This window comes from Pseudomonas sp. M30-35 (genome assembly GCF_002163625.1).
In the GTDB taxonomy this organism is placed as follows: domain Bacteria; phylum Pseudomonadota; class Gammaproteobacteria; order Pseudomonadales; family Pseudomonadaceae; genus Aquipseudomonas.
The window spans coordinates 2,641,917-2,753,920 of the sequence record NZ_CP020892.1; the positions used below are offsets into that span (position 1 = coordinate 2,641,917).

Annotated in this window: 120 protein-coding genes, 4 tRNA genes and 2 pseudogenes (2 of these 126 cut by a window edge); 50 read left to right on the plus strand and 76 right to left on the minus strand. The window is 53.3% G+C overall.

The features are described from left to right. Both sdhD and sdhC read right to left on the minus strand, forming a co-directional pair. Window positions 1–142, minus strand: the 5' portion of a protein-coding gene (gene sdhD, locus B9K09_RS12025; protein WP_087517024.1) for a succinate dehydrogenase, hydrophobic membrane anchor protein. It extends 227 nt beyond the left edge of the window; only the first 142 of its 369 coding nucleotides appear in the window; its start codon is at window positions 140–142; its stop codon lies off the left edge, out of view. Beyond that, window positions 136–522: a succinate dehydrogenase, cytochrome b556 subunit gene (sdhC, locus tag B9K09_RS12030; protein WP_176443230.1), complete on the minus strand. Its 387-nt coding sequence runs from the start codon at window positions 520–522 to the stop codon at window positions 136–138. The genes sdhD and sdhC overlap by 7 nt, the downstream gene beginning before the upstream one ends. 352 nt (window positions 523–874) lie before the next feature. Between sdhC and gltA the strand changes: the two genes are divergently transcribed. Next, window positions 875–2,149 (plus strand): citrate synthase, encoded by a 1,275-nt coding sequence (gene gltA, locus B9K09_RS12035; protein ID WP_087517025.1) that lies wholly within the window; start codon window positions 875–877, stop codon window positions 2,147–2,149. Window positions 2,150–2,231: 82 nt separating this feature from the next. On the opposite strand, the gene B9K09_RS12040 is transcribed toward gltA, so the two are convergent. From B9K09_RS12040 to B9K09_RS12060, 5 genes are all read right to left on the minus strand, one after another. Beyond that, window positions 2,232–2,432, minus strand: a complete 201-nt coding sequence (locus B9K09_RS12040; protein ID WP_087517026.1) for a helix-turn-helix transcriptional regulator — start codon at window positions 2,430–2,432, stop codon at window positions 2,232–2,234. Next, window positions 2,429–2,803, minus strand: a complete 375-nt coding sequence (locus tag B9K09_RS12045; protein ID WP_087517027.1) for a hypothetical protein — start codon at window positions 2,801–2,803, stop codon at window positions 2,429–2,431. Before B9K09_RS12045 ends, B9K09_RS12040 begins: the two co-directional genes overlap by 4 nt. A gap of 286 nt (window positions 2,804–3,089) precedes the next feature. Then, a complete protein-coding gene (locus B9K09_RS12050; protein ID WP_087517028.1) occupies window positions 3,090–3,695 on the minus strand; it encodes an START domain-containing protein in 606 nt (201 codons plus the stop codon). A gap of 34 nt (window positions 3,696–3,729) precedes the next feature. After that, window positions 3,730–3,990 carry a YkgJ family cysteine cluster protein gene (locus B9K09_RS12055; protein WP_087517029.1) on the minus strand — a complete coding sequence of 87 codons (261 nt, stop codon included), beginning with the start codon at window positions 3,988–3,990 and terminating at the stop codon, window positions 3,730–3,732. A 165-nt stretch (window positions 3,991–4,155) separates the two neighbouring features. Continuing rightward, window positions 4,156–5,034 (minus strand): NAD(P)-dependent oxidoreductase, encoded by an 879-nt coding sequence (locus tag B9K09_RS12060; RefSeq protein ID WP_087517030.1) that lies wholly within the window; start codon window positions 5,032–5,034, stop codon window positions 4,156–4,158. A 142-nt stretch (window positions 5,035–5,176) separates the two neighbouring features. On the opposite strand from B9K09_RS12060, the gene B9K09_RS12065 reads away from it, so the two are divergent. The 3 genes from B9K09_RS12065 to rhtA all read left to right on the plus strand — a co-directional run bounded on the left by B9K09_RS12065 (window position 5,177) and on the right by rhtA (window position 7,034). Then, on the plus strand, window positions 5,177–5,725 hold the full coding sequence (locus B9K09_RS12065; RefSeq protein ID WP_087517031.1) for an exonuclease domain-containing protein: 549 nt from the start codon (window positions 5,177–5,179) through the stop codon (window positions 5,723–5,725). Window positions 5,726–5,788: 63 nt separating this feature from the next. Continuing rightward, window positions 5,789–6,070 carry a pyrimidine/purine nucleoside phosphorylase gene (locus tag B9K09_RS12070; RefSeq protein WP_087517032.1) on the plus strand — a complete coding sequence of 94 codons (282 nt, stop codon included), beginning with the start codon at window positions 5,789–5,791 and terminating at the stop codon, window positions 6,068–6,070. A 73-nt stretch (window positions 6,071–6,143) separates the two neighbouring features. Continuing rightward, complete coding sequence (rhtA, locus tag B9K09_RS12075) at window positions 6,144–7,034, plus strand: threonine/homoserine exporter RhtA (protein WP_177408725.1); 891 nt, start codon at window positions 6,144–6,146, stop codon at window positions 7,032–7,034. On the opposite strand, the gene B9K09_RS12080 is transcribed toward rhtA, so the two are convergent. Genes B9K09_RS12080 through B9K09_RS12100 form a run of 5 tightly spaced genes read right to left on the minus strand, consistent with a single transcriptional unit; the run spans window position 7,031 to window position 11,365 of the window. After that, complete coding sequence (locus B9K09_RS12080; RefSeq protein WP_087517033.1) at window positions 7,031–8,809, minus strand: ABC transporter transmembrane domain-containing protein; 1,779 nt, start codon at window positions 8,807–8,809, stop codon at window positions 7,031–7,033. The two genes, rhtA and B9K09_RS12080, sit on opposite strands and share 4 nt — an antisense overlap. A 31-nt stretch (window positions 8,810–8,840) precedes the next feature. Beyond that, entirely contained in the window at window positions 8,841–9,230 is a 390-nt protein-coding gene (locus B9K09_RS12085) for a DoxX-like family protein (protein ID WP_087517034.1), read from the minus strand. Next, the gene (locus B9K09_RS12090; RefSeq protein WP_087517035.1) at window positions 9,223–9,645 is read right to left on the minus strand and encodes a thiol-disulfide oxidoreductase DCC family protein; all 423 of its coding nucleotides are present in this window, start codon (window positions 9,643–9,645) and stop codon (window positions 9,223–9,225) included. The genes B9K09_RS12085 and B9K09_RS12090 overlap by 8 nt, the downstream gene beginning before the upstream one ends. A gap of 22 nt (window positions 9,646–9,667) precedes the next feature. Further along, window positions 9,668–10,240 (minus strand): DUF1287 domain-containing protein, encoded by a 573-nt coding sequence (locus B9K09_RS12095; RefSeq protein WP_087517036.1) that lies wholly within the window; start codon window positions 10,238–10,240, stop codon window positions 9,668–9,670. A 9-nt stretch (window positions 10,241–10,249) separates the two neighbouring features. After that, window positions 10,250–11,365: an ATP-NAD kinase family protein gene (locus B9K09_RS12100; protein ID WP_087517037.1), complete on the minus strand. Its 1,116-nt coding sequence runs from the start codon at window positions 11,363–11,365 to the stop codon at window positions 10,250–10,252. A gap of 192 nt (window positions 11,366–11,557) precedes the next feature. Here B9K09_RS12100 and B9K09_RS22685 point away from each other — a divergent pair, with 192 nt between their 5' ends. Next, window positions 11,558–11,728, plus strand: coding sequence for a PA1571 family protein (locus B9K09_RS22685; protein ID WP_177408663.1), 171 nt, complete (start codon window positions 11,558–11,560; stop codon window positions 11,726–11,728). Between the two features lie 37 nt (window positions 11,729–11,765). Here the strand turns inward: B9K09_RS22685 and pdxB are convergent, their stop codons facing one another. Further along, window positions 11,766–12,911, minus strand: a complete 1,146-nt coding sequence (pdxB, locus tag B9K09_RS12105) for a 4-phosphoerythronate dehydrogenase PdxB (RefSeq protein WP_087517038.1) — start codon at window positions 12,909–12,911, stop codon at window positions 11,766–11,768. Window positions 12,912–13,091: 180 nt separating this feature from the next. Between pdxB and B9K09_RS12110 the strand changes: the two genes are divergently transcribed. After that, window positions 13,092–14,486: an MATE family efflux transporter gene (locus B9K09_RS12110; protein WP_087517039.1), complete on the plus strand. Its 1,395-nt coding sequence runs from the start codon at window positions 13,092–13,094 to the stop codon at window positions 14,484–14,486. A 132-nt stretch (window positions 14,487–14,618) separates the two neighbouring features. Here B9K09_RS12110 and B9K09_RS12115 read toward each other — a convergent pair whose 3' ends face one another. The 4 genes from B9K09_RS12115 to rlmM all read right to left on the minus strand — a co-directional run bounded on the left by B9K09_RS12115 (window position 14,619) and on the right by rlmM (window position 17,499). Further along, complete coding sequence (locus B9K09_RS12115) at window positions 14,619–15,044, minus strand: cupin domain-containing protein (protein WP_087517040.1); 426 nt, start codon at window positions 15,042–15,044, stop codon at window positions 14,619–14,621. 63 nt (window positions 15,045–15,107) lie between these two features. Continuing rightward, a complete protein-coding gene (locus B9K09_RS12120) occupies window positions 15,108–15,455 on the minus strand; it encodes a RidA family protein (RefSeq protein WP_218191962.1) in 348 nt (115 codons plus the stop codon). Between the two features lie 671 nt (window positions 15,456–16,126). After that, window positions 16,127–16,378 (minus strand): sulfurtransferase TusA, encoded by a 252-nt coding sequence (tusA, locus tag B9K09_RS12125; protein WP_087517042.1) that lies wholly within the window; start codon window positions 16,376–16,378, stop codon window positions 16,127–16,129. A gap of 65 nt (window positions 16,379–16,443) precedes the next feature. Next, window positions 16,444–17,499: a 23S rRNA (cytidine(2498)-2'-O)-methyltransferase RlmM gene (gene rlmM, locus B9K09_RS12130; RefSeq protein ID WP_087517043.1), complete on the minus strand. Its 1,056-nt coding sequence runs from the start codon at window positions 17,497–17,499 to the stop codon at window positions 16,444–16,446. A gap of 324 nt (window positions 17,500–17,823) precedes the next feature. Between rlmM and acnA the strand changes: the two genes are divergently transcribed. The 7 genes and pseudogenes from acnA to B9K09_RS12160 all read left to right on the plus strand — a co-directional run bounded on the left by acnA (window position 17,824) and on the right by B9K09_RS12160 (window position 24,494). Beyond that, window positions 17,824–20,568 carry an aconitate hydratase AcnA gene (gene acnA, locus B9K09_RS12135; protein ID WP_087517044.1) on the plus strand — a complete coding sequence of 915 codons (2,745 nt, stop codon included), beginning with the start codon at window positions 17,824–17,826 and terminating at the stop codon, window positions 20,566–20,568. 173 nt (window positions 20,569–20,741) lie between these two features. Continuing rightward, a pseudogene (locus tag B9K09_RS22955) lies at window positions 20,742–21,068 on the plus strand (PAS domain-containing protein); the annotation flags it as partial. 153 nt (window positions 21,069–21,221) lie between these two features. Further along, on the plus strand, window positions 21,222–22,307 hold the full coding sequence (locus tag B9K09_RS12140) for a methyl-accepting chemotaxis protein (protein ID WP_371917459.1): 1,086 nt from the start codon (window positions 21,222–21,224) through the stop codon (window positions 22,305–22,307). Between the two features lie 126 nt (window positions 22,308–22,433). Continuing rightward, a complete protein-coding gene (locus B9K09_RS12145; RefSeq protein ID WP_087517046.1) occupies window positions 22,434–22,763 on the plus strand; it encodes a DHCW motif cupin fold protein in 330 nt (109 codons plus the stop codon). 135 nt (window positions 22,764–22,898) lie between these two features. Next, entirely contained in the window at window positions 22,899–23,471 is a 573-nt protein-coding gene (locus tag B9K09_RS12150; RefSeq protein ID WP_157699352.1) for a hypothetical protein, read from the plus strand. 111 nt (window positions 23,472–23,582) lie between these two features. Next, on the plus strand, window positions 23,583–23,972 hold the full coding sequence (locus B9K09_RS12155) for a VOC family protein (protein WP_087517048.1): 390 nt from the start codon (window positions 23,583–23,585) through the stop codon (window positions 23,970–23,972). Between the two features lie 84 nt (window positions 23,973–24,056). Next, window positions 24,057–24,494 (plus strand): hypothetical protein, encoded by a 438-nt coding sequence (locus B9K09_RS12160; RefSeq protein ID WP_087517049.1) that lies wholly within the window; start codon window positions 24,057–24,059, stop codon window positions 24,492–24,494. Here B9K09_RS12160 and B9K09_RS12165 read toward each other — a convergent pair. Then, window positions 24,487–25,170: an alpha/beta family hydrolase gene (locus tag B9K09_RS12165; RefSeq protein ID WP_371917460.1), complete on the minus strand. Its 684-nt coding sequence runs from the start codon at window positions 25,168–25,170 to the stop codon at window positions 24,487–24,489. The two genes, B9K09_RS12160 and B9K09_RS12165, sit on opposite strands and share 8 nt — an antisense overlap. Before the next feature lie 528 nt (window positions 25,171–25,698). Between B9K09_RS12165 and ccoN the strand changes: the two genes are divergently transcribed. The 10 genes from ccoN (at window position 25,699) to hemN (ending at window position 35,948) form a co-directional block, all read left to right on the plus strand. After that, complete coding sequence (gene ccoN / locus B9K09_RS12170) at window positions 25,699–27,141, plus strand: cytochrome-c oxidase, cbb3-type subunit I (RefSeq protein WP_087517050.1); 1,443 nt, start codon at window positions 25,699–25,701, stop codon at window positions 27,139–27,141. After that, window positions 27,141–27,749: a cytochrome-c oxidase, cbb3-type subunit II gene (ccoO, locus tag B9K09_RS12175; protein ID WP_087517051.1), complete on the plus strand. Its 609-nt coding sequence runs from the start codon at window positions 27,141–27,143 to the stop codon at window positions 27,747–27,749. The genes ccoN and ccoO overlap by 1 nt, the downstream gene beginning before the upstream one ends. A gap of 6 nt (window positions 27,750–27,755) precedes the next feature. Then, window positions 27,756–27,941 carry a cbb3-type cytochrome c oxidase subunit 3 gene (locus tag B9K09_RS12180; protein ID WP_087517052.1) on the plus strand — a complete coding sequence of 62 codons (186 nt, stop codon included), beginning with the start codon at window positions 27,756–27,758 and terminating at the stop codon, window positions 27,939–27,941. Next, entirely contained in the window at window positions 27,938–28,936 is a 999-nt protein-coding gene (gene ccoP, locus B9K09_RS12185) for a cytochrome-c oxidase, cbb3-type subunit III (RefSeq protein WP_087517053.1), read from the plus strand. Before B9K09_RS12180 ends, ccoP begins: the two co-directional genes overlap by 4 nt. Before the next feature lie 131 nt (window positions 28,937–29,067). Beyond that, window positions 29,068–30,483: a cytochrome c oxidase accessory protein CcoG gene (gene ccoG, locus B9K09_RS12190; RefSeq protein ID WP_087517054.1), complete on the plus strand. Its 1,416-nt coding sequence runs from the start codon at window positions 29,068–29,070 to the stop codon at window positions 30,481–30,483. Window positions 30,484–30,498: 15 nt separating this feature from the next. Beyond that, window positions 30,499–31,005, plus strand: coding sequence for a FixH family protein (locus tag B9K09_RS12195; protein WP_087517055.1), 507 nt, complete (start codon window positions 30,499–30,501; stop codon window positions 31,003–31,005). A gap of 88 nt (window positions 31,006–31,093) precedes the next feature. After that, window positions 31,094–33,493, plus strand: a complete 2,400-nt coding sequence (locus tag B9K09_RS12200) for a heavy metal translocating P-type ATPase (RefSeq protein WP_087517056.1) — start codon at window positions 31,094–31,096, stop codon at window positions 33,491–33,493. A 27-nt stretch (window positions 33,494–33,520) separates the two neighbouring features. After that, window positions 33,521–33,727 (plus strand): cbb3-type cytochrome oxidase assembly protein CcoS, encoded by a 207-nt coding sequence (gene ccoS, locus B9K09_RS12205; RefSeq protein ID WP_087517057.1) that lies wholly within the window; start codon window positions 33,521–33,523, stop codon window positions 33,725–33,727. Then, on the plus strand, window positions 33,720–34,403 hold the full coding sequence (locus tag B9K09_RS12210; protein ID WP_087517058.1) for a sulfite exporter TauE/SafE family protein: 684 nt from the start codon (window positions 33,720–33,722) through the stop codon (window positions 34,401–34,403). Before ccoS ends, B9K09_RS12210 begins: the two co-directional genes overlap by 8 nt. Window positions 34,404–34,565: 162 nt before the next feature. Then, on the plus strand, window positions 34,566–35,948 hold the full coding sequence (hemN, locus tag B9K09_RS12215) for an oxygen-independent coproporphyrinogen III oxidase (protein WP_087517059.1): 1,383 nt from the start codon (window positions 34,566–34,568) through the stop codon (window positions 35,946–35,948). A gap of 24 nt (window positions 35,949–35,972) precedes the next feature. Here hemN and B9K09_RS12220 read toward each other — a convergent pair whose 3' ends face one another. Beyond that, complete coding sequence (locus B9K09_RS12220; protein WP_087517060.1) at window positions 35,973–36,434, minus strand: hypothetical protein; 462 nt, start codon at window positions 36,432–36,434, stop codon at window positions 35,973–35,975. Between the two features lie 149 nt (window positions 36,435–36,583). Between B9K09_RS12220 and fnr the strand changes: the two genes are divergently transcribed. From fnr to B9K09_RS12240, 4 genes and pseudogenes are all read left to right on the plus strand, one after another. Further along, entirely contained in the window at window positions 36,584–37,318 is a 735-nt protein-coding gene (gene fnr, locus B9K09_RS12225; RefSeq protein ID WP_087517061.1) for a fumarate/nitrate reduction transcriptional regulator Fnr, read from the plus strand. 23 nt (window positions 37,319–37,341) lie between these two features. Continuing rightward, window positions 37,342–37,890 carry an adenine phosphoribosyltransferase gene (locus B9K09_RS12230; protein ID WP_087517062.1) on the plus strand — a complete coding sequence of 183 codons (549 nt, stop codon included), beginning with the start codon at window positions 37,342–37,344 and terminating at the stop codon, window positions 37,888–37,890. Window positions 37,891–38,128: 238 nt separating this feature from the next. Next, a pseudogene (locus B9K09_RS22825) lies at window positions 38,129–38,281 on the plus strand (4-hydroxyacetophenone monooxygenase); the annotation flags it as partial. A gap of 57 nt (window positions 38,282–38,338) precedes the next feature. After that, window positions 38,339–39,217 carry an SDR family oxidoreductase gene (locus B9K09_RS12240; RefSeq protein ID WP_087517064.1) on the plus strand — a complete coding sequence of 293 codons (879 nt, stop codon included), beginning with the start codon at window positions 38,339–38,341 and terminating at the stop codon, window positions 39,215–39,217. 135 nt (window positions 39,218–39,352) lie between these two features. Here B9K09_RS12240 and B9K09_RS12245 read toward each other — a convergent pair whose 3' ends face one another. Continuing rightward, complete coding sequence (locus tag B9K09_RS12245) at window positions 39,353–39,583, minus strand: DUF3820 family protein (RefSeq protein ID WP_087517065.1); 231 nt, start codon at window positions 39,581–39,583, stop codon at window positions 39,353–39,355. Between the two features lie 143 nt (window positions 39,584–39,726). Between B9K09_RS12245 and B9K09_RS12250 the strand changes: the two genes are divergently transcribed. Next, window positions 39,727–40,098 carry a glutaredoxin domain-containing protein gene (locus B9K09_RS12250; protein WP_087517066.1) on the plus strand — a complete coding sequence of 124 codons (372 nt, stop codon included), beginning with the start codon at window positions 39,727–39,729 and terminating at the stop codon, window positions 40,096–40,098. A 48-nt stretch (window positions 40,099–40,146) separates the two neighbouring features. Here the strand turns inward: B9K09_RS12250 and B9K09_RS12255 are convergent, their stop codons facing one another. The 4 genes from B9K09_RS12255 to B9K09_RS12270 all read right to left on the minus strand — a co-directional run bounded on the left by B9K09_RS12255 (window position 40,147) and on the right by B9K09_RS12270 (window position 43,063). Next, window positions 40,147–40,647 carry a plastocyanin/azurin family copper-binding protein gene (locus B9K09_RS12255; protein WP_087517067.1) on the minus strand — a complete coding sequence of 167 codons (501 nt, stop codon included), beginning with the start codon at window positions 40,645–40,647 and terminating at the stop codon, window positions 40,147–40,149. A gap of 93 nt (window positions 40,648–40,740) precedes the next feature. Further along, entirely contained in the window at window positions 40,741–41,118 is a 378-nt protein-coding gene (locus B9K09_RS12260) for a hypothetical protein (protein WP_087517068.1), read from the minus strand. A 98-nt stretch (window positions 41,119–41,216) separates the two neighbouring features. Then, the gene (locus B9K09_RS12265; RefSeq protein WP_087517069.1) at window positions 41,217–41,819 is read right to left on the minus strand and encodes a glutathione S-transferase family protein; all 603 of its coding nucleotides are present in this window, start codon (window positions 41,817–41,819) and stop codon (window positions 41,217–41,219) included. A gap of 77 nt (window positions 41,820–41,896) precedes the next feature. Next, window positions 41,897–43,063, minus strand: coding sequence for a PLP-dependent aminotransferase family protein (locus B9K09_RS12270; RefSeq protein WP_087517070.1), 1,167 nt, complete (start codon window positions 43,061–43,063; stop codon window positions 41,897–41,899). An 81-nt stretch (window positions 43,064–43,144) separates the two neighbouring features. On the opposite strand from B9K09_RS12270, the gene B9K09_RS12275 reads away from it, so the two are divergent. From B9K09_RS12275 to B9K09_RS12285, 3 genes are all read left to right on the plus strand, one after another. Next, window positions 43,145–43,579 carry a MarR family winged helix-turn-helix transcriptional regulator gene (locus B9K09_RS12275; RefSeq protein ID WP_087517071.1) on the plus strand — a complete coding sequence of 145 codons (435 nt, stop codon included), beginning with the start codon at window positions 43,145–43,147 and terminating at the stop codon, window positions 43,577–43,579. Between the two features lie 159 nt (window positions 43,580–43,738). After that, complete coding sequence (locus B9K09_RS12280) at window positions 43,739–44,350, plus strand: LysE family translocator (RefSeq protein WP_087517072.1); 612 nt, start codon at window positions 43,739–43,741, stop codon at window positions 44,348–44,350. Then, window positions 44,350–45,549 (plus strand): benzoate/H(+) symporter BenE family transporter, encoded by a 1,200-nt coding sequence (locus tag B9K09_RS12285; RefSeq protein WP_087517073.1) that lies wholly within the window; start codon window positions 44,350–44,352, stop codon window positions 45,547–45,549. Before B9K09_RS12280 ends, B9K09_RS12285 begins: the two co-directional genes overlap by 1 nt. A gap of 39 nt (window positions 45,550–45,588) precedes the next feature. On the opposite strand, the gene B9K09_RS12290 is transcribed toward B9K09_RS12285, so the two are convergent. Together B9K09_RS12290 and B9K09_RS12295 are read right to left on the minus strand one after the other, a co-directional pair. Further along, a complete protein-coding gene (locus tag B9K09_RS12290; protein WP_087517074.1) occupies window positions 45,589–47,106 on the minus strand; it encodes a lytic transglycosylase F in 1,518 nt (505 codons plus the stop codon). A 171-nt stretch (window positions 47,107–47,277) separates the two neighbouring features. Continuing rightward, window positions 47,278–48,039 carry an SDR family oxidoreductase gene (locus B9K09_RS12295; protein WP_087517075.1) on the minus strand — a complete coding sequence of 254 codons (762 nt, stop codon included), beginning with the start codon at window positions 48,037–48,039 and terminating at the stop codon, window positions 47,278–47,280. 221 nt (window positions 48,040–48,260) lie between these two features. On the opposite strand from B9K09_RS12295, the gene B9K09_RS12300 reads away from it, so the two are divergent. Then, entirely contained in the window at window positions 48,261–49,265 is a 1,005-nt protein-coding gene (locus B9K09_RS12300) for an NADP-dependent oxidoreductase (RefSeq protein ID WP_087517076.1), read from the plus strand. Between the two features lie 219 nt (window positions 49,266–49,484). Here the strand turns inward: B9K09_RS12300 and B9K09_RS12305 are convergent, their stop codons facing one another. From B9K09_RS12305 to B9K09_RS12315, 3 genes are all read right to left on the minus strand, one after another. Further along, the gene (locus tag B9K09_RS12305) at window positions 49,485–50,279 is read right to left on the minus strand and encodes an ABC transporter permease (RefSeq protein ID WP_087517077.1); all 795 of its coding nucleotides are present in this window, start codon (window positions 50,277–50,279) and stop codon (window positions 49,485–49,487) included. Further along, window positions 50,276–51,208, minus strand: coding sequence for an ABC transporter ATP-binding protein (locus tag B9K09_RS12310; RefSeq protein ID WP_087517078.1), 933 nt, complete (start codon window positions 51,206–51,208; stop codon window positions 50,276–50,278). The genes B9K09_RS12305 and B9K09_RS12310 overlap by 4 nt, the downstream gene beginning before the upstream one ends. A 212-nt stretch (window positions 51,209–51,420) precedes the next feature. After that, entirely contained in the window at window positions 51,421–52,080 is a 660-nt protein-coding gene (locus B9K09_RS12315; protein ID WP_087517079.1) for a transglutaminase family protein, read from the minus strand. A gap of 176 nt (window positions 52,081–52,256) precedes the next feature. Here B9K09_RS12315 and B9K09_RS12320 point away from each other — a divergent pair, with 176 nt between their 5' ends. Continuing rightward, window positions 52,257–54,704: an acyl-CoA dehydrogenase gene (locus tag B9K09_RS12320; RefSeq protein ID WP_087517080.1), complete on the plus strand. Its 2,448-nt coding sequence runs from the start codon at window positions 52,257–52,259 to the stop codon at window positions 54,702–54,704. An 88-nt stretch (window positions 54,705–54,792) separates the two neighbouring features. Further along, window positions 54,793–55,206 carry a PA2817 family protein gene (locus B9K09_RS12325; RefSeq protein ID WP_087517081.1) on the plus strand — a complete coding sequence of 138 codons (414 nt, stop codon included), beginning with the start codon at window positions 54,793–54,795 and terminating at the stop codon, window positions 55,204–55,206. A gap of 137 nt (window positions 55,207–55,343) precedes the next feature. On the opposite strand, the gene B9K09_RS12330 is transcribed toward B9K09_RS12325, so the two are convergent. The 4 genes from B9K09_RS12330 to B9K09_RS12345 all read right to left on the minus strand — a co-directional run bounded on the left by B9K09_RS12330 (window position 55,344) and on the right by B9K09_RS12345 (window position 55,790). After that, window positions 55,344–55,419: transfer RNA gene (locus B9K09_RS12330), tRNA-Gly, on the minus strand. A gap of 38 nt (window positions 55,420–55,457) precedes the next feature. Then, window positions 55,458–55,533 (minus strand) — tRNA-Glu (locus B9K09_RS12335). 74 nt (window positions 55,534–55,607) lie between these two features. Further along, window positions 55,608–55,683 (minus strand) — tRNA-Gly (locus B9K09_RS12340). Between the two features lie 31 nt (window positions 55,684–55,714). Beyond that, window positions 55,715–55,790: transfer RNA gene (locus tag B9K09_RS12345), tRNA-Glu, on the minus strand. A gap of 223 nt (window positions 55,791–56,013) precedes the next feature. Between B9K09_RS12345 and B9K09_RS12350 the strand changes: the two genes are divergently transcribed. Together B9K09_RS12350 and B9K09_RS12355 are read left to right on the plus strand one after the other, a co-directional pair. Then, the gene (locus B9K09_RS12350; RefSeq protein WP_087517082.1) at window positions 56,014–56,784 is read left to right on the plus strand and encodes a hypothetical protein; all 771 of its coding nucleotides are present in this window, start codon (window positions 56,014–56,016) and stop codon (window positions 56,782–56,784) included. A gap of 51 nt (window positions 56,785–56,835) precedes the next feature. Next, window positions 56,836–57,513 carry a glutathione S-transferase family protein gene (locus B9K09_RS12355; protein ID WP_087517083.1) on the plus strand — a complete coding sequence of 226 codons (678 nt, stop codon included), beginning with the start codon at window positions 56,836–56,838 and terminating at the stop codon, window positions 57,511–57,513. 33 nt (window positions 57,514–57,546) lie between these two features. Here the strand turns inward: B9K09_RS12355 and B9K09_RS12360 are convergent, their stop codons facing one another. From B9K09_RS12360 to B9K09_RS12370, 3 genes are all read right to left on the minus strand, one after another. Beyond that, complete coding sequence (locus B9K09_RS12360; protein ID WP_087517084.1) at window positions 57,547–57,825, minus strand: GNAT family N-acetyltransferase; 279 nt, start codon at window positions 57,823–57,825, stop codon at window positions 57,547–57,549. A 21-nt stretch (window positions 57,826–57,846) separates the two neighbouring features. Beyond that, the gene (locus tag B9K09_RS12365; RefSeq protein WP_087517085.1) at window positions 57,847–59,109 is read right to left on the minus strand and encodes a hypothetical protein; all 1,263 of its coding nucleotides are present in this window, start codon (window positions 59,107–59,109) and stop codon (window positions 57,847–57,849) included. Between the two features lie 76 nt (window positions 59,110–59,185). Beyond that, a complete protein-coding gene (locus B9K09_RS12370) occupies window positions 59,186–60,562 on the minus strand; it encodes a GntP family permease (protein WP_087517086.1) in 1,377 nt (458 codons plus the stop codon). A 320-nt stretch (window positions 60,563–60,882) separates the two neighbouring features. On the opposite strand from B9K09_RS12370, the gene B9K09_RS12375 reads away from it, so the two are divergent. Then, a complete protein-coding gene (locus tag B9K09_RS12375) occupies window positions 60,883–61,134 on the plus strand; it encodes an Lpp/OprI family alanine-zipper lipoprotein (RefSeq protein ID WP_010483743.1) in 252 nt (83 codons plus the stop codon). 135 nt (window positions 61,135–61,269) lie between these two features. Here B9K09_RS12375 and B9K09_RS12380 read toward each other — a convergent pair whose 3' ends face one another. From B9K09_RS12380 to B9K09_RS12390, 3 genes are all read right to left on the minus strand, one after another. Next, window positions 61,270–62,232, minus strand: a complete 963-nt coding sequence (locus tag B9K09_RS12380; protein ID WP_087517087.1) for a L,D-transpeptidase family protein — start codon at window positions 62,230–62,232, stop codon at window positions 61,270–61,272. 159 nt (window positions 62,233–62,391) lie between these two features. Beyond that, window positions 62,392–62,673 (minus strand): hypothetical protein, encoded by a 282-nt coding sequence (locus B9K09_RS12385; RefSeq protein ID WP_087517088.1) that lies wholly within the window; start codon window positions 62,671–62,673, stop codon window positions 62,392–62,394. Window positions 62,674–62,737: 64 nt separating this feature from the next. Next, window positions 62,738–63,355: an arylesterase gene (locus B9K09_RS12390; protein WP_087517089.1), complete on the minus strand. Its 618-nt coding sequence runs from the start codon at window positions 63,353–63,355 to the stop codon at window positions 62,738–62,740. A gap of 10 nt (window positions 63,356–63,365) precedes the next feature. Here B9K09_RS12390 and B9K09_RS12395 point away from each other — a divergent pair, with 10 nt between their 5' ends. The 3 genes from B9K09_RS12395 (at window position 63,366) to greB (ending at window position 67,230) form a co-directional block, all read left to right on the plus strand. Then, the gene (locus B9K09_RS12395) at window positions 63,366–64,049 is read left to right on the plus strand and encodes an ABC transporter ATP-binding protein (protein ID WP_087517090.1); all 684 of its coding nucleotides are present in this window, start codon (window positions 63,366–63,368) and stop codon (window positions 64,047–64,049) included. After that, window positions 64,049–66,553 (plus strand): ABC transporter permease, encoded by a 2,505-nt coding sequence (locus B9K09_RS12400; protein ID WP_087517091.1) that lies wholly within the window; start codon window positions 64,049–64,051, stop codon window positions 66,551–66,553. The genes B9K09_RS12395 and B9K09_RS12400 overlap by 1 nt, the downstream gene beginning before the upstream one ends. A 203-nt stretch (window positions 66,554–66,756) precedes the next feature. Further along, the gene (gene greB / locus B9K09_RS12410) at window positions 66,757–67,230 is read left to right on the plus strand and encodes a transcription elongation factor GreB (RefSeq protein WP_087517092.1); all 474 of its coding nucleotides are present in this window, start codon (window positions 66,757–66,759) and stop codon (window positions 67,228–67,230) included. Between the two features lie 74 nt (window positions 67,231–67,304). Here the strand turns inward: greB and B9K09_RS12415 are convergent, their stop codons facing one another. Next, window positions 67,305–68,018 (minus strand): gamma-glutamyl-gamma-aminobutyrate hydrolase family protein, encoded by a 714-nt coding sequence (locus tag B9K09_RS12415; protein WP_087517093.1) that lies wholly within the window; start codon window positions 68,016–68,018, stop codon window positions 67,305–67,307. Continuing rightward, entirely contained in the window at window positions 68,015–69,163 is a 1,149-nt protein-coding gene (locus tag B9K09_RS12420; RefSeq protein WP_087517094.1) for a M20 family metallopeptidase, read from the minus strand. Before B9K09_RS12420 ends, B9K09_RS12415 begins: the two co-directional genes overlap by 4 nt. A 24-nt stretch (window positions 69,164–69,187) precedes the next feature. On the opposite strand from B9K09_RS12420, the gene B9K09_RS12425 reads away from it, so the two are divergent. Next, complete coding sequence (locus B9K09_RS12425) at window positions 69,188–70,051, plus strand: LysR family transcriptional regulator (protein WP_087517095.1); 864 nt, start codon at window positions 69,188–69,190, stop codon at window positions 70,049–70,051. Here the strand turns inward: B9K09_RS12425 and B9K09_RS12430 are convergent. The 6 genes from B9K09_RS12430 to B9K09_RS12455 form a co-directional block, all read right to left on the minus strand. Next, window positions 70,048–70,827, minus strand: a complete 780-nt coding sequence (locus B9K09_RS12430; protein ID WP_218191963.1) for an ABC transporter ATP-binding protein — start codon at window positions 70,825–70,827, stop codon at window positions 70,048–70,050. The genes B9K09_RS12425 and B9K09_RS12430 overlap by 4 nt on opposite strands. A gap of 2 nt (window positions 70,828–70,829) precedes the next feature. Next, window positions 70,830–71,687, minus strand: a complete 858-nt coding sequence (locus B9K09_RS12435) for an ABC transporter permease (protein WP_087517096.1) — start codon at window positions 71,685–71,687, stop codon at window positions 70,830–70,832. A 14-nt stretch (window positions 71,688–71,701) separates the two neighbouring features. Continuing rightward, window positions 71,702–72,694 (minus strand): ABC transporter substrate-binding protein, encoded by a 993-nt coding sequence (locus B9K09_RS12440; RefSeq protein ID WP_157699353.1) that lies wholly within the window; start codon window positions 72,692–72,694, stop codon window positions 71,702–71,704. Between the two features lie 364 nt (window positions 72,695–73,058). Beyond that, on the minus strand, window positions 73,059–73,367 hold the full coding sequence (locus B9K09_RS12445) for a hypothetical protein (protein ID WP_087517098.1): 309 nt from the start codon (window positions 73,365–73,367) through the stop codon (window positions 73,059–73,061). A 292-nt stretch (window positions 73,368–73,659) separates the two neighbouring features. Next, window positions 73,660–74,094: a DoxX family protein gene (locus tag B9K09_RS12450; protein ID WP_087517099.1), complete on the minus strand. Its 435-nt coding sequence runs from the start codon at window positions 74,092–74,094 to the stop codon at window positions 73,660–73,662. 101 nt (window positions 74,095–74,195) lie between these two features. Continuing rightward, window positions 74,196–75,608 carry a transglycosylase SLT domain-containing protein gene (locus B9K09_RS12455; protein ID WP_087517100.1) on the minus strand — a complete coding sequence of 471 codons (1,413 nt, stop codon included), beginning with the start codon at window positions 75,606–75,608 and terminating at the stop codon, window positions 74,196–74,198. Between the two features lie 233 nt (window positions 75,609–75,841). Here B9K09_RS12455 and B9K09_RS12460 point away from each other — a divergent pair, with 233 nt between their 5' ends. From B9K09_RS12460 to B9K09_RS12475, 3 genes are all read left to right on the plus strand, one after another. Then, complete coding sequence (locus B9K09_RS12460) at window positions 75,842–76,672, plus strand: TatD family hydrolase (protein ID WP_087517101.1); 831 nt, start codon at window positions 75,842–75,844, stop codon at window positions 76,670–76,672. A 496-nt stretch (window positions 76,673–77,168) separates the two neighbouring features. Continuing rightward, window positions 77,169–77,678 carry a molybdopterin-dependent oxidoreductase gene (locus B9K09_RS12470; RefSeq protein ID WP_157699354.1) on the plus strand — a complete coding sequence of 170 codons (510 nt, stop codon included), beginning with the start codon at window positions 77,169–77,171 and terminating at the stop codon, window positions 77,676–77,678. A gap of 54 nt (window positions 77,679–77,732) precedes the next feature. Beyond that, window positions 77,733–79,277: a diguanylate cyclase gene (locus B9K09_RS12475; protein ID WP_256574012.1), complete on the plus strand. Its 1,545-nt coding sequence runs from the start codon at window positions 77,733–77,735 to the stop codon at window positions 79,275–79,277. On the opposite strand, the gene B9K09_RS12480 is transcribed toward B9K09_RS12475, so the two are convergent. The 9 genes from B9K09_RS12480 to selD form a co-directional block, all read right to left on the minus strand. Next, a complete protein-coding gene (locus tag B9K09_RS12480; protein WP_087519085.1) occupies window positions 79,261–80,058 on the minus strand; it encodes an acyl-CoA thioesterase II in 798 nt (265 codons plus the stop codon). The two genes, B9K09_RS12475 and B9K09_RS12480, sit on opposite strands and share 17 nt — an antisense overlap. Window positions 80,059–80,242: 184 nt before the next feature. Then, window positions 80,243–81,016 carry a CHAD domain-containing protein gene (locus tag B9K09_RS12485; protein WP_087517105.1) on the minus strand — a complete coding sequence of 258 codons (774 nt, stop codon included), beginning with the start codon at window positions 81,014–81,016 and terminating at the stop codon, window positions 80,243–80,245. A gap of 113 nt (window positions 81,017–81,129) precedes the next feature. Next, window positions 81,130–83,118, minus strand: a complete 1,989-nt coding sequence (locus B9K09_RS12490; protein WP_087517106.1) for a DUF3488 and DUF4129 domain-containing transglutaminase family protein — start codon at window positions 83,116–83,118, stop codon at window positions 81,130–81,132. After that, window positions 83,111–83,974 carry a DUF58 domain-containing protein gene (locus B9K09_RS12495; RefSeq protein ID WP_371917407.1) on the minus strand — a complete coding sequence of 288 codons (864 nt, stop codon included), beginning with the start codon at window positions 83,972–83,974 and terminating at the stop codon, window positions 83,111–83,113. The genes B9K09_RS12490 and B9K09_RS12495 overlap by 8 nt, the downstream gene beginning before the upstream one ends. A gap of 113 nt (window positions 83,975–84,087) precedes the next feature. Then, entirely contained in the window at window positions 84,088–85,005 is a 918-nt protein-coding gene (locus B9K09_RS12500) for a MoxR family ATPase (RefSeq protein ID WP_087517108.1), read from the minus strand. Window positions 85,006–85,179: 174 nt separating this feature from the next. Next, a complete protein-coding gene (locus B9K09_RS12505) occupies window positions 85,180–85,788 on the minus strand; it encodes a flavin reductase family protein (protein WP_087517109.1) in 609 nt (202 codons plus the stop codon). A gap of 35 nt (window positions 85,789–85,823) precedes the next feature. Then, complete coding sequence (locus B9K09_RS12510) at window positions 85,824–86,102, minus strand: hypothetical protein (protein WP_087517110.1); 279 nt, start codon at window positions 86,100–86,102, stop codon at window positions 85,824–85,826. Between the two features lie 98 nt (window positions 86,103–86,200). After that, the gene (gene mnmH / locus B9K09_RS12515) at window positions 86,201–87,301 is read right to left on the minus strand and encodes a tRNA 2-selenouridine(34) synthase MnmH (RefSeq protein ID WP_087517111.1); all 1,101 of its coding nucleotides are present in this window, start codon (window positions 87,299–87,301) and stop codon (window positions 86,201–86,203) included. Continuing rightward, on the minus strand, window positions 87,301–88,335 hold the full coding sequence (gene selD / locus B9K09_RS12520) for a selenide, water dikinase SelD (RefSeq protein WP_087517112.1): 1,035 nt from the start codon (window positions 88,333–88,335) through the stop codon (window positions 87,301–87,303). The genes mnmH and selD overlap by 1 nt, the downstream gene beginning before the upstream one ends. A gap of 110 nt (window positions 88,336–88,445) precedes the next feature. Between selD and B9K09_RS12525 the strand changes: the two genes are divergently transcribed. Next, window positions 88,446–89,477 (plus strand): patatin-like phospholipase family protein, encoded by a 1,032-nt coding sequence (locus tag B9K09_RS12525; RefSeq protein ID WP_087517113.1) that lies wholly within the window; start codon window positions 88,446–88,448, stop codon window positions 89,475–89,477. A 61-nt stretch (window positions 89,478–89,538) separates the two neighbouring features. Here B9K09_RS12525 and B9K09_RS12530 read toward each other — a convergent pair whose 3' ends face one another. The 12 genes from B9K09_RS12530 to B9K09_RS12585 all read right to left on the minus strand — a co-directional run bounded on the left by B9K09_RS12530 (window position 89,539) and on the right by B9K09_RS12585 (window position 99,879). Next, window positions 89,539–90,627, minus strand: a complete 1,089-nt coding sequence (locus tag B9K09_RS12530; protein ID WP_087517114.1) for an AI-2E family transporter — start codon at window positions 90,625–90,627, stop codon at window positions 89,539–89,541. Window positions 90,628–90,756: 129 nt separating this feature from the next. Continuing rightward, window positions 90,757–91,566, minus strand: coding sequence for a DUF4892 domain-containing protein (locus B9K09_RS12535; protein ID WP_087517115.1), 810 nt, complete (start codon window positions 91,564–91,566; stop codon window positions 90,757–90,759). After that, window positions 91,566–92,228 (minus strand): glutathione S-transferase family protein, encoded by a 663-nt coding sequence (locus tag B9K09_RS12540; RefSeq protein WP_087517116.1) that lies wholly within the window; start codon window positions 92,226–92,228, stop codon window positions 91,566–91,568. The genes B9K09_RS12535 and B9K09_RS12540 overlap by 1 nt, the downstream gene beginning before the upstream one ends. Before the next feature lie 50 nt (window positions 92,229–92,278). Next, window positions 92,279–93,148, minus strand: coding sequence for an alpha/beta fold hydrolase (locus tag B9K09_RS12545; RefSeq protein WP_087517117.1), 870 nt, complete (start codon window positions 93,146–93,148; stop codon window positions 92,279–92,281). Beyond that, on the minus strand, window positions 93,145–93,969 hold the full coding sequence (locus B9K09_RS12550) for an alpha/beta fold hydrolase (RefSeq protein WP_087517118.1): 825 nt from the start codon (window positions 93,967–93,969) through the stop codon (window positions 93,145–93,147). The genes B9K09_RS12545 and B9K09_RS12550 overlap by 4 nt, the downstream gene beginning before the upstream one ends. A gap of 86 nt (window positions 93,970–94,055) precedes the next feature. Next, entirely contained in the window at window positions 94,056–94,709 is a 654-nt protein-coding gene (locus B9K09_RS12555) for a LysE family translocator (protein ID WP_087517119.1), read from the minus strand. Between the two features lie 44 nt (window positions 94,710–94,753). Continuing rightward, window positions 94,754–95,563: an AraC family transcriptional regulator gene (locus B9K09_RS12560; protein ID WP_087519086.1), complete on the minus strand. Its 810-nt coding sequence runs from the start codon at window positions 95,561–95,563 to the stop codon at window positions 94,754–94,756. Window positions 95,564–95,673: 110 nt separating this feature from the next. Next, window positions 95,674–96,114, minus strand: coding sequence for a hotdog fold thioesterase (locus B9K09_RS12565; protein ID WP_087517120.1), 441 nt, complete (start codon window positions 96,112–96,114; stop codon window positions 95,674–95,676). 80 nt (window positions 96,115–96,194) lie between these two features. Beyond that, window positions 96,195–97,862 carry an AMP-binding protein gene (locus B9K09_RS12570; protein WP_087517121.1) on the minus strand — a complete coding sequence of 556 codons (1,668 nt, stop codon included), beginning with the start codon at window positions 97,860–97,862 and terminating at the stop codon, window positions 96,195–96,197. Window positions 97,863–97,982: 120 nt separating this feature from the next. Continuing rightward, entirely contained in the window at window positions 97,983–98,444 is a 462-nt protein-coding gene (gene sixA, locus B9K09_RS12575; protein WP_087517122.1) for a phosphohistidine phosphatase SixA, read from the minus strand. 10 nt (window positions 98,445–98,454) lie between these two features. Then, window positions 98,455–98,802 (minus strand): DUF4389 domain-containing protein, encoded by a 348-nt coding sequence (locus B9K09_RS12580; RefSeq protein WP_087517123.1) that lies wholly within the window; start codon window positions 98,800–98,802, stop codon window positions 98,455–98,457. 54 nt (window positions 98,803–98,856) lie between these two features. Beyond that, window positions 98,857–99,879 carry an NAD(P)H-dependent glycerol-3-phosphate dehydrogenase gene (locus tag B9K09_RS12585; protein ID WP_087517124.1) on the minus strand — a complete coding sequence of 341 codons (1,023 nt, stop codon included), beginning with the start codon at window positions 99,877–99,879 and terminating at the stop codon, window positions 98,857–98,859. 560 nt (window positions 99,880–100,439) lie between these two features. Here B9K09_RS12585 and fabA point away from each other — a divergent pair. Together fabA and fabB are read left to right on the plus strand one after the other, a co-directional pair. Beyond that, window positions 100,440–100,955 (plus strand): 3-hydroxyacyl-[acyl-carrier-protein] dehydratase FabA, encoded by a 516-nt coding sequence (gene fabA / locus B9K09_RS12590; RefSeq protein WP_087517125.1) that lies wholly within the window; start codon window positions 100,440–100,442, stop codon window positions 100,953–100,955. A gap of 12 nt (window positions 100,956–100,967) precedes the next feature. Continuing rightward, window positions 100,968–102,188, plus strand: a complete 1,221-nt coding sequence (gene fabB / locus B9K09_RS12595) for a beta-ketoacyl-ACP synthase I (protein ID WP_087517126.1) — start codon at window positions 100,968–100,970, stop codon at window positions 102,186–102,188. A gap of 66 nt (window positions 102,189–102,254) precedes the next feature. Here fabB and B9K09_RS12600 read toward each other — a convergent pair whose 3' ends face one another. After that, window positions 102,255–102,719, minus strand: a complete 465-nt coding sequence (locus B9K09_RS12600) for a DUF3859 domain-containing protein (protein ID WP_087517128.1) — start codon at window positions 102,717–102,719, stop codon at window positions 102,255–102,257. A gap of 137 nt (window positions 102,720–102,856) precedes the next feature. Next, on the minus strand, window positions 102,857–103,900 hold the full coding sequence (locus B9K09_RS12605) for an amidohydrolase family protein (protein ID WP_087517129.1): 1,044 nt from the start codon (window positions 103,898–103,900) through the stop codon (window positions 102,857–102,859). 172 nt (window positions 103,901–104,072) lie between these two features. Between B9K09_RS12605 and B9K09_RS12610 the strand changes: the two genes are divergently transcribed. Together B9K09_RS12610 and B9K09_RS12615 are read left to right on the plus strand one after the other, a co-directional pair. Beyond that, window positions 104,073–104,933: a pirin family protein gene (locus B9K09_RS12610; RefSeq protein ID WP_087517130.1), complete on the plus strand. Its 861-nt coding sequence runs from the start codon at window positions 104,073–104,075 to the stop codon at window positions 104,931–104,933. A gap of 110 nt (window positions 104,934–105,043) precedes the next feature. Then, window positions 105,044–106,291 carry a sugar MFS transporter gene (locus B9K09_RS12615; protein WP_087517131.1) on the plus strand — a complete coding sequence of 416 codons (1,248 nt, stop codon included), beginning with the start codon at window positions 105,044–105,046 and terminating at the stop codon, window positions 106,289–106,291. Between the two features lie 68 nt (window positions 106,292–106,359). On the opposite strand, the gene B9K09_RS12620 is transcribed toward B9K09_RS12615, so the two are convergent. The 5 genes from B9K09_RS12620 to B9K09_RS12640 all read right to left on the minus strand — a co-directional run bounded on the left by B9K09_RS12620 (window position 106,360) and on the right by B9K09_RS12640 (window position 111,381). Next, window positions 106,360–107,091 (minus strand): dienelactone hydrolase family protein, encoded by a 732-nt coding sequence (locus B9K09_RS12620; protein ID WP_087517133.1) that lies wholly within the window; start codon window positions 107,089–107,091, stop codon window positions 106,360–106,362. Between the two features lie 69 nt (window positions 107,092–107,160). Further along, the gene (gene htpG, locus B9K09_RS12625) at window positions 107,161–109,065 is read right to left on the minus strand and encodes a molecular chaperone HtpG (RefSeq protein ID WP_087517135.1); all 1,905 of its coding nucleotides are present in this window, start codon (window positions 109,063–109,065) and stop codon (window positions 107,161–107,163) included. Window positions 109,066–109,178: 113 nt separating this feature from the next. Further along, window positions 109,179–110,432 carry an MFS transporter gene (locus B9K09_RS12630; RefSeq protein WP_087517136.1) on the minus strand — a complete coding sequence of 418 codons (1,254 nt, stop codon included), beginning with the start codon at window positions 110,430–110,432 and terminating at the stop codon, window positions 109,179–109,181. 29 nt (window positions 110,433–110,461) lie between these two features. Then, window positions 110,462–110,908: a PaaI family thioesterase gene (locus tag B9K09_RS12635; protein WP_087517137.1), complete on the minus strand. Its 447-nt coding sequence runs from the start codon at window positions 110,906–110,908 to the stop codon at window positions 110,462–110,464. Continuing rightward, window positions 110,905–111,381: a PaaI family thioesterase gene (locus B9K09_RS12640; RefSeq protein ID WP_087517138.1), complete on the minus strand. Its 477-nt coding sequence runs from the start codon at window positions 111,379–111,381 to the stop codon at window positions 110,905–110,907. Before B9K09_RS12640 ends, B9K09_RS12635 begins: the two co-directional genes overlap by 4 nt. A gap of 231 nt (window positions 111,382–111,612) precedes the next feature. Between B9K09_RS12640 and B9K09_RS12645 the strand changes: the two genes are divergently transcribed. After that, entirely contained in the window at window positions 111,613–111,903 is a 291-nt protein-coding gene (locus B9K09_RS12645) for a hypothetical protein (RefSeq protein WP_087517140.1), read from the plus strand. A 56-nt stretch (window positions 111,904–111,959) separates the two neighbouring features. On the opposite strand, the gene B9K09_RS12650 is transcribed toward B9K09_RS12645, so the two are convergent. Continuing rightward, window positions 111,960–112,004, minus strand: the final stretch of a protein-coding gene (locus B9K09_RS12650) for an MAPEG family protein (RefSeq protein WP_087517141.1). Its footprint extends 348 nt past the window's final position; only the last 45 of its 393 coding nucleotides appear in the window; its start codon lies off the right edge, out of view — the gene reads right to left on this strand; it ends in the stop codon at window positions 111,960–111,962.

The window sequence follows — 112,004 nt, forward strand, 5'->3', positions numbered from 1 at the left end:
AATCGGCATAACCCATACCAGGATGGGCAATCACGAAGCCCAGCAAAAACAATACATAAGCCGCGAGAACGACAGCTGAAACACGCTGCGCCATCCAGTCATACAGACCAGAACGCGACAAGTTAGTGACGTTGGTTACCATATCCATACCCCCAGCAACAGGATCATGACCGCTGCGACAGCGAGTACGATTTTCGAGCCCAATGCACCGCCCTCAAGCGATTCACCGATGCCCATATCCATGATGATGTGGCGTACGCCAGCCACCAGGTGATACAGCAAGGCGGACAACAATGCCCAAATCACGAACTTAGCCAAAGGGCTAGTCAAACATTCTTTTACCTCTGCGAAGCCTTCCTCTGAAGCAAGCGACTTGTCGAGTGCATAAAGCAGCACGGCAATGCCGACAAAGAGGATGACACCGGAAATACGGTGAAGAATGGACGTGTAAGCGGTGATTGGGAGCTTGATAGTCCTAAGGTCTAGGTTTACAGGTCGTTGGCTATTCACGGCTTTTTTTATCACACTGAGAGCCCCGAAGTTGCAGGGCAAAGTTGTCGGGAGGTGCACTGGTCAGGTACCCATCACCCAAGGAGTGAAAACCACCAGATACAGGGTCAAAAGCCCTTAGTGGTTGGCCGCAGAGTATAGACAGTTAGGTTACTAATGACAACGGACCCCCCCACACCTTAGTACGGATTGCGCGGATTATTTAAATCACGTAAAAGCGCAACTTATCCTTAATAAACAGTAGCCCACACGCTCTAGCGCATAGAGTTTTCGCAAATTGACTTTAGAATTTATCCCTCTATAGTGGTGCGGGCCCTGCGTGGGGGGCTGTCTGATGATACCAAGCATAACTAGGAGGCCACACATGGCTGACAAAAAAGCGCAGTTAATCATCGAGGGCGCTGCCCCCGTCGAGCTGCCTATTTTAACCGGCACCGTTGGTCCCGATGTAATCGATGTAAGAGGCTTAACAGCCACGGGCCGCTTCACTTTTGATCCAGGCTTTATGTCCACTGCGTCTTGCGAGTCGCAAATCACCTTCATTGATGGTGAACAGGGCATTCTGCTGCACCGCGGTTATCCAATTGAGCAGCTCGCCGAGCAAGCTGACTACCTGGAAACCTGCTACTTGCTGCTGAACGGCGAATTGCCTAGTGAAGCGCAAAAAGCTCAATTTGTAAGCACCATAAAGAACCACACCATGGTTCATGAGCAGCTGAAGACCTTCTTCAACGGCTTCCGTCGTGATGCTCACCCAATGGCTATTATGTGTGGTGTTGTCGGCGCCCTCTCCGCCTTCTATCACGACTCGCTGGATATCAAGAACCCGCATCACCGTGAAGTTTCGGCCATGCGCCTGATCTCCAAGATGCCGACCCTTGCAGCGATGACTTACAAGTACTCCATGGGCCAGCCCATGATGTACCCGCGTAATGATCTTAATTACGCTGAAAACTTCCTGCACATGATGTTCAACACGCCTTGCGAAATTAAGCCGATCAGCCCCGTTCTGGCCAAAGCGATGGATAAAATATTTATCCTTCACGCCGACCACGAACAGAACGCATCGACCTCGACCGTTCGCTTGGCGGGCTCCTCTGGCGCCAACCCGTTTGCCTGCATCGCTGCCGGTATCGCTGCTCTGTGGGGGCCTGCTCACGGCGGCGCCAACGAAGCCGTACTGAGCATGCTCGATGAAATTGGCGATGTTTCAAACATCGACACCTTCATTGCCAAAGCCAAGGACAAAGACGATCCATTCAAACTGATGGGCTTCGGGCACCGCGTTTATAAAAACCGCGACCCGCGCGCCACCGTGATGAAGCAGACGTGCGACGAAGTTCTTAAAGAGCTGGGCATCACCAATGACCCGCAACTGGAGCTGGCAATGCGTCTCGAAGAGATCGCACTGACCGACCCATACTTTATCGAGCGCTCGCTGTACCCGAACGTAGACTTCTACTCAGGCATCATTCTTAAAGCGATCGGCATCCCAACCAGCATGTTCACTGTGATTTTCGCACTGGCACGTACTGTTGGCTGGATCTCGCACTGGAAAGAAATGCTCGAAAGCCCGTACAAAATCGGCCGTCCACGCCAGCTGTACACCGGCAAAGAGCAACGCGATATCAAAAAATAAGCCACCAAGGCTGATTTAATCGCGCAAAAAGGCTGCCAATTGGCAGCCTTTTTTATACGCGCTATCCGCCTAAACAGCGGTTCTACACAGCAAACTCATCATCAAAAATACTTTCGATGGGCAATTGAAAAGCCCGAGATATCTGGAACGCCAACGGCAGGCTTGGGTCGTAGCGACCATTTTCAATTGCATTAATGGTTTGTCTTGAGACAGCCAACCGAGTGGCCAGATCCTGTTGCGACCACTTACGTTCGGCACGCAGCTCTTTAAGTTTGTTTTTCATTGATAGCGACGCGTGCTGATCAGCAATCCGACTATCCACATTAAGCCCATGATCGGCCAAACCCAAAACCAAGGTAGATGCGGCGCGCCTACATTCTCTAAAAAGCCGTAGCTAAAAGTCAGCAATGCCGAGGTAGCAAAAGCAAACGCAAGCGCCTCGAACTGTATACGCAAGTGCATTTCATCCAGATGCTGAAGCTGATCTACGATAACCCAGCACATGTAACCCGCCGGTATCATTGGGGCCAAGGTCAAAGCTACACGCAGCACTAACGCCGAATGCTCATGGTGCGCAAGCATGACTAGCGACGCTACCAGCACCACAACATAGACAATCAGCGCAGCGCCAAGGCGCAATAAATACGTCTTCATAGCAACCCCATAAAGTAAAGTAAGCTTTACATTATCGCCAATCAACCTCCATGTAAAGCATGCTTTCCATTACGTCCTATACACTCCCAGCCCTCAGCCCTCGATAATCCAGTTAGCGGCACTGACTAACACATGAGAGTTGAAGGGACGGCTCACTCACGACCTATAACCAAGCACAACCCTGGGCATTACAAAATAAAACGCCCGATGCACTGCATCGGGCGTTAGGGTGAAACAAGCTTAAATCTATTTCAGAGCCAGTTAGCCGAACCAGAAAGCAGAGAAACTATTTTTTCTCGGCCAGCTCGCGATAGCTTTTCAACGTATTGAACGGCGCATCGACAACAAATTTGTTGGCCAGCCATGACGGCACACTGCCACCCGGCTCGGTATGCACTTCATACACAACCTCAACTTCACCTGCTGCTTTCGGGGTGAATACCCAGCTACCGTCCAACTGACTAACCCTGACAAATCCCTTCTCTTCTGGCAAATAGTCAGGCACACCCTGCATCAAGCGTTTCGCTCCACCATCGGCGCCCTGCTCAGTGGTCACTTGCATTACCGAGTCACGCGGGGTTACCGGCCAAGGCGTATTAAATTGCGCATAGATCCAAGCTTTATTACCTTCGTGCTTAAGCATTTTTTGCATTTTGCACTCATAAATCCATGCGCACGAACCCACAGAATCATCCTGCAGTTTGAGCAGGGTCGGCATGTCGGCTTTAACCGTGGTCACTCCACGATAAGCTTTGTATTCAGAGCCCTGCACATCGCTCAGGTAAACTTTAATGCCTGCCTCGTCTTTCACCAGTTTCCAGTCTTGAGCATGCGCGGCATTAACAGCCAAGACTGCAACACCACCCACCAATAACCGTGTAAATAGAGCCATTATCTCTCCCAGGCTTTTGCCTGCTGGTAATTAATTAACACGCCGCAGCTGTAGAGCCCTCAAGCCAGGCAAGCAAACGTATTGCGTCTTCTTGAGTGTCGCCGCAAACATCAATATCGGCGCTGAATGCAGAACACACTGCCGGACGATCAGGCTGGCCAAAGATCATGCAAAAGTTGGCTGCATCCAACTGAATGCAGCGCACGCCTGCAGGCTTGCCATTGGGCATACCCGGAATCGATGAACTAATAGAAGGTGAGATGCAGCAAGCGCCACAGCCAGCACGGCATTTCATGATCAATAAACCCTAAAAAATGCATAATCAAAGCATATCGCCGATTTTACCCACTGACGGGCAGAATTAGCAGTGCCTGAAACACTTATTGATCAATATCAGGGGTTGAACAACCGGGCGCCACAAGCATGATCATGGCGCCCGATATTAAGGCAACAAAACCGCTCAGGAGTTCTTTGTCTGCTTGAGTCGCGAGATCAGGCTTGAAGTATCCCAGCGACCGCCGCCAGCAGCTTGAACATCAGCGTAGAACTGATCAACCAGCGCAGTCACCGGTAGCTGTGCGCCATTGCTACGCGCCTCCGTGAGCAGGATTGATAAGTCTTTGCGCATCCAATCGACCGCAAAACCGAAGTCAAACTCACCCTCAAGCATGGCTTTATGGCGATTCTCAAGCTGCCACGATTGCGCAGCGCCCTTACTGATGACTTCCATCGCCGCCAGACCATCAAGCCCAGCACACTGAGCAAAGTGCAGCGCCTCGGACAAACCCTGCACCAGGCCGCCAATACAAATCTGATTGACCATCTTGGTCAACTGACCGCTACCCGCCGGGCCCATCAAGCGGACCATTTTTGCATACACGTCAATAACTGGCTGCGCACGATCAAAGTCGGCCTGCTCACCGCCAACCATTACCGTCAGCACACCATTTTGTGCGCCTGCCTGTCCGCCGGAAACTGGCGCATCCAGAAACCCGACTGAACGCTCTCGAGCAATCGCTGCAAGCTCGCGCGCAACCGTCGCTGATGCTGTGGTGTGATCAACTAACACACTACCCGCCTGCATGCCCGCCAGTGCGCCATCATCACCGAGCACGACACTGCGCAGATCGTCGTCATTACCGACACAAACCATTACCAAGTCAGCGCCTTGTGCAGCCTCACGTGGCGTAGCCGCACGTTCACCGGCGTATTCATCAACCCATTTTTCAGCCTTGGCGGCCGAGCGATTGTAAACACGCACCTGGTGACCGTCGCGCGCCAGATGCCCAGCCATGGGATAACCCATAACACCCAACCCAACAAAGGCTACATTGGCCATTTGATACCTCCAGTTGATTTAGCAGAAGCCTAACACGCGTTTTATCGCAATAGTTGGGCACTTGCATACTGCCGCGATTGTCCTAAAACCTAATATACGTTTGCCTGCGGTGCGAATGCGCACACTCGCTCATGGAGAGCCTATGGGACATTGGTTAGTGATTGACCTGGAAGCCACTACAGAGGAAGGCGGTTGGCCTATTGAGGAAATGGAAATCATCGAAATCGGCGCCAGCATGGTTAACGCTGACGGCCATGAGGTTGATCATTTCCAACGCTTTGTAAAACCAGTCAGGCGCCCTCACCTTACGAAGTTTTGTCGAGATTTAACCCACATCAGCCAAGCCAACGTCGACAGCGCAGTGCCTTTAGCCGAGATTTGGCCGCTTTTTGAACGCTGGCTCAGTCAGCATCATTCACGCTTGGTCGGCTGGGCCAGCTGGGGTGAGTATGACCGCCGCCAACTCGAGCAAGACTGGCAACTGCAAAAGCTCACAAGCCATTTGAGTAAGGTTAATCACCTCAACCTAAAAAAAACCTTTGCCCAAGCGCGAAAACTGCAGCGTCCTGTTGGCCTGCATACTGCGCTGCAACTCTCCGGGATCAATTTCAGCGGACAACAACACCGTGCGCTCTGCGATGCACGTAATACTGCTCGATTACTGCCTTTGGTTTTACCTATTCAAAGCTGATGACGACCCGATCAGGCTTCGGCATACTGGCGACCCTTTTTCAGCCCTTTCGAGGATTTGCATATGTTCAAAGTGAACGAGTACTTCGACGGCACCGTCAAATCTATTGCTTTCGATATGGCTGAAGGCCCGGCCACTATCGGCGTAATGGCGGCTGGCGACTACGAGTTTGGCACCAGCCAACTCGAAGTCATGCACGTTGTGGCGGGTGCGCTGACCGTGCAGCAACCTGGCTCTGAGAGCTGGGAAACCTATGAAGCGGGTAGCAAATTCACCGTAGCGGCCAATAGCAAGTTCAAGCTTAAAGTCGCAGTAGAAACGGCTTACCTCTGCGAATATCGCTAATTGCGCGATGGCTCGACAACCGGCCTGCACGGGCCGGTTTTTTATTACACCCGTATTTGATTTGGAACTCATGATGCCACGCGCCATACCTGCTACCGCCATTGTGCTACCTATCGCCCTACTCTTGGTGGCGATGGTGTCTATTCAAAGCGGGGCATCGCTGGCTAAAAGTTTATTTCCGTTGATTGGTCCAGAAGGCACAACCGCCTTACGCCTGGGTTTCGGCGCGATCATTTTGGCGATCATCATGCGCCCCTGGCAAGCGCGTTTAAGTTTAGGCTCATGCAAAGCATTGTTGGCTTACGGGCTTGCACTGGGTGGCATGAACCTGATGTTTTACATGTCGCTGAAAACCATCCCGCTGGGCATTGCTGTTTCGCTCGAATTCACCGGGCCATTGGCCTTGGCCCTGCTTTCATCGCGGCGCTTGCTCGACTTTGTCTGGGTGGCGATGGCGGTTGCAGGTTTGTGGTTATTACTGCCAAGCAACCAGTCCGAGCAAGCACTCGACCCACTAGGGATGGCGTTTGCGCTAGGCGCAGGGCTTTGCTGGGCAGCCTACATAGTGTTCGGCCAAAAAGCCGGCGCCGCACATGGCAAACATACCGCCTGTTTAGGTACTTTGGTCGCTGCCGCATTGGTCATCCCGATTGGCATGTGGCAGGCCGGCTCAGCGTTGTACAACGTTGATTTGCTGCCGATCGCGCTGGCAGTAGCAGTGCTGTCATCTGCACTGCCTTACAGCCTTGAGATGATCGCCCTTACGCGCTTGCCCGCTCGTACTTTCAGCATTTTGATGAGCCTTGAGCCCGCGATTGCAGCGCTTACTGGCTTGCTGTTTCTAAGCGAGCAACTGCATTTCACTCAGTGGCTGGCCATCAGTTGTATCATTCTCGCCTCAGCCGGGGCGGCAGCCACCATCAGGCCGCAGGCCAAGCCTATTGATTTGCAGAACCAAGGCTAAGAGTCGCTCATTTCTGGGTCTGAAAACTGCAGCTCAGCCAAGCGCGCATACAGCGGGCTAGTGCTGATCAATTGCTGATGTGAGCCAATTGCCACGAGTTTACCCGCCTCAATGACCGCAATGCGTTCAGCGCTTTTAACTGTCGCCAACCGGTGAGCAATCACCAGCGTGGTGCGGCCCTGCATCAGTCGCGGCAGTGCTTGCTGGATCAAGTGTTCGCTCTCGGCATCAAGAGCGCTGGTGGCCTCATCCAACAGCAGTATCGGCGCATCCAGCAGCAATGCGCGGGCGATGGCCAAACGTTGGCGCTGACCACCAGACAGGCCGATTCCGGCATCACCCAAGTGGGTTTGATAGCCTTCCGGCAGCTTCATGATGAACTCGTGAGCATGCGCGGCACGCGAGGCGGCTTCCACGTCGCTGTAGCTGGCCTGCGTTTTACCGTAACGAATATTGTCTTCAACCGTGCCAAAGAACAGTGCTGGGTTTTGCGAGACCAGCGCGAAGCACTGCCTTAAATCACTCGGATCAAGCTGCTCAATCGGCAAGCCGTCAACCAGGATGCGCCCTTGTTGCGGGTCGAAAAACCTTAACAACAAATCAAACAATGTCGACTTACCGGCTCCCGATGGGCCAACCAAGGCAACTGTTTGCCCCGGTTCGACGAGCAGATCAATACCATCGACAGCGAAACTGTTAGGCCGTGTCGGATAGGCAAAGCGTAGGTTTTGCAGTTCTATACGACCCTGGACCGGTTGCGCCAAGGTCAACTTATTTGTAGCCGGCGCCGTAATTTCATTGCGCGCCTGCAATAGCTCGGCTATTCGCTCGGCAGCGCCAGCGGCGCGCTGCAACTCGCCAATAACCTCACTCAGCGTGCCGAATGATGAGCCCACAATCAGGCTATAAAACACAAACGCTGCCAGCTCACCGCCGGTAATGCGCCCTTCGATCACATCCATTCCGCCAACCCACAGCATCACCCCGACAGCGCCAAGAACCAACACAATAACCACAGTAATCAGCCACGCGCGCTGAGCAATGCGTTGGCGAGCGGTATCGAAAGCAGCCTCAGCGGATATCGCAAACCGGCGCATATCTTCGCTTTGGTGGTTGTAAGCCTGAACCGTTTTAATCTGCCCAAGCACCTCGGCGACGTAGCTGCCGACATCGGCGACACGATCCTGGCTCTGGCGCGAGAGCGCGCGCACCCGTCGTCCAAAAATAAGAATCGGTGCGACCACCAAAGGCAGCGCCACCAACACAATTGCGCTGAGTTTGGGATTGGTGATAATCAACAAAACCACGCCCCCAATCATAATGATCAGGTTGCGCAAGGCCATCGATAGCGATGAGCCAATGACCGACTGCAAAAGCGTGGTGTCGGCAGTCAGGCGCGACTGTATCTCCGAGCTGCGATTGCTCTCGTAAAAGCCCGGATGCAGGCCGATAAGGTGGTTAAACACCCGCTTGCGTATATCCGCAACCACCCTTTCCCCTAGCCACGAAACCAGATAGAACCGTGTGTAGGTGCCGAAGGCCAAAGCCAGCACTAGCACAAAGAACAAGCCAATCGAATGCTCCAGCGCCTCGCGTGACTGAGTGGCTAACCCCTGATCGACCAGCAGTTTAATGCCTTGCCCAATAGACAATGTAATCGCAGCGGTAAAGATCAGCGCCAGCAAGGCCCCGAACACGCGACCGCGATACGGCGCGATAAAGCGCCAGGCCATGCGCACGGCATTGCGCTGGCGGGAAGACAGGATCGAAAGCATGAAGGCTCGCAGGGGCGCTGACGCCGGTTAATTAAGAGGCGATTGATTGTGGCGTTTCCGCCCGCCAGGCCACCCAACATAACGCCAGGGCGGCAAGATTGGTCGACAGCGGATTGAACGCCTGTAGCAGTAGATGGGGACTCAACAGCGCTACATCAAGCAGCAGCCCAATCAATAGCACGCCAGCCAACAGCAAAGGCCAGCGCTGACGCTGCCAAAGCAGCAACAAACCCAGTGCGATTTCCGTCAAGCCAGCAATGCGCGCCACCCACTCGGGGGCTGGCAAACCGTGGGCCTGGATCATCGCCAGCTCATCGGGGCTTAGCCAGAGTATCTTCGGCACCAAACCGTGCCAGATAAACACCAGCGCCAGGACGATACGCGCCAGCCAGGCGATCTGTCGTAGACGAGGATCACTCATGCAAGAAGCGCCGCGCATGGTCGGCGCTTGGCAGCAGGCAGTGATCATAACGGCCAAATAACCGGTAGCGATTGAGCGCAATACGGTCATAGCACCAGTCACGTATGGGCCGTGGAATCAAGCGCAACCAGCCCAAGTACCGCCAAGGCCCGGGCAACTGACCGACGATACGCAGCACCGCATCCGAACGCAGCAGTATCTGGCCATTCTCGATCAACGCCATGCTATCGAAATGATCGATGGGCAAACCGCCCCACTCCAATAGCGCCTGACCCTCGGTCGACTGTACCGAGGCCAGACGAAAGCGCTGCTCGGCATCGTGGCGAATCAGAAACTTCGCCCAACCGTTGCACAGCTTGCACACCCCATCAAACAACACCACGCGCTCGCCGGCTTGGATAAAAGGTGGTGCCATGTCCAACTCCTCTGCGCAGTTCTCAGGCCTTGGGAATACGGTAGTGACCGGTAATATTGAAGTTGAACAGGATATCCTCTTCCTGAGTTCCGCGACCAATATTGTGCAGCACCAAGGGCACACCACTGCTCGCGTGGCGGTCGCTGATAATGCCGATGTGGGTCAGACCGCCGCCCAAATCCCAAGTGACGATATCACCGGGGCGATAGCCCTTAGCATCCTGATCAAGCTGCTGCGCCCAGCCCTGACGCTTGAACCAGGTCATTAAGTTCGGCACACGACGGTGGTCGATATTGCTGTCGGGGCGACTCAACCCCCAATTCTTCGGGTACAGGCGAAAGTTCGCGCGCATGTCCTGATGGACCGCCTGCTGCAGATCCAGCCCTTGCTCGCGCAGTGCACGAATCAGCACATCGGTGCATACACCGGTATTAATCGGCACATCGCCATTGGGGTAACTCAAGCGACGGTAAGCCGGATCATAACTTAGAGTCACGCCCACCTGCTGACGTGCAGCCAGCACCAGTTTATCCGCTTCGATGGCTTGTGCGGCAAAGGCCAGCAGCCAGATAAGCAACACACTCACGACCCGCATCGCGACCTCCTATCGACTCAGGGGATACAGCAGCTCTTCCTTATAACCGGCCCACACCCTCACTACATCGGGAAAGGCATCGTCCAGCGTTACGTCGCCGCTGTCGACCAAGAGCGGACGCCCTTGCAGTGTGCCGAGTTTGCGTTTGGTGGCGACCACCCGCAGGTGTTCAAGGCCGACGGCGCGTAGCACCCTTGGGCTGATCTGTTGATTACCACGACCGATGATATGGCCCTGGCCGCCGATGGCGGTGATCAGCAGGCGCGCCGGGTGATCAGCCACCAGCGCATACAACTGCGCCTCGGTTACATCGCTGGCCAGCAATTGGCCGTTCTCGATCACATCCACGCCCAGCAGTGTGGTGTCCAGGCCCAGATTCTGCGCCAGGCCATGTAGGGTCGAGCCTGGGCCGAAGATGTAGCGCACGTCCTGCTCCCAACTTTCTTCGAGCCACGCGGCTAAATCATTAAGCACCAGCTCCTCTGACTCAACGCCCGCCTGCTTAACCTGCTGCACATAACCGCCCTCTTGCGGCACGCTCAGCTCGCCGTACCAGCGCGCAGTGACACGCCCCTCACGTAGCGCTGACTCATCAATATCGCGCACCTCACCACTTGCCAGGCGTACTAAACCGCCAGTGACCAACCGTGAAGTCAATTCCCCCGCTGCACGCGGGCTGATGGCATAGACCCCGGAATGGATTTTCACCCCGGCAGGAATACCTAATACCGGCTGACCTTCGCGCGCCGCCGCGCAGATGTCACGCGCAGTGCCATCGCCGCCTGCGAATAAAATCAGGGCCACACCTGCATCCTGCAACAGTTCTACGGCCTTGCGAGTGTCATCCGCTGTCGTTGCTTGCGGGTTAATCGTACCGAAGACACGATGAGGAAAACCCATTTCAGCCAGCAAATCCGCGCCCATGCTGCCGGGAAAGGTCACAAACTCAACCCGATCCTTAAGCTCGACCAAACAATTCAAGGCCGTGCGCGTTCTCAGCGCAGCTTTTGGTTCAATACCCAGCGCCAGTGCTTGCTCAGCAACACCATCACTGCCCTTAAGGCCAGCAGGACCACCGAGACCAGCGAGTGGGTTGATAATTAACCCAATGTGAAAGCGCGACATACAAAAACTCCAAAATAATGCCGTAATTTATGCAAATTCAGTGTTTCCCGACTTTCCAAGTACGGGACTTTTTTGGCAGAGTAATCCTACGTCAAAGCATAACTACGCATAGCACCGCGAAACTGTCCAATTGGGTGGTGCCTCCAATTACCGCTGTAGTTTGATCGACGCAATCTGCTGAGGAGACCGGTCATGAACAGCCCAACCCCGCAAAACCAAAGCAACGACTCCGACCAAGACAAGCCTGTCGGTGGCGCGATCATCGATGAGCAAGGTCATGAAATCGAGATTACCGAGCACATGATTCAGGATGCGTGCGATGAGCTTGAAAAAAGTCGCACTGGCGAGCTAAACGAAGATTGAATCTGCTCGATTGTGCAATAAAGCGCGCTAAGGCTGCTTAGCGCGCAGCTACACCGAGCGCCTGCAATACCCGCGCAAGCTCTGCCGATGGCTGATCATCAAAACTAACCTTGAGTCCTTCTATTTCTCTGCGCATTGGATAATTTTTGCGCAGTGCATCGAAAGCTGCACGCTGCTGCAGCTCATCGCCAATCAAGCTAAGACGAAAATCTGCATCATCTCGACGTGGGTCGTAAACCGCGTGGCAAATACTCGCAATCAGCCAGTCACACGGCACAGTCGCGGCAAAGCGCATCTCCGACAACCACGGTGCGGGCATTAAATCATCCAGGCGGTGCTTCTCTGGTTGCCCCATAAACGCGCAAAATGCACTGTAAATTTGTGCCGTCCCGCGCAATTTACCGTCGAGGCTATAGCCTGCAATATGCGGCGTAGCGATCCGGCATAGCGCAGCCAGTTGGGCATCCACGGTTGGCTCGGCTTCCCAGACATCCAACACTGCACGCAAATCCTCGCGCTGCACTAACAGTTGGCGCAACGCCAAATTATCAATCACCGGGCCACGGCTGGCATTGATCAACCACGCGCCCCGTTGTAACTGAGATAGATTTTCAGCATTGAGCAGGTGATGGGTTGGGTGCTCGCCAGTTTTATCCAACGGGGTATGCAGGCTGATCACATCGCACTCGGTGATGATCTGTTGCAGGCTGACAAAATCCCCACCTTCATCTAACTGCCGTGGCGGATCACAGACCAATACCGTCCAACCAAGACCTTGCAAAACAGCCTGCAGACGACTGCCGACCTGCCCCGCCCCGACAATGCCGTAAGTGCGCTTGGACAAATCAAGCGCTTGGTCCTGCGCCAGAACCAGCAAGCTCGACAATACATAATCGACAACACCACGCGCGTTGCAACCCGGAGCACTGGACCAAGCGATGTTGGCCTGCTGGAAATAATCGAGATCAAGGTGGTCGGTACCAATGGTGCAAGTGCCGACGAACCTTACTGCACTGCCCTGCAACAATTGCTGATTGACCTGTGTTACCGAGCGCACCAACAGCACATCTGCGGTGGCGACTGCTGCCGGGTCAATCGAGCGTCCAGGCTGGCGCGTGATCGAGCCAAAATCTGCAAAAAACTCATCAAGCAAGGGTATGTTTTCGTCTGCAACAATTCGCATGGCATGGCTCCACGGGGCAAGCCTGTAGTCTAACAGCATGGTGCTCGCAGTTATCGACCGAGGCCGTGTAAATCAATTGTTGCAACGCGCCCCTGAACAACCTATTAAAACAGATGATTACGGCCTTTCCTGACTAAAAGGTCAGAGCGTATACTGCACGGTTTTACGAGAGCATCAGTCATGTCTGCCACCTCAGTCGCTGCAACACGGACTCAACGCGTAAGCCGCGAACTTCGTGGTTTGCTGATGCTCGCCACGCCAATCATCATCGCCCAGCTGGCGTATACAGCCATGGGCTTCGTCGATACCTTGATGGCTGGACGCGTAGGCCCTCGTGACTTGGCTGCCGTGGCACTGGGCAACTCGATTTGGGTGCCGGTTTTTCTACTGATGACCGGCATTTTGCTGGCAACCACACCGAAAGTCGCCCAGCGCTATGGTGCGGGTGATGAAGCCAGCATTGGCCCCTTGGTGCGCCAAGCTTTGTGGCTGGCGATCGTGGTCGGCGGCGGCGCAGCGGCACTACTCTGGAATGCCGAAGTTGTGCTGCACAGCATGAATGTCGAGCCTGATTTGATCGCGCCATCAATGGGCTATCTGCGTGCAGTGGCTTGCGGCTTCCCTGCCGTTGCGCTGTACCACGTGCTGCGCTGTTTCAGCGACGGCCTTGGTCATACCCGCCCAAGCATGGTTATTGGCATCCTTGGGCTAATGCTAAATATTCCGCTGAACTACATTTTCATCTACGGCAAATTGGGTTTACCTGCCATGGGCGGCGTTGGCTGCGGCTGGGCGACCGGTCTGGTCATGACTTTCATGTTTGTGTGCATGCTGGTATGGGTCAAATGGGCGTCCTTTTACAAGTCGAGCGAGCTGTTTAAACACTTCGACTGGCCGCAGTGGTCGGTGATCAAACGTTTGATATCTATCGGCTTGCCGATAGGCATCGCTGTATTCGCTGAATCGAGTATTTTCGCGGTGATCGCCCTATTGATCGGCGGCCTTGGTGCAACAGTTGTTGCTGGACACCAGATTGCCCTGAACTTCAGCTCGCTGGTATTTATGATCCCTTACTCTTTGGGCATGGCGTCGACTGTTCGCGTCGGTCAGGCGCTCGGCCGCGACGACCCGCGCGGCGCACGCTTTGCAGCCGGAGTCAGCATGGCAACAGCGCTGGCCTACGCCTGCGGCTCAGCAACCCTTATTTTGCTGCTCCGCGAACCGATCGTCAGCATCTACACCCCGGACCCAACAGTGATTGCATTGGCATCCACGCTGATTATCTATGCCGCGCTGTTCCAGCTCTCGGACGCGATTCAAGTCACCGCCGCAGGAGCTTTGCGCGGCTACCAAGACACTCGCGTGACCATGCTACTGACGCTGTTCGCATATTGGGGCATTGGCCTACCCGTTGGTTATGCGCTGGGGCTATCCAATTGGCTGGGCGAGCCCTCCGGCCCGGAGGGCTTGTGGCAAGGCTTGGTGGTTGGCTTAACCTGCGCAGCTGTGATGTTGGCTATACGCCTGAGCCGGAGTGCGCGCAAATATATTCGCTTATCCAAGCAGACTGCATGACTGCAATCGCGGGCAAATGACTACTCCTTGGGCAAAGGCTCAGGGAGCGGACGCCAAGGACCAACTTCGACAACAGATAGCGAACTTGGTCCTTGGCGTGACACTTAAACAACAGAGGTTACAACCCTCTGGTTAGCAGCCGCTATTGCAGGGCTTGTAATCAGGATGATTAGCGCCATGAACACCATCATCAAAAAGGTCAAATGTCAGCACTTTAAGCGGCGCTTTCTCTGAAAGATTCTTAATCCAATGCTCGATATCATTATATTCCGCAAAACAATCACCGGCCTTCCAGATAACCGTGTCTTTTGATTTATTGGAATGCTCTTCCCCAACGCCTTCAAGCACATAAAGAATCGCAGGTCGATTCTCATGAGAGTGAAGAACAATGGTTCCACCAGGATGGCACTCAAGTAGTCGACAGCGCATACGGCGGTCCAGAAGCGGAGCACCATAACCCGGAACAACAATATCCTGCATATTGATGGATGCAAGATCTGTTGATATTTCGTCATCATTGAGTTTGACGGTAGGCTTCGGGAATTTATTGTCGTCCATAACTAACACATCTCCAACACAGATTAATAATTTGCTCTTTCCTCAACAAGGAAAGTCATTGGGTCAAATGCTGGCAAATACCTGCACTTCAACCACCCAGTCAGGGTTTGCAAGGCGCACCACTTGAATGGCAGCCCGCGAAGGTGTCTGCCCTTGTTCGCTGGCAACCCACTTATCCCAAACCTGATTGAACGCCTCATAGTCGCCCATATCCGTGAGAAAGATATTGGCATAGAGGATATTCGATTTGTCTGCTCCTGCCTTTTGCAAGAGGCCGTCGATAGTATTGAACACGCCTTGCGCTTGCTCAGTGACATCTTTACCTGAGGAGATTTGCCCAGACAAAACAAGAAGACTTCCGTTTTGCGAGGCTTGGCTCATCCGATCATTTTGATCAATCCTTTTAATCACTGCCTATTACTCCCTGTAAGTAATTACACGCACCCATTCAGCTGCATTTGTTTCTAACCGCTTATAACTTTTTATAAAACCCAGCCCTCCAGACCATCATAAACATGAAAACAGATTAAACAACGATTCAAATACAATAACCCCAAATACAATCACCGCTTTATTAAATATTACACATCCTGATTTTAAAGCCCACTACTCGAGGATAACAATCACCCAGTTCAATCCGAAAGTTCTGTAGGCGCTTTCGCCTGCCAAGCAATTACCGGGGACAAACGTTGACGCACAGAGACTTGACCGCTTGATGCATCAAGCATGACCAACCGGAAACTAGCGCACTTTCACAGTGATTTAATTCAGCCACTGGCATGGCGGCGATATCACCCGGCACAGTTGCGATGCGCCGACAGGACAGCAGAGCACGGACGTGCCTTTAAACGGGTCGAGTTTGCAGATTTCACGGGCATTGGTTGGCCAATAAACGGCTAGCCAATAAACAACGCTCTCGACAAATGGGTACGCTTGGTGGGGTATGCGGAAAATGCTTGCCCGGCATGTTTAGCGTCACGCGGGTTAGGCCCCTGGGCAAAGTCCTGTGCTGCTCGCGCCCTGAATAGACGCAGTCATCGTGCCGGACTTAGACAAACGACGCATTCATTGCAGCCTGGCAATCAATCGAGCTTGGTGCGGATCCAGTACAGGTACGTCCCAGACGCTTCAGCCTGATCAAGCAACTCATGACCCAGGAACACGCAGAATTTCGGCACATCCCGACGTGTTGACGGGTCTGTAGCGATGACTTTGAGCAAGCTGGCGGCTGGCAAATCGCGCACCTTGTTGTGCAGCATCATCACCGGCTCAGGGCAATTCAGTCCGCTGGCATCAAGTACCGCGTCAGGCGTGAGATCTTTCGGGTCAGACATCTAAACACTCCAAATATATGCCGCTATTGTCGCGCAAAGCTGACCCCAAGGTCACCTATTAGTAACTACTTGCCTAGGCGGCGCAGATGGCAAGTGACCTCTTCACGGTCGTGATAGAGCTGCTTACAGGCAATCGATACCTTAATCCGCCGCTCAGCAAAACCTGCTTCCATTCTGTCCAGCAGTTTACGCACCTCGGCATAGCGCTGCTTCATAGGCAGCTTGAGGTTGACCACCGCCTCGCGGCATAAACCTTCACCCAGCCATGTTTCCAGTAATGCCGCATTGCGCGCAGGTTTTTCTACAATGTCACACACCATCCAGTCCACCGGCTGACGCGGCTTGTAGGTAAAACCGTCGGCCATCAAATGCTGCACCAAACCCGTATCCATCAAGCTTTGCGCCATGGGTCCGTTATCAATGGCCGTGACCAACATGCCACGCCTGACCAATTGATAAGTCCAGCCGCCCGGGGCCGCGCCAAGATCGACACCCGTCATGTCGCCATGCAACCGCTCATCCCACTCCTCACGCGGGATAAAGGTGTGCCAGGCCTCCTCAAGCTTCAACGTCGAACGACTCGGGGCCTCACGAGGGAATTTCAACCGAGGAATACCCATCGGCCAAATAGCACTGTTATTTGACTCTGCCAGTCCCACAAACACCTCACGCCCACTCTTGAAGGTCAACAGCAAACGCGGCTTGCTCGGTTGGTCAACCAACTTGTTGGCTTTGGCTAATGCTTTGCGCAGCGGCACTTCGAATTTTTTGCAGAAATTCGACAGTTCCTTGCCGTCATTGGTATCGAGGACTTCGAGCCAAACACTGCCGCAAACCGGAAAGTCGCGCAGATGCTCAAGCAAAACACTGATGCGGTCCGTTTCGGGAAGATCAATAAATGCACCGCGCGCCCACTGGCGGGGGAAAATCAGTTGTTTAAAACGTACTCCCTGCATCAACCGTTCGGCACCGCCCGCTTCAGTGCAGATAAATTCTGCACAAGCGCTGGATGTTTTCGCTTTGGCGTAACCAGCGATTTGCAAATTAGCCGCATGCTCGCTGATTTCAGAGCAAACTTCGCTTTCAAATCCGGGCCGGCAATGCAGTAACAAAGTATTCATCGGGGATCTCCTCAAGACGCGCATGATAGCGAAGTTGGGAACCCAAGGCTGTAAATCATGTCCAGCTTAGTAACCCATCAAAAAACGACTGCATAAGGAAGACGCGTGCAAACCCTTCGCACAGCCAACGTCACACATCTGTGCTCGTTGCCTTTAGCTGGGTCGAGGTAGTAGCCGCTTGATGTTATCGGCCATGAGTGGCACGGTAAAAAATACATTCTATAAATGGCAGTGCTCTTCAGCTGCGACTAGCTTTTAAGCCTGCCTGAAGAAAACACAACACGTTCAGCCCGACCAGCCGTGTGGTCATGAAAGGAGCTTTGAATGCCATCCCTAAATAGCCTGAACAGCCGCCAAACCCTAAAAGTTGGCGACAAAACCTACCAGTACTTCAGTTTGCCCGAAGCGGCCAAATCGCTGGGCAATATCGACAAACTCCCCATGTCCTTGAAAGTACTGCTAGAGAATTTATTGCGCTGGGAAGACGATAAAACCGTCACCGGCGACGACCTTAAAGCCATTGCCGCCTGGCTGAAGAAGCGCAGCTCTGACCGAGAAATCCAATACCGCCCTGCCCGCGTACTGATGCAAGACTTCACCGGCGTGCCTGCAGTCGTCGACCTTGCCGCGATGCGTGATGCCATGAGCAAAGCCGGTGGCGACCCGCAAAAAATCAACCCGCTCTCACCCGTTGACTTGGTCATTGACCACTCGGTGATGGTTGATAAATTCGGCACAAACAGTGCTTTCACTCAAAACGTCGACATTGAGATGCAACGCAACGGTGAGCGTTACGAGTTTCTGCGCTGGGGCCAGCATGCCTTCGACAATTTCAGTGTGGTGCCGCCGGGTACCGGTATTTGTCACCAGGTAAACCTTGAATACCTGGGACGCACAGTTTGGACCAAAGAAGAGGACGGACAAACCTTCGCCTTCCCAGACACCTTGGTCGGCACCGACTCACACACCACCATGATCAACGGTCTCGGTGTATTGGGCTGGGGCGTTGGCGGCATCGAGGCTGAAGCAGCCATGCTTGGCCAGCCGGTTTCAATGCTGATCCCCGAAGTAATCGGCTTCAAGCTTACCGGCAAGCTAAAAGAAGGCATCACCGCTACAGACTTGGTACTGACCGTCACCCAAATGCTGCGCAGCAAGGGCGTGGTCGGTAAATTCGTTGAGTTTTATGGTGATGGCCTCGCCGAGCTACCACTGGCTGATCGCGCGACTATCGCCAACATGGCGCCTGAGTATGGCGCAACCTGTGGTTTCTTCCCGGTGGATGAAATCACCCTGGGCTACTTACGTTTATCGGGCCGCCCGGACGAGACCGTTGCCCTGGTTGAAGCCTATTCAAAAGCCCAAGGCTTGTGGCGCGAACAGGGCCAGGAACCCACTTTCACTGACAGCCTGTCGCTCGACATGGGCGGCGTTGAAGCCAGTCTTGCTGGCCCTAAACGTCCCCAGGACCGCGTGGCATTAACGCAAGTACACAAGGCATTTGATGACTTTGTTGGCTTGCAACTCAAGCCCAACGGTAAAGAAGAAGGCCGCTTGCTCAGTGAAGGCGGAGGCGGTACAGCCGTTGGCAGCGAACACTCCATCGGTGAAATCGATTATGAATTTGACGGCCAGTCACACCGCCTGAAAAACGGCGCCGTGGTGATTGCCGCAATCACCTCTTGCACTAACACCTCCAACCCAAGCGTAATGATGGCCGCCGGTCTTGTCGCGAAAAAGGCCGTGGAAAAGGGCTTGCAGCGCAAACCCTGGGTTAAAAGCTCATTGGCTCCAGGCTCGAAAGTGGTTACCGAATACTTCAATGCCGCGGGCCTCACTCAATACCTGGACAAGCTCGGGTTCGACCTGGTTGGTTACGGCTGCACCACCTGCATCGGTAACTCTGGGCCATTGCCAGAGCCGATCGAGAAAGCGATTCAAAGTGCTGACTTAACAGTTGCCTCGGTACTCTCTGGCAACCGCAACTTCGAAGGCCGCGTGCATCCTCTGGTGAAAACCAACTGGCTGGCATCGCCACCTTTGGTCGTAGCCTACGCACTGGCTGGCAATGTGCGGATCAATATTGCCGAAGAATCGTTGGGCGATGATAAAGACGGCAACCCGGTGTATCTGAAAGATATCTGGCCGAGCCAAAAAGAAATTAGCGATGCGATTCTGAAGGTCGACACCGCCATGTTCCGCAAAGAATACGCCGAGGTATTCAGCGGCGATGAACAGTGGCAGGCGATTAAAGTATCCGAGGACGACACCTACAACTGGCAATCTGACTCGACCTATATCCAGCATCCGCCCTTCTTTGAAAGCATTGCCGACGCGCCGCCGCACATTGGTGACATCAGCAACGCCCGCGTGCTGGCACTGCTTGGCGACTCGGTCACCACCGACCACATTTCTCCAGCTGGCAATATCAAAAGTGACAGCCCGGCGGGTCGCTATCTGCGTGAGAAAGGGGTTGAACCTGTTGACTTCAACTCTTATGGCTCGCGGCGTGGCAACCATGAAGTGATGATGCGCGGCACCTTTGCCAACATCCGCATTCGCAATGAAATGCTCGATGGCAGCGAAGGCGGCAACACCCTGCACATTCCAAGTGGCGAGCAATTGTCTATCTACGATGCAGCCATGCGTTATCAGCAAGAAGGCACGCCGCTGGTGGTCATTGCCGGTAAAGAATACGGTACAGGCTCATCCCGTGACTGGGCAGCAAAAGGTACCAACCTGCTCGGGGTAAAAGCCGTGCTGGCTGAGAGTTTCGAACGTATTCACCGCTCCAACCTGGTTGGCATGGGTGTGCTACCGCTGCAGTTCAAGGACGGTCAAGACCGTAAAAGCCTTCAACTAACGGGCAAGGAAACCCTGAAAATCACCGGTTTGGATGGCGTTGAAATTCGTCCAATGATGAACCTTATTGTCGAAATCAGTCGCGAGGATGGCAGCAGCGAGCGCGTTGAAGTGCTTTGCCGAATCGACACCTTGAACGAAGTTGAGTACTTCAAAGCAGGTGGCATTTTGCATTATGTCCTGCGCCAACTGATTGCCGGCAAATAGCCTGACTAGAGCGCTCGGACATTAATAGCTGTCCGAGCGCCAGTTCAAACAGGGATAAAATTGATTTAAATCAATCAAACTAAAGTTCAGTAACTTTATTTGCTAAATCACCCTCAACTTGCGACGCCTCGGGCCGATGATATGCAGTATCAACTTCATGGATCTGCCACGTCATGCGCAACAATCAGCCTATCACCCAACGTGAACGCACCTTCCCTGCCGAGCAACGGCTGATATCCACGACAGACCTCAAAGGTCAAATCACTTATTGCAACGAAGCTTTTATTGCGATCAGCGGTTTCTCCGACGCCGAACTACTTCGCGCGCCGCACAATCTTGTGCGTCATCCGGATGTTCCGTCAGCAGTGTTTGAACACATGTGGGCCACCTTGAAAAAAGGTCGTCCCTGGATGGGGATCGTCAAAAACCGCTGCAAAAATGGCGACCATTACTGGGTTAATGCTTATGTCACACCGGTGCTTGAACGCAACCAAGTAGTTGGCTATGAATCGGTACGGATCAAACCCACGAGCGAACAGATCAAGCGCGCTGAAAATCTTTACATGCGCATCAACGCAGGTAAACCTGCGATGTCAGCCGCGGCCAAACTACAGCCAATAATCGTCGACTGGCTGCCTTTTTTGCTTGTCGCGATGATTAGCTGGCTGATTGGTTCTTGGCTGGGTACTTCCATCGGCTTATTGGCTTCGGCACTGGTTGCTGTACCTGTCGGAGCCCTCGGTTTACGCTGGCAGCAACGCGGTTTCAGGCGCCTACTGAGTCTGGCTGAGAAAACCACCTCAGATCCGCTTATCGCGCAAATGTACACCGACACTCAAGGCCCTCTCGGCCAACTTGAAATGTCTGCATTGAGCCAGGAGGCACGCCTCAAAACCTGCTTAACCCGCTTGCAAGACAGCGCCGAGAACCTTACCAAGCAAGCTTGCCAGGCAGACAAACTGGCGCAGAACAGCTCTGCTGGCCTTGAACGTCAACGCCAAGAAACCGAGATGGTCGCCACTGCCGTAAACGAAATGGCAGCCACCACACTCGAAGTTGCGAGTAATGTCGCACGTACCGCCATTGCCACCCAAGAAGCCAATCGGCTGTCCAGTGAAGGTCGCGCCATCGCTGCTGAAACTCGCGAAGCCATTCAACGCTTGTCGGTATCAGTCAGTGAAACCGGCGAAACGGTTACTCGCTTGGCCCAGGACAGCAACGAAATCGGCGGCGTGGTTGATGTGATTAAAGGCATCGCCGATCAAACCAACCTGTTGGCACTTAACGCTGCCATCGAAGCGGCTCGCGCTGGTGACATGGGCCGTGGCTTTGCCGTGGTGGCCGATGAAGTCCGCTCGCTTGCCCAGCGCACAGCTGAGTCGACCGAGCAAATTCACGGTTTGATCGCCAAACTGCAACGCACCGCAGAAGAAGCCGTCATGACCATGGATATTGGTCGCAAACAGGCTGACGATGGCGTCGAACGGGTATTAAAAGCTGACGAGGCGCTCTCTGGTATCAGCGACTCCGTAGCCAATATTGCCGATATGGCCGATCAAATAGCTGCCGCTGCTGAAGAACAGAGCGCTGTCGCTGATGAGATCAACCGCAATATCACCACCATCGCCCAACTCTCAGACCAAACCGCAGCCGATGCGCAAAGCACCGCAGCACTTAGCCAAGAATTAACCCAAACAGCGCAGGGTCAGTATTCCCTGGTCGAGCGCTTCAATCGTTAAGGTCTGCACACGAGCATGGCGCGTTACAATAGCGCGCCCTACTCGGTAATCTAGACAAAATAATCTAGAGAAACTTAATCAACACCTGCATTATCGCTGCTTTCAATAAAGCCTAGGACGCACGCGATGAATATCAGCAATATTCCCTTTGTTACCACCGACTGGGCGGCGATTGAGCCAACACAACATGCTGGTGAAACAGGCGTTGCTACTTGGCGCACCAGCCAGTTCGGTGACATCCGCGTGCGCATCGTCGAATACTCAGCGGGCTACTTGGCTGATCACTGGTGCAGTAAGGGCCATGTCTTGTTCTGCCTAGAAGGTGAATTGCACACCGAATTGGAAGATGGTCGCACCTTTACCCTTAAACCGGGCATGAGCTATCAGGTCGCCGACAATGCTGAACCACATCGCTCATCAACACAGACAGGCGCCAAGCTGTTCGTAGTTGATTGAACGCAAAACCTGCCCTACATTTAATCCATCAAGGATGTTCATTTGCGTAACCTGCAAATGCACGCCTGTTGCATGTCAATGAAATCAACGGCGTAGGCATTTACGCTGAAACATACATCAGGATCAGGTGTCAGCATGAAGCTTACTTCCACCCGTTTACTCGTTGTGTGCATAGGCTCAGTCATTGCTGGATGCACCTCTTTACCCTCGCCCGAATACACAGTGACCAGCGATGAAAAATTCAACCTGCAAAACGCAGGCATAATCGTCGGCTCGATTGATGACGCGGCCTATGCGGGTGCTGATATTCAGTTTCGCGACACCCTGAGTGGCAGCACTTACACCATCACAGACGCGAACGCCTCAGAGTTCTCAATGTGGCTCCCAGCAGGCACCTATGCGGTATCAGCGATCGGCCCGAGCAAAGCATGGCTTGGCACTTACAGTCGCCCACTGACATTCAGTGTGAGCAACGGTGCAATCAACTACATTGGTGATGTGTCTTACGGTTGCGTACAGCAAAGCCCTAGCCTTGCCTGGTACGGTCAGCGCTACTGTGGCATTGGCTCAGTACCTGAGCAGTGCACCACGGCGCACCCACTCACTTCAATGTGCGTGATTGATAACCAGCAGCAATCAGTAAGCGCATTCAAAGACAATTTCTCGCAATTTTCTGATACCCCTGAAATGTCAGCACTGATGAACTAATCGGCGCTACGTGGTTAATAGTTTTGCAGCAGATTTGAACCAGATAGACGGCAGACTGCCAAACAGGCTACATCCGTTCTCGCGAAATACACCTGTTGAGCACTGCCCTCTATGCTAAAACGCATCCACCACGCTGCCATTATTTGCTCCGACTACTCACGTTCCAAACACTTCTACGTCAATATCCTTGGCTTGCAGATTATTGCCGAACAGTACCGGCAAGACCGTCACTCCCATAAGCTCGACCTGGCGTTGGCTGACGGCTCGCAAATCGAGCTATTCTCGTTTGCACAGGCCCCTGCTCGCCCCTCATACCCTGAAGCACAAGGCCTGCGCCATCTGGCGTTCGAGGTCGATGACGTTGCCCAGGTCAAAGCGCAACTTGAGCAGCAAGGCATAAGCGTTGAGCCCATCCGGATTGATCAATACACACAACGTTGCTTTACCTTCTTCAGCGATCCAGACGGATTGCCTCTCGAACTCTATCAAGCTGCGCCCTGACAGACTGTGCATCTGTAATTTTTAGCGGGCCTGGCCCTCAGTAGACCGTCGCACCCGCGATAGCCGATCTGACTAGGAACTCACATGCTCGCGCAACAATCCGCCACCACTGGCTCCCGCTTTAACCTTTCGACTCTTGAGGGCGCGGTTATTGCCGCGCTGGCAATTCTGGCATTCGTTTACTTTGGCGGACCAGCAGCACTTGGCGCACATCCACGCTGGGGCATGAAAATCGCTTACTTAGCGATTGCCAGCGGGCTGGTTATGCTATTTCTGGCGACGCTAGCCAGTCGGCGCTGGCAATTCCAGCTGATTACATTCAGCACCCTGCTAATAATCAGCATTGCCATCACCACTTACGGCAAAACCCAGTTTGCCGCGTCTTATGCCGAAGATGACTTTGCAGGCAAACTGTGGTTTTTCGGATGGGTCGGCGCATTAGCGGCAAGCTTCAGTATTATTACCGCAGTTGGCGCAAACTATCGCCAGCGCAACAGAGCGATTTCAGCACCCGCTATTTAGCAGTGAGGAATGCTGAAATTTCATTCGCAGCAGACTCGAGATGCTGCGAATGACTAAAACCTGAGCTTTTTAGCGGCTTGAGGTCGTGATCTGCCGCCGCCAACCACTTCAGGCTAATCGCCGACGACAAGCTGTAATCTGAAACCGTCTGCCTATTACCCAGCGCGTCTCGCTCACCCTGAACTATTAGTGTGCGTACCTGCAACGATTCAAGGTGCGCAGTTCTTGGCTTTTCAGGTTTACCTGCGGCATAGAACGGGTAGCCGAGACACACCAGCGCATCTGCAGCGAACTCATCCCCGACAATGCTCGCCATACGCCCGCCCATGGATTTGCCACCCATCGCAACAATACCTTTTGTTTGCTGGCGCACAGCGGCATAAACACTTCGCCACTGTTCAAGTAGTTGCTTCTGTGGATTAGGTGGGCGACGTTTTCCATCGATACGCCTGGCGGCCATATAGGCAAACTCAAACCGCACCACAGCAATGCCCCGCGCCATCAGCAACTGGCTGATTTGCTGCATAAAGTCGCTGTCCATCGGCGCGCCAGCACCGTGGGCAAGAATCAAGGTGGCGTGACATATACCCTGAGGTTGATCCCAGACTAAAGCCGGGCACTGCGTTACGGCGCCGGATTGATCTTGATCAACATCCACCATTGAGGCTTTATCCATACTTGCTTTCACTGCGGCACCTCTAATCAGTTGCATGTGCTTTCAATAACGCTGCAGTTAGAAACCAAGGAGCAGCAGAACTTGGCCGCTAAGGGCCATGTGGTCGTTTATAACCAAAACAACGAATCCAGCAATAAACTATACAGATGTCACCCAAAGAGAAGTGATTGCGGTTGCAGGCTCGTTATGATTGGCTGGCAGCGTGGCGAGCTTGGGGCATAAGACCAAGAATCAAAGTGCGACCTGACGTCGCACCCCGCCGACCAGCGGCACTCATGCCCAAGAAGATGAGCTAATCTTGTTTGCATTCGCCACGTTGCACAACCTATAGGCGATTCCCATCTTTGCGTAACATTAAATGGGTCTAGAGTATTGTTAATAAAGCGTTTTTGAATTGCTCAAAATGCTTTTTAAATGCCTTTAAACCCTGATCGCGTCGGCTTGTAGCGTTGCAATGCCTTACCGCTTTATACATACTTGCCGCCGATTTTTATCCCTAAAAAATCCATTAACCGTGGAACCCCAGCAATGAGCACAGCAATCAGTCCGACTGCTTATAACTACAAGGTGGTCCGCCAATTCGCCGTCATGACGGTAATTTGGGGGGTCATTGGCATGGGCCTAGGCGTTTTCATCGCTTCACAACTTGTGTGGCCTGAACTCAACTTCGGCTTGGAATGGACGACTTTCGGTCGTTTACGCCCTCTGCACACTAACGCGGTGATTTTCGCTTTTGGCGGATGCGCGCTAATGGCAACTTCACTTTATGTGGTGCAGCGCACCAGTCAGGTACGTCTGATTTCTGACTCCTTGGCGTCTTTCGTCTTCTGGGGTTGGCAAGCAGTTATCGTTGCCGCTGTGATTACTCTGCCAATGGGCTACACCAGCTCAAAAGAGTACGCAGAACTGGAATGGCCAATCGACATCCTTCTGGGGGTCGTCTGGGTGGCTTATGCCGTTCTGTTCTTCGGCACAATTGTTAAGCGCAAGCCTAAGCACATCTATGTCGGCAACTGGTTCTACGGCGCCTTCATCCTGGTGACGGCAATGTTGCATATTGTTAACAGCGCAGAAATGCCTGTGAGCATGTTCAAGTCGTACTCGATGTACGCCGGTGCAACTGACGCCATGATCCAATGGTGGTACGGCCACAACGCCGTAGGCTTCTTCCTGACCACCGGCTTCCTCGGCATGATGTACTACTTCGTACCGAAGCAGGCTGAACGTCCGATCTACTCGTATCGCCTGTCTATCGTGCACTTCTGGGCACTGATTACCCTGTACATCTGGGCCGGTCCTCACCACTTGCACTACACCGCTCTGCCGGACTGGGCTCAGTCCCTCGGTATGGCGATGTCGATCATCCTGTTGGCTCCAAGCTGGGGCGGCATGATCAACGGTATGATGAGCCTGTCTGGCGCTTGGCATAAGCTGCGCACCGACCCGATCCTGCGCTTCCTGGTGGTATCGCTGGCGTTCTACGGCATGTCGACCTTTGAAGGTCCGATGATGGCCATCAAGACCGTCAACGCACTGTCTCACTACACTGACTGGACCATCGGCCACGTACACGCTGGTGCCCTCGGTTGGGTTGCGATGATCTCTATTGGCTCGCTGTATCACTTGCTGCCGAAAGTATTCGGCCGTGAGCAAATGCACAGCATTAGCCTGATCAACGCCCACTTCTGGCTAGCCACTATCGGTACCGTTCTGTACATCGCTTCGATGTGGGTAAACGGCATCACTCAGGGCTTGATGTGGCGCGCAGTGAACGAAGACGGCACCCTGACCTACTCGTTCGTTGAAGCCCTGCAAGCAAGCCACCCTGGCTATGTAGTTCGCGCAATTGGTGGTGGGTTCTTCGTCTTCGGCATGCTGCTGATGGCCTATAACACCTACCGCACCGTGCGTGCCGCCAAGCCGGCTGAGTATGACGCCGCGGCAATGATTCCTGCCGGAGTAGCTCACTGATGAAACACGAAATCATCGAGAAAAATATTGGTTTGATGGCCCTGCTGATGGTGCTTTGCGTCAGCATCGGCGGCCTGACCCAAATCGTCCCGTTGTTTTTCCAGGACGTGACTAACGAGCCGGTTGAAGGCCTCAAGCCATACACCGCGCTGCAACTCGAAGGGCGTGATGTTTACATCGCCAACGGCTGTGTCGGCTGCCACTCGCAGATGATTCGCCCATTCCGCGCTGAAACTGAGCGCTATGGCCACTACTCGGTTGCCGGTGAAAGCGTTTGGGATCACCCATTCCTATGGGGCTCCAAGCGTACCGGTCCTGATCTGGCTCGCGTGGGTGGTCGTTACTCGGATGAATGGCAGCGTGCACACCTGTACAACCCGCGCAACGTAGTGCCTGAGTCAGTTATGCCGGCGTACCCGTTCTTGGTTGAGAAAAAGCTCGACGGTAAAGACACTGCGAAGAAGATGGAAGTTATGCGTGGTTTCGGCGTGCCTTACACCGATGAAGATATCGCTGGGGCCAAAGAAGCTGTTAAAGGCAAAACCGAAATGGACGCCATCATTGCGTACCTGCAGGTTCTTGGCACCTCTATCACGAGCAAACGGTAACGCACGATGGAAATCGGGACTATTCGCGGTATAGGCACAGCAGTTGTATTCGTCGCCTTCATAGGTTTGCTGCTATGGGCATTCAGCAGCAGACGCAAGTCAGATTTTGACGACGCTGCCAATTTGCCTTTTGCTGACGAGCCGAAACCAAGCGAGCGTGACGAGCAATCTTCCAGGAGCAATAACCAATGACCACTTTCTGGAGTTGGTACGTAACAATACTTTCACTCGGGACTATTTTTGCTTTGACGTGGCTGATCTTCGGCACACGTAAAGGTCAAAAAAACGACGAAGTAACCAACGAAACTGTAGGCCACGCCTTCGACGGCATCGAGGAATACGACAACCCACTGCCTAAGTGGTGGTTTATGTTGTTCGTCGGCACCATCGTTTTCGCCCTCGGCTACCTGGCCCTTTACCCAGGTTTGGGTAACTGGAAAGGTCTGCTGCCAGGCTTTGAGTACCTCGACAACGAAGCCAAAACCCCTTTCGCTACTAACGTAGACATTGCGGGTGGCGAGGAGCGTAATGCTGGCTGGACTGGCGTTCACCAGTGGGAAAAAGAGATGGCCAAGGCAGACGCCAAGTACGGCCCGATCTACGCCAAGTACGCGGCAATGCCAATCGTAGACGTCGCTAAAGACGACCAAGCGTTGAAAATGGGCGGCCGCCTGTTTGCCTCGCATTGCTCGGTTTGCCACGGCTCAGATGCCAAGGGTGCTTATGGCTTCCCTAACCTGACCGACAACGAATGGCGCTGGGGCGGCGAGCCTGAAACCATCAAGACCACCATCATGGAAGGTCGTGAAGGTGCAATGCCCGCTCACTTGCCAATCATTGGCGAAGAAGGCGTGCATAACGTAGCCGCTTACGTTTTGACCGAACTGGCTGGCCGTAAATTGCCTGAAGGCGCCGAAGCGGATATCGCTGCGGGCCAAAAGGTCTTCAGCACCACTTGCTTCGCTTGCCACGGTGCAGACGGCAAAGGTACACCTGCAATGGGTGCACCTAACCTGACTGACCCGGCAGCGTTCATATACGGCACCAGCTTTGCTCAATTGCAGCAAACCATTCGTTACGGTCGTCACGGCAAAATGCCAACGCAAAAAGACTTCCTCGGTAACGACAAGGTTCACTTGCTAGCAGCTTATGTGTACAGCCTGTCGCACAAACCGGCAGCAGAGTAATACCTTCTACCACCGGGCGCGACGGTCAGTCGCACCCGGTGGCATGAACCTCAGGCGTACCATAGCGTTATTAAAATGACCACGGTCGGCACGTATCGACTGCGGCACCCCACTTAACCGCTTGGGACGAACTGATGAGCCAAATTCCAGTTAAGAACGTCACCCCTCCTGCCGCAAAAGTACAGTCATCGACTGACCTTTACGCTAGCGCGGAGAAGATATATACCCGTGCCTTTTCCGGTGTCTTTCGCAACTTGCGCAGAGTTGGCGGAGCGTTTCTCTTTCTTGTTTATTTCGGCACTGTCTGGCTCAACTGGGATGGTCGCCAAGCCGTCTGGTGGAATCTGCCAGAACGCAAATTTTATATTTTCGGCTCTACCTTCTGGCCACAAGACTTCGTGCTGCTTTCGGCACTGTTGATCATCTGTGCCTTTGGTTTATTTTTTATCACGGTATTTGCCGGGCGAGTCTGGTGCGGCTATACCTGCCCGCAGAGCGTATTTACCTGGGTATTCATGTGGGGCGAGAAAGTCACCGAGGGTGACCGCAACAAACGCATGAAACTCGACCAAGCACCGATGAGTGCTGACAAATTCCTGCGCAAACTGGCCAAACACAGCATCTGGATTGGCGTGTCGCTGGCGACCGCCATTACCTTCGTCGGCTATTTCAGCCCTATTCGTGAGTTGATCCCCGACCTCTTTACGTTTGACGCCAGTGGCTGGGCCTTGTTTTGGGTCGGATTCTTCACAGTTGCCACCTATGGCAACGCGGGCTGGCTGCGTGAGCAGGTGTGCATCTACATGTGCCCATATGCGCGCTTCCAGAGTGTGATGTTCGACACCGACACCCTGATCGTTTCTTATGACCCGCGCCGCGGCGAAGGCCGTGGCCCGCGGAAAAAAGGCGCCGACTACAAGGCCCAGGGATTAGGCGACTGTATCGACTGCCACATGTGTGTGCAGGTCTGCCCTACCGGTATTGATATCCGCGATGGCCTACAACTTGAATGCATCGGTTGCGCCGCTTGTATCGACGCCTGTGACAGCATCATGGAAAAAATGGATTACCCGAAAGGGTTGATCAGTTACACAACTGAACACAATCTATCAGGTCAGAAAACCCACTTATTGCGCCCGCGCCTGATAGGCTATGCCGTCGCGCTTGTCGCCATGATGGGCGTTTTTGCCTGGGCCGTCGCCAGCCGTCCCTTGGTCGGTCTAGATGTGATCAAAGACCGGGTGATCTTTCGTGAGAATCAAGACGGCCACATTGAAAACGTCTACACCTTGAAAATCATGAACAAAGCCCAGCATGACGTGACTTACGTTATCAGTGCTGACGGCATTGAAGGTATTGAGTTCGCAGGCACAACCAAGGTCAAGGCCGCAGCTGGCGAAGTCCTCTCGCTGCCGGTCGAGCTTTCAATTGCTCCGGAAAAGCTCCCGTCCAGTGCGAATAAAATCATGTTCCATGTGCAGGCACTTGAAGACGACGGTATTAACTCCAACGCTGATAGCCGATTCAACGGCCCAAGCATTCGCTAACCTGTAGGCAACACAATGACCGAACAACCAGCAGTCTCCCCTTGGTACAAAAACTTCTGGCCGTGGTTCATCATCGGCCTGCTCAGTTTGTCTGTAGTCCAGGGCAGCTTATTGTTGATTTTCTCAATCCTCAATCCGCCCGGACTGATTTCCGACAACTACTACGAAGTCGGCAAAGGGATTAACCAGTCACTCGAGCGTGAGAATCTGGCCAAGCAGCTTCAGGTCAGCGCCACTATCACCTTCGACAATGAAACTGGCGTAATCGATATGCAACTTAAAGGGCTTACCGGCCCAGCCGTGCTCAAGTTGAACGTAATATCGCCCACCCAGCCTGAACGCGATCGCCATATCACCCTGCAAGCCCAAGGTAACTCTCGCTACACCGGCAACCTTGAAGATGCGCTGCAAGGGCGCCGTTTTGTAGAGCTGATAGGTCAGGAAGGCGGTAAAGATTGGCGTGTGTTCGAAGAAGAAGCGCTCGAGCCCGGTAAGCCAATCCGTCTTGGTGACGATAAGTAATCCGACCTTGTGCGGCGCAATGTCTGCGCCGCCCTGCCCGGCTGGCCTCCCCACAAGCCACCTGTACCAGCATCAAGACATTTGATTAATGGCCAGTCCCACTCCTTGCTATCACTGCGGTTTACCAGCTCCTGCTGGCGGCCACTTCTGCGCTGAAATACTCGGTGAAAGCCGCGAAATGTGCTGCCCGGGCTGCCAAGCTGTAGCCGAAGCAATTGTCGCTGGCGGGCTGGAGCACTATTACAAACACCGCAGCGAGTCGGCCACCAACCCGCAAGAGCTACCGCAGGCACTACCTGATGAGTTACTGCTGTTTGATCGCGCAGAAGTGCAAGAGCCCTTCGTGCAGCATCAAGGCGATATCAGTGAGACCTGCCTGCTGATCGAAGGCATTAGCTGTGCGGCGTGCGGCTGGCTGATCGAGAAACACCTGCGCGGCATGCCCGGCGTCACTGATGCACGGCTTAACCTGTCCAACCATCGGTTGATTGTGAGTTGGGCAGATAGCCAGGTTGCACTGAGCCAATTGCTCAGTGAGCTGCGCAAAATTGGTTATGCCGGTCACCCTTGGCAAGCCGATGAGGCGGCCCTGCAACTCGCCAATGACAACCGCAAGGCCATGCGCCAACTGGGTCTCGCTGGCCTGCTGTGGTTCCAGGTGATGATGGCAACGATGGCGACGTGGCCAGAATTCAATATCGACCTAAGCCCTGAACTGCACATGATCTTGCGCTGGGTCAGCCTGTTTTTGACCACGCCAATTATCTTTTACTGTTGCGGGCAATTCTTTCGTGGCGCACTGCGCGACCTGCGCACCCGCCACTTGACCATGGACGTGTCGGTTTCACTGGCGATTGGCGGTGCTTATGTCGCAGGCATCTGGTCTGCGATCACTGGCAGCGGCGAGTTGTATTTCGACGCAGTGGGCATGTTTGCCTTCTTTTTGCTCGCCGGACGTTATCTCGAACGGCGCGCCCGTGAACGCACGGCGGCAGCCACTGCGCAGCTGGTTAACCTGCTGCCAGCATCCTGCTTGCGTCTCGATGCGCACGGTCAAACCCAGCGCATTTTGCTCAGCGAATTACAGCTCGGCGAACAGGTATTGGTGCAACCGGGAGCATTGATGCCAGCAGATGGCTGCATCATCAGTGGTCAGTCCAGTGTCGATGAGTCGGTGCTCACCGGGGAATACCTGCCGCAACCACGCGCTGAAGGCGATCACGTCACCGCAGGCACACTCAATGTCGAAGGCCCGCTGACCGTTGAAGTACAAGCCCTGGGTGATGCCACCCGCTTATCTGCAATCGTACGCCTGCTCGAACGCGCCCAGACTGACAAGCCGCGCCTCGCCGAGTTGGCAGACCAAGTCTCGCAATGGTTTCTGTTGTTCCTGCTGCTGGCTGCTGCAGTAGTCGGGATCATTTGGTGGCAAATTGATCCATCACGCGCATTTTGGGTGGTGCTCGCCCTACTCGTCGCTACCTGCCCCTGCGCACTGGCGTTAGCCACCCCCACGGCCCTTACCGCAGCGACGGGCACCTTGCACTCACTTGGTGTGTTGCTGACTCGGGGCCATGTGCTCGAAGGTCTTAACCAGATCGATACGGTTATTTTTGATAAAACCGGCACGCTAACGGAAGGCAAGCTCACGCTTAATGCGATCCACCCGCTCGCTGCACTTGATAGCGACAGCTGCCTGGCGCTTGCGGCGGCGCTGGAGAACCGTTCAGAACACCCGATAGCCAAAGCCTTTGGCCGCGCCGCTCAAGCCGCTGAGCAAGTCGACAGTTTCCCCGGTCAAGGCTTGCACGGCTCTATTGCGGGTCAGCAACTGCGCATTGGCCAGCCAGCATTTGTCTGCACCCTAAGCGGCGCAGCGGTCCCAGCCATTCCCGGCGAAAATGGCCAGTGGTTATTGCTCGGTGATGAGCAAGGGCCACTGGCCTGGTTTGTGCTTGATGATCGCCTGCGCTCTGACGCAACTGATCTGATAGCGACCTGCAAGGAGCGCGACTGGGAAGTATTGTTGATGTCAGGCGACAGCTCGCCCATGGTTACACAGATTGCTGCACAACTCGGCATTGAAGATGCGCGTGGCGGTATGACGCCTGATGACAAACTGGCAGCGCTAAATGTCCTGCACCAGAATGGCCGCCGCGTGCTCATGCTCGGCGATGGGGTCAATGATGTTCCGGTGCTGGCTGGGGCCGATATCAGTGTCGCCATGGGCAGCGCTACCGATCTGGCCAAAACCAGTGCCGATGCAGTGCTTTTGTCCAATCGTTTGGGTAGCCTGATCGATGCATTCAAACTGGCCCATCGCACTCGGCGTATTATCATTGAAAACCTGATCTGGGCCGCGCTGTACAATGGTCTGGTCCTGCCCTTTGCCGCATTCGGCCTGATAACACCTCTTTGGGCGGCGGTGGGCATGTCCATCAGTTCATTACTGGTGGTATTGAACGCTTTACGCCTTACTCGGCACTAACCTGCAAGCTCGCCCCACGGAGCCACCATGCCAGCGCTATACATATTGATCCCGATTGCTCTGATACTCGTCGCGCTAGCGATTTGGGTATTTTTCTGGGCGGTTGACAGTGGTCAATACGACGACCTGGATGGCCCGGCGCACAGCATCCTGTTTGATGATGAAGACCCACTGCACAAAGCCGGTGTAGACGAAGCGCAAAAACATACCAGCAAGGATAAAAAGGATGCTTGAGCTGGCGCCGCTGCTGGTTTCAGCAGTGATTCTGGGCTTGCTAGGCGGAGGCCACTGCCTGGGGATGTGTGGCGGCTTGATGAGCGCCCTGTCCCTCGCTATTCCCCCAGAACAACGCAGCAGGCGCTTGCGGCTGATGCTTGCTTACAATCTAGGGCGAATCAGCAGCTACACCCTCGCCGGCTTGTTGATCGGCTTGGCAGGCGTAGCGGTCGCCTCAAGTCCGGCGGCAATGCTATTGCGTGTAGCCGCTGGCATTTTGCTGATTTGCATGGGCCTGTACCTTGCAGGCTGGTGGAGTGGTCTGACTCGAATTGAAGCACTGGGGCGTGGGATGTGGCGTTATATTCAGCCCTTAACTCGGCACTTCATGCCTGTCAGCAGCATGCCCCGGGCGCTGATGCTCGGCAGTCTGTGGGGATGGCTGCCATGCGGCCTGGTCTACAGCACCCTGCTTTGGGCATCGAGCCAAGGCAATGCGTTGCACAGTGCCGCCTTGATGCTGGCATTTGGTTTAGGCACCCTGCCAGTGCTGATCACTACAGGCATGGCTGCTGAACGCGTCAGCAGCTTTCTGCGGATTAAAGGTGTACGTATGGCTGGCGGCTTGCTGGTCATCCTCTTCGGTATCTGGACCCTTCCCGGACCACACCAGCACTGGTTAATGGGTCACTAACTGACCCAACAACACCTGCCCCCGCAACACTTAATCCCCCAATAATGGCCTGCTGTGCAATATATTGCGCATACTCAAAGCCTGCCCATGATCCAGATCAACACTATAAGCACCTGGCACTTCTAAAATCGCGGCTATTCTCCGTCTACTGAGAGCTGCTTTATGCTCGACGCCATCCAATGGAGTCCTGAACTGATTCGTCGCTATGATCACTCAGGCCCGCGCTATACCTCCTACCCTACCGCCATGCAATTTCACGGCAACATTGGTCCTATCGACTTAGTGCGTGCTCTGCGTGAAAGCGGCAAAGCTCAACAGCCCTTGTCGCTTTACGTTCACGTGCCGTTTTGCGCGAACATTTGCTACTACTGTGCCTGTAACAAAGTCATCACTAAAAACCGTGACCGTGCTCAGCCCTATCTGGATGCCATCGGCCGCGAGATCAGCGCTATCAGTAGCCACCTAAAGCCCGGCCAAGTGGTTGAGCAACTGCATTTAGGCGGTGGAACGCCAACATTTCTCAGTCACGATCAACTGCGCAGTTTGATGAGCGACCTGCGCAAGCACTTCACCCTGCTCGACGACGACTCCGGCGACTACGGTATTGAAATCGATCCGCGTGAGGCTGACTGGGCAACCATGGGGTTGTTGCGCGAGCTCGGCTTCAACCGCATCAGTCTTGGCGTTCAGGACCTGGATCCGCAAGTACAAAGAGCGGTCAACAGGATGCAATCCGTTGAGCAAACTCTAGCCATTCTCGATGCAGCACGCGCTCTGCAATTTCGCTCGGTCAATATCGACTTGATCTATGGCTTACCGCTACAAACGCCCGAGCGATTTGCCGAAACCGTGGCAGAGGTCATTGCCCTGCAGCCGGATCGTTTATCGCTGTTCAACTACGCCCATTTGCCTGAACGCTTCAAGCCACAGCGTCGTATAGCCGATAGCGACTTACCCTGCAGTGCCGACAAATTGAGCATGCTGCAAAATTCGATCACCCAGCTCAGCGCAGCAGGCTATCGCTACATCGGCATGGATCACTTTGCCTTGGCGGATGACGAACTTGCAGTCGCCCAAGAGGAAGGCACTCTGCAACGCAACTTTCAGGGCTACACAACACATGGGCACTGCGACTTGATCGGTTTAGGCGTTTCCGCGATCAGCCAGATAGGCGGGCTTTACTGCCAGAACAGCAGCGACCTCAACCTCTATCAACAAAGCTTGGAAAACCACCAATTAGCTACTCAACGCGGCCTGCACTGTAATGACGACGACATCATTCGGCGCGCGATAATCCAGCAATTGATCTGTCATTTTCAGCTGAACTTCGCTGATATCGAACACGCGTACAACATCGTGTTTCGCCAGTATTTCAGTGATATCTGGCCACAATTGCAGCAGATGGCCGAGGATGGCTTGGTCGTATTGAATGAGCAGAATATCAGCGTCCTACCCAGTGGGCGCTTACTAGTTCGGTCGCTGTGTATGCTTTTCGACACGTATTTATGCGAACAGAATCGTCAGCGTTTCTCACGGGTGATCTAGCGTTCAAAAGCCCCTGACAACGGCTTAACCAACCATCAGTGTCGCAACGCTCATCAACTGCTCGCTGCTCAGATTTTGCTTCCTCATTTGTGACACCAGCGAGGCATTAGCACTGCTAATAGCCCCGTGCAGACTGGCAATTTCGCTCAAAACCGCATCCACCTTGCGCTGGGTATCGCTAGTTGGTTGCTCAGCCTTTAGTGCGTTGAGTTCAGCCTGTTTGGCTGCGAGCTCTGCGCGCAGCTGGCGAATCATTTTCAGCGTATTTTTGATGCTGTCCGGGAGATTACTGTCATCAATATCTTGGTTTTTTGCAGCTTGTTTCGACTGAGCGCTGCCAGCTTCTGACAGGCTGACCCGTACCCCGCCGCTCGGTCCACGTACTGGGCTTACCCCAACCAAATCTTTTCCGGCATCCGCTTTAACGTTCGACAAGCGCAGTGGTGCCGGCGCAAAGCTAGCAGCGTTACTCTTTTCAACTCGCATGCGCAGACCTTCTATAATCAAACATTATCGCTAACTGTATCGGCGGCAAAAATTAAAACTTGAACGTGAAGTCAACCAGCCAATGGCTGGCTGGAAAGGCTGCGCTCCTGTAATCTAGTACTATCGCGTCAACCCCCAGGATCTCTTCGATGACCGGAATCATCAAGCTGCATACACCCCATCAAGCTCACTGCAAAGATTGCAGTTTGGCCAGCTTATGCCTGCCACTTTCATTGAACCTAGAGGACATGGACGCGCTTGATGAGATCGTTAAGCGCGGCCGACCACTTAAAAAAGGTGAGTTTCTGTTTCGCCAAGGCGACAGTTTTGGTTCGGTTTTCGCGGTTCGCTCAGGCGCTCTGAAAACCTTTACCCTGAGTGACTCTGGCGAAGAACAGATCACCGGCTTTCACCTGCCCAGTGAGCTGATCGGACTTTCAGGCATGGATGCTGAGGTTTACCCAGTCTCGGCTTTGGCGCTTGAAACAACCTCGGTGTGTGAAATCCCTTTCGAACGCTTGGACGACCTGACCGCTCAGCTGCCACAGCTGCGCCGCCAGCTTATGCGCATCATGAGCCGTGAGATTCGTGACGATCAGCAAATGATGCTGTTGCTATCAAAAAAGACTGCTGATGAACGCATCGCTACCTTTTTGGTCAATCTGTCGGCCCGCTTCCGAGCCCGCGGCTTTTCCTCGCAACAATTTCGCTTGGCCATGTCGCGTAATGAAATAGGCAACTACCTCGGCCTCGCGGTTGAGACTGTCTCGCGCGTGTTTACTCGCTTTCAACAAAACAAACTGCTCGAAGCTGAAGGCAAAGAAGTGCACATCATCGACCCGATCGAGTTGTGCGCACTTGCTGGCGGCAATATCGACAGCTAAGACTTGGCCAGCCCAGGACCACCATGATCTTCGATGAGTTCAGCCTTAAAACCTTGATTCGCCCCGTGCAGGACTTCCCTAAACCGGGTGTGGTTTTTCGTGATATTACCCCTCTGTTCCAATCACCGCGGGCTTTGCGCATGGTGATCGACAGCTTTATCCAGCGTTATATTGATGCAGACTTCAGCCATATCGGCGTGATGGACGCCCGTGGCTTTCTAATCGGCTCTATTGTCGCTTATGAATTGAACAAGCCCTTGGTGCTGTTTCGTAAGCAAGGCAAGTTACCGGCGGATGTGATCAGCGAGGGCTATCAGACCGAATACGGTGAAGCCTTCCTTGAGGTCCACGCTGACAGCCTGAGCCAAGGCAACAAAGTCTTGATGTTCGATGACCTCATTGCCACCGGCGGAACGCTACTGGCAGCAGTACAACTCGTTCGCCGCTTGGGCGCGAGCATCTATGAGGCAGCGGCAATTATTGACCTGCCGGAGCTTGGCGGCTCACAAAAGCTTGTGGATGCAGGCATTCCGACATTTGCCTTGACCGCTTTTGCCCTAGACGAACAGTAACTATTACCTGCCTGACAACAATGCCTGCTTTTTCTGCAAAAGCGGGCATTTTGCATTTAATCACTATCCTTTCTTGCCCTCTCCCGCCGAGCACATCTGCACTTAAGTTGGCCTGATCAAGCAGTAGATGGCCATATTTGACCTTACGCCAACGTCACTACCCTGTATTAATCATCACTCCAGCGGGCATTCATTGACATTCGCGCACTTGAACGTCGCGCGGCCAAACAATGAGGAACCGATTACAGGCCTGGGACACAACTCGATGGTTTATATGATTGGGTCGCAAATTCAATACGTGCTAGGTGCGCTTAACTTGCTCAAGAAAACCAATCTGCAAAGCTTGGAGGTTAAACGCGAAGTTCAGGATGCTTTCAACCATAAATTGCAAATACCCAGCGCATCCGGCGCAAAGTAATGCTGTCGTACATCCTCAGGAGAAACCCGCATGAAATCGTTTGAGAATAAAGTCGCAGCAATAACGGGTGCGGGATCAGGTATTGGTCGGGCATTAGCCTTCGGGCTCGCTCGCCAGGGTTGTGCATTGGCCTTGTCTGATGTGAATGCGCAAGGCTTGGCTGAGACTGCCGAGCAGGCACGTAGGCTTGGGGTAAAAGTTGAACACACCGTTGTAGACGTAACGGACCGAGAAGCCATGCACGCATGGGCAAACGATGTTGTTGCAGCATTTGGCCAGGTCAATGCCATCTTCAATAACGCCGGTGTTGCCCAGAGCGGCACGGTTGAGGGCAATGAATACACTGATTACGAGTGGGTCATGAACATCAACTTCTGGGGGGTGGTGAATGGCACCAAGGCATTCTTACCGCACCTGAAGGACTCAGGCGCTGGCCATATCATCAACCTATCAAGTATTTTCGGGATCTTCTCGCAGCCGGGCATGAGCAGCTATAACGCCAGTAAATTCGCTGTGCGCGGTTTCACAGAGTCACTGCGCCAAGAATTGGATATGGCTAACTGCGGAGTATCAGCCAGTTGCGTTCACCCTGGCGGGATAAAAACCAACATTGCCAACACCGCGCGAATGAACTCCAGCATGCAAGCCATGACCGGGCAAGATAACGAACAAGCGCGTCAACAGTTCAATGATCTGCTGATGCTCACCACGGCAGAGCACGCCGCGAAAGTCATCATCAAAGGCGCATTGGCCAATAAACGCCGAATACTCATTGGCGGCGATGCGTATGCAATGGACTTGATGCAACGTTTGATGCCGGCACTGTATCAGCGCGTGGTCACCGCGGTCATGAAACTGGGCATCAAGTTGGGTAAGAAACAGGTCGCTAATGTGCAGCCCAAGACCTGATCCTGAACAGACCCAGCGCCTCGACAAACTGTCCTGTTGACGTTGATCCGCAAGCACTGGCGAGCAACCGGGCAGCAGAGTCAAAGGGGGCTAATAAGGGTCATCCAACTGCACGCGGCACTACCCCGGCAAGCCCTAGCGCAATGGCTGGCGAGGTTTCTTACGTAGAGGCTCTAGCAAAACACTTAAGCCGTTATGATCAATCTCTTGCATCAGCTGCAACAACTGACCGATCTGCCCTTTGGGGAAGCCTTCTCGGGCAAACCAATTGAGGTAAGGCCCAGGCAAATCAGCAATTAACCGGCCTTTATATTTGCCGAATGGCATTTCCAAGGTAACCAACAATTGCAAATCTTCTGGTTTCATCACAGACCAATCTTAAGCATTTATGCACCTGATTATGCCAAACCATTGACCTCAGCGCTGTGCAATTTAGCTGTTTGGCAAGTCAGCCAAGGCAAACTCAGGTAAGATTCGGGTCCGCAAATTTCCACCCTGGATTCGTACCCATGTTCATCAACGCCCTGCGCAATGGCCTAGGCCAGATCATTATCTTTATCGACTTCATCACCCGCCCGCGCAAAATGCAGCGATCTCCAGAAGCACAAGCAGCGGTTAACCAGGCGGCATCAAATCTTTCCTTGTACCAGTTCAGAGCCTGTCCGTTCTGTGTCAAAACCCGACGCACTCTGCACAAGCTGAACGTGCCAATGCAGCTACGTGATGCTAAAAATGATGTACAAGCGCGCAATGAGTTGCTCGAACAAGGCGGAAAAATCCAAGTGCCTTGCCTGCGCATCGAAGAAAACGGCCAAAGCACTTGGCTGTATGAATCAAAAGCCATTGCTAGCTACTTGCAGGAGCGTTTCGTCACTGCATAAGTAGAACGGCGCGGCCTTTCAGGTCGCGCCGCACTCAGGCTAAGCCTATTACTCGCTTACCTCGATACTGCCGACCATTCCTGCCTGGTAATGCCCGGCGATCAAACAGGCGAAGTCAAAACGCCCGGATTGATTGAAGGTCCAGATAATCTCCCCTGTTTTTCCTGGCTTCACATGCGCCATATAGGCCGCGTGATGTTCCATGCCTGGGTTTTTGAGCATCATCTGCGCATGTGCATCGAGGGTTTTCTGCGTGCCAAGCACATACTCGTGAAGTAACTTGCCGTCGTTGTGCAGCACCAACCGCACCGTCTCCCCTTTCTTGAACGTCAGGGTGTCTGGGCTAAAGCGCATGTCATCGCCCATACGCAGATCAATAGTGCGACTGACCTGACTGGCATCACCGGCAACTCCCCAAGGCATTTGCTCTGGCTGGGCATGCATCGAATGATCAGTCATCGGCTGGTTTTCATCCGCCCACAGAGCGGAACTGGCAACAGTGACGTACAGCAGTACAAAAGTGGTCAACAACGTTTTAGCAAAAGTCATACAAAACCTCGAATAAGCTCTGCCCTGATACGCTTGGTGATCAAAGCAATACACGGCTCTATTGAGCCGAAAATAACGCAGTGTTTGCGGTAGTTATACGAGGTTGGTACGCGGCGGGCGCTTTGGTAAGTCGCTGATATGGCCAGCAAACTGAGGGCTGCTCTGGACGAGTGGATGTGCCGCTTTGAAGATGCCGGGCTTACCCAGCGATGTGGGTAAAATAGCTGCGCTCAGACACATTGAGCAGTGCATACAAAGTTGGCTGATCAATGTGTCTTGCTGATGGCCAGCATCGAGCATGCTGGACTGCAGGCTCTCGCACTGCGGTGACATTTGCGAGGCAGTCGAAGCCGACGCAGACGGCTGCATATCAAGCGACATACAATTCTGCATGCTGATCACGGCCATGCTTTGCACAGGCAGCGCGAGCAGCATCAAGCAAACGGTCAGCAGTCGCAGAATTTTATTCATGGCAGTAGAACAGCACGCGGCCAGAGGTGATTTTAGTCAGCTGAAATTATGCACTGCAAAACCCATGCGTGCATAACTTCAGTTGATTTCATATTGCGTCAATCAAGCATACCGACATGCCCAGGCTGACTTGCAACGCGGTCTAACCACATGCGTATCGAGGGAAAATTGCTCAAGTCAAAACCACCCTCATCCGCCACGTGGGTGTATGCATACAGCGCAATATCGGCAATTGAGTATTGCTCGCCCACTAGATAAGGCGTGTTTTGCAGTTGCCTTTCCATGACCTTCAGCGCTTTGTAACCCATTACGTGACAACGCTGGTATTCAGCCAAGCGCTCTTCAGGCATGTTCTGATACAGGCGGATAAAGCGCGCCACAGCAATACTTGGCTCATGACTGTACTGCTCGAAGAACTGCCACTGCAGTACCTGAGTGCGAAGGCGTGGCTCGGTTGGCAGGAACTCACTGTCGTTCGCCAGATAATTGAGAATCGCATTGGACTCCCAAAGACAGGTGCCATCTTCGAACTCCAGCACCGGGATTTTGCCATTGGGATTCTTGGCTAAAAACGCCTCGGTTTGCGTCTCACCCTTGAGGATATCAATTGCTATCCACTCATAAGGAATGCCCAGCAGATTGAGCATCAACTTAACTTTGTAGCAGTTTCCCGAGCGATAATCGCCGTATACCTTCAACATTGCTGTGCTCCTGATACTGCGAGGCCCAAGCCTCGCCATGTTTCATGTTCTATCACACTCGCAGCGAGCTGACCCACCTAAGCCGCGACACCTGTCTGTGCTACGCGAATCACTTCAGCCAAACGCTGTAAACCTTCACTCAGGCGTTCAGGCGCTACGTGGCTGAAATTCAAGCGCAAGTGTCCTGGATGCTGGTCAGGATCGATAAAGAACGGTTCACCCGGCATAAATGCAATATTCTGCGCCAACGCTGGCGCCAGCAGTGTGCGCGTATCCAGCGGCTGTTTGAGCGTTAGCCAGAAGAACAGCCCGCCTTGCGGGATTTCCCAATCGGCCAGATCAGCAAAATGCTCAAGCAACGCAACCTGCATGGCATCGCGGCGCAACCGATAGAACTCGCGTAACTGCGCCAGGTGATCACGGTAATGCTGGCTTCCCAGCCATTGCAGCGCCTGCCACTGCCCAATCCGATTGGTGTGCAGATCAGCAGACTGTTTAAGCCGCAGCAGATGTGCAAACAGGTCTGGCGTGGCAATCAAATACCCTACACGCAGCCCCGGCAATAAGGTTTTGGATACGGTTCCGGTGTAGACCCAGCTAGCCTTTTGCAGGCGACTGACGATGGGCGTCGCACTGCCTTGATCAAAGACCAACTCACGATAGGGCTCATCCTCGATCAGCGTCACGCCAAACTCATCCAGCAAAGCCGCCACAGCATCACGTTTGGCCTCGCTGTAGCGAACGGCTGACGGGTTTTGGAATGTTGGGATCAAGTAAGCGAATGCGGGTTTATGGGTTTCCAGACGCTGGCGCAGAGCAGCGATTTCTGGCCCATCAGCTTCTTGCGGCACAGCAATGCAATCCGCGCCGAACAGCTGGAAGGCTTGCAACGCGGCCAAGTAAGTAGGTGCCTCGACCAAAACTTCAGTACCCGGATCAATAAACAGTTTGCTGACCAGATCCAGGGTTTGCTGCGAGCCACTGACAATCAATACCTGGCTGGCATCGCAAGGCACCCCGATAGCACGGGCTTCTGCGGCAATCACTTCACGTAACGCCGGTTCACCTTCACTCATCCCGTATTGCCCGATACTGGTGGGCATCTGCGCCCATTCAACTTTCGGCAGCATTGGCTCTGCAGGTAAACCACCGGCAAACGACATCACTTCAGGACGTTGCGCCGCAGATAAAATTTCACGAATCAAAGAGCTTTTCAGGCGGGCAATACGTTCAGAGAAGGCCATCATTTACACCAGGTGATAATTTGTAGGAAGTAAGTCAAACTTGTTGACCGAAACTACGCTCACCCATACAGATACGTCAATATGTTTGACCTTAAAAATTTAACCGCTCAGCAATCCGCAATGAAAGCTTTCTTCTTTGGCTATCAGGCGTTTACCGCCAAGGCTGATGAAATGCTGGCGCGGCGCGGGTTGTCTCGCGTGCACCATCGCATTCTATTTTTCATTGCGATGTATCCAGGCTTAAGCATGAAAGAACTGCTCAACTACCTCGGTGTCAGCAAACAAGCGCTGAACATTCCACTGCGGCAGTTAATTGAAATGCATTTGGTCGAAAGCCAAGCCTCTACAGACGACAAACGCAAACGTCTGCTCGCCTTCACCGCCGAAGGGGCAAAACTGGAACTGGCTCTGCGTCGTGAGCAAGCGAAGATGCTTCAACGCGCGCTTGATGATACCGGTGAAGCCGCTATGAACGCGTGGATGCAGGTTAATCAGGCATTGGCCAAGCATCGTTAGAACGCTTTTGATGAGTGTTCGCCGCAACACTGTATCGGCGATTTTTCTACCCTGCTGTACCGCGACGTCAGCAGGCTAAGGTTTTAGGCTTCATTAGTCTTAATGCACCGCTTCAATCAACTGAGTGCATGGCCTTTTAAAGTTAGAATCGAGTGCCCAATGAACGCCGAATTGTTAGTCGCTTTCATCGCCTTTGCTTTTGTAACCTCGGTCACCCCGGGCCCCAACAACATGATGCTGCTCGCCTCCGGCGTTAACTTCGGTATGCGTCGCAGCCTGCCGCACATGCTCGGCATTAGCATTGGTTTCATGATTTTGGTGATTGCGGTGGGCCTGGGTTTGGGCCAACTATTTGCGCAAGTGCCGATGCTCTATAACGTCCTACGCTATGCGGGCGCGGCTTACTTGTTATATCTGGCGTGGAAAATAGCTAACGCCGTGGCGCCCGAAGGCCAGGAGACGAGCGCAAAGCCATTTAGCTTCTTGCAGGCTGCCGCCTTTCAGTGGATCAACCCCAAGGCCTGGGTAATGGCTATCGGCGCCATCACCACCTATACACCGCATGAAAATTTCACGCTGAACGTGGTGTTGATTGCTGCGCTATTTGCCCTGGTCAATTGCCCGAGCGTTGGCCTTTGGACCGTGGCCGGTCGCCTATTACGCAACTGGCTGAGCAACCCACGCGTGCTCCGTGGGTTTAATATCAGCATGGCGCTGTTATTAGCGGCATCGCTTTATCCAATTTTTGCCGACCTCAAAGGAATTCTGTAATGGCACACGCAAGCCAAGCCCGACTACGCCCGCTGGCGGACAGTTCGCCATCGGCAATTGTTGCGGGCTTCATTGCCATGCTCACCGGCTACACCTCCTCCCTGGTATTGATGTTCCAAGCAGGTCAGGCTGCGGGGCTCAGCAATGGTCAGATATCATCATGGATCTGGTCGTTGTCGATTGGCATGGCTGTGTGTTGCATTGGCTTGTCCTTGCGTTATCGCGCCCCCGTTATGATCGCCTGGTCGACGCCAGGTGCTGCGCTACTGATCAGCAGCCTCCCCGGCGTGCCATATAGCGAAGCAATTGGCGCCTACATCATCTGCTCAGGCTTGATTGTAATCTGTGGTTTAACCGGCAGTTTTGACCGGATCATGCGCCGCATACCCGGCTCAATTGCCGCTGCATTGCTGGCTGGCGTGCTCTTCAAAATCGGCTTAGAAATTTGCGTGGCAGCAGAACAGCAACCTGTCTTGGTGGTATCGATGCTGCTGGCTTATCTATTGGGTAAACGCTTGATGCCGCGCTATGCGGTGCTGGCTGCGCTCATTGTCGGCTGCGTTTTGGCTGGGGTATTTGGCTTGCTCAATTTCTCTCATTTTGAGCTCAAGCTGGCAACACCGGTATGGACAACACCAAGCTTTTCGATTGCCGCAGCGATTAGTATCGGTATCCCGCTATTCATAGTCGCGATGACCTCGCAGAATCTGCCGGGCATGGCGGTCTTACGTGCCAATGGCTATGACGTACCGGCCTCCCCGCTGCTCAACGCCACTGGCATCAGCTCAATACTGCTAGCCCCCTTTGGCTCCCATGGTATTCACATGGCAGCCATTAGCGCCGCTATCTGCGCGGGGCCCGAAGCCCACGAAGACCCCAAAAAACGTTACACCGCCGCCGTCTGGTGTGGGGTGTTTTACGGTATCGCCGGTATTTTTGGTGCGACTTTGGCGGCACTCTTTGCCGCACTGCCCAAAGCATTGATTCTATCGATCGCGGCGCTGGCGCTATTTGCGTCGATCATAGGTGGCCTGACCCAAGCCATGAGCGAACCGAAAGAGCGTGAAGCCGCGCTTATAACCTTTCTGGTGACAGCCTCAGGCATGACCTTGTTCACCATTGGCTCGGCATTCTGGGGGATTGTCGCTGGGCTGCTCACGCTGGGCATTTTAAACTGGGGCAAACAAGCGCAGTCGTGACCCAGATGCAGCCTTGCACATCCCGGCAAGGCTGCTGAATCACTCGGTTTTGCGCTGTTCCGCGAGCTTATAGGCAATGTAATACTTGTAGATATTGCCCACGTAATCAACAGTTTCACGCCCGACGATTCGCGCCGCCGAGTGTTCGACATTACCGAACCAAATGTCCTCATCCAACCCGGACTTCTTCGCCAGACTGCGAAACCGACGCAAATTGGCCGGTCCGGCGTTGTAGGCAGCAAACGCCAACAGCATCTGGTTAGTCGGCGTAATGCGATCGTCTGTCAGATACGCATCAATCAAACCCCGCAGGTACTTGCTGCCTGCCTCGATGTTTGCATCTGCACTGCTTTCAATCCCGCTAATCGCTACGCTCGGGTCCTTCGCCGTGCTCGGTAACATTTGCATCACCCCCACAGCTCCATAAGGGCTACGCGCCTTCTGGTTTAAGCGCGACTCCTGATACCCCAGTGCCATTAGCATCAGGTAATCGAAGCCGTAGGTTTGAGCATGCTTCTGGAACAATCCGACCAAGACCTTAAATTTTTTCATTTCGCCAGCGGTTGTCGAACTGACTAACTCAGCGGTGTCCCTGAGTGCAGTATTCCTTAAGTCATTGCCGAATAAGGTGCCCAATTTATGTTGCTCGATGAAGCCGTCCAGCACGGCTTTCAACTGCGGACTACCTTTGCGAATCGCCCATGCAAATTCGGAGTCAGCATGCACAACCCAATCATCGTGGATCTTGATTTGCGGATACTCAGGCTGCCAGGCCGTAGCAATGTACTGATCAACAACGGTGATATCCAGCAGTCCTGCATTGACCATTTGCAGCAGATCCTCGACTTCTAGGTTTTCATCCGCCCGTTCAATTTTTATCGGTTTTAAACCACGGTTTTTAAAATCCTTATTGAGCGCAAGCAAGTGTTCAAAGTAGCTGCTTGACTCACGCACAGTGACGCTCCGGCCCGCCAAGTCATCCAGGGAGTTGATGCCTGTCACCGAGGCAGATGTCACCACTACCTCATTGATATGCTCGGCAAAGGGCGCGGTAAAATCGACCTGCTTAAGACGCGACTCGGTAATGGTCAGCCCGCCTGCGGCGATGTCACCCACGCCCTCACGCAACTTCGGCAGTAACTCATTGCGCGCCACAGGAATCATCAGCACCTGCCAGCGAAGCGCTTGGTTGGCAGAGGGATAATGCTGTTTAAGCCACTGACCAAGAGCTTGCCCCAGTTCATAGCTGATCCCGTGTTGCGTGGCCCGGTCGATGCTGTAAAAAGTTTGGCTGTAGGGCACCAGAATACGAATTAAGCGACGCTCGCGCATCGCCTTGAAATCGCCGCGCCAAGGTTTCGGCACAGGCAGTACCATTTGATCGAGTTGTTGCTCGTCAATAGCGTCTTCATCAGCAACCTGAGCAGACTTGGCTGTATTGGCTGTAACCGATGTAACGGCTGAAACGCTGAGAGTGAATTGCCAAACTAGAAGTGCCGTGACGATCAAGCCAAATGCACCCGCGGGTGCAAGCCACCGTCGTTTGTTGGGCTGCATTATTTTACTTTCCCAAAGACTCACACCTTAATTAAAGCCCACGAAGCACGGCATGGTTGGCTCGATCCTAGTAGTGGTTGTCGGTCATGGCCAGAACTGTTTAAGCGCGCATAAAAAATGGCGCTCAAAAGCGCCATTTGGGCCAGCCTGGTGACAGCGCCTCACTTAGTTTCAGATCGCGGTGGCCCCGCCATCAACCGCCAGCGCATGCCCGGTGGTAAAGCCTGCTTCGTCGCAACATAGATAAAGCACAGCGGCGGCAATTTCCTCAACCTTACCGATACGTCCAACGGGGTGCATCGCCGCAGCAAACTCGGCCTTTCTCGGGTCAGCCTCGTAAGCGCGGCGGAACATGTCTGTGTCAATCACAGCTGGGCATACGGCGTTAACCCGCACCTTTTTCTTCGCATACTCAATCGCTGCCGACTTAGTAAGGCCGATGACCGCATGCTTAGACGCGCTGTAGATACTCATCTTCGGCGCCGCACCAAGACCGGCGACCGAGGCAGTGTTAACAATTGCACCCCCGCCTTGCGCCAACAACAAAGGAATTTGGTGTTTCATACACAACCAGACACCTTTTACATTGACGCCCATAATCGCGTCGAATTCAGACTCACTGCCGTCGGCAAGTTTGCCTTGCTCGATCTCAATACCAGCATTATTGAATGCGTAATCCAGACGACCGTAGCACTGGATAATCTGTGCCATCAATGCGCTGACTTCGGCGTCAAGGGTGACGTTGCAGGCAATGAAAACCGCTTCACCGCCCGCCTCACGGATCAACCCAACGGTGCCCTCACCGCCTGCCGTATCCACATCAGACACCACAACCTTGAGCCCTTGCTCAGCAAATGCCAGCGCCGTCGCACGTCCAATGCCAGCTGCCGCACCCGTAACCAACGCAACCTCACCACTAAAGCTAAAGCCCATCTGTACATTCCTCAGTACTTAAGAATCTTGAGTCTAGTCAGAGGAGCCGCTTCGCTGGCAGCACTATTACGTTGATCGTAGTGACTCGATTGAAGCTGGTGATTAAACAATGCAACCCATTATCACTTTCATAAATTGGCGCACATTCGACTTTCAAGCTTCGGTTGCTCATTGGCAGCTGACACGCTATCACCTATGGTTTCGATCAATGAGTAATTGTCATGACCGTGCAAATCAATCGCCAGTTTCTTCTGGCTCAGCGCCCAGTCGGCGCACCAACACGCGACACATTCAACTTCGTGGAAAACCCTCTTGCTGAACCAGCGGAAGGTCAGATCGTGGTTAAAAACGCTTACCTGTCACTCGATCCGGCCATGCGCGGTTGGATGAACGATGCCAAGTCGTACATCCCGCCAGTCGGCTTGGGTGAAGTCATGCGCGCACTGGGTGTCGGTGAAGTCATTGCCTCGAAAAACCCTAAGTTTGCGGTTGGCGATCACGTCAATGGTGCCCTCGGTGTGCAGGATTACTTCGTCGGCGAGCCACGCGGCTTCTATAAAGTTGATCCAAGCCGCGCACCGCTGCCGTTGTACCTTTCGGCACTGGGCATGACGGGTATGACTGCCTACTTCGCCTTACTCGATGTTGGCGCGCCTAAGGCAGGCGAAACCGTGGTGATATCAGGTGCGGCAGGCGCAGTAGGTAGCGTTGCCGGACAAATCGCCAAAATCAAAGGCTGCCGGGTCGTGGGTATCGCTGGCGGCGCCAAAAAGTGCAAATTACTGATCGATGAGTTGGGCTTTGACGCCGCAATCGACTACAAAAATGAAGACCTGCTGGCGGCCCTCAAACGTGAATGCCCGAAAGGCATCGACGTGTTCTTCGACAACGTAGGTGGCGACATTCTCGATACCGTACTGACCCGCATCGCACCGAAAGCACGCATCGTTATTTGTGGCGCGATCAGCCAGTACAACAACAAGGAAGCGGTCAAAGGCCCAGCCAACTATCTGTCTTTGCTGGTCAACCGTGCGCGTATGGAAGGCTTTGTGGTGATGGATTACGCCACCCAGTTTGCCGATGCAGCCAAAGAAATGGGCGGCTGGATGGCCAGCGGCAAGTTGAAGTCAAAAGAAGATATTGTCGAAGGCCTGGAAACCTTCCCGGAAACCCTGCTCAAGCTATTCAGTGGCGAAAATTTCGGCAAGCTGGTACTTAAAGTCTAAACATCGTCCACACCGGCGTAGGGTGCGGCAACGCAAAGTTTGTCCAGCAAAATGCCTGAATAAATGATCAGGCTCTGCGCAGCAGAAAATGCTGGGTAATAATCGTTACCCACCCGACTGTTTGTGAACAGCACTTCGCTTGCTTCAAACAACGCCCACATAAAAAAGTGGCACTGGGTGAACAACCCAAGCGCCGCTTTTTTATTTCTGAAACTGCTTTTACTGACGCATACCGCGGCCGCTCACCAATAAGCGCACACACAGCACGTAAAGCACGGCTGTAGCCAGCAACATAAAGGCTACTGCAACGCTGATACGAATATCCGAAACGCCAAGAATACCGTAACGAAAGGCGTTGACCATGTGTAGTACCGGGTTAGCCAACGATACCGTCTGCCAGAATGGCGGCAACAGGTTGATCGAGTAAAACACCCCGCCCAGATAAGTCAGCGGCGTCAGCACGAACGTCGGAATAATCGAGATATCGTCAAAGTTGCGTGCAAACACTGCGTTGACGAAACCACCCAGCGAGAAAATCGTCGCAGTCAGCAGCACCACCAAGACCGTCAGACCCAGGTGATGGACCTGCATGTCGGTGAAAAACAGCGACAGCAGCGTGACGATAAAACCCACCGCCAAACCGCGCAGCACGCCACCCGTGACATAGCCGATAAGAATGATATGCGGTGAAACTGGAGATACCATCAGTTCTTCGATCGAGCGCTGAAATTTGCTGCCGAAAAAACTTGAAACCACATTACCGTAAGAGTTGGTGATCACCGACATCATGATCAGCCCCGGCACGATGTATTGCATGTAGCTAAAGCCGCCCATGTCACCAATCTGTCGGCCAATCAAATTACCGAAGATGACAAAATACAGCACCATGGTGATAGCAGGTGGCAGCAAGGTTTGTGGCCAAATACGGGTAAAACGACGGACCTCACGATAAACGATGGTGCGCAACGCTACGATGTTGGCGGCAAACTCTGAATTTAGATGTTCCTTGTTCATACCACCTCCTTGGCCAGGTTTTTTTCGACCAAGTTGACGAACAATTCCTCAAGTCGGTTGCTTTTATTACGCATGCTGCAGACATCAATACTCTGTTCAGCGAGCTGACGGAACAACTCGGTAACCCCTTGATTTTTGTCGACCTGCACCTCAAGGGTGTGATGATCGACCAGCTTAACCGGGTAGCCATCAAGTTCGGGCTCAACCAGCAGTGATGCTGTAAGGTCGAGCAGAAACGTTTCAACATGCAGGGTTTGCAGCAATTCACGCATGCTGGTGTTTTCGACGATTCGGCCGTGATCGATAATGCCGATGTTGCGGCACAACTGCTCAGCCTCTTCCAGGTAATGCGTGGTCAGAATGATGGTAATGCCCTGCTCGTTGAGCTTGGTCAAAAAGCTCCACATCGAGCGACGCAACTCAATATCCACACCCGCGGTGGGTTCATCGAGAATCAACAAGCGAGGCTCATGCACCAACGCGCGCGCGATCATCAGCCTGCGCTTCATGCCACCGGACAGCTCGCGCGAGGCAACGTCACGTTTCTCCCACAAGCCAAGCTGCTTGAGATAGTGCTCAGCACGTTGCTTGGCAATACGCGCAGGAATGCCGTAATAACCCGCTTGAGTGACGACAATGTCGAAGACTTTCTCAAACTGGTTGAAGTTGAATTCTTGCGGCACCACACCAATACAACGCTTAAGCTCAGCAGGATTTTTGTCGAGGTCAAAACCAAACACATTGACCGTACCACTGGATTTATTGACCAGCGTCGAAAGGATGCCAATTGTGGTGGATTTGCCAGCACCGTTAGGGCCTAGCAAGGCATAAAAGTCGCCTTCAGCTACATCCAGATCAATGCCGTGGAGTGCTTGAAAGCCATTGCCATAGGTTTTTGTAAGCTGGCGAATGGAAAGAGCGGTAGTCATAAAGAATGCACGCACCTAAAAATAAAAAGTGAATAAACAGATACAAACCAACGCCAAGACGCTGTTGCAGCCAAGTCTAGCGCTGTACGCCATAATCTTGAGCACAATAGTGAAATTTACAGAAACGATTTGGCGCAGTGACAGCCTATCACTGCGGACGAAAGAAGGAAGGCCCTGGACCTAATGTTAACTATCACTGCGCTTCATGATGGCTAGGAACGTTTGGCCTCAGCGTGCATATCGCCGAGCTCCAACGACGCGTCTTGAGCGAACAGATGTGGGTACATGTTTGCCAGGTGAGTAAAAAACAACGTCTCGGGCACATCGGCAAACTGGCCATGATCGACCAGATACTCCATATAGCGCTCGCCCTGCCGGCTATAGGGGTGAAACACGCTGTCGTTGACTCCATCGAACTCCAAGGGTGCAACAGCAAATAGCTCACAGAGTTCGACATTAAAGGCAGGCGTGGCTTTTACCCAGCGTCCGTCCAGGTAAAGTTCGGTATAGCCATGCATGGCAAACACATCACTGCGCAACAGCTCAAGCAGACGCGGGGTCGATAAATGATTGCGCACATCTGCCAAGCCTATTCGTGCAGGAATCCCGCAATGCCTGGCGCAAGCTGCGAGCAGTGTGGCCTTGGGCACGCAATAACTTTCCCCGGCTAGCAATGCATGGCTGGCCTTCAGCGTTTCTGGGTCGCGGCTGAACGAATATGGGTTGTAGCGGATGCCGTCACGCACCGCATAATACAAATTGATTGCTTGCTGACGTAAATCAGATGTTGCACCTCGCACATGATCTGCGAACTCAATTAGCGTAGGGTGGTCACTATCGATGAAGCGGTTGGCTTTTAAGTATTCGTTCATCGGCGCGCTGCCCCATGGCTTAGTTAGATATGCGAGTCGTCAGTCTAACTGCGCTGTATACGCCGGTGTTACGACATATAAGCCAAGCTCACTGCCCTTGTCGCCATCTATTGGCAGATGACGGCTAAGCTCATGACGTTCAATCAGAAAATTGTCGTCATCATGGAGGACGTTAAATGCTCGCAGTCTGGTTAATTGTTTTAGTGGTTGGTGTGGCTTATCTGGCCCATCGCCGCACCTCACCAATCCCCGCTCTGGCATGCGTTGCCGTATATCTGCTCCTCATGGGTAGTTTTAGCCATGCCCACGGCGTGCTGATGACTGTGCTCTGGCTCATCTTGCTTGCAGTCGCGCTGCCACTGGCTCTGCCCGACCTACGTCGCAAGTTGTTTAGCGCGCCATTGTTCGCATGGTTCCAGAAAGTGCTACCGCCAATGTCTGAAACCGAGCGCGACGCAATTGAAGCCGGCACCGTCTGGTGGGATGGCGAACTGTTCAGCGGCCGCCCGGATTGGGACAAACTGCTGGCCTACCCGAAAGCAGTCCTGAGCGAAGAAGAGCAAGCATTCCTTGATGGCCCGACTGAAGAACTCTGCGCAATGGTCACTGACTGGGATATCGGTCAGCAGATGGACCTGCCTGAAAAAGCCTGGAAGCACATCAAGGATCACGGCTTTTTTGCCCTGATCATCCCTAAAGAGTTCGGCGGCAAAGGCTTCTCGGCCTATGCCCACTCACAAGTCGCGATGAAGCTTGCAACGCGCAGTGGCGACCTCGCCTCGACCGTAATGGTGCCAAACTCGCTCGGCCCTGCCGAGTTGCTGCTGCACTACGGTACCGACGATCAGCGCAATCATTACCTCCCCCGCTTAGCCAGCGGTGAAGACATTCCCTGCTTCGCTCTGACGGGCCCATTGGCAGGTTCCGATGCTGGCGCCATGCCCGATACCGGCATCATTTGCAAAGGCGAATGGGAAGGCCAGGAAGTTATAGGCCTGCGCCTAACCTGGGAAAAGCGCTATATCACCCTCGGCCCGGTCGCAACCTTGCTCGGGCTGGCGTTTAAAGCCTATGACCCTGAACATTTGTTAGGCGACGAGGAAGACCTCGGCATCAGTCTGGCATTGGTACCGACCGATACTGCGGGTGTAGAGATTGGTCGCCGTCACTACCCGCTCGGCGCTGCATTTATGAACGGCCCGAACTCAGGCAAAGACGTATTCGTTCCGCTGGAGTTCCTGATTGGCGGGCAGGAAATGCTCGGCAAAGGCTGGATGATGCTGATGAACTGCCTTTCGGTAGGTCGCTCTATCTCGCTGCCAGCAGTAGGCACCGGCGCCGCCAAGTTCACCAGCCTGGTGACTGGCCAGTACAGCCAGGTGCGTGAGCAATTCAACGTGCCTCTTTCAGCCTTCGAAGGTATCCAAGAGGTGATGGCGCGCATTGGCGGTAATGCCTGGATGATGGACAGCGCACGTATCCTTACAGCCAATGCTGTCGATTTGGGCGAAAAACCATCGGTGCTTTCAGCGATTCTCAAGTACCACCTTACCGAGCGCGGCCGTGACTGCATCAGTGATGCCATGGACGTACACGGTGGCAAAGGCATCATCATGGGCCCCAACAATTACTTGGGCCGCTCGTGGCAAGGTGCGCCGATTTTCATCACCGTTGAAGGGGCGAATATCCTTTCACGCAATTTGATGATCTTCGGTCAGGGGGCCATCCGCTGCCATCCTTATGTTCTCAAGGAAATGGCGCTTGCCGGTCGTGAAGATAAAGATCAAGCGCTTATCGAGTTCGACGACCTGTTAATGCAACACATCGGCTTTGCTATCAGTAACGCCGCAAGCACTTTGGTCTTGAGCCTAACCCTCAACCGCCTCGGCTCAGTGCCTGGTGACAACCTTAGCCAGCCTTACTACCGCGCACTGAATCGCCTGTCCGCAGCGTTCGCTATGCTCGCTGACATGAGCATGATGCTGCTGGGTGGCGAATTGAAGCGCCGCGAACGCCTGTCAGCGCGTCTTGGCGATGTTCTAAGTAATCTGTATCTGGGTTCGGCTGCACTCAAGCGCTATCACGACCTGGACTACTCCGCGCACTCCAAACCGATGTTGCGCTGGGCGATGGAAGAAAGCCTGAGTAAAGCTGAAGAAGCACTGGATGATCTGCTGAGCAATTTCCCTAACAAACTGCTGGGTTGCGCGCTTCGCGTCTTGGTATTCCCGCTGGGCCGTCGTCACCGTGGCCCGAGCGATGAACTTGACGCAGAAATTGCCGAAATCATCACCCGTAACAAAGGCGATGCAGCCCTGGAAGAAATTCTCACCGGCTGCTATCGCCCAACGGCTGATAAAGACCCGGTAGCGGCGCTGCAGCGAGCAATGGACCTGTTGGAGCAGGTTAAACCACTGCAGAAAAAACTGCACAGAGCCGCCAAAGCAGGTGAAGTAGTGGAAGTGCCGGGGCAGACCCTGATTGAGTCCGCCCTCGCCTCAGGCGCGCTTTCAGCTGAAGAGGCCGCAAGCCTGCAACAAGCTGAAGCAGCGCGCCGTGTAGTCATTGATGTCGACGACTTCGGCAAAGACGAGCTTAAGCTCAGCCGCGGTAAAATCAGGTAAGCCTTAGGGCAAACCATCGTCCACAACAGGACAGCGGGCGCGCGGAGCTTTATACTCCGGCGCCCGTTTTACTTTCAGGATTATCGTTATGTCCAGCAGCCATCTTGATCACCACCTCGCCCTGCTCGCTCAATTGCGCGGCATACTGGTCGCCTTAGGTGAAGCCGAGCAGGTTCTCGACGATAGCCATGCACTGTTCATCGAACGCTACGACGAATTGACTGCCTTGTTACCGGTCGAGACCGAGAGCAGCTTGTACCTTGGCCAAGACCTGATCAGCCAGATATTCCACCGTTATCCGCAAATTGCCCACCTGGTCCCGCGCGACCTGCTGTGGTTCTTTGGTGGCGACTGCCTGCACTTCATGCCCGATGAAGAGATTGAAATGTTCCAAGCGCTTGATGAGCGCCGCTTTGAAGCACTGGAAAACGATGAACCATTCGACTGGAATCAGGAAAAGCGCCTGCTTGCACTGTCACCGGATACATCCAGCAAGCACTAAGCACCAAACACCAACGCTGGCAGTTAGCCGCTGACAAACAAAAGCCCGCCAATGCGCAACATTGAGCGGGCTTTTTACTGAAACACACGATTTTCAGGCACAAAAAAGCCGCTCATTGAGCGGCTTTTTTGTTTATTTGGAGCGGGAAACGAGACTCGAACTCGCGACCCCGACCTTGGCAAGGTCGTGCTCTACCAACTGAGCTATTCCCGCATTTACAACACGCTCCTTACGAAGCGCTTACAACAAAATGGCGTCCCCTAGGGGACTCGAACCCCTGTTACCGCCGTGAAAGGGCGGTGTCCTAGGCCACTAGACGAAGGGGACCTGGAACTTTTCACGCTAACCTGAGTTAACTCTGGTTAGCCATTGTGCTGCCTGCCGGGCAACACATTTGAAACTGGAGCGGGAAACGAGACTCGAACTCGCGACCCCGACCTTGGCAAGGTCGTGCTCTACCAACTGAGCTATTCCCGCATTTTACATCTGCGACGCCACTTATTAAAAGTGGCGTCCCCTAGGGGACTCGAACCCCTGTTACCGCCGTGAAAGGGCGGTGTCCTAGGCCACTAGACGAAGGGGACGCAGCCCGGAACCAACAACTTTACTTCCGGCTTCCCGTGCTTTGCCATCTGACATTGCGCTAAGAAGTGGCGCGCATTCTATGGAGCCTTTGTCTGGTCGTCAACCTCTGTGTAAAAATATTTTAAAATCAACGACTTCAAACCAAAAAATACGACGGCGCTATCAGCCAACCGCGTAAGGCACTACACTCGCAGAAAACCAAGAGCTCGAGAGGTTGTATCGATGTCCCCGCTCGTGATTACCCTGTTAATTGTTGGTGGTATTGGCATTTTGATGATGATCGCCTATATCAACCATGCAGTTGAGAATAACAAGCTTGAGAAGGCACGGCTCAAAGCTGAGCTAAATGACCGGATACGCCGCTGCGCTGAAGTCTCCGAGTCTATGCCTGGGCAACTGATGTCCCCCGAACTCAAGCTGATGCTCACATTGGTTCAAGCGCACTACAGCGAACGACTACTGGCTAAGGATAAAAGCAACAACGCGTTGAAAGAGTCGCTTAACGGGCTTAATCAATTAATGACTCAAGGCGAGTCGATTCCGGTTAAAAACCCACCGGTAAAAATTCTCACTGAGCAGCAAGCCAAACAAATTCGCTACATCCTCGAGAATCTACACGGTCAGATATCCCGTGCTGGCCAGGATGGCGTCCTGCCTGCTGCCGAAGCCAAGCAATGGCTGCAGCGGATTCCCACACTCCTCACCCAATTGCATATCGAATACTTCAGTAATCTTGGCCAACGCGCCATGCAGCAGAACCAGCCTGGTCAGGCCCGCTTAGCCTTTGAGCGCGGTGTGCAGTATCTACGCAAACAGAACGACTCCGCTCGCTACAGTGCTCAGCTCAAGGCTTTTCAGGAGCAATTGGAGGTCGCTAACAGCCTGGTACTTAACAATACTCCTGCACCTACCGATACCGACAGCGAGCTGACGCAAGGTTTAGACAGTATTGGCAGCGACGAAGACTGGAAGAAAAAGAATATTTACGACTAAGTCGAGTCAGCGTCGAATGCCGTGATACAACCCAGAATCTATGGAGATCCAATGAGCCTGATCGTATATGGCGCAGCCCTCTCGCCGTTCGTGCGTAAAGTCCGTTTGTTACTGGCTGAGAAAGGCCTAGATTATGACCTTGAGATGGTTCTTCCATTCGGCAAGCAGCCCGACTGGTACAAAGAACTTAATCCGCTTGGGCGCATCCCAGCCTTTAAAGACGGCGACCTCAGCCTCGCCGACTCCAGCGTGATCTGCCAGTACATCGAAGAACAGTACCCCGCACTAACACCTCTGCTCGGCAACACCCCTGAGCAGCGCGCACGCGTGCGCTGGCTTGAGAAATACGCTGACTATGAAATCGCCCCACTCAGCACCTTTTGTGTATTTCGCAACCGCGTGCTGAAGACCTCGATGGGCAAAGCTTGTGATGAGGTCGAAGTCGCGGCAACCATGAATGAAAAGCTGCCGCCCCATTTCGACTATTTAGAAAGCCAACTGGCTGACAAGCCGTTCTTCGTTGGTGACTCGCTGACCTTGGCTGACCTGGCAATTGCCAGCCAGTGGGTGAATATGCAGCACGGCGATGAGAACATTGATCCCAGCCGCTGGCCCAAACTTGCAGATCACTGTAAGCGCATCAATGCACGCAGCTCGCTGCAAGCGATCTTGGCTGGGGAACAGGCGATACTGGCTAAAATGGCGAGTAAAGCTGCACAGCTGGGCTGAAACACAGGTGTTAAGCTGATTTAACAGCGCCAGTCAGTTCTTACTCAAGCGCTGCTGGCGCTCCATATAGCGCTCTACATATGAGCACGATGGAATAACTGTGTAGCCCATACGATCAGCGTATTGCAACGCGTGTTCGGTCAGCTGCGCGGCAATACCGCGCCCACGCAAGCTGTTGGGTACAAAGGTACGGTAGATATCCAATGTCTGTTTGCCCAAGTCCATGTAGGCCAAGTAAGCACGAGCACCATCTACAGTGATTTCGAATTGGTGACCGGCTTGGTCGTGATGAATGGACAGCGCCTCGCTCATTACTACTCCTCAGTGGGATTACTACTCAACCCGAACCTTATCGATCTTTCCAAGACGCAGCGACATTTGCGCTGTGCCATTGCCACCCTGGATGGTCAGAAAAGCCTTATCGTTCGCGACTCGGGTCAGAACACCTTGATAATACATACCATCATACGTGACGAAACGCATACGCCTGCCAACATAATCAGGCAAAGCATCGATATTGACAAATCCTGAAGACACTAAGTTCGTATCCGATAGAACTGCCTTGGCCTGAGTCGCCTTGTCAGCGGCGGCGACTTTCAGTGCAACCGGGTCAACCCACTCAAAGCCAACATCATTAACCAGCGTCTGATTAACCATGAGTACTGGGCGCATCATGCTTAGCGCATCCTTGGCCTCGAAAAACTGCAAACCATCCCAAACCATCCCTTCAGTCGGCTCAAGCTCGACACGCAGTGATTGCGGGTCTGCCAGGTAACGTGCGTAAGCATCCAGCACCGGCTGATTGAGCGCGACCCGCTGCTGGCGTAATGATTTATCGATTTTAGCTACCGCAACCTTGCGATATGCATCGACAGTCAAGCCCATCTTGGCCGCACAGTAGGTTTGTAGCTTGCGCTGGTACTCGTTATCGCTCAATTCAACACTGAGACGCTTGATCCGTGGCGGATTACTGCGTAGATCAGCTGGGTTATCGGACATATTGGCCAACGACATGCTGACCTGCATCGTCCCCATATCACGCGTGTCTGAGTTCAAATTGAACGTCAGCTTTTGCGCAAACGGCTCTAGCAGGTAAGAAAACTCGCCATCGGTTTCGAGCGTGCGATAACCCATATCGAGTAACTCATTAGCGCCTATGTTTTTTACATCACCACACGCCACGTTGCTCAGAGCACTGAAGATATCGGTTTGTGCTGGCGGCTGATAAAACGCCTGAGCGAGCGGACCGAAAACGTCAATCGACAGGCCCTTGATGCTTACCGCCATTTGCTCAGGAAGTTTGCGTTCTGCCAAGCGCTCCTTGAAGCGCAACAACTCCGAAAGACCATTGAATTTCAACTCTGCGTGGGCGATTTTCACCTTGTCGCCTGCAGCCGGGATTGCAATGGTCACATTCTCGAGACCGACACGCCCATCGAACGAAGAGGTAATGCCGTCATAGCTGATGTTAACGACTGGCGCCAAACGCTCCTTGGCATCGTTCATGATCGAGCGAACAGAGAGGTACAGCGATAATTTGATTATTACCGCGACCAGCAAGACCGAGAGCAAACCCCACTTGATAAGCTTTCCCATTGCATCCCTTCCAAAGCCTTAGGCCATCAATTCAATATCACCGTATATTATCAGGCAAAGAGTTTGAATCAGGGAATTACAGCACACTTAGAACAGCGATACAGGCCAGCACAGCGACCACCGGAACCGCCACTGTGACCATAAAAATATCCTTGTAAGCCTGCTTGTGGTTCAAGCCCATGATCATCAACATTGCGATGACTGCCCCACAATGCGGTAACGAGTCCAGCCCGCCCGATGCAATATTGGCGATCCGATGCAGTACCTCAGGCTCTACGCCCATCTCCAGATACTTTGGCGCCAGGGTTTGCATGAAAATCTGCAAGCCGCCAGATGACGAACCAACGATTGCCGAAACCACGCTAACGGACGCAAAAACCGACAGCAGCGCTGGCAAGTCAATCGATAAAACCCACTGCGAAAACTGTACAAACCCTGCGGTGTGAGTGACCACACCGCCAAAGCCAATCACTGCCGCAGTGTTAAGCAGCGGCATGATTGAATCATCCGCGCCCTGCCCCAATACGCCGAGAGTGTTACGCCGCAAACTAGGAAACATCAAAATTGAAGTTGCCGTTGCAATGACCAAAGCCAGACTCGGCCACAGGATCGGTTGCTGCCGGCTAAATTGCACAATGCTCGCAAGCGCACCGCTAGATTCTGTACTCACCCCGGCAGCCATCAATACACGTGGCAATAAAATCACCCCAAGCACGATCGCAATAGGCACCAATGCCAAAGTCCAGTGCGGCCCAGCACCAGACGGACCAGCGATTTGCTCCATACGTAAATCTTGAGCGTTGGACTCAAAACCTTCGCCTTTAGCTATCGCCAAGCGCCACTCTCGCTGCACATAGGCCATGCCTAATACGACCATGATCACTGAGGCAGAAATGCCAATCCAGGCACCGGCAAACAGGTCGGTTCCCAGTGCATTGGCAGCGATAACGTTGTGGATCGACGGTGTACCCGGTAACGCAGTCATAGTGAACGTACCGGCACCCAAAGCAGTGGCGGCACAAAACAATCGTTTAGGCACATTTGCTTCACGCATCAAGCTGACGCCTAGCGGATACATGGTGAAGATCACTACAAACACCACGACACCGCCATAGGTCAGCAGTGCACACACCAGCATCGTCACCCATAAAGTGCGCTTGACCCCAAGACTCCGGGTGATTGCTTGAGCAATGCTGTTGGCTGCCTGACTCGCGGCCATAACCTTGCCAAAGATTGCGCCACACAGAAACAGCACGAAAAATTTGCCCGCAAAGGTGAATGCCCCCAAAGGCCCGAACGGGAAGTACTCAAGGAGTGCCTGCGGGACCGCTAAGCCATTTGTGACAGCAACTATTATCGAACTGAATAATGTCGCGATAAATATATTCACGCCACGTAGGGCCATGAATACTAGCAACCCCAGTGCAACCAACAAGCCTAAATTACCCAGCATAATCCCTGCCTTTTTTTTGTTTTAGATGACAGCCCAGTGAACCAAAATAGCATTGTTGTGGTCGGTTTAAGAGTGCCCGCGCAAATGCCTTGCACTTGAACTCACGGGTACGGTTGAAGCCTTGTCGTACACCGATTGTATGTTTTTCATACAACCGATGTAAGCGCTATACGCTTGGCTGAAATAAACCGAAAAAAACAGGCTAGACTTGCACTCGCTCAGTTTACTTACTACAAGTTATGAGTAGTATGTACGCCAGCCAAGCCCCCATTAACCGGGGAATTGGTTTTATGGAAAAACTTCACATTTAGGGGAACACAATGAACAACGTCCTGAAATTGTCTGCTCTGGCTCTGGCCGCAGTATTGGCTACTGGTTGCAGCAGCATGTCCAAAGAAACCGAAGCTCGTCTGACTGCTACTGAAGACGCTGCTGCACGTTCGCAAGCCCGTGCTGACGAAGCCTACCGTAAGGCTGACGAAGCTATGGCTGCTGCTCAGAAAGCTCAGCAAACTGCTGACGAAGCCAATGAGCGCGCTCTGCGTATGCTGGACAAAGCCAGCCGCAAGTAATAGCCTTCAGGCTAAAGAAAGCCAGCCCATTATGGGCTGGCTTTTTTATTGCCTGTGGCTTTGTAAGTGCAAACAAAAAGCCATAAAAAACCCGCCGGTTTTCACGCGGCGGGCTGGGTAATCTCAAACGCTTAATCAGAATGGATTACTGACCTGTTCATTAACGATTGGCGCGCTCTGTTGTTCCGCGATTTCAATCGGCAGACCATCTTGCGCAGCAACTACTTCACGCACGACCTCCCAATCCAGGCGGAAGTTTGCAAGCTCATCTTGCTTGAGCAACGTATTTATCACAGCAGTGTGTTTATCAATTACCGACACCTTGCCTTCGTCATCTAGCGGCTCATGCGCCTCCAAGTAAACCCGGCCATTGCTACGACCAAACTTATACGGCTGGTTGATAATGCGCACCGAGGTGCCCACCGAAGTCATTGCCGCAAGTTCCAGAACGTTCTGATTGAACATGCGGAAGCAGCCATGGCTGACACGCATGCCGATGCCGAACTTTTTGTTTGAGCCATGAATCAAGTACCCAGGTAATGAAAGCGCCATTTTATATGGCCCCAGAGGATTATCTGGCCCTGGCGGTACAACCGACGGCAGAGGATCACCATCGGCAGCGTGCTCTGCACGAATTGATTTAGGCGGATACCATGCCGGGTTAGGCGTCTTTACAGTGATCCGTGCATTAGCAACCGGTGACCCCCAGCCTTCACGACCAATACCCAATGGGTAGGTGTAGACCACATCCTTGCCCTTCGGGAAGTAGTACAAGCGGTATTCGGCAAGGTTAATGACGATGCCTTCACGTGGGCCTGGCGGCAAAATAAAACGTGTCGGCAGAATGATTTCAGCGCCCTCGCCCGGCAACCATGCATCAATGCCCGGGTTGGCCGCGATCATTTCCGAATAGCCGAGGTCGTTGGCTGTCGCCAGGTCAGCGAATGTATCTTCATACTTGGCTGTGACCACTTGAACCTGGCCAATGATGTCATCGCCTGGCGGCGGCAATGGAAACTCAAGGGCACTAACGGATCCCGCAACCAACAAGGCGGCAACAGATAGGCAGCGAGAAACCGCAGGTACATGCGACGACATCCGAAATTCCTTGGAGAAGATGGCTGATAAACGATTAAGCACGCGTGGATTGTACACGCCAGCGTTGAGCACAGGGAGTGCCATACAGCGAGTACGGTTGTTTGAGTGTGACAACAAAAGTACCCGGAGGTTGCCTCAATGCAATTGGCTAACCAGCACTTAGTTGATCAGCAACATACTTCGCTCACCACGGCGCTGAGCCTCAAGAATCTGTTTGCACAGCGGACACAGACGCTTATCACGCAACATGTCTTTTTCGAGCAACTGCCAGTGCGGCTGTGAAGGCAGGAATCCACCACATAAAGTGCGGTCACCGGAGTTACCCAGTTCGAGTTGGCGTTCAACCAAATGCACGCGCACCTCACGACAAGCGAACAAGTCTAGCTGCTCATCAGGTTCGATCAGTTTATAGGCATGCAAAGACCAAGCAATACGCGGCATTTAGGGCTCCAGAAGGGGGCGCCACATTATCCGAAACACAGGATTCAGAAAAGCCTCAAAACACTCATTCCGGCTTATTTAGCAGTGGTTTCAGCTCAGGCCAAACGTTTTCCAAGAGTATTGGTTGAGCCGCAAGCGCTGGGTGCAAGCCATCTGCCTGCATTAAGTCAGACACACCCCCTACACCTTCAAGAAAAAACGGTACCAGAGGGACTTGTTTTTGCTCAGCCAGCTCACTAAAAACCTCAGCGAAAGCACGGGTATAGCGCTGGCCATAATTAGGTGGCAACTGCATGCCTAACAACAGCACCTTGGCACCTTGTGCTCGTGACTGATCAATCATCCCAGCAAGATTTTGTTGCAATTGGCTTGGGGGCTGCCCGCGCAGGCCATCATTACCGCCCAGCTCAAGAATCACCCATTCAGGCCGATGCTCCTTAAGCAACGCAGGTAACCGTGCCGCGCCACCTGAGCTGGTATCACCACTGATGGATGCATTAACCACTTGCGCGTCATAGCCTTGCTCCGCGATGCGTTTTTGCAACAAATTCACCCAGCCCTGACGGGTATCCAGGCCAAAAGCTGCACTGATACTATCGCCAACAACCAATATCGTCCCTGCAGATGCACTGCTGAGCCACATAGTCAGTATCAGGACAACGCCGATAAACCCTGTACGCATTGGATTCTCCATGAGCTCACGTATTCTCACCGCGCGAAATCTTAGCAAAGTGGTGCCTAGCGCAGAAGGCGAGCTAAGCATATTGCACGCCCTTAGTCTCGACCTCAATGCAGGTGACAGCCTGGCAATCGTCGGCAGCTCCGGTTCGGGCAAGTCAACCCTACTGGGTTTGCTTGCTGGGCTCGACTTGCCGAGCACCGGGGAAGTCGAGCTTGCCGGTAATAACCTCGGCGAAATGAATGAAGACCAGCGCGCCCGTGTGCGTGCCGAGCACGCAGGTTTTGTGTTTCAGTCCTTTCAGTTGCTCGACAGCCTCAATGCCCTGGAAAACGTCATGCTGCCGCTGGAGCTTGAGGGCCATCGTGACGCCCGTGAACGCGCACGCAGCCTGCTTGAGCGAGTCGGCCTTGGCCAACGCTTGAGCCACTACCCACGTCAGCTGTCTGGCGGCGAACAGCAACGGGTAGCGATTGCTCGGGCATTTGCAGCCCAACCCGACGTACTGTTTGCCGACGAGCCTACAGGCAACCTTGACAGTCATACCAGCCAACGCATCAGCGATCTGCTTTTTGAATTGAATCAAGAACGTGGCGCCACGTTAGTGCTGGTCACCCACGACGAACGCCTAGCCCATCGCTGCCAGCGCCTGATTCGTCTTGAAGGTGGCCATTTGATTGATGCAGTAGAACCTTGATGACCAGACTCCCCTACTCCCGTCTCGCATCTCTGGCCTGGCGCCAACTACTGCGCGAATCGCGTTCCGGTGAACTGCGCATTCTGTTCTTTGCATTAATCATCGCTGTCGCTGCCAGCACCGCAATCGGTTACTTCAGCGCGAGGCTTAACGATGGAATGCTGATGCGTGCCAGCGAGTTTCTCGCGGCCGACATGGTGTTGTCAGGCAGCTCACCGGCAACTGAGCAACAAATCAGCCAAGGTAAAGCGCAAGGCCTTGATCACGCGCAGACCGTAGAATTCTCAAGCGTCATCGCAACCGATACAGGGATTCAACTGGCCAGCGTTAAGGCGGTCGACAACGCTTACCCTTTGCGTGGACAACTCAAACGTGCCGACCAGCTTTATGGCCCTGAACAACCGAGCACAGGCCCTGGCGAAGGTAATGCCTGGGCTGAGGCTCGTTTGTTTGCGGCATTGAATCTAAAGATTGGCGACACGATTGATGTCGGCAACAAAACCCTGAAGCTGAGCCATGTTCTGACCTACGAGCCAGACCGCGCGGGCAACTTTTACAGCCTCACGCCGCGGGTTTTGATCAACCTCAGCGACTTGTCAGCCACCGGCGTAGTTCAGCCAGGCAGCCGGGTCAGCTATCGCGAGTTATGGCGCGGCACACCGGAACAGCTCGCCACATACCAGCAAGCTATCGAACCGCAGTTAGAAGCCAATCAGAAAATTGAAGACACTCGCGACAGCAACCGGCAAATCGGTGGTGCGCTGGGTCGTGCCGAGCGCTACTTGAACCTCGCCAGCTTGGCAGCTGTACTGCTCGCTGGTGTGGCTGTGGCGCTTTCGGCGACCCGCTTTGCTGCTCGACGCTTTGACGCCAGCGCACTGATGCGCTGTTTAGGTTTATCACGTGGCCAGGCACTCTCCCTGTTCAGCCTGCAGCTAGCCATGCTTGGCATCAGCGCCAGTATTATTGGCGCTCTACTCGGCTGGTTAAGCCAATATGGGTTGTTCTATTTACTTAGAGAGCTGCTGCCGCCCGACCTCCCATCTGCCGGCTTCGGGCCAGCCTTTGCCGGCATAGCAACCGGTTTGGTCGCACTTGCAGGCTTCGCCCTTCCGCCACTCGCTGCGCTTGGCCGGGTGCCGCCACTGCGGGTACTACGCCGTGATATGTTACCCGTGCCTGCCAGCTCATGGCTGGTGTATGGCGCGGCACTGCTGGCACTCGGCTTAATCATGTGGCGGCTTAGCCTTGACCTGCTGTTAACTTTTGCCCTGTTAGGCGGGGGCATGGTTGCCGCTTTAATCTTGGGTGGCTTGCTGCTAATAGGCTTAAAAAGTCTGCGCCGGGTACTGGCCCGAGCCTCCTTGCCTTGGCGCCTTGGCTTAGGTCAACTGTTGCGTTATCCACTGGCAGCGGCAGGGCAATCGCTGGCATTTGGCTTAATCATTTTAGCCATGGCCCTGATTGCCTTACTGCGCGGTGAATTGCTCGACACCTGGCAAGACCAACTACCGGAAGATGCACCCAACCACTTCGCCCTGAATGTGCTGCCTGATAACAAAGCCGCTTTTGAAGCACGCCTTGCAGAGCTATCACCTAATTCGGCGCAGTTATATCCGGTCATTCCAGGACGCCTGATCAAAATCAATGACCAGCCGGTAAAACAGATCGTTAGCAAAGACAGCCGGGGCGACCGCGCGATCAATCGCGATTTGAGCCTCACATGGGCAACTGATTTACCCGCCGATAATGAGTTGCTCGCGGGCAGTTGGTGGAACGCTGGCGAGCAACAAGACATGCCCGGAGTGTCAGTCGAATCAGAGCTGGCCGAAAGCATGCAATTAAAACTGGGGGACCGACTCAGCTTTATTGTTGGCGGGCTTAGCCGAGACGCTCGCGTAACCAGTCTGCGTAAAGTCGACTGGAACAGTTTCCAGCCGAATTTTTATATGATCTTTGAGCCGGGCACCTTGCAGGATTTGCCTGTCACTTACCTGACCAGCTTTTACCTGCCGCCACAGCAAGACCGTCAATTAGTCGAGCTTGCTCGTCAATTTCCGGCGGTGACATTGCTCCAGGTCGATGCCCTTCTCGCCCAGCTGCGCAGCATTGTCGCGCAGGTCACTGTGGCGATTGAGTTTGTGCTGCTGTTTGTATTGGCAGCAGGTCTGGCGGTTTTATTTGCTGGGTTGCAGGCCACGCTTGATGAACGGATTCGTCAGGGCGCATTGCTTCGTGCCTTGGGCGCGGAGCGTAAACTGTTGGTCAAGGCGCGCCGTACTGAATTTGGCTTACTAGGTGCCGCGAGCGGCTTACTGGCCGCGCTCGGTTGCGAGCTGATTAGCTTTCTGCTGTATCGCTATGCATTTGATCTCACCTGGCACCCACATCCTTGGCTACTCATATTGCCAGTGATTGGCGCGGTACTGGTTGCATCGGCCGGGGTTCTTGGCACACGCAGGGCGTTGAATGCCAGCCCACTGACAGTGCTGCGAGAAGGTTGATAAACGAAGCCCGCATGCGCGCAAAGTTGCACCTGCTTTGGCACATGCGCCGTCCACAGGTGACTCAGTCTGCCAGCGAGGCTGCTGCGCAGGGAGACCGGTGTGAAATCCCGGAGTACACCAAGTCGCCCCATACTGCATACTAAAAACCACTAAAACGTTTGATCTCAAGCCCCACAAAACTTCGAAAAGGAGCTCATTGGTTGGCCACAAACATCATTACCCGAGCCGGTCACAAGAAGCTCAAAGATGAGCTCGATCATCTCTGGCGTGTTTACCGTCCTGAAATTACCCAGAAGGTCGCTTGGGCAGCATCACTAGGGGACAGAAGTGAGAACGCGGATTACCAGTACAACAAGAAGCTGCTGCGAGAAATTGACCGAAGAGTGAGATACCTGCGTAAACGCCTTGAAGACGTAAAGATCGTCGACTATTCACAGGAACAGGAAGGCAAGGTTTTCTTTGGTGCTTGGGTTGAGATCGAGAACGATAAGGGAGAGCAGAAGAGATTTCGAATCGTTGGCTACGACGAGATCTATGAACGAAATGACTACATTTCCATCGACTCCCCAATGGCCAGGGCTCTCTTGAAGAAAGAACAAGGGGACGAATGTGTCGTGAAAATTCCGGACGGAGAAGCCACTTGGTATGTTAACCAGATTTCATACGAGCACTAATCCGTGATCAATTCTACGGGGCGTTCGCCGTTACCCTATTAGTGTTGCAAGCCGCGTACAGACAGACGTGCGAATTACCCGCGAGCCGCCTCTACGAAAGCGTTGAAGATCTCACCTTCCTTCTCATCTCCAGCATATTCAGGGTGCCATTGAGTGCCTAGGCAAAACGCGTGTGCGAGAGACTCTACAGCTTCGACCGTGCCGTCTTGTGCCCGCGCGACCACACGTAATGGCGGAATCACATCCTTCAATGCCTGATGATGCAGACTATTCACCAGCATGGATGGCGACTGGACTGCCGAGAAGAGCAATGAGTCAGGTTCCACCTCGACGGGGTGATGAGGCTTGCTACAAGGCTCCAATTGCATATGCTCCAGACCATCAGAGTTGTCTGTTGGCAGATCCTGATAGACCTTGGCGCCGAGTGTTACTCCGATCAACTGCATGCCTCCGCAAATACCGAGTACAGGCAGATTCTTTTCAAGCGCGAGTTTTAGAATCGCAATTTCAAATGATGTCCGATCACGCTTTAAAGTTGCACTAGGCATTTCAAGACCGTCATAGATAACTGGGTCTATATCGAACATTCCCCCTGTGACAATGAGACCGTCCAGAAGATCAAACAACTCGACCATCCCCAACTCCATGTACGGCAATATGATTGGGATTCCCCCTGCCCTAATAACAGCATCGCAGTAATTTCTCCGCACCTGATATAGGGCTTCTATGTCGGTTGCTTCGAAGTCGCGGTCAGGCGTAATACCAATTACCGGTCGTCGTAAGCTCATACGGCGCCCCAAACAGTGGCAGCCCGCCGATAGATGTCTACCGCCTGGATTACGTTCTGCAAAATTACTGACTCATCGGTAACGCCGCTCATCCCCATCTCACCAGGGCCTAAAATCACGAAAGGCGTATTACCAGACGCACACAGAATAGTGCCGTCGCTATAGTAGGAAACACCCAGCAGCTTGGGAGTGCTGCGACTGACCTCTTCGCAGCAATCACTCATAATTTTGACAAAGGGGTTATCAGCATCAGTCTCAACAGCAGGCTTGTAGTCGAACATATCGATCTCTAGCCCTTCGCCCGCTGCGCTGCGGATCTGTTCTACGACCCTGCGATGATCCATCCCAGGAGGGATTCGAACGTCGATCTGCACCACGCAACGATCCGGGGTGACATTGATGGCTGAGCCACCTTCGATGGTGCCCACCGATAAACTGGTATTTGTGCAGTACTGGTGAGGAACCGTGTCAAGGGCAACAGTTTTCAGCCTCTCCAGGAATGCCATCATTCGGAGAATGGCGTTAGAACCGCCGTCTCCAGACACGTGACCAGACTTACCAATCGCGGTAGCACGCAACCAGACAACCCCCTTCTCTGCGATGATCAGCTCTAGCGACGAAGGCTCACCAATAATCACCGAGCCCACGTTATCCATTACACCCTGCTCAAGCATGCGTTTGGCGCCAATGCAATTGGAGCTCTCACCCGCAGAGAATGCCAAAATCACGTCCCGCGGCGGCCGGGTTGCACCTTTCGCCAGAAGAATCGCGGCAATGGTCATGCTGGCGAGCGCAGACTTCATGTCGGCCGTGCCACGGCCATACATTCTGCCGTCAACGATGTGGCCTTCAAATGGTGGATAAGTCCACGGTTGCGTGCCCACCGGCACCGTGTCCTGATGGGAAGAGAATAACAACGCTGGGTTATCAGTTGATCCGGGAATTCGAGCTAATACGTTGGAACGGCCCGGAATAAATTCGTCGAGTTGAGCGTCCACTGCGTTGCTGCGAAGGTAGTCGTACAGGTAAGTAGAAAGCTCAATCTCCCGTCCAGGGGGGTCACACGTCTCAAATTCGACCAATTTTTTTAGCAGTGATACTGTGTGTTCCTGGTAGTTTTCAATAGTCACATTTGGAATATTCATAGCCAATTAGACCTGGATAATTGTATGGAAATTGTTTTGTTAAAAACCTTTGTTAGCCTTGCGGCGACATGCAATTTTTCGGAAACGGCTAAGATTCTTAATATGACTCAGTCGACAACTAGCCACCAAATTGCAAGGCTTGAAGAAGACCTTGGCCAAAAACTATTCATCCGAACTACCCGACAGTGCCAACTCACCAAAATGGGCGAAATTTTTCTTCAGGATGCAAAAGATATTTTGAAGAAAGTGTCGGATGTCGAGAAAAAATTTAAACCTGAGCACTTAACTGGAAATATCTGTGTCGGGATACCGGACGACATCTATCTTTTTCGGCCGATGAGTCAGGCAATAGCCGAATTCACAGCCACCCATCCACGTGTGCAAGTTGATGTAGTCGCCAGTCTTGCTGAAAGTCTTAGAGGCGATTTGGACAGCGGAACAGTGGACATCGCGTTTCTCCGTCAAGCGAGTGATATAAACTCGGGTATACATATTGGTTCCGAGCGTTTGGTCTGGAGTGGGGCCGATAACTGCCTGCACTCACCTGATCTACCTCTTCGCCTAGCCTTTATCAGCGGCCCTTGCATTTACAAACGCACAGCGGTGAACGCTCTAGAATCGGCCGGCCTTCATTGGCGTTGCGTCATGACCTGCACCAATCCAGAGGGTGTGAAAGCCGCTACCAAGGCGGGCCTCGCGATCTCGATATTCAACCAGGGCGATCTGGGTGCGGACATGCCAGTGATTTCAGAACATCGTGGACTCCCAGCTCTGCCCTCGCTGAACATCGCTCTGCACTACGCATCGGCAACACCTAGCTCGGCAGTCACTGCACTCGCAGAACTACTTTCCTCTACCCTTCGATTGATGCTGATCGAAACACGCTAGGCTGAAGCTTTCATCGAGAAAATGGCTGACCTTAGCCTGTGGCGCAAACTGACAAATGCGGGCTCCTCCGTGTCTTCAATTCGGCGCGGGTGTGGGATCTCGACGCTGACCGTGTCAAACACTCGGCCCGGATGAGGCGATAGGATCGTGATGCGATCAGCCAGCAAAATCGCCTCGTCGATGTCATGCGTTACAAAGATGATGGTCATCTTTTCCCGCTGACAAATGTCCAGTAGAAATAGCTGCATTTCGACTCGCGTAAGGGCGTCCAAGGCGCCAAAGGGCTCATCCATTAATAGAACCTTCGGTGACATCGTTAGAGCTCGGGCGATCGCAACTCGTTGCTGCATCCCCCCGGAGAGCTGCCCAGGATAGGAGCTTTTAAACTCCTTGAGTCCCACCTTCTCAAGCATTTCAGTCGCACTTTGTTTCCACTCCTGAGTAGGCACTCCACGAAGCTTCAAGCCAAAACCTACATTGTCTTCAATGGTCAGCCAGGGAAATGAGGTATAGGTCTGGAAGATCATCCCGACCTCCGGATGAGGCCCATCCAGCGGCTCACCTAACAGCGTCAAACTCCCGCTCGAAGCCGTCTCCAATCCCGACACCAGTCGCAACAGGGTTGATTTCCCGCACCCGGATGGCCCCAGCAGAACCATGAGTTCACCGTCCACAACCTCCATATCGACCCCACTTAGAGCCAACGTGGCATTGGGGCCATGGCCGAAGGACTTTGAACAGTCGAGCACTGAAACAACATTCATAGGCGTTGGCATAATCATTTCCTGCTTCGTTGAAGGTAGGGAAAGAGCTTTTTCTTCAGGTAGCCGAGAGCTACGTCACTGAACAAACCGACGAGGCCGATACTGAGGATGCCGACAAACATTGTTGCAGTGTCCAGAAAGCGTGAAGCCTTGAGAATCACGTACCCCACTCCGCTTTGCGCAGCCACCATTTCTGCTACCACGATGTACGTCCACGCCCACCCAAGTAACACGCGCAGATCGTCGAAAATACCAGGCCGGGCAGCTGGCCAGATTACGAGGCGTACTATTTTCCAGCGAGAGCCCTGCAGCATGATCGCAGACTCTACGTAAGCGGTCGGTACCCGCCCCGTACTAGCAGAGATCAGCAGCGTAAGGTGACAGAAGGTTCCGACGAATATGACCGAAAACTTCTGAGCATCACCAATACCTACCCACAACACTAAGAGAGGGATGAACGCCGTGGCGGGCATATAGCGAATGAAACCGAGAAACGGCTCCACGGTACTGCGCACTACGGCAAATGAACCGGCAAGCACCCCAATCGGGATTGCAAGAAGCGCAGAACAAATGAAACCTACCCCAACCCGGTAGATGCTTACACCCAAGTCTCCAATAAAATTACCACTCACATAAAGTTCGTGGAATGCATGCCCAACCGCTTGAAGGGAGGGCAAGAAAATTGGATTAATTCCACCTTGTACTAACAGCATCCATAGGGTCAGAAACATAACGAACAAACTGGCAGATAGAGCTAACTTAACACCGCCGACCGGCTCCCAGTTGGTCTTAAACCGAACTGGCTTGGCCTTATTCTTGTTCTGTGAAGCGTTAGGGGTAGGTCGAGTTACTTCAGCTATATCTGTAGTCATAACACACCTACCACTTAGGGTTTTAGGGCACGTTCCAGCGGCGATGCGTCAACCACTGCACTAGAATCAGGTACTTCCTTAACGATTCCAACCTCCTTATAAACTTCGCCGCCACGTTTAATAACATCCTGGATCTTTCCTGGCTTTAAAGGAGTGCCTATGTACTCAAGATTGCCTTCACGTGAAATGAATTCAATTCCAGTCAGCGCTTTATTGAACGCTTCGCTCTTCATTCCAAGCGACGCTGCCATAATCTTGTTCGACTCATCCGTATGCGCCTTCCAGTAATCGTAGGCCTTGAAATAGCCATTTATAAACGCAGTGACATCCTCAGGTCGTTTATCCAGAACTGTTTGCCTGAATGCCACAGTGTCCAGAATCAGGCCCGGTTGCGATCCGGTATCAGCCAATATGTGAGAGCCAGGACGTTGCTGGGCTTTGGAGAACCAAGGATCCCAGGTAGCCGCTGCGGCCACCCGCCCCGTGATGAATGCACCACCGGCATCGCCAGCGGCCATGTTGTAAAGATCAACCTGACTGATCTTGACGCCAGCACTCTTGAGTACGTTCAAGAGAAAGAAATAGGTGCTAGTGCCCTCTTCCGCAGCGATGCTTTTACCTTTCAGGTCAGCGACGGTTTTGATGCTGCTGTCAGCGACAATTCCTTCCCCTCCTTTTGAAAGGTCAACAGCCAATACTTGCTTGATGCCAAGCTTCTCAGCGTTATAGAAAATAAAGGTGTCAGCTGTAGTAGCCCAACCGTCGAGCCGGTGACTTGCCAACGCGGCGGCTGTAGCGGTCTTATCTTCAAAGGTTTGGAAGTCGACATCCACACCTGCTTCTTTAAAAAAACCTTTCTGCGCAGCCAGATGAAGCAACCCATAACCCACCCAAGTGCTAGACGCGACGCTGAGTGGTTCGTTCTGCGCAGTACTGATCCTTGGAACAACAGCGACTGCGAAACATGCGGCGATCAACAGTAATTTAAAGTCCTTAATACGTTTCATATGTGGAGCCTCCCTTGGTGATGTAGTTAACATGCGCCTCGGTTTAATCGCTGTGAAACGAAATATCCCCATATATTTATCGTAAAAATCGATTAATTCTCAGGTACGGGACGGCTCGCACCCGCATCAAGAATGTGCATCAAGAGTACCTTGGCCGACATTGAGCCAGACGTTAGACAGCCCGCCAGCCCGATCTACAATCGACTTACTGGTCGCTGTTGCAGACCGTAAGCCGGCTCAGGGGACTGATAGCGAAGGGGCTAGCTCTGGAGAAGAAGAGGTAAAAGCACAGGCGCCTACCGGAGAAAAAACCTGGTACCTGGTCGCGATCGACTACCCCTAACCTGGTTGTGGTTGCCAGACCCTAAACGCGCCGTGTAATCAATCCCTGCCGAGCCACCCGGACCAGTTGGCGAACGCGCTCATTGAGGTTTTCCGCTGCGATGGCAGGCAGAACAGCCATATCAAAACTGTCGCTGGCGAAACGGGCCAAACAATCTTGTGGTTCGACGAACTGAATCAGAAAAGCACGAGACGCACCACCGCGGCGCGGCCAGCCATCCAGATAGCGCAGCAAGGTTGGTTGGTGGATACCACCGAGTAAGATTTTAGGGTTGCGTTTGATCAGCCCAGAGGTGATCGGGGCTAAACGAATATAAGGTTGGCAAGTCATGCTCGCGTCTCCGCCTCAGAAATCCCGCTGGGCAGCGGTGAGAGGCGACACCGAACCAGCGCTTTAGCGGTATTTCGAAGCCTTGGAAGGTCTTCTCGGAGACTTGCACTGGGCAAGTCTCACGGCGCCCCGCAAGTAGCTGTTTAAATCGGCGCATCTGCATCCTAGAGAAACAGACTTATTACTGTCAATACGAGCGATACAAAAACCTGATGATTAATCAGCAACTTGTAGAACATAACTATCGCGCAACAAAAAGCCCGCAATTGCGGGCTTTTCAACATCAGTATGATCAGTTGGATATACGTTGATCCACTGACAGCTTGCCAGCACCTTCAATCAGCACGGCAATGCTTGCAGCCAGCAACGCCAAGGCAAATTCGTAACCGTTGTTACTCATGAAGAAGCCGTTGGCAAAGTGTACGCTGAAAATGGCAACCAGCATCGTCACACTCAGAGCCAGCGCCGCAGGACGGACCAGCAAGCCAATGATCAACGCCAGACCACCAAAGAACTCGGCGCTGCCAGCCAACAACGCAAACAGATAGCCGGGTGTCATGCCCAGGCTTTCCATCCATTGGCCGACACCTTCAAGGCCGGGGCCGTCAAACCAGCCAAACAATTTTTGCGCGCCATGGGCAGCAAATGTCAGGCCGACGATAACGCGCAAGATGGTCAGACCGTAGCCAGCGCGGGTGGTTGTTAGCGATTTAATCAGTGTGCTCATGTTGTCAGTCCTAATGGGCGTTAAGTTAATGAGGCCTAGAATAGCCAATTAATTAGATATTAATATCGCACAAATTCGTTATAAAAGATCTAATTATTAGATCAATCTCTTACGCTTACTTTTTTGTTCTGAGGTTCAAGCAAGTAACGCTCGCGGTCATAAGCCAAATAGTACTTATTGACACTATTAACATAGCTGACAACCCCCATTCCCACCTGCTCCATGGCGATACGCTCAACCTGAAAGAACCATTGATTGGGGTTAAGGCCACGGCGCTTGGCCTCAGCGCGCATACTTTGCACACGTGCTGGCCCCATGTTGTAGCCAGCCAGGACAAAGGCCATGCGCTCACGCTCATTGAGTTTTGGACTATTGAAATAGGATTTTCGAATCATCGCCAAGTACTTGGCACTGGCCAGTACGTTGTTATCAAGCACTGCGATATTACCGACACCAACAGCGCGTGCTGCTATTGGGGTGATTTGCATCAAGCCTGTTGCCCCGCCACTCCCGCGAGCTTTAGGGTTTAGCGTGGACTCTTTAAAGGCTAATGCCGCCAGCGCCAACCAGTCGAAGTTGAGTTGCTTGGCATAGCGTTGCAGCACCGGACGAACATGTTCCAGGCGCTTACGCTCGATTCGGCCCAATGGGTAATGGACCTTATACAGACGCCGATAAATCCGCTGAAATGCAACATCTTGATCTTCAGGCTGGCGATAGGTTTTGAAAAAGCGATCTATAGCCGCACTTAGCATTGGCGCGTCACGTCGCACATACCAGCGCATAACGCCATTATTGGAAAGCACCAGATGCCGCTCAATCCGCAATTTGGGCATGACCTTTTGCCAGCGCTCCGCGATTGGAAGCTCGACTGCAGTGACGTTGAAAATCCCAGCTTGAACCATTTCGAGCACATCCTCGACGGCAAGCGTTGGATCAACCCACTCAATCACAATCGGCGACTTGTTACGCTTGATCAGCTTCCTATTAACTTCACCAATCGCCTCACCCGCTACACTGCCTGCTGACAACGCCACGCTGCGACCTGACAACTGCTCCAGGTATTTATAACGACGATCGCCTTGGCGCCCGACTAAAACGAGCTTGACGTTACTGCGAATCGCACCGCTGGCGGTAACGGCTGAGGCGGTACGTACGGTTAACAACTCTCCCGGCGCAACCAGATCACCCTCGCCTCGCTGCAAGGCACCAAGCAGTTGATCCTTGGCCATGGGAATAAACTTTAGCTTGATTGCTCGCCCATCCTGGCTGGTGCGATTGAGGTACTGCTCGAATGCGCGCAGACGATGGTATTCAACACCAATACTTTGCCCTTTGACTTCACCCGAACTGTTACGACTTTGATTGATCAGTACCCGCAGCTCTGCGCCACGACGAATGCTTGTCAAATCGCGCGACACCGCAGGCTTTGCCACTTCCAATGGCCCAGCCACACGCGCTACGGCCGTAAAAGGCAGCAGTAACAGGCATAGCGCAAGCAACATTCGTAACATCAATACTCCAAACCACGACGCGCCAAACGGATGGCCATTGGTCAGCTAAAAACAAATCGATACCTGTCCAGCCCGAGTTAACGGCCGCGGAGACTCGCACAGTCGCTAATATTTTGCTACTACAACTTAGCAATCAACATCACCAATACAATATAAGCGATTGTTTTATATGAGTTTTATTTTACTAGATAAAGCTCTGATATCCTTAACCATCACATTTACCAGGTAGCACCATGCAGCTCACTGACATTGGCGTCAATCTCACTCACCCCAGCCTAGTTGAACAATGCGCAGCGGTTCTGGATCGCGCCCACGCAGCCGGTGTCATGCAAATGCTGCTGACAGGCACCAACCTGGTAGAAAGCGAACAGGCCATACGGCTCTGCGAGACGCAGGATGAAAGCCAGCAACGACTATTCTGCACCGCTGGCATCCATCCACATGATGCCAGCAGTTGGAACTGTGACAGCGCCAGCCAATTAAAAGCCCTGCTAATGCATCAACGGGTCCGCGCGGTGGGTGAATGCGGATTGGATTTCAATCGTGATTTTTCACCGCGCCCGCAGCAGGAAAAAGTACTCGAAGAACACTTGGCACTGGCAGTCGAATTGAATCTGCCGGTGTTCTTACACGAACGCGATGCAGATCAGCGCCTGCTGGAAATACTCCGTGATTACCGCGACAAACTGCCAGCCGCTGTGGTGCATTGTTTCACCGGTGAGAAACGTGCCCTGTTCAACTATTTGGATTTGGATTTACACATCGGCATTACCGGCTGGATTTGCGATGAGCGCCGAGGCACCCACTTGCAACCGCTGGTGCGAGAAATACCTGAGGGCCGGTTGATGCTCGAAAGTGATGCGCCTTTCCTATTGCCGCGTAGCTTAAGGCCAAAGCCTAAGAATGGGCGCAATGAACCGGCCTACTTGATCGAAACACTAAAAACTGTCGCTGAACACCGCAATGAAACCCCTGAGCATGTTGCGGCCCATACCACAGCAACAGCCCAAACATTTTTCCGCTTGCCCAAGCTCACGGCTGTCAACACACCTGAATCCGAATGAAGCAGATTGTTTGGCGCTATGGCATGCATAGCGCCAAACAATTCGTTGCGCATGCTGATACTTCATACACTGGCTGAACTTAACGTGGAGTTCAATCATGTCCAGCCATACAGATCTGAGCCAAACTACAAGGCCGCTAGGCGTGAGCGCCAGCCCGGCACCAGAAGTCGCGCCTTTACTCATACTGCCGGCCTCTATTGCAGCTATCTCACTGCTGGTAACCGCCAGCACATCATCTGCAGCCAGCCTTGTGCCCGTGTTTTTAGGCGTTATTGGACTCAGTGCGGCCTACGCTTTGCACCGGCAAGTCATGCACTCAGTAATAAGCTAACGGTCGACGTGCCAATTCAGCGCGCCCTATCCAGCTAAAACAGACCAAACAGACGCCCAACCAATTTCAAGCTAGACTCCTGCACTAAAGTGCCAATTTGCCTTTTGGGCTAAGCACTATAATCCTAAAGTTTTCTCAAGCCTGTACCCCTACGAGGATTCTAACTTGCGGCTCTCTCGGTTAACCGTTTGCGGCTTGGTATTATGTTGCCTGACTGTTACCAGCGGCTTGCAGGCATCCCCAGCTTACCCACCAAACCGTCCAGCCCTGTCAGTTGAGCTAACCGATGGCAAGACACTGAGCTTCACCCTCAGTGAGCTCGAAGAAATGCCCAAGCGCGTTATCACAACCCATGAGCCGAACAAACATGCTGCCATCGAGTGGACTGGAGTCAATTTAAGCTATCTATTAACTCACCTGAAAATTTCGCCCAACAACTACTCTTCTCTTCGCTTGGAAGCGCTGAACAACTATTCAGTGGTTATTCCGCGTGAAGATATTCAACGCTTCGACCCAATAATTGCTTATCTGCGCAATGGTAAGTCAATGCCGATCTCCGAGCTCGGGCCACTCTACCTGATCTATCCTTTCGATCTGTATCCAGAGCTTAATGTGCAGGTATATTTCAATCGCTCAATTTGGCAACTGAGCAAGATAAGCCTCAATACCGAGTAATCATCGATGTCCAATCTTGATCTCGCACGTTTTCAGGCTAACCAAAGGCGGCTAATGGCGGTCTTGTTAGTCTTGGTGCTGGTGATGGCGGCTATTGTTGGCAGCGCTCTCTGGATGGTCGTCAGGCAGGCCGAAACCCTTGCAGCACCATCGCTGCACAGTGAGTTATGGCGCTCTTATCAAGTCAATGCACAAATTCGCCGCACGCTTGCAGCCGCTGACGCCTACAAGCATAGCGAGATCGATGGCGATGATTTAGTCGTGCAGTTGCAGGTTTTACGCAGCGTCACCCGGTATTTTGAAGGCCAACACCTGTTCCGTTTTTTACCCGTCAAAAGACCCGCCGCCGAAGAAGCTCTAGCTGAAGTCATACGACTCAGCAAAAACTGGGATAAGCGGGCCGTATGGGGTGATCATAAAAGCGCAAGCGCCATTGCCGATGAGGTTTCGCTAAAGCTGCCGAATCTACTGACACCAATGATCGACGTCATGGTTTCAGCCAACATATCGCTGTCAAACGAGCTTGACGATGACCGGCAACAGATACACGCCCTCTTTCTCTATCTAGGCTGGTCACTGCTGGGTTTGCTGATTGGCGGCGCACTCTTGGTCGCCCGGCTGATCATCAGTTATCGCGAAGTCAGACGGCTATCGTTGCGTTTGGGTGATCTCAATCAAAACCTGGAAGCACGGGTCAAGGAACGAACCCAAGAGTTATCAGACGGACAAGCACTACTCAACTTCATACTTGAAGCCAGCCCCAGCGATGTGGCCCTGCTCAACGCAAACGAAACCCAGGTGCATTTTGTTAATAAGCGCTTGCTTAAACGTAGCGGCATACAAAATCAGCAAGACTTCTCTATCAATGCATTGTTCGCAGAGCCAGATGAAGGCGAACGCTTTCTGGAGGCACTTGAGGCTAGACATCAAGTCAACGACTGGGAAGCGCTTCTTGCGGCAAAAGAGCCCTATTGGGGGGTTATTTCAGGGCGCGTACTGGAGCAAAAGGGTCATACCTCCTACCTCATCTGGTCTTATGACATCAGTGTTCGCAAACAAATGGAGCAAGAGCTGTTAACCCTGGTAAACACTGACAGCCTGACCGGCATCAACAACCGCCATGCATTTATCCAGATGGCGGATGATTTGCTCAAGCTGAATAATCGCTATAAGCGCCAATGTGCAGCGTTGATGATCGACATTGACCACTTCAAACAGATCAATGATTTGCACGGCCACCAGATCGGTGACGTGGCCCTACGCATCGCAGCAGAGACACTTACCAAAGGGTTGCGTGAAGTTGATGTGCATGGACGCTTGGGTGGCGAAGAGTTCGCCATACTTCTGCCTGAAACGGATCTAGATCAGGCCCAACAAGTTGCCGATCGCTTACGCGAGAATATTGAGTCCATGCGCGTTCAACTGCCAAATCAGACAGCACTGAGCATGACTGTCAGTATTGGTTTGGCGTTAAGTCATGCACAGGAAGATCTTGACCACTTGCTGGGCCGAGCTGATGCAGCGTTATACCGAGCAAAGGCTAACGGCCGTAACCAAATCGAAACGGCCGATGAACCTGTTTTCAGGCAAAAACAGTAACGGTCTGCCGGCTGATTGCCAACAATTCGCCCGAGCACGTCCACAGTGCAGCTGCTACGTGTCCATAGCCATCACGCGCGTATTCAATATGCGCCCGGTATAGATACCAATCATTAGAACTCAGCTGCTTGAGCGGCTGCACAAACTCAATGGTCCAGGTCAACGTGCTGCCCGGCGCTGGCATTTTCAAATGTGGCAATACCGCCGGTGGCCAAGCATCTACCAACGCCAACAAATGCGCCTCGGTAATCGTTTGAGGTTGCTCCTCACCACGAAGCTGAACCCAGCCCCCCATTTGCCGCTCAGGTTTACCTGTAAAAGGCATGGCGCCAATAGCCCAACGCATGGCTAAAAACCGGGTGAACTCCGGCGTCACCTGGGGAATAAAAGGCAGCTCCTGGCAATCTTCAGCCGGTGTAACTTGCGGCGCTGGCTCGGCATCGACGCCAATCACTGAATCGCGCGATGCGCCAAAGCTACCCTGAATCAAGGTCACCACTTGGCCTTTCTGCACCGCACGACCGAGCACCTGGCTTACGGCCTTACCTTCGCGCAGCACTTCAGCTTCAAAACTAATCGGAACACCCGGCTCAGCAGGGCCAACGAAAGTCACAGCCAGTGAGCGCACTGGTCTCCCGGCGATAACTTGCGCTTTCATGGTCTCGTAGACTAACGCCGCAACCAAACCGCCAAAGCTTGCTCGGCCTTGCCCCCATACTTGCGGGATCACCACATTGGCAGGATTACTACGGACGGCTTGGAGCAATGAGGAGAAAGTCATAAGCATCTCGAGGATTCAGGACGAAGATGATCTTAGGTGAAAATTACTTGCAGATGAAAGTAGCCACATCATCCGCTAACCCGGCTATTTTGCTCGGACACCACAGATTGCGCTGGATACAGCGGACTACATGGTAAGCACCATGTCCAGATAAACCGCAAATTTGACTGCTTCGCCCTTTTCCCTAGATCTTTTTACTCAACTTTAGCCTTAAACCAGCGAGTGCCTCGGCAGCTTTCGCCTCAGCACGTTGCAAGCCGGCTTGCCAGATCGAGATGCAGACCACCAAGTCTGTTTCAGTTTCGCTAAGCATCAACCATTGCAATAAATCATGCCAATTACCCAGCGCTGACTGGGCTTGTGCAAGAGCTTTCTGGCTGGCGGCATTGAGTGGTGCTACATCCGGGTAGGCCTGTGCGTTGTAGCGCACACGTTTGACCAACAGGCGCAGGTCGTGCCAGTCGTGTAACGGGTCGGCCAATGCATTGATCAGCCGTAGTTGGGCTTTTAGCAATCGGGGCTCAAGCTTGTGTTTCGTGGCCCGTAACGAGCCATCGCGCTCAGCGAGTCGCCATTGTCTGGGCCACTCATCAAGCGCGTGCAACAGCGCAGACAATTGATCGCTTTGCAGAATCTGTTGATAGCTTTGTAACACGCGTCGTTGACGCTGCAAGCTGAGTTCAGGGGCTTGTTTTTTAAGCTGTAACTCAGCCACCAACACTTCAAGGTCACGCACCGGCCCAGACAACCTGCCAAGCTCTGCGGCATGTGCCTGGAGTTGATCGCAGACTGGCAAACCCCGTAACGGTTTAAGCAGGCTACGCATACGACGCAAATTAATGCGCAAATCATGCAGTGCCTCAGCATCAGTTGGAGTTTGCATACGTGCTGTACAGGCAAACAAACTGATTTGAGTCTTCAGCACCAAGGCACTGATGCGATCAGCAAATGCGTGCATTAGTATTTCCTCGACAAATACCCATAGCCTACCGGGGCCATGTTGCACCACAAGCAGCCAATAGTCACAAAAGGTTTAGCCGCAACTGGCTATACGGCTATACGGCTATACGGCTATGGCCGAGTGAAACGCCAAGGTAACGCCTTACGCAAGACACGCAGGTGATATCTAAGCGCTGACACGGACTGACGCTCACCAGCGTAACGCTGCGCTTCAAATGCGGCGGCGAACTGTTCAATTTGCGTTGTTTGCCCAGGCATTGCTTGCGCTGCTCGCTGGGCAAAGTCACGTGCCCCTTCTGCCGGGCGGCGAACGATCCCATGGCGCGTCAGCAAACGCTCAAACTGGCTGAATATTCGCTGCTGCTGATCACGTTGATACTGCCACGGCTTGAATAAAAACAGAGCGAGCAAACCGAGCACTATTGCTCCTCCACCCACCAGACTCAACGCCAGCCAGCGACCGTCAACTTTGCCAAACCAACGCTGAAACAGTTGCAATTGCTGTGCGCCCTGATAGCCAAGGACCCAGCGCTGCCAGTCGTAATTGAGTTGATCCCAGCCTAATCTGAGTTGATTAAGCCATGCCAGTTGACGATAACGAAGCGGCGAGAAAGGAGACTTTTCGAGGAAGCTGTCTTCACCCGCTACGGCCTCCTCCAAACCCAGTTCAATGCGCTCAGGTGCGACTTCAAAAGTTGGATCGGCTCGGGTCCAGCCCTTGCCCGCTTGCCAATACTCAACCCAGGCATGCGCATCAAACTGACGGACCTGCACATAATTACCAGAGGGATTGAATTCGCCGCCTTGGTAGCCCGCAACTACCCGCGCAGGTATCCCCGCAGCGCGCAGCACAAAGGTCATTGCGCCCGCGTAGTGAGCGCAAAAACCGCTACGGGTTTCAAACAGAAAGTCATCAATACTATCAACCCCAACTGCTTTCGGACGCAGCGTGTAGTGATAGGGTTGGCGATTGAAATTGCGCAAGACCGCCTGCACCAGTTGCTCGGTCTGAGGGTATTCGCGCTTGAGTTGCTGCGCCCACTCCCGACTGCGCGGATCACCACTATCCGGCAACTGCAGTAACCGCTGTAACGCTCTTGCCGGGCTCGTGGATTCACGCAACGCTTGTGGCCAAGAGGTAACGTCATACAGCAAGGATCGGTCGACAGGCCTTTTCCGCTGCAAGCGAAAATCACTCATCATGTGGGTGTCTTCGAGCGTGGTCTGGGCAACATCCAACGCAAATAACCACTGCCTCGAACTGGGTTGCATCACGATGCTGTAACTAATTGGCTCGCCCTGCTTTTGCCATGACGGTTGCAGTGGCAACTGGGCAAAATTCGACTGTGACCAACGCCGACCGTCAAAACGATCAAGCGTCAGGGCGCGCCAGTACAATTGATTTCGCGATGGCGCCTGTCCCTCAAAGCTGGCTCGGAAGGCCAGTTCGCTGGACTGGCTCAATTCGGCAATATCAGCCGGCGCCATGTTGTCCGACAGCCCGGTTACACCTTTGGAGTTTGCTCCCGGCAGCGACCATAACGGTCCCATACGCGGGAAGAATATGAACAACAACAGCATCAATGGCAGCGCCTGCAGCAGCAAAGTCCCGGCCAGCTTTGCTGTTGACCAAGGGCGTGTCGCCAGCGCACTTTGCTGCAGGCCAATCATCGCTGCCAGCAAAGCAGCCACTGGCAGCAAGCTAAAAGCTGCGGTGAGCATGCTGTCATCAAACAAATAGCTTGTGACAACGGTGAAGAAGCCAAGAAAGATAAGAACCAAGGCATCACGGCGCGTACGCACTTCAACCAGCTTCAACACAAAAGCCGCGATCAACAGCACCACACCGGCATCTAATCCAACCACACTGCCGCGCGACAAAAACACACCGACGCCAGCGCCAAGCATCAACATGGCTTTGAGCCAGGCCTTGGGAAACCGCGCACGCATGCGGTATATCTGCACCCGCCATACTGCACAGCCAAGCCACAAACCCACCACCCACAAGGGCAAGTGAGTGAGGTGCGGGATGATCACCAGCACTTGTGCAATCAGCAGCCATGTCAGGCTGACGCGCGGAATACTCTGCTGGCTACTCATTCATCGCACTCGGCGCTTCGGCGGGTAAGCCGTATAAAGCAAGTGCACGCAAGCATTGCTGGCAATGCTGCTCGCCACTGCTGGCGGCGATATGGGTGCCAGGTAAATCCAATGAAAACAGCTGCTGACGCTCTGTCAGTTGTAAAACCCAAAAGCACAGCAGTGACAGGCGAGCCTCGGTATCGCCTGTCAGTGCATTAAAATCCAGACAGGCATCACGGCCACTCAATGTCGCGAAGTCTTTGACCAATAAACCAAGGCCTCGCGAATATGCCTTCCAGTGCAGGCGGCGTTTCGAGTCTCCGGGCTGATAAGCTTTAAGCCCTTGAAAATCATCAGCGCCACTGCCCTGAGCCCGCACACCTTGGTCTTCTGGATCATCACTGCTTCCAGAGCTGAGCGGTAAGTCACCTTCAATCGGGCGCGGATAAACCAGCACCTGCAAATCCAGGTCAACCCAGCTCCACGCCAGCAAAATACCCAGCGGGAAATGGCTCTCAACCCGCATTCGGCCTGGTCGCAACCAGCCACGAGCGTTGGCCGGTAATGCAAGTTCAGCATCGCTCCCGGACAATGCTGCGACGTCAAACTGTAGTAAGTCATTTGCCTGCCAGCCCAACGCAATCGCCTCATGCGCTCGCTTGTCACTCTCAAGCCTCACTCTAAAACGCGCATGCTCACCGACAAACACCGGCTCGGCAGAACCCGACTTAAGCGTTAAGCCGCTGAGATTGAGATAAGTATGCAAGATGGCGACGATAAACACTGAGCCAAGCAAAAAGGTCAGCCCGTAAGCCAAGCTGTTTTGATAATTGATCGCGGCCAGCAACATCAGCATCAACGCCAAAACGAACATCACCCCAACCTTAGAAGGGATGATAAATATTTGCCGCTGGGTCAACCGTAGACATTTCGCAGGCGGGATGCGCCGCGACAGCCAACGGTCCCACCGTGGTTTAAGGCGCCGAATCAAATCGCTGAGATCTCGCGTAACAACCACTGCACCAAAGTGCCGCCGCTGTGGCCGGTAGGATCTGCACGCTCACGTAAACGGTGACCGACGACGGAAGGCAATACCGCTTGCACATCTTCCGGGATCACATATTCGCGCCCCTCAAGCAGCGCCCACGCCCGAGATGCGGCCAAGAGTGCTAGGCTTGCTCGCGGTGAAAGCCCCCAAGCAAACTGCGGCTGGGTACGCGTTGCCTCTACCAGCCGCAAAACATAGTCAACCAACGCATCGCTGACCCGAACTTTGGGCACTTCACTCTGTAATAAAGCCAATTGTGCGTGGTCCAGTATTGGCGCCAACTTAGGCAACATCGTGCGCCGTGCATCCCCCATCAACAGCGCTTTTTCTGCAGCTTTTGCCGGATAGCCCAAAGACAAACGCATCAAGAACCGGTCGAGTTGTGATTCCGGCAAGGCAAAGGTACCGCCTTGGCTAACCGGGTTTTGTGTTGCAATCACAAAAAATGGATCAGGCAGCGCACGGGTTGCGCCTTCAATGGTGACTTGGCCTTCTTCCATTGCCTCAAGCAGCGCACTCTGGCTCTTGGGGGTGGCCCGGTTGATTTCATCAGCCAGAACCAATTCGGCAAATATTGGCCCTTGGTGAAAGACAAATTGCCCGGTGTCTTTATCAAATACAGAGGTTCCGAGAATATCGCCCGGCAGTAAATCAGAGGTGAACTGAATCCGCTGGAAGCTTAACCCCAGCACTTTTGCCAACGCCTGACTCAGCGTGGTTTTACCCATGCCGGGTAAATCTTCAATCAACAAGTGACCACGCGCCAACAAGCACGCCATTGCGAGTCTGACCTGCTGTTCTTTACCCAGCAGTATTTCATTGACCGCACTTAGGCATGCGTCTAGTTGGGTGCGCATCATAAACTCCTACGACAAGTTAACCTGATGCTACTGGCTGTCACAGCTTCGGCAAAGGGCCATGTAATCTTTACTCACGAAACTGTGAGCAGCGCCCTCAATTAACCAAACTGCGTTACACGTGATGAACGCTTACTTGAGTACAACAGTGTGCGAGAAAAAAGAATTGAGCGGTCAGCTCGGCCGTGTCATATCAAATGTCTCACGTGTGCGGGTATACGACATGCCGCCCAAACGCCCGACAACATCCAGTTTGTGCGGGTCAACCCGGCCTTTTTCACTGAGCACAGCATCATCGATGTGTGCCAGCAAAACCTCGGCAAAAATCAGATTACAGTTGGGATTATTCTGCGGGAAAGGCTGAATCTGCGAGACTTTGCATTCAAAGGTGACCGCAGCACCCGCGACTCGCGGCACCGCAACCCGCTCACTGGCGAGGCTCGCAATGCCACATCGCTCAAACTCACTGACGCCATGCTCCAGGATCGCTGAGCTGGCGTTCATCGCTTCTGCGTGCTTAAACGAGACAAGCTGAATGACCAGCTCGCCGGTCTCTTCGGCATTACGCAACGTATCTTTGAGGCTGCCGTCAGAATGATGATTAACATTGACCATCAAGGTCGGCGGCTCATCGCTAATCACCTGAAAAAAACTGAACGGCGCGAGATTGCTCACCCCGCTAGCAGAACGACTTGATACCCATGCAATGGGCCGAGGTGTGACAGTCGAGGCCAACCAACGGTAGGCATCAAGCGCTGCTAACTGACTAAAATCGATGAGCATCTGCAACTTCCTGAGCGGTTTTTTTTTCGCGTATTTTAACGGCCAGCGCGGGACTCACCGATGTAAAAGCGAGCTTTTTGAGCTTTGCTGGTGCAACCTTCATAGGCTTCAAACTGCTGCTGAGTTTTAGCCGCCGTCAGCAGTGACAACGCCTTGGAATAGCTAACGGTGCCCGTAAAACCTTCAGCCTTAGCCAGATCAAGCTCTTTCCACGCGGCATCCAACTGGTTGGCGCAGCTATCACGATTAACCGTTTTGCCTGAGCAACCGGCAAGCAACAGAACAACTAAGGGTAAGCAGATCAAAGCTTTCATAGTGCCTCTCAAATTTCAGGTTAGTCCGGTGACCAGCAGTATTTGCAGCCAGCCGAAGTGTGCAACTGTTAGCTATGACAACATTAAATCGAATTGGATCAACGCGTTGCACGCTCTCGTAGATACTCAACAACAGCAGTTTGCTCACCAGTGAACTCAATACGTCCTACTTTGTGCTCGTGCTGAAATACATACATCGGATCGTAATACTCAACCAATAGCGTTTCGATCCAACCACGGTGAAGGCTGACATCGTTGTTGGCCTGTTGCTCGATCAAGGCTTGATCCATGATCGCGGCTAGCCGTTGGTATCGCTCGCCGCCCAAGCGCTTGAGAATATTAGCCAAGCTTTGTTGCAAGCGCTCAGCGAAAGCTACAAAGCCCGCTTCTTCGCCTAACAATTCGACAAACTCAGCGCGCAGGTCAATCACGTAGTCTTTTAGAATTCGCTCAACACGCCCTTCTACACTGTCTTCAAGCCAGACCAGCGGAAAACTTTGCATAGCGTCATACAGTGGCAAAGGCAGCGAACAACGGCCGATGATTCGGCCCTCGTCTTCAAGCACGAATTGATTGATATCGCGCTCACGTTTTTTCAGGATGTCGATGGCCAAGGCATTTTCAAAATCAATCTGCATCGGCTGGCCGGTCGCGCGCTTACCAAAGCTCGAACCCCGGTGGTTGGCATGCCCTTCAAGGTCCAAGCTATTGGCCAATTGTGCAACCACTTCGGTTTTACCCGTGCCGGTCATACCGCCAACGAGAATAAACTGGCTTTGTTGTATGGCTTGCTCTGTGGTTTCAATCAAAAAACCGCGCATGGCTTTATAACCGCCCACTACACGCGGATAGGCAATGCCTAGCTCGGACTTCATCCATTGCTGCACGAGTTGCGAACGCAGGCCACCACGAAAGCAATATAAATATCCCTCTGGGTTGGCCTTGGCAAAAGCCGCCCATGCCGCCAAACGATCGGCCTTGATCTGGCCATTAACCAGTTGATGGCCCAGTTCAATAGCCGCTTGCTGGCCGTGCTGCTTGTAACAGGTACCTACCTTTTGCCGCTCGATGTCATCCATCAGCGGTAAGTTAACGGCACCGGGAAATGCTCCCTTGTTGAACTCAATCGGGGCACGAGCATCCATCAGCGCGGTATCTTGCAAGAATATCTGGCGGTAGTCATTGGTGTCGTCACGCATTACACCACCTCAACCGCATAGCTCTGTCGCTCAAACATAGCGCCAATCGACTCAAGACTCAGGCCGCACTCACTGGCGACTTGCAGAAACTCGGCCTCACCTTCAGGGGTTACAGCAACCAGCAAGCCACCACTGGTTTGCGGGTCGCACAGGAGTAATTTGCACAGTTGCGGCAATGGCGCAATCTTGTCGCCATAGCTATCAAAGTTGCGCAGCGTTCCACCCGGAGTACAGCCCTGCTCCAGATAATATTCAACACTCGGTAGACGCGGCACATTGGCAAACTCAATGCGTGCAGTCAGACCGCTGCCATCCGCCATTTCGACCAAGTGCCCCAGCAGGCCGAAACCGGTGACGTCGGTCATTGCCATGACACCCGCCAACTTGGCAAAACGACTGCCCGGCTTGTTTAGGGTGCACATCAAGTCACGCGCCAGGCCGATGTCTTCATCGCGCAATTTGGCTTTCTTTTCGGCGGTGGTAAGAATACCGATGCCCAGCGGTTTGGTCAGATACAGCTTGCAGCCGGCGGTGGCAGTGTCATTGCGCTTCATGTGGCGCTTTTCAACCAAACCGGTAACGGCCAGGCCAAAGATAGGCTCCGGCGCGTCAATCGAGTGACCGCCAGCCAAGGCAATACCTGCCTCGTCGCAGATAGAGCGGCCACCGCGAATCACTTCACGCGCGACTTCAGGCGCCAGCACATTGACCGGCCAGCCTAGAATCGCAATGGCCATCAGCGGGTCGCCCCCCATTGCATAGATATCGCTGATTGCGTTTGTGGCAGCAATCCGTCCGAAGTCATACGGATCATCAACGATGGGCATAAAGAAGTCGGTGGTCGAAACCACGCCGCGCTCAGCATCAATCTCGTACACCGCGGCATCATCGCGTGACGTATTGCCGACCCAAAGTTTAGGGTCGAGGTTCTGCGCACCGCTGCCGGCCAGAATCACCTCCAGAACCTTGGGTGAAATTTTGCAGCCACAACCGGCACCGTGGCTGTATTGGGTCAAACGAATTGGCTCACTCATGATTTCTCACTGGTCAGGTCGACAGGCGGGCACATTCTAGCAAATGCAGCCTTGGCGCTAGCGCCTCTCGCGAGTATGTTGATAAAACAAAGCGTTATGAGGGATTTAAGGTGAAAAAGCGAGTCGCACTGGTCTTGGGGTCAGGAGGTGCACGTGGTTATGCGCACATTGGTGTTATCGAAGAACTAGAATCCCGTGGCTACGACATCGCATGTGTTGCTGGCTGCTCCATGGGGGCTGTAGTGGGCGGTATTTACGCCGCCGGCAAACTCAAAGAATACAGTGAATGGACGCAGAGCTTAGATTACTTGGATGTCCTGCGCCTGCTCGACGTCAGCTTTCGGCTAGGCGCTATTCGCGGCGAGAAAGTATTTGGCCAAATTCGCGAAATCGTCGGCGAGGTCAATATCGAAGACCTGCGTATTCCTTTCACTGCTGTTGCGACCGACCTGACCAATCAGCAGGAGATCTGGTTTCAGGAAGGTAATTTGCATCAAGCAATGCGTGCATCAGCGGCGATTCCGAGTCTCTTTACCCCTGTCATTCAAGGCTCACGCATGCTGGTCGATGGTGGCTTACTTAATCCACTGCCTATCGTTCCAGTAGTTTCGAGCCATTGCGACCTGATTATCGCGGTCAATCTCAATTCAACCAATCAGCAGCACTATCAACTGCCAGTTATCGAGCGCCCCCCAGCGATCAAGGGCCGCTTTGATGTCATGATGGCCTCGCTCGGCTCACGCCTGCCCACATTGCGTCGAAAAAACGCTGAAGGTGAAGAGCAAGTACTCTTACTTGAAGATCGCGCCGCTATTGAGTACGAGTACATTTTGCAACCTGACCAGCAGCCGCCTGCCGCGCCCGAGCCTGAGGCCGAAGCAGCGCCAAAGTCTGCCTCTGGCTCACGCATTGCCAGCGTTGGCGGCCCGGCCTCGTTGTTAGAGTTGGTCAACCAGAGCTTTGAAGTGATGCAAGCATCATTGGCGCAATACAAGATTGCTGGCTATCCGCCGGATATCCTGATCAATGTGCCTAAGCGCGTGTGCCGTTTCTTTGAATTCTATAAAGCCCCGGAGCTAATCATGCTCGGCCGCCAAATTGCCAAAGATACGCTGGACAAGTATGAGCGCGGCGATCACTAAGACCCAATACTCAGCAGACGCCGCACAATCAAAACGACCGCCTTTTGGCGGTCGTTTTCGATTAGACGGGTGGCTGCTCTTTACTGAGCATGACTTCCCCCGACTCCGTCTCAAGCCTGGGTCGCCCATGCTCGACCCAGTCGGTGACCAGGTTGTAAGCAACCGCCAGTAAGGTTGGCCCCAGGAACAGGCCCATGAAACCAAACGACAGAATGCCGCCAAGCACCCCAAGCAACACCACCACAAGCGGTAAATTACCGCCTCGGCTGATCAGGTAAGGCTTAAGAATATTGTCGACACCACTAATGATCAACAACCCCCAAATGCCGAGGAAGATCGTCATGCCGACCTCACCATTCCAGGCCAGCCAAGCCACGGCTGGCACCCACACCAAGGGCGGAAACATCAACAGACTGGCGCCAAAGGTCAGCAAGCCAAGAAGTAATGCCCCCGGCACGCCTGCAATCAAGAAACCGATGTAAGCCAATACGGCCTGTGCAGCAGCCGTACCAATCACACCGTTGACGACGCGCTGGACAGTGCCCGCAATCAGGTTCAGGTAATGGTCTGCACGGTCTTCGATCAAACGTTCAAGCAGGCTGCGGGCAAACGCAGCAAGGCGCGGGCCGTCGCGGTAAAAGAAAAACACCAGCACCAAACTCAACGCCAGTTCGAGCATGCTCCCGCCAATCTGCGCACTGCGCTCCAACAGCCAATTACCAACTTGACCGAAGTAAGGTCGTAGCGACTCAAAGAAGGCAGCGCCTTGCTGGTCAACGGTTTGCCAGAGTGAAACCAAACGATCACCCACCAATGGCACGCTCGCAAGCCAATAAGGTGGAGCAGGCAACCCCGTTACCTGAAGGTTTTTGATCAAGCCGGTGGCATCGCGAATATGATCCGCCAAGTTATAACCGAGCAACACCAACGGCACCGCAACCAGCACTATCCAGCAGAGTGTCAATATGGCTGCTGCCAATGACTCACGCCCTTTGAGCAAGCGGGTTAACCAGAGCATTAATGGCCAACTGGCGAAAGCCAGCACAGCAGCCCAGAACAGCGCCGACCAAAACGGCGCAAGCACCCACAAGCTTGCACCCAGCAATGCCAGCAGCAATATCTGCACCAGCAGGCGATCGTTATTGAGCATTTATACGTTCCTAATAAAGGACAAAGGCCCTGTGGGTTAACACAGAGCCTTGTTAATCAGCCAAGGAGCTTGCCTTGGTTGATGTCGCAACAGTAAGCGGGTGCCGAGCTGCGGCGAATATTCTGCTTTTCAGCGAAGTACATTCACCTGCAAACCTGCAACATCCGCATCACCCAACTCAAGCCGTGCACTGCGCACACGTTGCTCGACTAGCGCCTCGCGCCAGCTTTCTGCACTGGCGCCAGCAAGGCTTACACGCATTGTGCTATCCGAATTCAAAGCCCGCGACAGTGCTTCAATCCACGCAGGAGTTGGCTCCTGTTGATTGGACAAGTTCAACACGCCAGTGGTTCGCAACTGCCTTAATAGTGTTGCAGGGGTTGGCACTATCTCAGCTAAAGCCGTGTCGTTGGCGAGTAATTCGGCGTGTAAATATGCCCGACGATTACCGCGAGTGATGCTGTATAGCGCAAGAAGACTGTCTTGCTGCGGCTCTGCCAGTCGAAACAAGGCAAACGACTGTTGCTCATCCGGGCCATACAGGATTGATTTGGAGAAGACCGAATTAGCCCACAGGCTACTCCCCCCACAATCACGCCCCTGACACCAATAAAGCATCTGGGCATCCTCGGCCAACAGCGCTTCACGGGTGGTATTGAACACATCATTAGAGCTGTGCGTATCTGGCAGCCGGTAGGTTATGGTCGTGAGCTGGCCCTTGAGTTGAATTTCATTCTCATAGCGCAAACGGCCGCTAATCCGGCGAATGGAGCCTTGCGGATAAATGCGCTCCTGACCCGGTTCGTCGCTGTAGCTGATGATTTCGCTACCCGCAAAGCGCGGCATTATGGGTAAATCCTGACTGCCAGGCACATCTGCAAGCACTGCCGAGCTGAGCAGCATACCGACAACAACATAAAAACTACGTAGACCGACCATTAGCGAGCCAACATTGTCTGCGCGGAGTTAACGGCTTTTGCACCGCCTTCTTCGCTGTGTGGAATGTTCAGGCCGCGCTGCACTGCTGGCCGCTGAGCAATGACATCAAGCCAGCGCTGAAGGTTGTCTAGCCCATCAATTGAAACCCCGGCCCACTCATGGAGGCGCACCCAAGGAAACGTCGCGATATCCGCGATGCTATAGCTCCCGGCTAAATACTCAGCCTGCGCCAACCGCGAGTCGAGCACCTCATATAAGCGCCGAGTTTCATGCTGATAACGATCGATGCCCACCTGAATTTTCTCAGGTAAATAGCGGTAGAACACGTTGGCCTGCCCCTGCATTGGGCCAATACCGCCCATTTGGAACATTAACCATTGCATCACCAGCGAGCGCTTTTTGGCATCCTGCGGCATTAACTTTCCGGTTTTCTCGGCGAGATAGATCAGTACAGCACCTGACTCAAACACAGCAAAATCATCATTGCCACGGTCAACAATCGCCGGGATTCGTCCATTAGGGTTAACGTTGAGAAATTCTGGGGCTTTCTGTTGTTTCTTGTCGAAACTCAACGCGTGCACGTTATAGGGTAGCTCAAGCTCTTCGAGAGCAATCGCTACTTTGTGCCCATTCGGTGTCGCCGCGGTGTAAAAGTCGATCATGTGCTTCTCCATTGCAATGGCACCACCATTCCCCAGTTCGGTTTACCAAGTCAAGAAGCGTGCATAAAGCGATTGAAACAGTCTGCTACGAGCAGCGCACCGGGCTCATCATCAAGGTGCAGATGGTGACCGCCCGGCAGAGTCGTTACCGCGAAATCAAGCTGGCTGACAATTTTGTCGAAACTGGCCTTGGCCTTGCCCAGCAAGATGCCCTGCTCTGCCACAACCAAACTCACTGGACAGGCCACTCGCTTGGCAAACGCCATCGCCTGAGCGTGGGTCAGTAACAGTTTAGACGGCAAAGTGAGACGGCTGTCGGCGCGCCACGAATAGCCGCCGGGCACCTCAAGCAAACCGCGCGCCGCCAAGAACTGTGCGGCCTCAAGGCTAACTGAGGTCATGCCGTTCATGCGCATTTCAACGGCGCGCTTGAAGTCGGGATGAACTGTTTTGCGTTTTTTAGCCAGAAGCATCTGCGCAACTAACGCATCACCGAAGCGCTCAGGCGCATCCTCGGCTTCCAGGGTGTGCGGAGTCACCCCATCAATCAGTGCCAAGCGCTCAACCCGTTCAGGCAAGGCGCCAGCCAGCAACAAACCGACAATCGCCCCCATTGAGTGGCCGATGACACTGAATTTTTCCCACTGAAGAAACTCAGCCGCCTGCACTACATCGTAGACATAGTCCCAAATCGCATAGCTGACGCCCGCTGGCCGATGCTCGGATAACCCATGCCCGGCAAAATCCAATGCCACAATACGCAAGCCTTCGAGCTTAGGCGCCAATCGGGCATAAGTTGCGGCGTTATCCAGCCAGCCGTGCAAGGCAATGACTGGCTTGCCATCTTCAGGCCCATAAACCTGAGCGGCGAGTTCGATATGTGGAAGGCGTAAACGCAGCTCTTCAATATTCGGGGTCATGCAGTGTCCTTACTTGAGTCGTCATTGCCACTGCTGCTCCAGCGGCTAAAAAATGACTTTAACAGTTGCGCGGTTTGCAACGGATGTTCCAAAGGAAACATGTGACCACCCGGCAAGGTCAGGTACTCACCGTTAGGCACACGACGTACATGCCGCGTGTGATGCGGTAACACCACTCGGCTATGGCGACCACGGACCATCACCAGCGGCACTTTTAGCTGCTGCGGACGACCAGCACTTATGTGCGGCACATTGCGGTAGATACTGATTTCTGTCGCCGGATCAAAGCGCAGGCGTAGCCCTGCTCCCGCTGGCTGCAAGCCATGCTCGATGTAGGCACTTAAACATTCGGGGTCAAACCTGCGAAACAGGCTTTTACCGGCAAAGTAACGGTGCGCTTCGGCGGCATCAGCAAACTCTTCGCGCCGGCCAATGGTTCGCCCAGCGGGTGTGATGCGATCAATAAAGCCAAAGCGCTTGGCTGCGCGAATGACCATTTGATCAGCCAAGGTTAACAACGGCGAATCGAGCATGGCGACGCCCAGATACAACTCCGGACGTAACTGTGCGGCGTGGTAATGCAGCACGCCACCGAGCGAATGCCCCACACCCCAAACCGGCTGATCCAGCTGCTCGAGGTGATGAATTAACTCACTAACCAGGTTGCCCCAGTTTTCATTAACCGGAAAATCAGGGTTGTGGCCGTGCTGACCAAGATGCTCGACCCGATATTGCGGCGCCAGCGCGTTGAACAACTTGGCGTAGGTGGCTGCCGGAAAACCGTTAGCGTGGGCAAAAAATACAGTTTGAGGGCTCGGCATTGGTTCACTCAATCAATCGAAACTGAGCGAATTGTCCAGCACCCACGCTGCTACCACAATGACTGTAACTGCCAGTGATGATGGTGCTATTGCCAAACACCCGTTGCCACAGCCACGCGAACGAGGATCGCTGCAGCGACAAAAATAAAAACCACACCGCAGAATAAATCGATAGTGGGCACCAGGCGCATCAAGCGTACTTGCAGGCTGCGATGGGTTAAACCAATGCTCAGCAGGCTAAACCAAAGCAACCCAACGCCAAACAATATAGTTGCTGCAGCCACCTTGCCTGACACTGACATATGCGCCGGAATCAAACTGCTTAACAGCGCCAGGAAAAACACCAATGCCTTGGGGTTGAGTATGTTGGTGGCAAAGCCGCGCAGCCATGGTCCCAGTGCGGAGGGTTCCAAGGCGCGAGTGAACTGTCCGGTTTGTACGGCTGAGGGGCTGAAACGTGAGCGTAAAGCGCCAACCCCCAACCACGCTAAAAAGCCTGCGCCAGCGACCTGAATCAAATTAAACAGTATCGGCGAACTGCTAAGCAGCAATGACACGCCGGTTAGCACCAAAATACCGTGCAGCAAAATCCCGCAAGCAAGGCCTAACGCACTGAGCAAACCGCTACGCCGACCTTGGTGAATCGAGGTGCGTACAACCAGCGCCACATCTGGCCCAGGACTGATAAGCGCTAATACGAACACAGCCGTCAGCGACAGCAAGACAGAACTCTCCTGCATGGCAATCTCCACAAGATCAGGTAAAAAACTAGGAAGGGTTTAAATCAGCGGTTTGAACGCAGCTTTGCTGGAGGCAAACCGTAGGTTCGGCGAAACAAACGAGAAAAATGCGCTTGATCGTAGAAGCCCAGTTGCAAGGCAATTTGACTCAGTGACTCACCGCTCAGTACGCGCGGTAACGCCCTTTCCAAGCGCAATTGAGTCAACCATTGATGCGGCGGCAAACCACACTGGCGACTGAAGCTACGCAGTGCCTGCCAAGGGCTTAGGCCACAAAAAGCGGCCAACTCTTCGAGCAACGGCGGCTGATCAAGCCGTGACTCCAGCCAGTCACGCAAACGCGCCCAAGTGCGCAGGTCAAAACCTTGATCATGCTCCTTGATCCGCAGGGTCGAGCTGATATCCAGCAAGGTTGCGAGCATATTCAACAGGTAACTTTCCTGCGCCAGTGTCGAGTCACCGTTGACTAAAGAGGCATGCAGGCTGCCTAACTGCTGTTGCAGCTTTACATTGCGCAAAGAAGAACTGGTCAGGCGCGGCGTGCCATGGCGTTCGTCACTAAAGCTGCGACTGGCCAGTTCAAGTCGTTGTGGATCGAGGGCCAGCACGCGGATGCGATAACCCTCGCCAGTCAGACTCGCGCCGTCATGAATCTGTTCAGGTGCCATCAGCAACGCGTCGCCCATTGTCGCCTGCTGGCGCTCACCACGGCACACATAACGATGCTGCCCGCGCAACATCAAGCCGATGTGGTACTCCAGGTGAAAGTGCCGGGGAAAGGCAAAATTATGGTACTCGGCGTTGATCAAACGTACGCCGGGTAAACCACTGATGATGTGCTGAGTCTGTTCCATAGGCGCTACTTTACCTACTTGCAGCGCTATGATCTTGGACAAAATTGCAGCGGGCAACACAATCACAGCGTGGCTGGTTTGCGTGCCTTTTTCAGAGGATTCCTGGCCGCTTACTTGGGTATTTCGCCACCATGGGCGACAACCGCCACCGTGAGCCGTGAAATGCAACTGGTTTTGCCATCTTCAGTCGTCAGTCGAATGTCCCACACATGCGTTGTGCGGCCCAGGTGAACGGCTCGCGCAACAGCAGTCACACGTCCGCTGCGCACACCGCGTAGATGGTTAGCATTGACCTCCAGGCCCACACAGTAGAATTTCTCTGTATCGATACACTGGTAGCTTGCGGTGGAGCCCAATGTTTCAGCGAGCACCACCGATGCGCCACCATGCAGCAGTCCATAGGGTTGATGGGTACGGGAATCAACGACCATGCTCGCAGTTATCGACTCATCGTCAAATGACTCGAAGCGGATATCCAGCTGTTCACCGATGGTATTTTTCAGCGTTGCATTCAAACCATCGATATCGGGTGTTCGGCGCCACAGGCTCATACGCGTTCCTTATATATAACGTTGCACCACCACCGATGAACCCGAATCAAGCACGACCGGTGAGTATTGTTCACAGCGGGTCAATCATGCCAAACCAGAGGTTGGCGACTGTCACTCCACGCCGGAAAACGACTGGCGTAAGTATCCTCGACCACATTGCGCTTGATTTTCAATGTCGGTGTCAGAAACCCATTCTCAATCGACCATACATCTTTTACCAGCACCAAGCCTTGCAGCCGCTCGTGTTGATCAAGGCGTGTATTGACCTCCTCCAGCAGCTTTTTCAGGCTGTTTTCAAGCTCGCCACGGTCACTATTGGCCGCTTCCTGGCGGCCAATATCAGACAACACACAGAGCGCCATCGGCTGCGCCATACCGTCACCGACTACACACACTTGCTCAATGCGTGAGTGCACAGCTAAACGGTTTTCAATAGGTGAAGGCGCAACATATTTACCTTTGCTGGTTTTGAAAATTTCCTTGATCCGTCCGGTCAAACGCAAATTACCGTCTGCATCCTGCTCACCTTTGTCGCCGGTGCGCAGGAAACCATCCGGGGTGATCGTCTCTGCTGTTTTTACTGGGTCTTTATAGTAGCCCTGCATCGTTGCACCGCTGCGCACCTGCAACTCGCCATCTTCGGCGATGCGCGCCTCAACTCCGGTACTGTTTTGACCGATCCAGCCCTTTTTGTACTTACCCGGGCGACACACGTGCGAGTAACCACAGTTCTCGGTCATGCCGTACACCTCAAGCACATCCAGGCCCATGCGTTGATACCACTTAAGCAACGCTTCGGGCACCGGCGCGGCACCCGACAAGGCAAAGCGAATTGCATCCAGCCCCAGCCCGGCTAGAACCTTCTTGCCAACGATTGAACCGATGATCGGCAACTTGAGTAAGAAATCGAGTTTTTCGGCGGGCATCTTGCTGTACACCCCCATCTGGAACTTGGTCCAGATACGCGGCACGGCAAAGAAAACGGTGGGTCGTGCGCGCTTAAGGTCCTCGAGAAAGGTGTCGAGACTGTCGGCAAAGAACACCGTCGGGCCACCATAGAAAGACGAAAGCTCAATAAACATGCGCTCGGCAACATGGCATAGCGGCAAATATGACAGCAGTCGATCATCTTCAGTGACGCTAAACAGCGTGCGCGCATTGCTGGCAGCAAAGCCAAAATTACTGAAGTTATGCATCACCCCTTTGGGCAGGCCGGTGGTGCCGGAGGTGTAGATGATGGTTGCCAACTGGTCGGGTTCAGGACTCGGGCTATCTTGTATCGGAGAGCAGGCCTGCAAATCACTCCAATTGAAGTCAAAACTTCCCTCGGGATGCAGCGCCATGGCGACAGTCGGGATGGCGTCTGGAATACCCGGTGCCATGCTCGGCCAGTTATCAAGCTTGCCGATGAATGCCAGCACCGACTCTGAATGCTCAAGCACATGGCTAATCGATTCAGCGCTCAGGTTGGGATACAACGGCACAGACACGTGGCCAGCCATCCAGATGGCTAAATCAGTGATTATCCAGTGTGCACAGTTTTTGGAGATGATTGCGATGTGACTGCCGGGCGGCAACTCACGGCTTCGAAGCCAATGTGCTGTGCGACGGGCTTGCTCACCCACTTCAGCCCAGCTGAGAGACTCAATAGTGCCATCCGGCAGTGGTTGCACAAGATAGCGCTTATCGGGGTGGAGCGACTCTCGATGATAGAATGCATCGAGCGGTAAACGAATCGCATCAGCCATGAAGTTTCTTCCCTTGTTATTGTTTTCGGGGTCAAACCAAGCAACTGCTTGGTTTGACTATTCCATGCCCAAAGGCATCCCGCAAGAGGAGAAATGTTTCGTTGTGTAGTGCTATTTCAATTAATGATGGGCATGCACTACGGCCAGCAAATCCATGGCCCCAGCGGCAACCATCGTTCCGTCAAGTTCAGCCAGGCTTGCGGTCATCATAGGCAGCGGTTGCTCCCGATGACCATGGATCAGCAAACCGGCTAAATCACCGACCAGAGGCTGATGCGTCACCAACAAGATTTCATCATCCGCATATATATCCAACTGGCGGATCACATTACGCGACTGGCTATCTGGGGTTAACCAGGGCGCCGTGATGATTGGCGAGGCGTAGTCGAGCACTTCCGCGACCAATGCAGCTGTTTGCTGGGTACGCAAATATGGGCTGGCAATAATCTGCCGAATGGGACGCCCCACAAGCTGCAGCGCAGCCTTACGCACTTGATCGTGGCCGTGCGCTGTCAAAGCCCGCGCAGCATCTGTCGGTGCATTAGGCTGCGCCTCGCCGTGACGCAGTAACCACAGGCGCATTAGCGACGACTCACAGCTTAGGCTCTTCGTCACGCACCGGGTGCGGAGCAGGCGGAACTGAATGAGCCGCTTCACCTTGAGGGGCTTGTGGGCTTGGCCAATCGGAAAACGGCCATGGCTTTGCATCAGTATTGAAGGTGCCGAAGCGGCCGATCTGCGCCAGGTACTGACTCAGGCTGTCGCCAAAAGAAAGCACGGCTTTGCTCGGTGCGCCGTAAATCAAGCGATAAACCAACTGCACAACAACAGCCACGCCCAGCAGCAGAACAGCGGCTTGCCAGATGACACTAAACAGCACCATCCACAGGATTCTGAGCAGCAGTGACTCACGTTCGATGAGGGTGTCTTTTTCAGCCATGTGATTCTCCCTGAGTACTATTAATGCAGGTAATGCAGGCTTACAACGCCCGCCTCAAAAACCGGTGGTAGAAATAAAGTCAACGTCAGTTTTGGGTTCGGCTTGCATCAATTTATCAATCACCTGACCCAAGGTGCGTCCACCAAACAAAATAGCGTACAAGCCATTGACCAGAGGCATGTAAACCTCCATTTCATCAGCCTTCGCCTTGAGTACCTTGATCGTGTTGACGCCCTCGGCAACCTCGCCCAAACGCGCCACTGCATCTTCCAGACTAAGTCCTTCGCCTAGGGCGAAACCCACCTGATAGTTGCGGCTCTTGGGTGATGAGCAGGTGACGATCAAATCGCCCACGCCGGCTAGACCGAGAAAGGTCATCGGATTAGCGCCGAGTTGCACAGCAAAACGGGTCATCTCAGCCAAGGCACGGGTGATCAGCATGCTTCTGGTGTTTTCACCCATCTCCAGTGCTGCCGCCATACCGGCGATGATTGCATAGACGTTTTTCAATGCCCCGCCCAATTCAACACCGAAACGATCATTACTGGCGTAGACCCGAAAGGTTTTACCGTGCAGAACCTGTTGCACGTGCTGGCACAAAGCTTCGTCTTCACTGGCAACGACTGTTGCAGTTAAAGCGCCGGCGGCAACTTCTTTAGCCAGATTTGGCCCTGAAATAACTCCGATGCGCGCTTTTGGGGCAATTTCTTCAATAATCTGGCTCATTAGCTTGAAGCTCTTGGCTTCAATGCCTTTGGTTGTGCTGACTAGCATTTTACCGCCCAGCAACTCCGCCACAGGCTGCAGCGCTTGACGCAGTGCGCTTGATGGCAGGGCGACAAAAATCAACTCACAGCGCTCGACGGTGGATTGCAAATCGCTAAGAGGCTCGACACCGAGATGAATTTTCATGCCTTTGAGGTAGCGTGGGTTTTCACGCGTCGCCAATATCGCTTCGACCTGAGTATCGTCACGCATCCAATGCAGAACACGCTGGCCGTTTTCAGCCAACAGGTTTGCGATTGCAGTGCCGAAGCTGCCGCCACCCAAGACGGCGATAGGTTGTTGCTCTGTCATAAAACATCCGTTGTGCGCCATTTATACTGGCATTCTTAACGCATTATACGGGCCAAAGACCCTGCGGCTAGCCTAAACCGGGTCGACTCATGCGTCGAAGTCTGTATTTTATAGGCAAGTCATTGCCTCGCAAGCGTTGTGGGGCGGGCCATCAGGCGCCATAAAAATGCTGCCAACATCGCACATGCTCAACAAATAGCCGCATGCCGTTACAGTTTGTCGGCATTGACTGAAAGCAATGCATTAAACGTCGGGTAATTCTGCTAGGTTGAAGTTGTCAGCATGCTCTGGCGTGTACGGCGCATAGATTGCAAGTGAACAATCAGGCGCTGTAGGCTTCCAACCTGAGTGACTAAAGTGCTACAGGCGAATACTCAACTAACAACTAAAATGTGCTTTCACGGTACAATTGGCAAGCAGAGTACAACTGTACACTGTAAGCTGTGACTTTCATGGCAACGCAACAGTCTATTAGTGTAGAAAGCTGATCTGCGACCTGTCGCACAACCAGCCTGAACGACCTGCCCAGCCATGGAGCATGGGATTATTGAGGAGCTCGCATGACCAAACAAAACGCCTTCACCCAAGAAGATCTGTTGCGCTGCAGCCGCGGCGAACTGTTCGGCGAGGGTAATGCGCAACTGCCCGCCCCTAACATGTTGATGATGGACCGCATCGTTCATATCAGTGAAGTTGGCGGAAAGTACGGTAAGGGCGAGATCGTCGCAGAACTCGATATCAACCCAGACCTGTGGTTCTTCGGTTGCCATTTTGAAGGCGACCCCGTCATGCCTGGCTGTTTAGGTCTTGATGCCATGTGGCAACTCGTTGGCTTTTACCTAGGCTGGCAAGGCAACCCCGGCCGCGGACGTGCATTGGGATCTGGCGAAGTTAAATTCTTCGGCCAGGTACTGCCAACCGCTAAAAAGGTCACGTACAACATTCACATTAAACGCACCATCACCCGTTCGCTGATTCTGGCTATCGCAGATGGCACGGTTAGCGTTGATGGCCGCGAGATTTACAGTGCCGAAGGCTTACGCGTTGGCCTGTTCACCTCCACTGACAGTTTCTAAAGGATTTTTTCCATGCGTCGCGTCGTAATTACCGGCCTCGGCATCGTTTCTTGCCTGGGCAATGACAAAGAAACAGTCTCCGCCAACTTGCGCGCGGGTCGTTCTGGTATTCGCTTCAATCCGCAGTACGCTGAGATGGGCTTACGCAGCCACGTTTCAGGCTCGATTGATCTGAACCTTGAAGAACTGATCGACCGCAAACTCATCCGTTTCATGGGTGACGCGGCGGCCTACGCTTACTTATCCATGGCTGAGGCGATCAAGGATTCTGGCCTGAGCGAAGACCAGGTATCCAACCCGCGTACCGGTCTGATCGCCGGTTCTGGTGGCGCCTCAACCGTCAACCAGATGGAAGCCATCGACACCCTGCGCGAAAAGGGTGTCAAGCGTATTGGCCCGTATCGTGTAACCCGTACCATGGGCAGCACCGTATCGGCATGCCTGGCAACGCCATTCAAAATCAAGGGCGTTAATTTCTCGATTTCCTCTGCTTGCGCAACCAGTGCTCACTGCATCGGCCAGGCAATGGAGCAGATCCAGCTCGGCAAGCAAGACGTGGTTTTCGCGGGCGGTGGTGAAGAAGAACACTACAGCCAGAGCTGCTTGTTTGATGCAATGGGCGCGCTGTCGACGCAATACAACGAAACCCCAGAAAAAGCATCGCGTGCATACGACTCCAAGCGCGATGGTTTTGTCATTGCTGGCGGTGGCGGTATGGTTGTGGTCGAAGAACTCGAACACGCCCTCGCCCGCGGCGCGAAAATCTACGCTGAAGTTATTGGCTACGGCGCAACATCCGACGGCTACGACATGGTCGCGCCAAGCGGCGAAGGCGCTATCCGTTGCATGAAGCTGGCGTTGTCCACGGTTGAAGATCCAATTGACTATCTCAACACCCACGGCACCTCGACACCGGTTGGTGACGTTGCAGAAATGCGCGGCGTACGTGAAGTGTTTGCTGATAAAGCGCCTGCGATCAGCTCGACCAAGAGCCTCTCAGGACATTCGCTTGGCGCCGCAGGCGTTCAAGAAGCCATCTATTGCATGCTGATGATGGAAGGCAACTTCATTGCTGGTTCGGCCAATATCGATGAGCTGGACCCAGACGTTGCAGATATGCCAATTCAGCTGAAAACCAAAGAGAACGCTCAGATCAACACTGTGATGAGCAACAGTTTTGGTTTCGGCGGCACCAACGCAACGCTGGTGATGAAGCGCTGGACAGGCAAGTAAGCAGCGCTTACACGCTAAATAAAAAGGGCGCCTATATGGCGCCCTTTTTAGTGTTTGCGATTTGACTCAACGAACAGTGAATGTCTGTTCTGCGAGCTTGCGATCACCTTGGAAAACCATGAACTGCCACTCGCCTGGAACAACTTCATAATGTTCCGTGAACTCAAAAGCCATGGTATCCAGCGGTGCGCCAGGCACCATCTTCTGGGTAACCACGAACTTGTCATGACGCTGACCATCAGGGCTGGTGACCCCTGGCGTCAAATAGAGCAGTGTCAAAGGCTCAGCGTCCACTGTCTTGCCTGACAGCTTGTAGCGCATACCAAACTTGGTGCCCAGCTTGGCTGGCACGCTCTCAGTGGTTTCAATTTCTTGATTACTGCGTGTCAGCACGCGCTCGCCCGGCTTGAAGTCCTTATATTGAGTGGCAAATACGCCGTACTCTACCGGCCCTTCAACACGCACTTCTGCGTGCACCAAACTTGCCATCACTGTCAGTGCTACAGCAGCACCAATACGGGTGTAATACATGTCGCGCTCCTGAGTGTCGATGGCGCGAGCGTATGACACCAGCATGACAGGACAATGACAAAACAGACGGTGCAAAAATTACTGCGCCCACAGCGGTTTTAGCAACCCTGAAAAGGCGCAGTTATCTGCGTGTGATTTTATTCAGCGCTGGGTTCTTGCTCGGCAAGCTCAGCTTGAACTTTGCGTGGCAGAACGGCGAGAAAGTTGTCACGAGCGACCTTCTGCGCAACATCTGCGGGTAACGCGTCCAGAAACGGTGTAAAGCCGCTCATGTACTTCTCAAGGCTGTCAAAACGGCCTACAACATCAGAGCCCAGCATAAAGCGAGCCGGATAACTGCTGACCAAATTGACCCATTCAGGGTCAGGATTACCATCTTTGTCCAGTAGATAAGGCTCTAACACCGTCCATGACAGGTCGATGTAAAGATTCGGGTAGGTTTCCAACATGCGCTTAAGCGTCGGCAAGAGAAAATCCAGCTTGGTCTGATGGCGATGAATCTCCATGCTGGTACCTGCATGCGCCCAGATAAAACGCACGCTTGGATGGTTGCGCAAGGGGTCTTCGATTTCTTGTAGATAGAGCGGATTACGTTCACGCTTGGAGGTGATATTGGAGTGCAGCATCACCGGTAAATCGTACTCTGCAGCCAGGTGATAGATCCGCGCCAATGCCTCGTTATTGGCGCGTGGCGTGTCCCCTTCGATCAACGCTGTTAGGTCGTCGTGACGGGTAAATATCTCACCAATGCCTTGCCACAAACCCGGGTCGAGTTCGAGGGTTTGGCGTACTAAAGCATCGGCGTTCTTGTCATTCGGATTGAAACCAGACAAGAACGGATGAAAGCGGCGGCGCTGTTCAGCTGGCAACTTGTTATAGGCATGGGCGATCAAGGTATCTGTTGCGCTGTACCAATAGGCGTTGGCATCGTCACCGGCGTAATAACGTGGACGCTTGGGCTCGTTTTCGTGCCATTTCTTGGCAACCGGGATACCCGAAAGCATCACGTGATCGATATTCGCTGCCGCCATGTTGGCAACCAGCTCATCGAGTCCGGCGCTTTCCTGAAAGAAGTCGACATAATGCAGATGCGCATCACTATAACGATAATCCCGCGCCTCAACAGTGCTTGCAGCTGTTGCGGCGGCTAGTACTGCTATACCCAGACGAAATAATGACAAACGCAAATACTCCCTATAACGTGATTTACATAGAGTCAGTTAAGCCGTAGCGAGTTCACCTGGCAATTTGCCCCATTGTTACAAGAAGTCAGTAAGCTCGGGCATTTTAAACCAATGAGCGGCTAAACCAGCGCACCCAGTATTAGTTGCAGTCATTTTTGGAGAACCGTACATGAGTGAGCTTCAAGTAATTCAACCGCGCCGGGAAGAGATTGAAGGGCAACCCATACTGCGCCCTCTTCCCTCGGCAAAATGCCGCAGCGTTGGACCGTTTGTGTTCTTCGATCACATGCTTGAGCATAACTATCCTGCGGGAAGCGGGATGAACATCAATCAGCACCCGCACATTGGCCTGTCGACGCTGACCTACCTTTTTGAAGGCCAGCTGCAACACAAGGACAGCATCGGTTCTGACCAGTTGGTGCAGCCCGGTGACGTCAGCTGGATGACCGCAGGCAAACAGATCGCCCATGTCGAAAGAACCCCGCAAGCCACACTCAAGACAGGCTCTAACCTGCATGGCTTGCAAGTCTGGCTGGCCCTGCCAGAAGCTAATCAGCAGGATGATCCAAGCTACAGCCATCACCGCTCTGATTCCCTGCCGCGCAGTGAGAGCATGGGCGTTGAAATTTGCATGATCGCTGGCAATGGCTTTTGTCTTGAGTCACCGGTACCGGTCAAATCCCCCACGTTATACGCCGAGGTCAAGCTGGTCGCTGGCGCCAGTTTGGTCATACCCAGCGAGCACCGTGAGCGGGCGATTTACATGCTGGAAGGTGAAGCCCAGCTGGGTTGTAGCGATTTGTCCGTGCGTGCACTGACATTGCTGCCCGAGACGCAAGAGCTGACGCTGCTGGCGTGCACAGCGTGCCATTTGGTAATTATTGGCGGTGAGCCACTCGGCCCAAGGCGAATCAATTGGAACTTCGTATCCACTGACTCACAGCTGATAGACCAGGCAAGACAAGCTTGGACAGCTCAGGAGTGGCCACGTGTACCGGGTGAAACAGAGCGCATAGAACTACCACGCTGAGCCTGATTTCCGGTTAAACGGTCAGCTTTTGGTTAGCGCTATCATAGAAACTACAGGTAGAATCGCCGCCCACTGCCGCTCGCCAATGCGGTGACCTATTTGGAGTGGATATGCCTCACAAGCCGGCCAAGCACACCCGTGCACTGATTGTATTGACCTCGTTGTTCTTCATGTGGGGGCTCATAACCTCACTCAACGACATCCTGGTGCCGCATCTAAAAGCCGTTTTCACACTGACCTACGTCCAGGCATCAATGGTTCAGTTCAGCTTCTTTATCGCCTATTTCATCATGTCATTCCCCGCAGGCCGCCTTGTTGAACGTATCGGCTACAAGAGCGGGATCATTGCTGGCTTGCTGGTTGCAGGCGTCGGTTGCACCCTGTTCTACCCTGCCGCTTCCGCGCACTCTTACCCATTCTTTCTGGCTGCGCTGTTTATTCTGGCCACTGGCATTACGGTCTTGCAGGTGGCGGCAAACCCTTACGTCAACGTTCTCGGCAACCCAGCCACCACAGCCAGCCGGCTGAATCTGACTCAGGCGTTCAACGCGCTTGGCACTACTGTTGGCCCACTGGTTGGCTCGGTGACCATTCTGGCAATCGGGGTTGGCGCAGCTTCACAAATAGGCGACAGCAACTCAGCGGCTGATTCAGTGAAAGTACCGTATTTGGTATTAGCGGCTTTACTCGGCGTGATAGCCATTGTTATTGCCTTGTCTCGCTTGCCAACAATCACTCACCCAACAACCAAGGATGGCAGCGGTGAGAACGGCTCTATATTTGCCCATCGTCACTTGGTTTTAGGTGTGATCGGTATCTTCGCCTACGTGGGTGCCGAAGTGTCTATCGGTAGTTACCTGGTCAGCCTGATGGAGCAACCTGATATCGCCGGACTTTCCAGTCATGTAGCCGGTAAGTACCTGGCCATTTACTGGAGCGGCGCCATGATCGGTCGCTTCATCGGCAGCGCCCTGATGCAACGCATCAAGCCGAGCCGCATGCTGGCCTTCAATGCGGTGGCCAACACCCTGCTGATTGCCACAGCCATTAGTTTCGGCGGTCACATTGCTATGTGGGGGCTGATTCTTATGGGCCTGTTTAACTCGATCATGTTCCCGACCATCTTCTCCCTAGCCCTTGAAGGCCTGGGTAAGCTTACGGGTAAAGGTTCGGGCTTGTTGTGCATGGCGATTGTTGGAGGTGCGATCGTACCGATGATTCAGGGCTTGTTTGCCGACAACATCGGGCTGCTTGCCTCGTTCGCAGTGCCAATGGCCTGTTACCTGTATATTTTCTACTACGGGGCCTGGGGCTCACGCGTTTATGTGACACAGCCGAGTGCTCAACTGGCGCGTTAAGCGCGTCTGATTTGAGCCATAAAAAACGCAGCCAATTGGCTGCATTTTTTATGGCTCAATGCGCTTGATTAACCAGCAAAACGCTCATCAAGCAAGTTGCGCATAGCGGTGAACGCTCGCGCCGCTGTCTTTTCATCATACTGCGCCGTGCCCGGCATGTTGGCGTGCGGATCAGTAAAGGAATGCACCGCCCCACCGTAAGTCACCAGTTGCCAATCTACATTAGCCTCGGTCATTTCCTTGGCGAACTCAGCTAGCTGCTCACGTGGAACCAACGGGTCGGCGGCGCCATCGAGAACCAACACAGAGCCTTTGATGTTTTTTGCATCGGCAGGTGTTGGTGTATCCAACGTACCGTGGAATGAGACCGCAGCTTGCAGCGGCGCACCATCGCGGGCGAGCTCAAGGGAGCAACAGCCACCAAAGCAGAAACCAAAGGTCGCCTGCTTAGCGGTATCCAGTGCAACCTTGTCAGCCTGAGCCAACAGCGTTTTCAGCGAGCCCTGCATGCGCTTGCGCAGTAACGCCCGGTCGTCTTTGAGCGGCATCATCGCGGAGCCGGCTTCATCAGCATTGGCTGGGCGCACGGTTTTGCCATAAAGGTCGGCAATAAACACCACGTAGTCATCGCCAGCAACCTTGCGTGCAATCTCAATCGCACCCTCAGTCACCCCCATCCAGTTGGGTGCCATCAGCAAGGCTGGACGCGGCGTTTTGACTGCGCTGCTGAAGACCAACTGGCCTTCGAACTGCACGCCATCGATCTCGTATGCAACAGGTTGAACATTGATATTGCTCATGTATGCACTCCCGATTTCAAGGTTAGAAGATACAAAAAAGCCCGCATCTGCGGGCTTTCATGACACCTATTAAGCTGACATCTCAACCAGTAGCTTATTCAGACGCTGCACATAAGCGGCAGGGTCTTTCAGGCTATCACCAGCAGCCAAGGCTGCTTGGTCGAAGAGGATGTGCGTAAGATCGCCGAAACGGTCTTCATCCTGCTCCGCATCCAAGCGCTCAATCAGCGGGTGAGCTGGGTTGAATTCAAAGATCGGCTTGGACTCCGGTACTTTCTGGCCACTGGCCTCAAGAATCTGGCGCATTTGCATGCCCAGGTCTTGCTCACCAATCGCCAAGATAGCTGGAGAGTCGGTCAGACGATGCGATACCCGCACCTCTGCAACCTGCTCGCCCAGAGCGGACTTCAAGCGCTCAGCCAGACCTTCTTTGGCCTTGGCTACTTCTTCCTGAGCCTTCTTGTCTTCATCAGAATCAAGCTTGCCAAGGTCAAGATCACCACGGGCAACGTCTACGAACGACTTACCATCGAACTCAGTCAGGTAGCTCATCAGCCACTCATCGATGCGATCGGTGAGCAACAGTACTTCAATGCCTTTCTTACGGAAGACTTCGAGGTGCGGGCTGTTTTTAACCTGCGCATAGGATTCGCCTGACAGATAGTAAATCTTGTCCTGGCCTTCCTTCATGCGCGCAATGTACTCGGCCAAGCCTACTTCTTGCTCGCCTTCAGTACCTGCTGTCGAGGCGAAACGCAGTAAGCCTGCAACTTTGTCTTTGTTGGCAAAATCTTCTGCCGGGCCTTCTTTAAGCACCTGGCCAAAGTTTTTCCAAAATGTTTTGTACTGCTCGGCGTCACCCTTCGCCAGCTTCTCAAGCATGTCCAGGACGCGCTTGGTCAGCGCCGACTTCATCGAGTCGATGACCGGGTCTTTCTGCAGGATTTCACGGGAGATATTCAGCGACAGGTCGTTCGAATCCACCACACCTTTGATGAAGCGCAGATACAGCGGCAGGAACTCGTCAGCCTGATCCATGATGAACACGCGCTGTACATACAGTTTCAAGCCGCGCGGCGCTTCACGCTGATACAGGTCAAATGGCGCACGACCCGGCACGTACAACAGCGAAGTGTATTCCAGCTTGCCTTCGACCTTGTTGTGGCTCCAGCTCAGTGGGTTCTCGAAGTCATGGCCGACGTGTTTGTAAAATTCCTGGTATTCCTCATCCTTAACCTCGCTGCGTGGACGCGTCCACAAAGCACTGGCGCGGTTGACGGTTTCCCATTCTTGCTCAGCAGGTTGCTCTTCTGCCTCGTTGGCCGCCTCTTTTGGCAGCTCGATTGGCAGCGCGATGTGGTCGGAATACTTTTTGATGATGTTGCGCAAACGCCAACCATCGGCAAACTCGTCTTCAGCGCTTTTGAGATGCAGAACGATACGCGTACCGCGCTCGGCTTTCTCAATGGTGGCAATTTCAAAATTGCCTTCGCCTTGTGAAGACCAGTGCACGCCCTCGCCCGCACTAAGCCCGGCACGACGTGTGAATACTTCAACTTTGTCGGCAACGATGAATGCCGAGTAGAAACCAACGCCGAACTGACCAATAAGGTGCGAATCCTTCTTCTGGTCGCCGGTCATGTTCTTGAGAAAATCAGAGGTGCCTGACTTGGCGATGGTGCCAAGGTGCGCGATGGTTTCGTCGCGGCTCATGCCAATACCGTTATCCTCAAGGGTAACGGTTTTAGCCTCTTTGTCGAAGCTGACACGGATTTTCAGCTCTGCGCCACCTTCAAGCAACTCTGGCTTGGCAAGTGCTTCAAAACGCAGTTTATCGACAGCATCCGATGCGTTGGAAATCAATTCGCGCAGGAAGATTTCTTTGTTCGAATACAGCGAATGGATCATCAGGTGAAGCAGCTGCTTCACCTCTGTCTGGAAGCCCAGGGTTTCTTTTTGAGTTTCCACACTCATGGTCGTTTAACTCCACATTTGATGGCCAAGCCTTTATCGGCGGTAGTCATTCAAATGGGGGGCATACACCAATATTTCAAGTGCTTAGTTGAATTCAAAGGTATTTTTTTAACTCAAGGCTCAAGCAACTCAATGGTTTTGATCTGTTCTGGGTCAACCGTAAAGCGTGCTTCACCCGAGCCATTTTTGAGTTGCTGCAGAACAATTTTTCCATCGCTATCTACGCCGCGAAAGAGTCCTTCAGCCTGACTGCCACGCAGAGTCGCCGCGCGCATGGCCAAACCATAATAACGCTCAGGATTACGCAGCAGACGCTGCAGAGAGAAACGAGGACGTCGATCAATCTGTCGCGTCGCGATCTCTGGCAGTGCCTCTTTCTGTTGCGCGGTAGCGGAAGTCACGACCGGCGTTTTGAAATCTTTTGCCAGCTTGGCGTAGCGATCGCCTTTTATGGTCCAGCCCGCACGAGGAGACTTCACCAGCTGTAAGGGAACTTGTTGCAGCCCGCCATTAATACTCGCTTCAACAGTCATATCAATCGTGCTGGATGAAAATGCCACCATCGGCAAAGGGCTCAGTTGCACAAGACGCGTGGTGAAGCGCCGCTGCAAATAGTCTTCAATGATGAAAGCGAGGGTATCGAGTGAATCGACATTGCGATCAACTTGGCCGTCAACGTAGCGCAAGCCATTACTGTACAGCTCAACCTTGCCGCTCAATGTAGTCTTGAACTGCGGCGGCAGGACCAAGTGGAAATCCCCTGCTAGCTTGTTCGGAGCCAACGGTGTTAATGCCAGGTGCAAGGTATAGCCGTGACGCACACGACGGGCCTCTGGCAATTCCTGCTCGGGCAATAACCAGCTGATTTCAATCTCCGGGATGTTGCCAGTATCGGTTGGCAGCACATCAAGATTAACCGCGCCGCTGACCGGCTGAGGCAGGCGAATCACCACTTCACGGCGGGCAAAGAAGTCCCGCCCTTCACGCAGCGTCAGCACACCGCCGACCAATTCGCCCTGTTGCGGGCTGAATGGCTGATTATTAAGTTCACCGTTCAAGTCGAAATCAAGTTCAGCAGTCGCCGACGTTTCGGGCTTCAACCATTGCAGGCTGAGGATATCGGCCAAACGCTGGCTGTCATGACTGGCCAGCATTGTCAGGCCGACAACCAGTGGAATAACGCCCAGCGCACACAGACCAATCGGCTGCTTGGCAGACTTCCAGTGGCGAAACAGGTAACCCAGCGTCAACGGCGGCATCAAGCTGGCCCAGCCCCACAGTAGGCTTGTGCCAAAGGCACGCATCACTAGCCAGACCAGCCCTGCCAAAATCAGCAGTAAGCCACCGAGGATCAACAACGAATCCATGCAACTTCCTTAAAAAAATGCCTGACCGCTTAGGGTTCGTCGACCTTAAAGTGCGCACGAGCGGTCGCAATCGGCTCAGCCTGATTGGTTTGCCAAGCGGTAATCGCCACGTTGGCGACACGTCGCCCCTGGCGCCAGACCTGGCAACGAACGAAGGTGTCACGATAATGACCTGCACGCAGGTAATCTATCGAGAAGTCGATGATTTTGGGTAAATGTGGAATTTCCATGAACATCAGCAAGTGCAACATGGCCGAATGCTCCATAAAACCTGCGATTACGCCACCATGAATGGCAGGCAGAACCGGATTACCGATGTTGTCTTTATTGGCTGGCAGGCGAAAAACCATATCATCGCCCAAACGTAAGCACTCTATACTTAGCAGCTTTGCGTACGGAAACATACTGATCAGAATGTCGTAGTCATTGCTCTCATGCGCATCACGTACACACTGATTGAGGTCGAGACCGCTCATTGTGCAGCCCCCTGAATGTTTTTCTTCAGGCTTGCACGACCCTGCGCGACTTTACCCATACGCATAAACGTACCGACCACATGCGCAATCGGCTGCTGCGGATCATCCTGATAGGCGTAACCCCGGGTAAAAATAATGTTCGGCGTGACGCGATAGCACTCAGCGAAACCGTATACATTTTTATGCGGCTCAGCAGGATGCATATAGTCGATACGAAGATCGAGCGTTGGGCAAATCTCAAATTCCGGCAACACACATACAGTCGAAATACCGCACGTAGTGTCCATCAGCGTAGTGATTGCACCACCGTGAATCACTCCAGTTTCTGGGTTACCCACAATCTGCGGGCTGTACGGCAAACACAGGGTGAGCCCTTCAGCCGTAGCTTCATGAACATGCAGACCCAATACCTGACAATGACGCAGTGCGCTTAAAAAACGCTGCGCCCGTTCTAGAATCGCCTTGTCACTCATTTATTTAGCCCTAAGCCCAGCCGCAAAAGTCAGCATGATAACGTCTAGGCTTGTGTGTGTGAGCAATAACGCACAGGCTCAAGTGCAATGCTTTCGTCAACTAACTGCACAAACCAAACCCTTAGCTAGATTCACAATAGGCAGAACTGAACTAATGTCTTATTTGCGTGTTCTAAAAAGCATGCTGTGGGGAAACCCGGCAATATCGATACTTATAAGGAGTACTTAACTGTGCAAAAACCATTTGCCTATGCCCTAATTCTTGCCTCCATGCTTGCTTTGGGCGCTTGTGAAAAAACCCCAGAAGACAAGATGGAGTCTGCTAAAGAGTCTGTTTCCGAAGCTGCAGAGTCGATGGGTGATGCCACCCAGGAAGCGGGTGAAGCCATCAAGCAAAAGACTAACGAAGCCATTGGCAATGAGCCTACAACTGGCGAGAAAGTTGAAGGTGCCATGGATGATGCTTCCGACGCCATCGAAGAAGCTGGCGACGAAACCAAAGATGCAATTGACAATAATTAAGCCTTCGCGCTTATAAAAAAACCCCGCAAATGCGGGGTTTTTCATGCCTGCAGAGTTTACAAAGCAGGTGAAAGCATCAATGCCAAACTGCATAACAATCC

Coding starts and splice junctions, on each gene's coding strand:
- B9K09_RS12195 (WP_087517055.1), top strand. CDS start 30,499: ATGACCGAACAACCAGCAGTCTCCCCTTGGTACAAAAACTTCTGGCCG.
- pdxB (WP_087517038.1), bottom strand. CDS start 12,911: ATGCGAATTGTTGCAGACGAAAACATACCCTTGCTTGATGAGTTTTTT.
- B9K09_RS12100 (WP_087517037.1), bottom strand. CDS start 11,365: ATGTCGCGCTTTCACATTGGGTTAATTATCAACCCACTCGCTGGTCTC.
- B9K09_RS12200 (WP_087517056.1), top strand. CDS start 31,094: ATGGCCAGTCCCACTCCTTGCTATCACTGCGGTTTACCAGCTCCTGCT.
- mnmH (WP_087517111.1), bottom strand. CDS start 87,301: ATGCGTGACGACACCAATGACTACCGCCAGATATTCTTGCAAGATACC.
- B9K09_RS12400 (WP_087517091.1), top strand. CDS start 64,049: ATGACCAGACTCCCCTACTCCCGTCTCGCATCTCTGGCCTGGCGCCAA.
- B9K09_RS12115 (WP_087517040.1), bottom strand. CDS start 15,044: ATGGACGACAATAAATTCCCGAAGCCTACCGTCAAACTCAATGATGAC.
- B9K09_RS12045 (WP_087517027.1), bottom strand. CDS start 2,803: ATGAAGACGTATTTATTGCGCCTTGGCGCTGCGCTGATTGTCTATGTT.
- B9K09_RS12085 (WP_087517034.1), bottom strand. CDS start 9,230: ATGAGTGATCCTCGTCTACGACAGATCGCCTGGCTGGCGCGTATCGTC.
- B9K09_RS12180 (WP_087517052.1), top strand. CDS start 27,756: ATGGAAATCGGGACTATTCGCGGTATAGGCACAGCAGTTGTATTCGTC.
- B9K09_RS12270 (WP_087517070.1), bottom strand. CDS start 43,063: ATGGCCTTCTCTGAACGTATTGCCCGCCTGAAAAGCTCTTTGATTCGT.
- B9K09_RS12275 (WP_087517071.1), top strand. CDS start 43,145: ATGTTTGACCTTAAAAATTTAACCGCTCAGCAATCCGCAATGAAAGCT.
- gltA (WP_087517025.1), top strand. CDS start 875: ATGGCTGACAAAAAAGCGCAGTTAATCATCGAGGGCGCTGCCCCCGTC.
- B9K09_RS12490 (WP_087517106.1), bottom strand. CDS start 83,118: ATGAGTAGCCAGCAGAGTATTCCGCGCGTCAGCCTGACATGGCTGCTG.
- sixA (WP_087517122.1), bottom strand. CDS start 98,444: ATGCGCCTGTGGTTACTGCGTCACGGCGAGGCGCAGCCTAATGCACCG.
- fabB (WP_087517126.1), top strand. CDS start 100,968: ATGCGTCGCGTCGTAATTACCGGCCTCGGCATCGTTTCTTGCCTGGGC.
- B9K09_RS12455 (WP_087517100.1), bottom strand. CDS start 75,608: ATGTTACGAATGTTGCTTGCGCTATGCCTGTTACTGCTGCCTTTTACG.
- B9K09_RS12285 (WP_087517073.1), top strand. CDS start 44,350: ATGGCACACGCAAGCCAAGCCCGACTACGCCCGCTGGCGGACAGTTCG.
- B9K09_RS12495 (WP_371917407.1), bottom strand. CDS start 83,974: ATGTTCGTTTTGGCGTTGATGCTGATGTTGCTGGCCGCGATCAATTAT.
- B9K09_RS12530 (WP_087517114.1), bottom strand. CDS start 90,627: ATGCTCAATAACGATCGCCTGCTGGTGCAGATATTGCTGCTGGCATTG.
- B9K09_RS12580 (WP_087517123.1), bottom strand. CDS start 98,802: ATGGCTGAAAAAGACACCCTCATCGAACGTGAGTCACTGCTGCTCAGA.
- B9K09_RS12210 (WP_087517058.1), top strand. CDS start 33,720: ATGCTTGAGCTGGCGCCGCTGCTGGTTTCAGCAGTGATTCTGGGCTTG.
- B9K09_RS12610 (WP_087517130.1), top strand. CDS start 104,073: ATGAGTGAGCTTCAAGTAATTCAACCGCGCCGGGAAGAGATTGAAGGG.
- B9K09_RS12055 (WP_087517029.1), bottom strand. CDS start 3,990: ATGAAATGCCGTGCTGGCTGTGGCGCTTGCTGCATCTCACCTTCTATT.
- B9K09_RS12485 (WP_087517105.1), bottom strand. CDS start 81,016: ATGCACGCATTTGCTGATCGCATCAGTGCCTTGGTGCTGAAGACTCAA.
- B9K09_RS12460 (WP_087517101.1), top strand. CDS start 75,842: ATGCAGCTCACTGACATTGGCGTCAATCTCACTCACCCCAGCCTAGTT.
- B9K09_RS12415 (WP_087517093.1), bottom strand. CDS start 68,018: ATGAGCTTACGACGACCGGTAATTGGTATTACGCCTGACCGCGACTTC.
- B9K09_RS12355 (WP_087517083.1), top strand. CDS start 56,836: ATGAGCCTGATCGTATATGGCGCAGCCCTCTCGCCGTTCGTGCGTAAA.
- B9K09_RS12640 (WP_087517138.1), bottom strand. CDS start 111,381: ATGAGTGACAAGGCGATTCTAGAACGGGCGCAGCGTTTTTTAAGCGCA.
- ccoN (WP_087517050.1), top strand. CDS start 25,699: ATGAGCACAGCAATCAGTCCGACTGCTTATAACTACAAGGTGGTCCGC.
- B9K09_RS12155 (WP_087517048.1), top strand. CDS start 23,583: ATGCTAAAACGCATCCACCACGCTGCCATTATTTGCTCCGACTACTCA.
- B9K09_RS12250 (WP_087517066.1), top strand. CDS start 39,727: ATGTTCATCAACGCCCTGCGCAATGGCCTAGGCCAGATCATTATCTTT.
- B9K09_RS12560 (WP_087519086.1), bottom strand. CDS start 95,563: ATGGAACAGACTCAGCACATCATCAGTGGTTTACCCGGCGTACGTTTG.
- B9K09_RS12630 (WP_087517136.1), bottom strand. CDS start 110,432: ATGGATTCGTTGTTGATCCTCGGTGGCTTACTGCTGATTTTGGCAGGG.
- B9K09_RS12635 (WP_087517137.1), bottom strand. CDS start 110,908: ATGAGCGGTCTCGACCTCAATCAGTGTGTACGTGATGCGCATGAGAGC.
- B9K09_RS12375 (WP_010483743.1), top strand. CDS start 60,883: ATGAACAACGTCCTGAAATTGTCTGCTCTGGCTCTGGCCGCAGTATTG.
- B9K09_RS12350 (WP_087517082.1), top strand. CDS start 56,014: ATGTCCCCGCTCGTGATTACCCTGTTAATTGTTGGTGGTATTGGCATT.
- B9K09_RS12365 (WP_087517085.1), bottom strand. CDS start 59,109: ATGGGAAAGCTTATCAAGTGGGGTTTGCTCTCGGTCTTGCTGGTCGCG.
- B9K09_RS12050 (WP_087517028.1), bottom strand. CDS start 3,695: ATGGCTCTATTTACACGGTTATTGGTGGGTGGTGTTGCAGTCTTGGCT.
- ccoS (WP_087517057.1), top strand. CDS start 33,521: ATGCCAGCGCTATACATATTGATCCCGATTGCTCTGATACTCGTCGCG.
- B9K09_RS12310 (WP_087517078.1), bottom strand. CDS start 51,208: ATGACTACCGCTCTTTCCATTCGCCAGCTTACAAAAACCTATGGCAAT.
- B9K09_RS12540 (WP_087517116.1), bottom strand. CDS start 92,228: ATGATCGACTTTTACACCGCGGCGACACCGAATGGGCACAAAGTAGCG.
- B9K09_RS12060 (WP_087517030.1), bottom strand. CDS start 5,034: ATGGCCAATGTAGCCTTTGTTGGGTTGGGTGTTATGGGTTATCCCATG.
- hemN (WP_087517059.1), top strand. CDS start 34,566: ATGCTCGACGCCATCCAATGGAGTCCTGAACTGATTCGTCGCTATGAT.
- B9K09_RS12385 (WP_087517088.1), bottom strand. CDS start 62,673: ATGCCGCGTATTGCTTGGTCTTTGCATGCCTATAAACTGATCGAACCT.
- rlmM (WP_087517043.1), bottom strand. CDS start 17,499: ATGAATACTTTGTTACTGCATTGCCGGCCCGGATTTGAAAGCGAAGTT.
- B9K09_RS12475 (WP_256574012.1), top strand. CDS start 77,733: ATGGCGGTCTTGTTAGTCTTGGTGCTGGTGATGGCGGCTATTGTTGGC.
- B9K09_RS12505 (WP_087517109.1), bottom strand. CDS start 85,788: ATGCTCATCGATTTTAGTCAGTTAGCAGCGCTTGATGCCTACCGTTGG.
- B9K09_RS12600 (WP_087517128.1), bottom strand. CDS start 102,719: ATGTATTACACCCGTATTGGTGCTGCTGTAGCACTGACAGTGATGGCA.
- B9K09_RS12370 (WP_087517086.1), bottom strand. CDS start 60,562: ATGCTGGGTAATTTAGGCTTGTTGGTTGCACTGGGGTTGCTAGTATTC.
- B9K09_RS12265 (WP_087517069.1), bottom strand. CDS start 41,819: ATGTTGAAGGTATACGGCGATTATCGCTCGGGAAACTGCTACAAAGTT.
- ccoP (WP_087517053.1), top strand. CDS start 27,938: ATGACCACTTTCTGGAGTTGGTACGTAACAATACTTTCACTCGGGACT.
- B9K09_RS12535 (WP_087517115.1), bottom strand. CDS start 91,566: ATGGTCGGTCTACGTAGTTTTTATGTTGTTGTCGGTATGCTGCTCAGC.
- B9K09_RS12240 (WP_087517064.1), top strand. CDS start 38,339: ATGAAATCGTTTGAGAATAAAGTCGCAGCAATAACGGGTGCGGGATCA.
- B9K09_RS12500 (WP_087517108.1), bottom strand. CDS start 85,005: ATGCGCACCCAACTAGACGCATGCCTAAGTGCGGTCAATGAAATACTG.
- B9K09_RS22685 (WP_177408663.1), top strand. CDS start 11,558: ATGAACAGCCCAACCCCGCAAAACCAAAGCAACGACTCCGACCAAGAC.
- B9K09_RS12390 (WP_087517089.1), bottom strand. CDS start 63,355: ATGCGTACAGGGTTTATCGGCGTTGTCCTGATACTGACTATGTGGCTC.
- B9K09_RS12545 (WP_087517117.1), bottom strand. CDS start 93,148: ATGACCCCGAATATTGAAGAGCTGCGTTTACGCCTTCCACATATCGAA.
- B9K09_RS12230 (WP_087517062.1), top strand. CDS start 37,342: ATGATCTTCGATGAGTTCAGCCTTAAAACCTTGATTCGCCCCGTGCAG.
- B9K09_RS12550 (WP_087517118.1), bottom strand. CDS start 93,969: ATGCCGAGCCCTCAAACTGTATTTTTTGCCCACGCTAACGGTTTTCCG.
- B9K09_RS12245 (WP_087517065.1), bottom strand. CDS start 39,583: ATGAAACCAGAAGATTTGCAATTGTTGGTTACCTTGGAAATGCCATTC.
- B9K09_RS12150 (WP_157699352.1), top strand. CDS start 22,899: ATGAAGCTTACTTCCACCCGTTTACTCGTTGTGTGCATAGGCTCAGTC.
- B9K09_RS12220 (WP_087517060.1), bottom strand. CDS start 36,434: ATGCGAGTTGAAAAGAGTAACGCTGCTAGCTTTGCGCCGGCACCACTG.
- B9K09_RS12090 (WP_087517035.1), bottom strand. CDS start 9,645: ATGGCACCACCTTTTATCCAAGCCGGCGAGCGCGTGGTGTTGTTTGAT.
- acnA (WP_087517044.1), top strand. CDS start 17,824: ATGCCATCCCTAAATAGCCTGAACAGCCGCCAAACCCTAAAAGTTGGC.
- B9K09_RS12290 (WP_087517074.1), bottom strand. CDS start 47,106: ATGCAGCCCAACAAACGACGGTGGCTTGCACCCGCGGGTGCATTTGGC.
- B9K09_RS12445 (WP_087517098.1), bottom strand. CDS start 73,367: ATGACTTGCCAACCTTATATTCGTTTAGCCCCGATCACCTCTGGGCTG.
- B9K09_RS12315 (WP_087517079.1), bottom strand. CDS start 52,080: ATGAACGAATACTTAAAAGCCAACCGCTTCATCGATAGTGACCACCCT.
- htpG (WP_087517135.1), bottom strand. CDS start 109,065: ATGAGTGTGGAAACTCAAAAAGAAACCCTGGGCTTCCAGACAGAGGTG.
- fabA (WP_087517125.1), top strand. CDS start 100,440: ATGACCAAACAAAACGCCTTCACCCAAGAAGATCTGTTGCGCTGCAGC.
- B9K09_RS12615 (WP_087517131.1), top strand. CDS start 105,044: ATGCCTCACAAGCCGGCCAAGCACACCCGTGCACTGATTGTATTGACC.
- selD (WP_087517112.1), bottom strand. CDS start 88,335: ATGAGTGAGCCAATTCGTTTGACCCAATACAGCCACGGTGCCGGTTGT.
- B9K09_RS12435 (WP_087517096.1), bottom strand. CDS start 71,687: ATGACTACAGATATAGCTGAAGTAACTCGACCTACCCCTAACGCTTCA.
- ccoO (WP_087517051.1), top strand. CDS start 27,141: ATGAAACACGAAATCATCGAGAAAAATATTGGTTTGATGGCCCTGCTG.
- B9K09_RS12295 (WP_087517075.1), bottom strand. CDS start 48,039: ATGGGCTTTAGCTTTAGTGGTGAGGTTGCGTTGGTTACGGGTGCGGCA.
- B9K09_RS12395 (WP_087517090.1), top strand. CDS start 63,366: ATGAGCTCACGTATTCTCACCGCGCGAAATCTTAGCAAAGTGGTGCCT.
- B9K09_RS12260 (WP_087517068.1), bottom strand. CDS start 41,118: ATGAATAAAATTCTGCGACTGCTGACCGTTTGCTTGATGCTGCTCGCG.
- B9K09_RS12450 (WP_087517099.1), bottom strand. CDS start 74,094: ATGAGCACACTGATTAAATCGCTAACAACCACCCGCGCTGGCTACGGT.
- B9K09_RS12065 (WP_087517031.1), top strand. CDS start 5,177: ATGGGACATTGGTTAGTGATTGACCTGGAAGCCACTACAGAGGAAGGC.
- B9K09_RS12380 (WP_087517087.1), bottom strand. CDS start 62,232: ATGTCGTCGCATGTACCTGCGGTTTCTCGCTGCCTATCTGTTGCCGCC.
- B9K09_RS12585 (WP_087517124.1), bottom strand. CDS start 99,879: ATGACAGAGCAACAACCTATCGCCGTCTTGGGTGGCGGCAGCTTCGGC.
- B9K09_RS12325 (WP_087517081.1), top strand. CDS start 54,793: ATGTCCAGCAGCCATCTTGATCACCACCTCGCCCTGCTCGCTCAATTG.
- B9K09_RS12165 (WP_371917460.1), bottom strand. CDS start 25,170: ATGGATAAAGCCTCAATGGTGGATGTTGATCAAGATCAATCCGGCGCC.
- B9K09_RS12080 (WP_087517033.1), bottom strand. CDS start 8,809: ATGCTTTCGATCCTGTCTTCCCGCCAGCGCAATGCCGTGCGCATGGCC.
- rhtA (WP_177408725.1), top strand. CDS start 6,144: ATGCCACGCGCCATACCTGCTACCGCCATTGTGCTACCTATCGCCCTA.
- B9K09_RS12070 (WP_087517032.1), top strand. CDS start 5,789: ATGTTCAAAGTGAACGAGTACTTCGACGGCACCGTCAAATCTATTGCT.
- B9K09_RS12480 (WP_087519085.1), bottom strand. CDS start 80,058: ATGACTTTCTCCTCATTGCTCCAAGCCGTCCGTAGTAATCCTGCCAAT.
- B9K09_RS12570 (WP_087517121.1), bottom strand. CDS start 97,862: ATGGCTGATGCGATTCGTTTACCGCTCGATGCATTCTATCATCGAGAG.
- B9K09_RS12440 (WP_157699353.1), bottom strand. CDS start 72,694: ATGAAACGTATTAAGGACTTTAAATTACTGTTGATCGCCGCATGTTTC.
- B9K09_RS12510 (WP_087517110.1), bottom strand. CDS start 86,102: ATGAAAGCTTTGATCTGCTTACCCTTAGTTGTTCTGTTGCTTGCCGGT.
- fnr (WP_087517061.1), top strand. CDS start 36,584: ATGACCGGAATCATCAAGCTGCATACACCCCATCAAGCTCACTGCAAA.
- B9K09_RS12320 (WP_087517080.1), top strand. CDS start 52,257: ATGCTCGCAGTCTGGTTAATTGTTTTAGTGGTTGGTGTGGCTTATCTG.
- tusA (WP_087517042.1), bottom strand. CDS start 16,378: ATGTCTGACCCGAAAGATCTCACGCCTGACGCGGTACTTGATGCCAGC.
- B9K09_RS12280 (WP_087517072.1), top strand. CDS start 43,739: ATGAACGCCGAATTGTTAGTCGCTTTCATCGCCTTTGCTTTTGTAACC.
- B9K09_RS12360 (WP_087517084.1), bottom strand. CDS start 57,825: ATGAGCGAGGCGCTGTCCATTCATCACGACCAAGCCGGTCACCAATTC.
- B9K09_RS12145 (WP_087517046.1), top strand. CDS start 22,434: ATGAATATCAGCAATATTCCCTTTGTTACCACCGACTGGGCGGCGATT.
- B9K09_RS12255 (WP_087517067.1), bottom strand. CDS start 40,647: ATGACTTTTGCTAAAACGTTGTTGACCACTTTTGTACTGCTGTACGTC.
- B9K09_RS12300 (WP_087517076.1), top strand. CDS start 48,261: ATGACCGTGCAAATCAATCGCCAGTTTCTTCTGGCTCAGCGCCCAGTC.
- B9K09_RS12160 (WP_087517049.1), top strand. CDS start 24,057: ATGCTCGCGCAACAATCCGCCACCACTGGCTCCCGCTTTAACCTTTCG.
- B9K09_RS12305 (WP_087517077.1), bottom strand. CDS start 50,279: ATGAACAAGGAACATCTAAATTCAGAGTTTGCCGCCAACATCGTAGCG.
- B9K09_RS12140 (WP_371917459.1), top strand. CDS start 21,222: ATGATTAGCTGGCTGATTGGTTCTTGGCTGGGTACTTCCATCGGCTTA.
- B9K09_RS12425 (WP_087517095.1), top strand. CDS start 69,188: ATGGAAATTGTTTTGTTAAAAACCTTTGTTAGCCTTGCGGCGACATGC.
- B9K09_RS12620 (WP_087517133.1), bottom strand. CDS start 107,091: ATGAGCAATATCAATGTTCAACCTGTTGCATACGAGATCGATGGCGTG.
- B9K09_RS12430 (WP_218191963.1), bottom strand. CDS start 70,827: ATGCCAACGCCTATGAATGTTGTTTCAGTGCTCGACTGTTCAAAGTCC.
- B9K09_RS12565 (WP_087517120.1), bottom strand. CDS start 96,114: ATGAGCCTGTGGCGCCGAACACCCGATATCGATGGTTTGAATGCAACG.
- B9K09_RS12095 (WP_087517036.1), bottom strand. CDS start 10,240: ATGCGGGTCGTGAGTGTGTTGCTTATCTGGCTGCTGGCCTTTGCCGCA.
- B9K09_RS12555 (WP_087517119.1), bottom strand. CDS start 94,709: ATGCAGGAGAGTTCTGTCTTGCTGTCGCTGACGGCTGTGTTCGTATTA.
- B9K09_RS12040 (WP_087517026.1), bottom strand. CDS start 2,432: ATGAAAAACAAACTTAAAGAGCTGCGTGCCGAACGTAAGTGGTCGCAA.
- B9K09_RS12420 (WP_087517094.1), bottom strand. CDS start 69,163: ATGAATATTCCAAATGTGACTATTGAAAACTACCAGGAACACACAGTA.
- B9K09_RS12110 (WP_087517039.1), top strand. CDS start 13,092: ATGTCTGCCACCTCAGTCGCTGCAACACGGACTCAACGCGTAAGCCGC.